Here is a 109985-nt window from a genome sequence, read left to right as displayed (position 1 = left end):
TGGTCCCGATGCTGCTCGACGAGGGCGACCGCATCGTCGGGTACAAGGTCGGGCTGACCTCGAAGGCCATGCAGCGGATGGTCGGCGTGGACGCGCCCGACCACGGCCCGGTCCTCGCCTCGACGGTCTACCGCGACGGCGACACCCTCTCGCTCGCCGACTTCATCGCGCCGAAGGTCGAGGCGGAGATCGTCTTCGTGATGGGGGAGCGGCTGGCCGGGCCGGGGGTCGGGCCGACGGAAGCGGCGCGGGCCGTGGCGGGCGCGGCCGCGGCGATGGAGATCGTCGACTCCCGGATCGCGGACTGGCGCATCAAGCTCGCGGACACGGTCGCCGACCTCGCGTCGAATGGTGCCGTCGCCGTGTCCTCGCGACTGGTCCCGCTGGCAGGCCTGGACACCCGGCTCGTCGGGATGACGCTCACCCGCAACGGTGAGCTGCTCGACACCGGGGCCGGCGCGGCCGCGCTCGGTGACCCGCTCGCGGTCGTCGCCTGGCTGGCGAACGTGCTCGGGGAGCACGGCGTGGCGCTGGAGCCGGGGCACCTCGTCATGACGGGGGCCCTGCACGCGGCCGTCCCGATGGCGGCGGGCGAGGTGTACCGGGCGGAGTTCGACCGGCTGGGTCCGATCACGATCAGGGTGGCACCGTGAATACCGAGGAACTGGCGGCGCGGCTGTCGAAGGCGGTCGCGGAGCGGACCGCGATCGAGCCGCTGACCGACGACCACCCCGACCTCGACCTCGAGGCCGGCTACGCGGTCCAGCGCATCCTTCGCGAGCAGGCCGGGGAGCTCGCGGGGTGGAAGCTGGGGGTGACCTCGCGGGCGAAGCAGGCCCAGGTCGGGGTGTCCGCGCCGGTGTGCGGTTTCCTCCCGGCGGCGGGCGCCCTGGACCTCGGGGAACCCCTGTCGGCCGGCGAGCTGATCCAGCCGCGGGCCGAGCCGGAGATCGTGTTCGTGCTGGGCCGGGACCTGCACGGCGCGCACGTGACGGCGGTCGACGTGCTGTCCGCGACGTCCGGGCTCGCCGTCGGCATCGAGGTGCTGGACTCACGGTTCCGCGACTACCGCTTCACGATGGCCGACGTGGTCGCCGACAACACCTCGGCGTCCCGGTACGTGGTCGGCGCCCCGGTCCCGCCGGCGGGGATCGACGTGCGCCTGGTCGGGGTCGTGCTGGAGAAGAACGGGGAGGTCGTCGCGACGGCGTCCGGGGCGGCCTCGCTGGGCCACCCGGCGGCGGCGGTGGCCTGGCTGGTGCGCCGTCTCGCGGCGTCCGGCGAGGGGCTGCACGCGGGCGACGTCGTCCTCTCCGGAGGGCTGACCGCCGCGACCCCGGTGGTGCCCGGCGACGTGGTGACCGTGTCGATCGACCGGCTCGGCACCGTCGAGATGCCTGTGTCCTAGGAGGAGAACGTGCCCCTCGTCCAGATCACCCTCGCCCGCGGGCGGACCCCCGAGCAGCTCGCCGCGCTGGGGGAGAAGGTCACCGCCGCGGTGTCCGAGGCGGTCGGCGCGCCCGCGGGCAACGTCCGCGTCGTGGTGACCGAGTGCGAGCCCGAGCACTGGTTCGTCGGCGGCGAGTCGCTCGCGGAGCTGCGGGCGTCCGGGCGGCGGTGAGGGCGAGCGGAGCGACGGGGAGGTGACGTAGTGCTCGTCCCGCTGGGGGACCCCGCCGGGCGGTCGGCCTGGACGGTGGAGAGCCCCGACGGGCGGCAGTTCGCGGTCTTCCTTCTCGACGACGGCTCGGTGCGGGTGAGCGACGCCGGCTGCCCGCACCGGGGCGGTCCGCTGGTCGAGGGTCGGGTGCGCGACGGCGAGGTGCGCTGCCCCTGGCACTGGTACCGCTTCGACCTCGACACCGGGGAGTGCCGCACGACCGACCAGCACCACCTGGCCGTCCACCCGGTGGTGGAGCGGGACGGCGAGCTGGACGCGGACGTCGGGGACCCGCCGCCGGTCCTGTCGTGGTCCGAGCGGCTCCGGGCCCACGCCCAGGGCGACAGCTAACCGAGAGCACACTCCCGATTCCGGTGTTAGCGTCGGTGGTGACGTCGTCGTGAGGAGTCACCACCGTGTCCGTCGAGGCCCACGAGCTTCCGCTCCACGTCCAGCGCGACCAGTTCGACCCGCCGTCGGGGATCAGCGCCCTGCGTGACCGGCCCGGCCTGGAGAAGGTCACGGACTCGCTCGGCCGTCCGGCCTGGCTCGCCACCCGCTACGAGGACGCCCGCGAGGTCCTCGGCGACGCGTCCCGCTTCTCCAACCAGCAGGTGCCCGCCGTCCCGATGCCGGGGATCGACCCGGAGAAGATGCGGGCGGGGCAGCTGCTCGCCCTGGACCCGCCGGACCACACCCGCCTGCGCCGCCTGCTGACGGGGGAGTTCACGGTCAAGCGGATCCGCCGCCTGCAGCCGCGCGTCGAGGAGATCGTCACCGAGCACCTGGACGCCATGGAGGCCGCCGGGCCGCCCGCGGACCTCGTCACCGACTTCGCGCTGCCGGTCCCGAGCCTCGTGATCTGCGAGCTCCTCGGCGTCCCCTACGACGACCGCGACGACTTCCAGCGCCGCGCCTCGCAGCAGATCGACCTGACGCTGCCGATGGAGGAGCGGGGTCGCGTCGCCGTCGAGTCCCGGACCTACATGGGGGAGCTCGTCGACCGCGCGGTGGCCGCGCCGGGCGACGACCTGCTCGGCATGCTCGTGCGCGAGCACGGCGACGACGTGACCCGCGACGAGCTGATCGGGATCGCCTCGCTGCTGCTGATCGCCGGCCACGAGACGACCGCGAACATGTTGGCCCTGGGCACGCTCGCACTCCTGCGCCATCCGGAGCAGGCCGCGATCGTCCGCGAGGACCCGGAGGCGACCGCGCCCGCCGTCGAGGAGCTCATGCGGTTCCTGTCGATCGTGCACGCGGCCGTGCCCCGGGTCGCGACGGTCGACACCGAGGTCGCCGGCCAGCCCATCGCGGCAGGCGACATGGTGCTGGCCCAGCTCGCCGCGGCCGACCGCGACCGCGCCGTCACCGAGGACCCCGACCGGCTCGACATCGGGCGGGCCGCGTCCCCGCACGTCGCCTTCGGGCACGGCGTGCACCACTGCCTCGGCGCCCCGCTGGCGCGCATGGAGATGGCGACGGCGTTCCCCGCGCTGCTCCGTCGCTTCCCGACGCTGGCGGCCACCACCGACGTCGAGCGGGCCGACTTCCGCGAGGGCACCTTCATCTACGGGATGCGGAGCCTGCCGCTGACCTGGTGATCGGCGGGCGGGGCGGGTACCCGCCGCCCGTGACCGGGGTGCTGCTGCGCGACGACCAGATCGCACTGATGACGTGGGCGGAGCGCCGGGCGCTCGCCGACCGGCTGATCGCCGGCGACTCGCCCGACGAGGTCACGCGTCGGCGTCGTCGGAACCGCTTCGTCCTGATCGCGGGCGGCTGCTCGCTCCTGCTGGTGCCGTGGCTGGGGGTGCTCGCGGTTACGGTGCCGCACCGTTACGTCGCCCCGCACTGGACGCTGACCTGGGTCGGGTTCGACGCGGCCCTGTTCGTCGCCCTGGCGGCCACGACGCTGCTCGCGTGGCGGCGTCGTCGGCTGCTCGTCCCGGTCGCGGCGGCCTGCGCGACGCTGCTGGTCTGCGACGCCTGGTTCGACATCACCACGTCCCACCCGACCGACTACCTGCTCAGCGTGGGCTCGGCGGTCCTGGTCGAGCTGCCCCTCGCCGTGGTGCTCGCGCGGGCGAGCCTGCTCGTGCTCCGTCACTTCCACCTGGAGCTGCCGGGGGCCGTCCGGCGGGCCACCGCGCCGGCCCGTCGCCCGTAGGGCAGGGTGCGGGCGGTGCGGCTGGCGACGTTCAACCTCCTGCACGGGCGCTCCCCGGTCGACGGCGTCGTCGACCCCGACCGGCTGATGGCCTCCGTCGTCCCCCTCGACGCGGACGTGCTCGCACTGCAGGAGGTCGACCGCGGCCAGGAACGGTCCGGGCGGGTCGACCAGACGGCGCTGGTGGCGACGGCGACGGACGCGGTGGACGCCCGGTTCCTCCCGGCGCTCGTCGGCACCCCCGGCGAGCAGTGGCGCGAGGCGGGGGAGACCGACGCGGGGGCGGAGCCGTCCTACGGGGTCGGCCTGGTGAGCCGCCTGCCGGTGGCCCGCTGGCGGCGGATCCCGCTGGGCTCCTCACCGGCACGGCTGCCGTTGCTGATCGACGCCCGGCGCCCGGCCCTCGTGCGCGACGAACCACGGGTGGCGCTGGCGGCGGAACTCGCCGGGCCGGCGCCGGTGGGCACCGTCGTCGCGACCCACCTGTCGTTCGCCCCGGGGGTCAACGTCGTGCAGCTGCTCCGGCTCGCGCACGCCCTGCGGGACGCCCGGCCGCCGGTGGTCGTGCTCGGCGACCTGAACATGCCGGGCCCGGTACCGCCGGCCGTGCTGCCCGGCTGGCGGTCGCTGGTGCGTGAGCCGACCTTCCCCGGCGACCTGCCACGTATCCAGCTCGACCACGTGCTGGCGCGCGGTGGGCCCGGGGCACCGCTGCCCGAGGTGGTGCAAGGTGGTGCGGTCGCGGGGCCGGTCTCCGACCACCGGGCCCTGCTCGTCGAGCTCGGCGGCTGAGATCAGGGGACGACGGTCACCGGCCACTTCCCGGCCTTGATCAGGCGCCCGGCGAGGGACCCGACCAGTCGGTGCCCGGCCTTCATCGACGCCCCGACCACGACGGCGTCGGCGCGGAGGTCGTCGGCCGCCCGGACGATCTCGATGTAGGGGTCCCCGTGCACCGTCATGAGCCGCGCCTCCATCTTCAGCAGCCGCAGGTACTCCTTGGCCTGCTCGTGGAGGTCGCTGGCGAGGGACTGCGCGGACTCGGCGAGCACGGTGACGGCGTCGGCGGACAGCCCGGAGAGGGCCGGCGTCGTCGTGACCGTGATGACGACGAGCTCGGAGTGCTGGCGCCGCGCCAGGCCGACCGCGTACGCGCCCGCGTGCAGCGACGTCGTGGACCCGTCGACCGCGGCCAGGATCAGCTTCGGCCCGTCCGTGCCGTACTCGAACTCGCCCACGGGCCCATCCTGCACCTCAGTGCTCGGGTTCGTGTCCCGTCGCCGTCGGGCCGGTCGGTGTGATCTCCCCGGTCCAGCCGCAGGCCGCGCACCAGCAGTAGAAGCGGCGTTCGTCGCCCTCCCAGAACTCGCTGGTCAGCTCCAGGGTCCCGGCGCACCCGGGGCAGTGCCGCGGCTGGTCGCGCCGGTGCGCCTCGGCGTCCGCGGCGAAGCGGCGGTCGGGGAGGGTCACCGCGGCACGAGCCCGGAGTCGACCTGCGCGTCCGTCCCCGGCTCGAGGGTCGCCGTGCCGATGCCGCCGACCGGGGTGAACGACTCCCGTCCGGCCGCGCGGTCCTTGCCGACCTGCTCGGCGGCCGAGAGGTGCACCTTGCGGATGGTGTCGAGCATCGGGGAGAACCGCGTCGAACCCATGTCGCAGAAGTCCAGGGCGAACTGGGCGCCGCCGGCGTGGAACTTGTCCTTCTCGCACGGCAGGTCGATGCGCTCGTGCGGCTCGCGTACGGTGCCGAGCGGGTCCTCGCCCTTCTCCACCGCGGCCATCTGCTGCTTGAACATCTTGCGCAGCATCGAGACCCCGATGTCGGAGCGCCCGAGGTGCTCGGTGGTGCGGTCGGTGATCGGCCCCTGCGTCGCCCAGGCCATGATGTCCTGGCCCTCGACGTAGTTGACGACGTGCTGCCCGTTCTCGTCGAACACCGGGATCTCGTAGTCCGGGACCGTGGGCTGCTCGAGCGCCTCGTAGCCCTCCGGCGCGTGCACGGTATAGAGCATGAAGCGCGTGGTGGTCCGGTTGATCGGGACCCGGATCTGCATCTGGTGGATGCCGCCGCCGCCCACACGCATGTTGTAGGGGAAGACGAGCGGGTGGCCGACCTTCCAGTCGTCGTTGTCCTCGCTCGCGCCCGAGAGGATCCGGCGCTTGATGATCCCGTACTCGAAGGCGTCGAACCCGATCCGCTGGTGTTTCTTCCCGAACGACGCCGGCGCCGTGAAGCCCTCGTGCGAGCCGATGAACTCGAAGTAGCGGCCGTGCAGGTGCTCGACGTGGTGCGGGTCGACCGCGTTCTCCATGATCTGCACGTAGTTGCACGGGATGTCGGCCCACCCGATGTCGCGGAACCCGTCCATCACGTAGACGTCGAAGCGCGGGAGCAGCGGCGCGGGGTCCGGTCCGACGTAGGCCCAGATCAGGCCGCCGAGCTCCTCGACCTTCCCCGCCGTCGCGCGGACCCGGCCCTGGAAGTTCGTGTTGTCCTTCTCGGCGGGCTGGTCGACGCACGCGCCCTCGGTGTCGAACTTCCAGCCGTGGTACGGGCAGCGCAGGCCCTCGCCCTCGACGACGCCGTAGGCCATCGACGCCTTCCGGTGCGGGCAGGGCTCCGGGATGATGCCGTAGCGCCCGCTCGGGGAGCGCCACAGCGCGAAGAACTCGCCCAGCAGCTCCACCCGCTTGACCGGGAACTCGGCCATCTCACGCGCGAACGCGACGGGGTACCAGTAGCGGCGGAGCACCTCGCCCATGCGGGTCCCGGCCTCGACGGCGGTGAGTTCGTCGTTCTGCTCGGCGGTCAGCACGGCTGCCCCTCCCGGGAGGTCGTGGTGGTGGCAACCTCGACGGTAGGAGTGGACCGGTCGGCGAGGAAGCGCGCTGTGCCGCACTCCGGGACAGCGCGAGTGCGACGTGGCGCAGGCTCGCGGGCCCCGGAACCTGCGCCGTGTCGCACTCGCGGGCGCGCTCAGCGCTCGCCGCGGTCCAGCCGGGCGAGCATCCGGTTGTAGGCGGCGAGGGCGTCCTCGTCGTCGTCGAGGTCACCGGCCGCGTCCGCGCTGCTCCCGGTCTGTTCCCGGAACGCGTCGTTCCGGGCCGACTCCAGCCACGGCCCGAAGTCGACCTTCGCCGACGCGTCCGACACCCACAGCCGGCCGAGCAGGACCATGATCACCATCATCAACCCGTCACCGACGACCCACATCAGCGCGCCGCCGAGGTGCACACCCTCGAGGTCGTAGGACGGGAACATCGTCGCGGGCGCCTGCATCAGCACGACGCCGACCAGGGTGTCCACGCCCATCGCGAACGCCATCAGCACGTAGCGCACGAAGTAGGCGGGCCGGTTCGGCAGCAGGTCGACGCCGATGGCGACGTGGAAGAACAGCACGCCGGCGACCAGGTAGAGCGCCTGCTCCGAGTGGTGCAGCGCCATCGACGACGCCATGGCCTCCATGAACCCCGTCAGGTGGGTCAGGACGATGACGAGCGCGTAGACGATCAGCACGGTGCCGGGGAAGAACAGGGCCCGGGACGCCCGCGAGTCCAGGACCGCGTCGAACCGCGCCCCCGCGCGCTCCGGCAACGACGACCGCAGCAGCTCCAGCGGGTGCGCCGCGACCCAGAACGCCGGCACGACCATGATCAGCATCAGGTGCATGACCATGTGCACCGCGAACGCCGCGTGCCCGAACACCGCGATCCCGGAGTTCCACGTCACCACGGCCGAGGCGAGGGCGGCCAGGAACGAGACGGTGCGCCGGACGGGCCACGCCCCATGGCGTCGGGCCGCCGCGAGGTAGAGCACGGCCAGCACCAGCAGGACCGCGTTCACGCCCCACGCCGGTGACCACGTGGTGAGCACGTCCGCCCACGCGGGGCCCGGCGTCGGCCCCATCGGCCCCATCAGTTGACCAGCCCTAGCCACGGGTCCATGGTGCGCCCGCCGGACGGCGGGAGCAGGATGCGGCCCCGTGCGTGGCTACGGGTTCGTCGCGGTGGGTGGTCCGGAACAGCAGGCGTTCCTCGAGGTCGACGAGCCGGTGCCCGGTCCGGGCGAGCTGCTCGTCGCGGTGCGGGCGGCCGGCGTGAACCCGGGGGACTGGAAGGTCCGCGACGGGTCGTACGGCACGGTCGGGCCCGCGGTCCTCGGCCGTGAGGTCGCCGGCACCGTGCTCGCCCTCGGACCGGACGTCACGGGGTTCGCCGAGGGGGACGAGGTCTTCGGCGGCTGCCCGGACATGCAGGGCGGGTGGGCGCCCCGCGCCCGGGTCACCGCCGGGTTCGCCGCCCACCGCCCGGAGACCGTGAGCGCCGAGGACGCGGCTGCTCTCCCGGTCGCCGCGGGCACCGCCTGGGACGCGCTCGAGCAGCTCGACCTGCCGTCGGGAAGCGTGCTGCTCGTCAACGGTGGGGGAGGGGGCGTCGGGATCCCGATCATCCAGCTCGCCGTCGCCCGCGGCCTGCGGGTGGTGACGACGGCGAGCCCCGGCAAGCACGCGATGCTCTCCGGCTACGGAGCCACGCCCGTCGCGTACGGCGACGGCGTGCTGGACCGGCTCCGCGAGGTGGCTCCCGACGGCGTCGACGGGGTGTTCGACCTCGTGGGCGGCGACCCCCTGTGCACCGTCGCCGGCCTGCTGAGCGACCCGACGAAGCTCATCTCGGTCGCCGACTACGGCCTGTCCACCGAGCTCGGCGGGCAGCAGATCGTGCGGGACCGCAGCACCGCCGTCCTCGAGCGCCTCGTCGGCCTGGTCGCCGACGGTGCCCTCGACCCGCACGTCACCGACGTCCGCCCTCTCGACGACGCGCAGGCCGCCCTCGCGCTCGTCGAGGGCGGCCACGCGACCGGCAAGGTGATCCTGACCGTCGGCTGACGGTGCTAGGTCGGCAGGGCGGACAGCTTCTGCCACTCCGGCCAGGTGAGCGACCAGTCGTAGATGTCGGTCTGCGGCATCGGCACCGGGCTCCCGGTGACCTCCACGGGGTCACCGAACATCGCGGTGTTGAAGTAGGCCTCCGCGTCCGTCGTCGAGAGGTTCACGCACCCGTGGGTCACGTTCTCGTTGCCCTGCGCGCTGGTCGACTGCGGGTTCGCGTGGATGAACTCGCCGTTGTTGGAGATCCGGACCGCCCACTTCTCCGGCACGTTGAAGTAGCCGTAGTCCGGGTTGGTCATGAGCTTGTTGGCCTCCTTGCTCATGACCACGTGGACGCCGTTGGTCGTGTTGCGGTTCGGGTCGGACCCCAGCCCGTAGCTCGCGGGCACCGTCATGACCGTCTGCCCGTCGCGCACCACGACCATCTGGAACGAGTTCACGTCCGCCTTCACGATCTGCGAGCGCCCGATCGTGAAGTGCGAGGTGACGTTCGCGGAGCCCCAGGCGCCGTCGCCGGTGTCGACCCCGACGAGGTTCGCCGCCACGTCGACCTGCGTCCCCGGCTTCCAGTAGTCCTTGGGCCGCCAGTGGGCCCGGGAGCCCTGCTCGGCGTCGGGCAGCCAGGCCCACGACCCCTCGGTGGGCACCGACGTCCGGACCTGCAGGGCCCGCTGCGCCGCCGCCTTGTCCGCGACCTCACCGTTGAACTGCACGATGATCGGCGCACCCACGCCGACCGTCGCGTCGTCCGCGATGTTGATGTTCGCCGCGATCTTGCGCTGCGGCGTGACCGTGCTGAACGAGCCGGTCAGCCGCGTCGGGTTGCCGGCCGCGTCCACGGCGAGGCCCTTCCACGTGTACGTGGTGCCGTACGCCAGGGTGGCCGTGGACTCCCAGCCGTCCGGCGTCGGGCGGCCCGCGACCGCCGTGCCGTCCGGCCCGACGAGCGCCACGTCGGTCAGCCGCCCCTGCGCCACCTTCACGACGGCGGGTGCGGCCGGGGCCACCCCCGCCGCCCCGTTCCCCGGAGTCAGCGAGACCTGCGCCGCCGGCACCGCCGGGGCCTCGGCCTCCGCGCCCGCGGCCGTCGCGGGCGCGCCCGACGCCCGCTCGACCGTGCCCCACACCGTGATCGCGGCCAACGCGATCGCGAACGTCACCATCAGCCCGAGCACCGCGCGCCCGAGTGCCATGCCACATCCCCCGTCAGCCGGTCCGCGCCCCCCGCCAGGAGCGCCCTCTCCCCGGACGCCTCATCGGCGCCGCGGTTCCCCCCATCGTGCACCGGGGGACCGACAATCTGCGTGACCCCCACCGTCGTCGACCGGGCGGCCCGGGGCTGACGTGCACCGGGACGCACGAACGGGCCGCTCGTCACCTTCTTCCGTGACGAACGGCCCGTTCGTGGTCCGGGAGAGGACGCGCGCCTATCGACCCGGGATCGGCTTCCCGGAGAACAGGTACTTCTGCGCGAGGGCGACCGGGTCGTAGGCGGGTGCGGCCGTCGTCTCCGGCTCGACGGTGGTGACGGGACGGGTCTGGACGATGCAGACGGGGTCGCCGGCCCGGCGGTGCCGGCCGATGACCCACTCGACGTCCACCGGGTGCCCGTAGTGCTCCTCGATCGCCGTCACCGCGGCGGAGATCGCGGCGATCTGCTCGTCGTCGAGGACCTGCCGGTGGGCGAGCTTGGCCGGCATCTCGATCTCGGTGACCGCGCCGACGGCGAAGTCGAACGCGCTGACGACCTTCTTGTGCGCCACGTCGTACCGCAGCACCCGGCCGTCGGCCTTGCCGACCTCGACGTGGTCGGGGTCGACCAGGCCCTGCACGATCGCCTCGCCCCAGCCCCAGCTGGTCTCGATGACGATGCGGTCGCGCTTGCCGGTGACCGGGTGCACCGAGAACGCCACGCCGGACGCCCGGGCGTGGATGAGCTCGATGACGCCGACGGCGATCGGCATGTCGTGGTGGCTGATCCCACGGCGCAGCCGGTAGGCCAGGGCGCGGGCGGTGAACAGCGAGCCCCAGCACCGGCGGACCGACTCCAGCACCCGCTCGACACCGGAGACGCCCAGGTAGGTGTCGAAGATGCCGGCGAACGAGGCGTCCGCCGCATCCTCGCCGGTGGCCGAGGAGCGCACCGCGACCGGCACGTTCACGTCCACGCAGCGCAGGCACAGCTCCTCGTAGGCCTCGGTCAGACGTGCGGCGAGCCCGTCGGACATCGGCGTGCCCGCGAACATCTCGCGGATCTCCGCCGACGCGGCCTCGACCGCGGCGTCGTCGGGATCGGGCCCGAGGGCCCCGAGCACCGTGTCGATCCGCCCGTCCAGCCCGGACTCCCGGCAGTGCCGCGAGTACGCCTCGACCGTCACGGCGAACCCCTGGGGCACGAGCACCCCGGAGGCGAGCAGCTCGGCGAGCCGGCCCATCTTGGCGCCGCCCCGGGCGACGGCCTCCGACGGATCCACCTCGTCGAGCCACGAGATCGCCTCGCAGCTGTGCCGCTCGGGTTCCTCGGCCACGGTCGCGTCCCCCGACACCAGCGTCATGCGGTGACCTCCTCCGTCCGCGGCGCGTCCGCCGACGCGGCCACCTCGGCCGCGCGGCGCAGCACCGTGACGGTGCCGCTCGAGCCGTCCACCTCGATCTCGTCGCCGTCGGCGATCGACAGGGTCGCGACGCCGATCGCGGTCACCGTCGGCACGCCGTACTCGCGGCCGACGATCGCGGCGTGCGAGAGCATCCCGCCGCCGTCGCAGGCGCAGCCCGCGATCTTGCCGAAGGCGGGCGTCCAGTTCGGCGAGGTCGACTCGCAGACCAGGATCGACCCGGGCTCGAGGCGGTGCAGCTCGTCGGAGGACTGCAGGACGCGGGCGATCCCGCGGGCCGTGCCCTTGGCCGCCGGGACGCCGTTCATCACGGTCTGGGCCGCCGCGTCCGGGTTCTGCACCGCCCGGATGGAGTGCGGGTTCAGGCCGAAGATCTCGATGAGGATCGGGTCCTCGACGTTCTCCGGGATCGTCCCGAGCACCTTCGGCATCTCGCCGCGGCGGCCGTGCCACTCGTCGAAGTACTGGCGTCGGGCGTCGACGAGCCCGCGCAGCTCGGCGTCGTAGGGCTTCTCGCCGCTGGCGACGTCGCGCAGCTCCGGCCAGAACAGGTAGAGCATGTCGTCCTGGCGGTCGGCCTTGACCCGGCTCGCGAGCTCCTGGCAGCCCCACCGCAGCGGGAGCATGACCTTGAGGTCGATGTAGTAGTTGTGGTCGTCCTGCCACCAGGGGAAGTTGGCCGCCTGGTTGGAGGCGAGGCCGGCGTCGAAGACGGCCTGCTCCTCGCGGGTGAGGCCGGCCCGGGCGTTCTCGATGGCCTCCTCGCGCTCGGCCAGGGCGTTGGTCGCCGCGCGGGAGAAGTCGTGGGAGTCCTTCCGCTGCAGGAACGTCTTGACGAGGTCGAGCGGGATCGTGTTGTCCTCGATCCAGCTCGGCACGCCGACGTCGCAGGTGGCCTCGGCGCGGTAGCCGTAGACCTGCAGGAAGTCGTCGAACTCGGTCAGCCAGCCGGAGGCGGCGCCGCCGTGCCGGCCCAGGGCCTCGCGCAGCCGGCCGCCGTCGTGCGCCTCGAAGACCGGCTCCAGCCCCGCAGCCCGGGCCTTGAGGGCCAGGTCGTAGAGCTTGCGGTCGGTCTCCATGATCTTGGTGTCCTCGCCCTGGAGGAACTTGCCGATCTCGTTGGGGTTGATGCCCATGTCGGCGCAGGCCCCGTAGAAGCCGAGGAAGTTGGCCAGCATCGGGTACATGACGCCGAAGTGGATCTCCATCGAGCGCTTGTGGTACCGGCGGGCCTTGACCAGCAGGTCGGGCAGGTCGTCGCCGCTGACCTGCGTGAAGTCGATCGCCCGGAACTGCGACCAGGTGTTCTCGAGCTCGTCGCGCCCGCTCTCCCAGATGCTGCGGTAGTTCTGCAGGAAGTGCGGGAGATTCGTGGCGATGCGGCCCGCGCGGGCCTCGATCTGGGCCGGGTCGGTCTCGGGGAGGGCGCTGCCGTAGAGGTGCGTGCCGGCGAACCGGGCGCTCACGCCGCGCCCGGGCGGCAGCGGGAGGGACTCGGCGGCGTGCTGGGTGCCCCAGCAGTAGCCGTCGCCGCTCCACAGCGTCGCGCCCAGGGGCGTCAGGCCACGGGACCAGTGGAAGTCCAGGAACCAGAAGCTGTTCTCGTCGCCCGGCCGGAACGGGCCGGCGGGGTCGACGATCCAGGGCATGTCGAAGAACTCGGGCTTGTATCCCGGGTACCACTCGCCCGTGCTCCAGGCGTCGACGGGGACGACGTTGGCCATCTTCTGGACCCTCCTCGGCGATGAGATCGAGCCGACGGTCAACCAACCGGGGGAGTGACGCAAGCAACACGTTCCCGGGGAGGGAACGTTGCGTCCGGGCGAACGGGAGGGTGCCTGCTCGTTCGGAGGGGGCCTAGCGTGCGGCCGATGAGCACCCCCCGGGCACTGTTGCTCGACATCGGCGGCGTCCTGCTCACCTCGGCCCACGAGCGGATGGCGCAGTTCGACGCCCCGCGGGAGTTCACCGACGTCCGCGGCCTCCTCGGACCCCGCCCGGACCCCGCGTGGGACGACGTCCTCGCCGGGCACGGCACCGAGCGGGCCTACTGGGCCGCTCGGGCCGCCGAATACGGGGCGATCACGGGCGGCCCGGGCACGGTGCCGGCACTGATGGACGCGCTCTACACGGGGACGGAGCCCTTCCGGCCCGAGGTGATCGCGCTGATGGACGACGCGCACGCCGCCGGTCTCGTGGTGGCCGCGCTCACGAACGACCTGGCGGCCTTCCACGGCGACGCGGACCTCACCCGCCATCCCGTCCTCGGGCGCTTCGACACCGTGATCGACGGGTCGGTCACCGGCGTGCTCAAGCCGGACTCCCGCGCCTACGCCCACGCGCTGGCGGTTCTCGGTCTCCCTGCCGACGAGGTGGTGTTCCTCGACGACGTCCCCGGCAACTGCGCCGGCTCCCGCGCCGCCGGGATCGTCACCGTCGAGGTCGACCTCCGCGACCCGGGGGCGGCCGTCGCCCGGGCCCGCGACCTCCTCACCCTCCGGGCCGCAGCATGAGCGACGGCACGGCCGTCGTCGTCGGCGCCTCCGGGGCCCTCGGCTCCGCGATCGCGGAGCGGCTGACCCGCGCCGGTCTCACGGTGGTGGCCGTCGCACGGAAGCCCCCCGACCCGACGTCGGGAACGGTCCCGTGCGCCGCGGACATCGGCTCCGACGAGGCGATCCCGACGATCCGCGACGCCGTCGACGCGCTGGACCGCCCCGTGCGGGTGGTGGTGCAGGCCGCCGGGCTCCCGGCGGCCGGACCGCTGCCGTCGATCGACCCGGCGGCACTCGGGTCGGCGGTGGCGCTCAAGGTCGGCGGGATGTTGCGCCTGGTCCGGGCCGTGGAGCACCGCCTGCAACCCGGGTCCCGGCTGGTCGCCCTCGGCGGGCACTACGGCAGCGAACCGTCCCCGCACACCTGCGCGGCCGGCGTGACGAACGCGGCCCTGGCCAACCTCGTCCGCCAGCTCGCCGACCACCACGGCCCGGACGGCGTCACCGCCCACCTCGTCGCGCCCGGACCGGCGGACACCGACCGCCTGCGGCGGCTCTCGCAGGCCCGCGCGGACGAGCGTGGGGTCGACGTCGGGGTGATCCTGGACGAACGTCGCGCCGAGTCGCCGCTCGCGGCGCTGGTCACGCCGGCCCAGGTGGCGTGGGCCGTCGCCACCCTCCTCGACCCGGAGGCCGACGCCCTGACCGGCTCCACCCTGGCTCTGGACGTCGGCGCCCGGCGAGGTCTCTTCTAGGGCACCAGCCCGGCCTCGGCGACCAGGCGGTGGAACAGCGCCTCCGGATCGACGACGGCGCCGCGGGCGGCGAACCACTCCGCGATCCGGCGCACGTCGCGGACCAGGACCTCCGCCCCGTGCGGGTTGCCGACGAGGTCGACGACCTGGGGGAGGTCGATGAGCACCAGCCGGTCGCCGTCGACGAGGACGTTGTACGGCGACAGGTCGCCGTGGGTCCAGCCGAGCCGGGCGAGCCCGACCAGCGCGGTCGTCAGCTGCTCCCACCAGTCCCACAGCCGGTCGGCGTCCGGCCGGCAGCCGGCCAGGCGTGGCGCGGCGGTGCCGTCCGGGGCGCCGAGGAACTCCAGGAGGACCTCGGTGCCGTCGTACTGGACGGGGTACGGCACGGGCAGGCCGGCGGCGTGCAGCGTGCCGAGCGCCGCGAACTCCGCGGCCGCCCACTGCCCGGCGAGCAGGTCGCGGCCGAAGGCGGTGCGGTTCGCCATCGCCCGGGTCTCGCGGGAGCGGCGGACGCGGCGCCCCTCGAGGTAGGCCGCGTCCCGGTGGAACGCGCGGTGCTCCGCGGAGCGGTAGCGCTTGGCGGCGAGCAGGCACGACGGCCCGTCCGGGACGGCCCGTTCGAGCAGGTGGACGTCGGCCTCCTTGCCGGTCTTGAGGACGCCGAGCTCGGTGTCGACGGCGCCCTCGGCGACGACGAGCCAGCCCGGGTGCGGCTCCGGGCCGTGGGTGGCGCCGGCCCAGGTGGACCAGCGGTCGCCGGTGGGCGGGCCGTCCGGCTCGACCTCGGGTTCCCGACGTCGGGTGGAGGGGGGTTCGTCGTCGTCGAACCGGGGACGGCGACGGGGGATGCGTTCGCGCACTGCGAGGACTCCGTGGGCGTGAGGAGGTCACCCCACGCCGGGAGCTCCTCAGCGCGGGGTGCGGATGCGACAGCGGCCGGGCGCGCAGCGGCGCGCCCCGGGCCGGGCGACGGTCGGCACAGGCACTCCTCGACTCCGTCGGGCGGCGAGGTGCCGCGCGACGGGTCCATCCACGCACACCCGACGTCGGGCGCGCGAGCGGATTTCCTCAGTCCGGGATCGGGGCGCCCCACGGGACCCCGGCGGCCACGTAGTCGTCGAAGTGCCGCTTCCACGCCGGCGTCGGGCTGCTCGAGGGGGCCTCCGCCCCGACGCCGGACAGCGCACCGTCGAGCGCCTCCAGGCAGACCTCCCAGCCGGCGGCGGTGCGCGCGGCGGTGTCGGGCTCGGCGATGATCGTCGTGAAGGTCAGCCGTGATCCGGCCTTCAGCGGCGTCACCTCGAAGCGCAGCTCGTCGCCCTCCCACGTGAAGACCAGCCGGGACGGCGGCTCGGCGGCCAGCACCGTTCCCGTCCCGCCGTCGCCGTCCTCGGTGAAGGAGAAGGTGACCGGCCGACCCACTCGCGGGACCCCGTCGTCCGGGAAGGAGACGCGGGCCGGGAACCAGGCGGTGAGCTCCGTGGGGTCGCTGATCGCCGCCCACACGCGCTCGACGGTGTCGGGGTACTCGCGGACCCAGCGCAGGGCGGGGCGGGAGTCGATCTCGAGGTAGGTGCCGGTGGTCATCGGTCCTCCAGGTGGTCGTCGAGGCGGTCGAGCGCGTGGGACCACAGCGCGCGGTACGGGGCGAGCCAGGACTCGAGCTCGAGGATCGGGCGCGGGTCGAGGGAGTAGACGCGGCGCTGCGCGTCGACCCGCGCGTGGACCAGGCCGGCCCGGCGCAGCGTCGCGAGGTGCTTCGACGCCACCGGCTGGGCGAGGTCGAGGCGGTCGACCACCTCGCCGACCGCGTGCGGCCGTTCGCGGAGGAGGTCGAGGATCGCGCGGCGGGTCGGGTCGGCCAGCGCGGTCCAGGTCGTGGTCACCCGTCCTGTATATCGACAACGGCATATGCCGCACAAGGCATGCTGAATCGCCGGCCCCCTCGATCGGCGCAACCTCGGAACCTGGAACGGTGCGGGCGCGTCCCACGGACGTCTCTGGATCGAGACAGCACCTCGGGGTGGGCCGGGCCCGGGAGGTGGACGGCGGACCGGCACGACGGGGGACCTCGGGTGGCGCGGGTGACGGATCCGGAGCTCGGGACGGCGGGCGACCGGGCGGCGGTCTGGATGACGCGGCGGGTGAGCTCGATGCTGACCGTCTACCTGACCGTCGGGCTCTCGGCGCTGTGGATGGTGCTCGGCGCGCGCCAGGTGCTCGGGTTCGACCCGTACCCCTATCCCGTCCTGCTGTTCGTCGGGAACGTCGTGCAGCTGTTGCTGATCTTCGTGATCCTGGTGGGGCAGCGGACGCTCTCCGCGGCGGGGGAGCGGCGCTCGCAGCAGACCTACGACGACGCCCAGGCCATCCTCGCGGAGTGCCACCGCCTGCAGGAGCACATCGACGCGCAGGCCCGGATGCTCAACCGTGCCGCGGACCCGCGCGACCGGCTCGACCCGTGCGACACCGCGCCGATCATGATCGCCCCGCCCCAGGCCGTGGCGCCCGCGGCGACGAACCGGAACCGCCGCATCGCCGCGTGGACGGCGCAGTGGCTCGGGTCGACCGCGGCCGTCGTCGTGACCGCCGTGATCGTGTTCGGGTGGATGGGGCTCGCCCTCGCGGGCGTGATCCCGGACCCCTATCCGTTCCCGTTCCTGCTGTTCTGCTCCTCGCTCGCGCAGCTCGTGCTGATGTTCGTGATCATGGTCGGACAGGACGTACTGGGCGAGGCCCAGGACCGGCGCGTGGTGGAGACCGCGAACCACACCGCGGTCGTGCTCCAGCAGTGCCGGCACCTGCGCCAGCACCTCGTCGCGCAGGACGAGCTGATCATGGCGTTGGTGGCGGCCCTTCCCGACGACGGGGCGGGTGCGCCCGCCCCGCGGGCCCACGACGACGCCGGGGTCTCGCCGCGGCGCTGAGCGCGCGAGGATGCCGGCATGGACCTCGGACTCGGCGGCCGGACCGCCCTGGTGTGTGCGTCGACCTCCGGGCTCGGCGAGGCGACGGCGCGGGCGCTGGCCGCGGAGGGCGCGCGGGTGGTGGTCAGCGGTCGCCGCGCCGACCGGGCGGCGGCGATCGCGGCGGAGCTCCCGGACGCGGTCGGCGTCGGGGTGGACCTCACGGCCGACGGCGCGCCCGAGCGCCTCGTCGAGGCGGCCGGCGAGGTCGACGTCCTGGTGCTCAACAGCGGCGGCCCGCCGCCGAGCGTGGCCACCGAGGTCGACGCCGGACAGATCACCACGGCCCTGGTCCCGCTGCTGCTCGCCCAGCAGCGCCTCGTGTCCCTGGTGCTCCCGGGCATGCGGCGCCGCGGCTGGGGCCGGATCCTGGCGGTCGGGTCGACCGGGGTGGTGGCGCCGATCCCCGGCCTGGCGCTGTCCAACATCGGGCGGGCGGCCCTGGGCGGCTACCTGAAGACGCTCGCGGGGGAGGTCGCCGCGGACGGGGTCACGGTGAACATGCTGCTGCCCGGCTCGATCGCGACGGCGCGGATGGCCGCGGTCGCCGCCGCCACCGCCGAGCGGGAGGGGATCGAGCAGGCCGAGGCGGAGGCGCGGGTCGCGGCCGGCATCCCGGCCCGGCGCTTCGGCGACCCCGCCGAGTTCGGCGCGGTCGCGGCCTTCCTGTGCAGCGACGCCGCGTCCTACGTGACCGGGACCGCGACCCGCTGCGACGGCGGGCAGGTGCCGTCGCTGTAGGCGCGCAGCGCCTAGCATCGGACGGGTGACGTCGCTGGACGAGGACACCAGGGCCCAGGAACTGGTCCGGGCCGAGGAACGCGCCGAGGAGCTGTTCGCCGAGATCGGCCGGCGCGGGCTCATCGCCCCGGGGGCCTGGGAGTCCCAGGTGAGTCGCGAGGTGCGCGACCTCGGGGCCGAGATGTTCGGGACGTCGCGGCACTGGCACAAGCGGGTCGTCCGCTCGGGCGAGAACACGCTGCAGCCGTACAAGGAGAACCCGCCGGACCGGCAGATCGCCGCGGACGACATCGTCTTCGTCGACCTCGGTCCTGTCTTCGCGGAGTGGGAGGCCGACGTCGGGCGGACGTTCGTCCTCGGCGACGACCCGCGCAAGCACCGCCTCGCGGCCGATCTGGACCGCGTGTGGCGGGCCGGGCGGGAGCACTTCGAGGCCACACCCGACATCACCGGTGAGCAGCTCTACGCGCACATGTGCGCGCTCGCCGAGCAGTACGGCTGGACCTTCGGCGGGCCGCACAGCGGGCACCTCGTCGGCGAGTTCCCGCACGACCTGATCGACGCCGACCGGCTGTTCAGCTACATCACGCCGGGCAACGACGTCCCGATGCACGCCGCGGTCGACGTCGCCGGGCGGCGCTGCCACTGGATCCTCGAGGTCCACCTGGTCGACCCCGAGCACCGGGTCGGCGGGTTCACCGAGCAGCTGCTCACCCTGCGCCGCGACTGACGCGCTACAGCCGCGAGGACCGCGCCACGATCTCCTCCCGACGACGGGTCGCGGCGGGCACCCCGCCGATCGACCAGTCGTCCGGGGGCACCTGGACGACCCGCCCGCGCACGCGCGAGCGGGTGGCGCCGAGGACCTCGCAGATCACGTCGGTGAGCTCGGCCAGCAGCCGGTGCCGCTGCTCCACCGGCCGGCCCTCGAGGACGGCGGCGGCGAAGTACGGCGCGGCGTCGCCGTCGACGGCCGCGGTGACGCCGCCGGTCATCCAGTGCTGCGGCGGATGCATCGTCACGAAGGCCCGGACGCGCTCGATCGGCGACTCCAGGACCGCCGCGTAGCGCTCGCTGACCCGCCGGAGCAGGTCCTCGAGGCGGCGGTCGTCGTGGTCGCCCTCGACCAGGTGGATCTCGACGACGGGCATGCGCCGAACGTACCTCCTCAGCCCTGCTCGCGAGCCCGGGCGAGCTCCAGCGCGACGTCGATGATCATGTCCTCCTGGCCGCCGACGAGCCCCAGCTCGCCGCAGCGCCGGAGGATCTCGTGGGTGGGCACCTTGTAGCGCTCGCCCGCGTGCTCGGCGTGGAGCAGGAACGACGAGTAGACGCCGGCCCAGCCCTGCACGATCGCGTTGCGGTCCATCTTGGGCCAGCGGTGCAGGTAGGGGCGGACGACGTCCTCGGCGGCGTCGAGCAGCGCCATGACGTCGAGCCCGGTCGAGACGCCGAGCCGGTCGAAGACCGCGGCGAGGACCTCGGTGGGGGAGTTGCCCGACCCGGCGCCCAGAGCGCACAGCGACCCGTCGATCTCCTTGACCCCGACCTCGGCGGCGATCACCGAGTTCGCGACCCCGAAGGAGAGGTTCTGGTGGCCGTGGTAGCCGACCCACGCCTCGTCGCCGACCTCCGCGACCAGCGCCTCGAAGCGAGCCCGTGCCTCGTGCATCAGCAGGGCGCCCGCCGAGTCGGTGACGTACGGGCACTGACATCCGGCGTCGACCATGATCCGGGCCTGCTTCGCGAGGTCCTCCGGCGGCGTGCGGTGGGCCATCATGAGGAACCCGACGGTCTCCATGCCCAGCTCGCGGGCGACGCCGAAGTGCTGCGGGCTGACGTCGGCCTCGGTGCAGTGGGTGGCCACGCGGACCACCTCGGCGCCGGCGTCGTGCGCACGGCGCAGGTCGTCGACGGTGCCGATGCCCGGCACGAGCAGCACCGCGATCCGGGCGTTCCGGGCCTCCTCGCGGGCGGCGGCGATCAGGCGCAGCTCGTCGGTGTGCGAGAAGCCGTAGTTGAAGCTCGACCCGCCGATCCCGTCGCCGTGCGACACCTCGATCACCTCGACGCCGGCCCGGTCGAGTGCCCGGACGGTGTCGCGGACCTGCTGCTCGGTGAACTGGTGGGCCTGCGCGTGCGAGCCGTCGCGCAGCGTCGTGTCGGTGATGCGGACGTCGTGGCGAATCTCCGGACGGCTCATGCGGCCACCCCCGTCGTGAGCATCTCGTGGGCGATCAGCTCGCCCACCCGGGCCGCGGCCGCCGTCATGATGTCGAGGTTGCCGGCGTACTCGGGCAGGAAGTCGCCCGCGCCGCGGACCTCGAGGAAGACCGCGACGCGCCCGTTGCCGTCCCAGTCCGGCCGCGGCGGGTCGAACTGCGGGTCGGCCCGAAGCGTGTAGCCCGGGACGTACTCCTGGACCCGCGCGACCATCGCGTGTACCGATGCCGAGATCGCGCTCGTGGTGGCGTCGTCGTAGCGCTCGCCCGGGATCGCGCAGAAGACCGTGTCCCGCATGATCATCGGCGGCTCGACCGGGTTGAGGATGATGATCGCCTTGCCGCGCGCAGCGCCGCCGACCTCCTCCACGGCCCGCGCGGTGGTCTGCGTGAACTCGTCGATGTTGGCGCGCGTGCCGGGGCCGGCCGAGCGGGAGGCGGCCGAGGCGACGATCTCCGCGTACGGCACGTCGACGACCTGCGAGACCGCCGCGACGACCGGGATCGTCGCCTGTCCGCCACAGGTGATCAGGTTGACGTCGGGCGCGTCGAGGTGGTCGGGCATGTTCACCGCGGGGCACACCATCGGCCCGAGGTGGGCGGGCGTGAGGTCCACCGCGCGGATGCCGGCCGCCTCGTAGCGCGGCGCGTTCGCCACGTGCGCCTTCGCCGAGGTCGCCTCGAACACGATGCGGGGGAGCGGGTCCTGCGCGAGCAGCCAGTCGACGCCCTCGGCGGACGCGGCGATGCCGGCCCGGCGCGCCCGGTCGAGGCCCGGGGACTCCACGACCCCGACCATCGCCGTCACCTCGATCGAGGGCGTACGGCCGAGCTTGGCCAGCAGGTCGGTCCCGATGTTGCCCGGGCCGACGATGGCCGCGGGGACCTTGTCGCTCATGCCCGCGACCGTGACACGGACCGCCCCGGGGCAGAACCGTCCCGTTCCCGCATGCGCAAAGCGGGGTGGTTGAGGTCACGGGAAGCGGCAATCCCGTCCTATCGGCCCGCCATCCCGGCCCAGGGGGACCTCCATGACCGACATCGACCGCTCCGACCTCACGCCCGACCACAAGGTCGTCGTCGTCCACCGCGCCGGGGCGGTGGTCGTCGCGCTCGTGATCGCGGCGTTCGGCGTCCTCGGCTTCGTCGGCGGGCTCGCCTTCTTCGACACGCAGGGGACGCAGGTCCTCGGGCTGTCGTCCAACGGGCTGCTGTCGACGATCTCGATCGTGACGGCGGTCGTGCTCCTCGCCGCGGCCGCGCGCGGCGGCCGGCTGTCCTCGACCGTGATGATGGTCGTCGGCGGCCTCTTCCTGGTCTCGGCGTTCGCCAACCTCGCGATCATGGCGACGCCGTACAACCTGCTGGCCTTCCGCCTGCCCAACGTCTTCTTCTCGATCGGCGCCGGGCTCGTGCTGCTGATCCTGGGGAGCTACGGGCGGGTCTCGGCGAAGCTCCCGGACGACAACCCCTACCGCGAGCCGCAGGAGGACGAGCGGTCGGACGACCCGGAGGCCTCGCTGCCGTCGCGTCCCCACAACCGCCGCGAGCAGGCGGCCGACCGGGAGATGGCCGAGGCGTCCCGCGCCGTCGGGCACGGCACGGCCACCGACGAGCAGCGGCGCCGGCTCGCCGAGATCGACCACCTGCGCACGCACGAGGAGCGGCGGGAGCGCTGGATGGCCTCGGCCCACGGGTCGGCCCAGGCCTGACCCCTGCGGTCGGAGGGGATGATCGCCCGGGACCCGCGCCGACCTGTCGTCGGGAAGGCATGGCTGCTAGACCATGGGTCATGGCCGCACCGGTGACGCACGCACAGGACACCGTGCGGGTGGAGGTGGACGGGACGACCGGTCGGGTCGTCCTCACCGCCGCCCGCCGCCGCAACCCCCTCTCGGTCGCCACGATGCGCGCCGTGACCGACGGGGTCCGGCAGGTCGCGGCCGCCGACGGCGTGCGCGCGATCGTCCTCGCCGCCGAGGGTCCGGCCTTCTCCGCGGGCCACGACCTCTCCAAGATGGTCGACCGCACGTTGGAGGAGGAGCGCGAGGTCTTCGCGGTCTGCACCGAGATGATGCGGGCGGTCCACGAGGTCCCGCAGCCGGTGATCGCCGCGGTGCAGGGCATGGCCGTGGCCGCCGGGTGCCAGCTCGTGGCCACCGCCGACCTCGCCGTCGCCGCCGAGGGCGCCGTCTTCGGGACGCCGGGGGTGAAGATCGGGCTGTTCTGCTCGACCCCGATGGTCGCGGTGAGCCGGGCGATCGGGCGCAAGCGGGCGATGCAGCTGCTCCTGACCGGCGAGACGATCGATGCCGCGACCGCCGTCGAGTGGGGCCTGGTCAACGAGGCCGTCCCCGCCGAGGCGCTCGAGGGGCGCGTGGCGGAGCTCGCCCGCCAGGTCGCCGACGCCAGCGGGGCGACCCTGCGCATCGGCAAGGAGGCCTTCTACCGGCAGATCGACCTCTCCGAGGACGAGGCCTACGCCGAGATGAGCGAGGTCATGGCCACCAACGCGATGACCTGTGATGCCCAGGAGGGCATGTCCGCCTTCCTGCAGAAGCGCCGGCCCGTCTGGCAGCACCGGTAGCCAGCGGTCCACGAGGCAAAGGAGCCCGTCGTATGTCGTTCCCCGGCCTGCAGCACGTCGCGATCACCGTGTCCGACCTGCAGCGATCCACCGAGTGGTACAGCCGCCTGTTCGGCGCCGACCCCGTGCTCGACGAGGACGAGGAGGGCGGCGAGTTCCACCACACCGTGTTCGCCCTCGACGGCGGCATGCTGTTCGGGCTGCACACCCACCAGGGGCGCGAGTCGAAGGACGCGTTCGACGCGCACCGCACCGGCCTGGACCACGTCGGCTTCGCGCTGCCCGACTCCGCGTCCCTGGAGCAGTGGGGCAGCCGGCTCGACGAACTCGGCGTCCAGCACGGCGGCATCAAGAAGGCGCACTACGGGTCGGGCATCTCGTTCCGCGACCCCGACGGCATCGCCCTCGAGTTCTTCATCGCGCCGGGCACGTAGGCGCCGGAACGAACGAACGGCACTCTCGCTGCATCTATGTGCGCGAGAGTGCCGTTCGTTCATTCTGAGGTCAGCGCTGCCGCACCAGCTTCGCGCCGATGACGAACAGCGGGCCGACGCTGATGAGCATCCCCAGCGCGATGCCCGCGTTCCCGAGCAGCATCGGCAGCACCATCATCGACGCCGTCCCGAGGACCGGGAGCGCGAGCAGCCACCAGCTCACGGAGCGGGCCCAGGCGAGCGCGATCACGACGAGCGCGACCCCGGCGAAGCCGACGAGCTTGCCCGACCACAGCCACGTGGTCGTCCACAGGTCGGTGGTCGCGGCCTCGAAGATCGCCCCGGCCTGCTCGCGAGGCACGGCGCGACCGACCGCCATCGCGTGCCAGTCCCCGAGCAGCAGGCCCGAGATCTGGATGGCGCAGAAGGACATGGCCACGGCGACGACGCCGACCACGCCCCGGCCCCGCGAGCCCCGCACCAGGGCGGGCACCGCGAGCACCCCGAGGGCGAACAGCACCCACGAGTAGTGCAGCAGGCCCGCGGACAGCCCCGTCAGCCACGGGGTGGCGGCGAGCGAGGCGACGTAGCCCGCGGTGGTCCCGTCCTCGCCGGGCGGGATCGTGGCCATGCCGCCGGCGAGCAGCAGCGGGGAGGCGATGAGGGCGATGCCTCCGGCGCTGGTCAGCAGATTCCGGCGGGGTGCGGTCGCCGGCGTGGGGGTGATGGCGGTCGTGGGTGCGTCGAGCGTGGTCATGGTGGCTCCTCGTGTTTCTCGCTGCGCTGTTCGAGCGATACGGGAACCGTAGGGCGCGGCGTAGTGTCACGGATCGTGTTCACGGTCCGATCCGCTCGTCCTGCGGTCCACGCGGGGTCCTCCCGCAGGAGGACCCGGGACGACGCCGCGCGCCCTACCGTGCGGCGGATGCACCCGGCGCTGACCCGGCTCGGCGTCGGACTCGTCGCCGGAGCGGTCGTCGTGCTCGGCTCGGCCGCCGAGGCCGGCGTCTACCGCGGGGTCGACATCGCGTTCTACCTGGTCCCGGTCCTGACGCTGGCCACGGGCGCGCTCCTCGCGCCGTTGCTGCCGTGGGTCGGCCTCCTCGCGGCGGCGGCGACCTTCCCGCTGCAGGCCCTCGCGGCCCCGGACCACCCGGGCGTCGGCGGGATCGCGCTGATCACGATGATGGTCCTGGTCGCGTACGGCGCCCGGCGCCTCCCACTGCAGGTCAGCGGGCCGGGGGCGGCGGTGGTCGCCGTGGGCGGGGCGACGGGCTCGATGCTCACGGGCGCGCCCTGGTTCGAGCTGGTCTTCTTCGGCGCCACCATGGGCGGCGCCTGGTCGCTCGGGTGGCTGCTGCGCCGGGAGAGCCGTCGCAGCACCGAGCTCGCACGGCTGGCCGACGAGCTCGCCGCCGAGCGCGAGCGTTCGACCCGGCTGGCGCTGGTCGAGGAGCGCTCCCGGATCTCCCGGGAACTGCACGACGCCGTCGCGCACTCGGTCTCGGTGATGACGCTGCAGGTCGGGGTCGTCCGCCGTCGTCTGGAACGGGCCGACGCCGAGGCGCCCGAGGTGACCGCGCTGCGCGCCGTCGAGGATCTCGGGCGGCGCTCGGTCGACGAGCTGCGCCGTGTCGTCGGGGTGCTGCGCGAGGACCGCGACGACGAGGTGCTGGTCCCGGCGCCGTCGTTGCGGCAGCTGGACGACCTGGTCGAGCGCCTGGCGGGCGCCGGCCTGGCGGTGCACGTCCGGGTCACCGGCGAACCCGGCACGCTCCCGCCGGCCGTCGACACCTCCGCCCACCGGATCGTCGCCGAGGCGCTCACCAACGTGCTCCGGCACGCCGGCACCGACCGCGCCGAGGTCGGCGTGCACTGGGAGGGCGGGCACGTCACCGTGGACGTCCTGGACGACGGCGTCGGCGGCGAACCGGCGGGCACCGGGCACGGCCTGGTGCACCTGCGCGAGCGGGCGCTGATGGCGGGCGGGACCCTCGAGGCAGGTCCCCGTCCCGACGGCGGGTTCCGGGTGCGAGTGGTCCTGCCGGTCCCGGCGAGCGAGCCGGTGGCCGTGCCGTGAGCCCGACCGGCGTGGTGGTCGCCGACGACGAGGCCCTCGTCCGGATGGGCCTGCGGATGCTGCTCGACGGCGAGGACGACCTCGAGGTCCTCGCCGAGGCCGCCGACGGCCGGGCCGCGGTCGAGGCCGCCCGCCGGACCGGGGCCGCCGTCGTCGTGATGGACGTCCGCATGCCCGGGCTCGACGGGATCGGCGCGGCCCGCGCCCTCGCGACGGCGGGTTCCCCGGCGCGCGTGCTCGTGCTGACCACCTTCGACGACCACGCGACGGTCGACGCCGCGCTGCGGGCCGGGGTGGCCGGGTTCCTGCTCAAGACGGCCCCGCCCGAGGAGTTGCTGGACGCCGTGCGCCGGGTGGCGGCGGGGCAGGGGGCGATCGACCCCGACGTCGTGCCGGGGATCGTCGCCGCCTACGGTCGGACGGCGACCCGCCCGGCCCGTCCGGCCGAGCTGGACGCGCTGACACCGCGGGAGACCGAGGTGCTCGGCCTGGTCGCCCGCGGGCTGGCGAACTCCGAGGTCGCGGCACGGCTGCACCTCGGGGAGACGACGGTCAAGACCCACCTGGGGCGGATCCTCGACAAGCTGGCCCTGCCCGACCGGCCGCGGCTCATCGCCTGGGCCTGGGAGCACGGGGTGGTCGGACCATGAGGTCCCTGACGTCCTGATGTGGCGATCCCCGGTCCTACAAAGTGACTTCTCGGTGGATGCGGGGTACCGTCGCGCGCATGGCTCCACGGCGCGACTACTTCGACGGCTGCGCGGCCGCCCATGCCCTCGACCTGGTCGGGGAGCGGTGGGCGCTGCTGGTGGTGCGCGAGCTGATGCTCGGCCCGAAGCGCTTCACCGACCTGCGGACCGGCCTGCCCCACGCCAGCCCGAACGTGCTCTCCCAGCGTCTGCGTGAGCTCGAGGACGCCGGGGTGCTGCGGCGCCGCCGGCTGCCCCCGCCCGCCGCGTCCGCGGTCTACGAGCTGACCGACTGGGGCTACGAGCTCGAGCCGGTGCTGCAGACCCTCGGCCGGTGGGCCTCCCGCTCGCTGCCCGAGGCCGACCACATCGGGGTCGACTCGCTGGTCATGTCGATGCGCACGATGTACTCCGCGGCCGAGGCGGCCGGCTTCTCCGCGGTGGTGCAGATCGTGCTGGCCGACCAGCCGTTCGTCGCCACCCTGGACGACGGCGAGTTCACCATCGTCCGCGGCGAGACCCACGGTGCGGACGCGACGATCGTGTCGCCGACCCCTGAGGCGTGGGCCGCGGTGCTCTACACCGGGCGCCCGCTCGACGCGGCGGTCGACGACGGGATGCTCACCGTCAGCGGGGACCGCGCGGCGGTGGACCGGCTGCTGACGCTGTTCCCGATGCCGGAACCGCTGGCCGAACCCGTCGCCTCCTGATCGCGGCGGCCACCCCGCCGAGCACCGACAGCGCCCCCGAGGCGAGCAGGACGACGGTCCCGGCTCCCTCGAGGGCGCCGTCGGTCAGCACGGCGTGACCCACCCCGAGCACGGCCGCGAGCAGGGCGAACCCGCCGTGCAGCAGCCGGAACGTCGGCCCGGACCACCCGAGTCGCCGGCGGGCGAGCCCGAGCGCCACCACGACGACGAGCAGCACCAGCGAAATCAGCGCCATCCGCGCCCGCGTGGGGCCGTCCGGCGACATCGCGAACAGCGCGTCGTCGGGGGAGAGCACGAGCAGCGCGACCACGTGCACCACGACCAGGGCGAGCACGGCGAGCCCCGTCGCCGCGTGCGCGCGCACCCGTCGACGCGCGAGCCACGGCTGCACGGCGAGGCCGACGACCGCCACGGTCGCCGTCAGCGTCGAGACCGCCAGCACGATCGGGGCGCCCGCCAGGTGCGGCGAGGTCGTCGCGACGACGAGGCCCGCCAGGCCGAGCACACCCGCAGCTATGACCGCCACCCTCACGGCGAGAGCACCAGGTCCACCTGCGCCCCCGTGTCCCCGTCGCGGGTGACGTTGCGCAGGAACACGCGGCGCCACGGGCCGGGGTCGTCGTACCCGACGTGGACGTTCGGCTCGCCGAACTGCGCCACGAGCGGGTCGGAATCGACGCGGTAGCGACCCTGGGCGTCCGTGCGCACGGAGGTCCGGTTGCGCTGCTCGCTCGCGGTCGCGGTCTGGGCCCACACCTGCACCCGGACGCCCGGCAGCGGGCGGCACGCCTCGTCCCGGACGGTGCCGGTGACGGTGAACCCCTGCCCGAGCGGGTCCGTGAAAGGCGCCTTCGGGACGTAGTTGTTGGTCCCGCCGGGGTTGGACACCGTCGGCGCGCAGAGACCTTCGGCCAGCTCCGCGACGGACGGCCCCTCGGGTCCGGAGGCCCGAACGCCCACGTCCCGGGCGCCGGTGCCGTGCAGGGAACTGGTCGCGAGGAGCACGCCGATCACCCACACCACGGCGACGAACACCGTGATCGCGGCGGGATGGGGCCTCACGCCCCCACTGAATCACGGGAGACGGAGCGCAGCGGAGCTCGACCCGGTTCGCGGGAGACGGAGCGCAGCGGAGCTCGACCCGGTTGACGGGAGACGGAGCGCAGCGGAGCTCGACCCGGCCGGACGTGTCACGATCACGGTCATGAGCAGCGCCGCCGAGCCCGCCGTCCTCGTCGAGACCGACGACCAGGAGGCGGTGACCACCGTCCGGCTCAACCGCCCGGACAACCGGAACGCGCTCACGGTGGAGCTCAAGGTCGCGCTGCGCGACGCGCTCGAGGCCGTGGCCGACGACCCGTCGGTGCGCGCGGTGGTGCTCGCGTCGAGCGGGAAGGCGTTCTGCGTCGGGCAGGACCTGCGCGAGCACGCCGAGGCGCTGCGCTCCGGCGAGGACGGCGCGATCGGCGCAGACGCGCTCTCGACCGTGCCCGAGCACTACAACCGGATCGCGTCCGCCCTGGGCACGATGCGCAAACCGGTCGTCGCGTCGATCAACGGCACCGCGGTGGGGGCGGGACTCGGCTTCGCCCTGGCCTGCGACCTCCGGGTCGCGACGGCGGGCACGAAGTTCGCCACCGCCTTCGCCGGAATCGGCTTCGGCGGTGACTCCGGGCTCTCCGGCACGCTCGCGCACTGCGTCGGCTCCTCGCGCGCCACCGAGCTGCTGATGCTGGGCGACACCTTCACCGCCGAGCAGGCCCGGGACTGGGGGATCGTGCGGGAGATCGCCGACGACCCGGCGGCGACCGACGCCGCCGCACTCGCCCTGGCCCGCCGGCTCGCGGCCGGCCCGACGTTGGCGTTCGCCGAGATCAAGGAGGCCGTCGCGCTCGGGACGGTGTCCTCGCTGCGCCAGGTGCTCGACCACGAGGCCGCCGCCCAGGCACGCCTCGGCGCGACCGAGGACCACCGCAACGCCGTCGACGCGTTCGTCGCGAAGGAGAAGCCGGTCTTCCGGGGCCAGTAGTCAGACCGCCTGCAGGCCGACCACCCGCAGCAGGTCCAGCTTCTCGGCGTCCTCGGTCCCGGGGGCCGCGGAGTAGACGACCAGGCGCTGGTCGTCCTCGGGCACCTCGAGGACGTCGCAGTCCAGGACGAGCGCGCCGATACCCGGGACGAGGTAGCGCTTGCGCTCCACGCGGCGGTGCTCGACCGGGCGCGCGTCCCAGAGTTCGGCGAACCGGGGATGCGTGCGGTGCAGCTCGTCGACGAGGCCCCGCAGCCTGCGGTCACGCGGGTAGCGGGCCATCGCGGCGCGGGCGCGGGCCACGGTCGAGAGCTCCAGCCGGTCCATGGACCCGTCCTCGTCGGTCGCGAGCCGGATCCCGGCGTCCTCGCCGAACTGGAACCACAGCATGTTCCGGCGCTCGCGCGGCACCGCCGAGACGTCGCCCCACAGGGCGGCGAGCAGCGGGTTCCAGGCGAGCAGGTCCTCGCGGGGACCGACGAGCATCGCGGGCAGATCCTGCATGCGGTCCAGCAGGCGCAGGACCGACGGCCGGACCGCGTCGCGCACCCGGTCGGGCGCCGGGAGCGCGACACCCGCCAGGTCGAACAGGTGCGAGGTCTCGGCCGGCGCGAGGCGCAGGGCCCGGGCGAGGGCGCCGAGGACGGACTCCGACGGGTGCGGCCCGCGGTCCTGCTCCAGGCGGATGACGTAGTCGACCGACACGCCCGCGAGCTGCGCGACCTCCTCGCGCCGCAACCCGGGCGTGCGGCGGCGGGGGCCGGCGGGCAGGCCGACGTCGGCGGGGGAGATGCGCTCCCGCCACTGACGCAGCGCCGCGGCGAGTTCTCCGGTGTCGCTCACGGGCTCCAGCCTGCTCCTCCCCGCGGCCCGCTGCCTGGGACCGTCGGTCCCTGGCAGGCACCGCGGGCCGGGCGGACGGTGGCGGCATGACCACAGCACTGATCACCGGCGCCTCCCGCGGCATCGGCGCCCACGCCGCCCGACGTCTGGCCGCGCAGGGCGTCACCGTCCTCGCCGGCTGCCGGGACCCACACGCCGCGGGCTTCACCGAGGAGAACATCCGCCCGATCGCCCTCGACGTCACCGACGACGCCTCCGTCGCCGCCGCCGTCAAGGAGGTCGAGGCCGACCTGGGGTCACTCGACGTCCTGGTGAACAACGCCGGGATCGCCGGCACGCAGACCGCGCCCGCCGACACCACCGCCGACGAGGTGCGCGACGTCCTCGAGACCAACGTCGTCGGTCCGGTCCGCGTGACCCGCGCCTTCCTGCCGCTGCTCCGGGCGTCGCAGACGCCGCGGCTCGTGATGGTGTCGTCGCAGCTCGGCTCGCTGCGCCTGATGGACGAGGGACGCTGGGAGAACTACCCGTACCTCGCCTACCCGTCGTCGAAGTCGGCGCTGAACATGCTCTCGGTGATGTACGCGAAGACGCTGCCCGACGTCCTGGTCACGGTGGTGAACCCGGGCTACACGGCCACCGAGTTCAACGACTTCCAGGGACATCAGACCCTCGACGAGGGCACGGACGCGCTGGTCGCGGCGGTGCTCGACACCGACGGGCCGTCGGGCCGGTCGCTCTCGCGCGAGGGACTCACGCCCTGGTGATCGTCTCTCGCAGGTCGCGCTTGAGGACCTTCCCGACGGCGTTGCGGGGCAGCGGTTCCGTCGTCGTCCGGACGGTCGTCGGGGCGGCGAAGGCCGCGATGCGCGAGGCGACCCGCGCGCGCAGGGCCTCCTCGTCGGGGACGTGGCCCGGCGCGTGCACGACGACCGCCGCGACCTCCTCCCCGTAGGACGGGTGCGGGATCCCGACGACCGCGGCGTCGAGGACCCCGTCCACCTCGAGCAGTTCGGCCTCCACCGCGGCGCAGTAGACGTTCTCGCCGCCGCGGATGACGACGTCCTTGAGTCGGTCGACGACCCGGATGACCCCGTCGTCGACCCGCCCCAGGTCGCCGGTGCGGAACCAGCCGTCGACGAACGCCGCGGCCGTCGCCTCCGGGGCGTTCCAGTAGCTGCGGACCACGTTGGGCCCGCGGAACCAGAGCTCACCCACCTCGCCGTCGGGAAGATCCGTTCCCGACGCCGGGTCCACGACCCGGACGTCCGCGCTGGGGACCGCGCGCCCGACGGCGTCGGGGGCCGCCACGTAGGCCTCGCCGTTGTTGAAGGCGATGCCCGACGTGGTCTCGGTGAGGCCGTAGCCGTTGCTGGGCGCGGCGACCGGTGCGGCGCGGCGGACGAGCTCGGGAGGGATCGGCGCCCCGCCCATGCCGATCCCGACGAGCGACGCCAGCGCCGGCCGGGCACCGTCGACCTCGGCGACGCGCAGCAGGTCGCTCGCGATCGTCGGCACCCCGGCCACCGTGGTGAGGCCCTCGTCCGCGATCACGCGCAGGGCCTCCCGGGCGTCCCACCGGTAGAGCGTGGCGAGGACCGAACCCGCGACGGTCGCGTTGACCATCGCGCACAGACCGGCGACGTGGAACATCGGGAACGCGAGCAGGGTGCCGGGACGCTCCGGGGGGACCACACCGGAGAGCCGCTGCCCGAGGACGGCGAGCAGCCGGCGGTTGGCGATGTCGGTGACCAGGTTGCGGTGGGTGCCGACCGCACCCTTCGGGCGTCCGGTGGTCCCCGAGGTGTAGAGGATGAAGGCGTCGTCGTCGGGGTCCGGTCGGTGCTCGGGCAGGGGGTGCGCCTCGACCTCGCCGACGAACTCCGCGAACGACGGCGAGGCGTCCCCCCGCACCGTGATGACGGGGACGTCGTCGGGGGTCACCTCGCGGAGCACCGCGGACCGCTCGCCGTCCGCGACGACGAGGCCCGGCGTGGCGTCGGCGACGGCGTGCGCGAGCTCGCTCGCCTGCCACCACGCGTTGAGCGGCACCACGACCAGCCCCGACACCCACGCGGCCCAGCACACCGCGGGCCACTCCGGGTAGTTCCGCAGGCAGACGGCGACGCGGTCCCCGGGGCGGAGGCCGTGCGCGGCGAGGCGCCGGGCGATGGTGGCCACCCGCGCCCGGTGCTCGCCGAAGGTGACCCGCTCGCCGTCGTAGAGGGTGAAGAGCCGGTCGTCGGGGACCTCGAGGCCCTCGTGCGCCTCGCGCAGCGTCCGCGGTCCGGTCACGTGCACGCGGAGCGGGACACCGCGGACCTGCGTCTCGGCGAGCTCGAACGCCCCGCCCGGGCCGGTCAGCTCCGCGATCACGTCCGTCCGCGACGGTGCGGCCTCGTCGATCGACACGAGGGCCAGTCTGCTCCCGATCGCGCGACCGCGCGGCCGTCGTGGGCGGAGTGCCCGGGTTGCCCGGAGTCGAGATGTTCGGCCAGGAGTGAGCCGGGGCACGATCGGGTACCTCGGCACATGGCCCGGGGGCGCCGTCCCGGGGCCGCGGCCCGGCGTTCCCCGTCGCCGGTCCGGTGAGGAGGCCGTCATGACCCTCGAGGCGATCCCCGGACTCGACCCGACGTGTGCTCCCCGGCGCCCCGGTCTCCCGGTCGACGGGCGCGGCGAGCTGCCCGACCCGGCGACCCTGAGCTGCCGGCTGCACAGCGCGCTCGAACGCGCCGCGGGTGCGGGCCTCGACCTCGAGCTGCACGTCGACGCCGAGCCGCTGCCCGCGCCGCAGGCCCGGGTGGTCGAGTGCGCCCGCGAGAGTGCGGCGAGCGTCGGGGTGGATCTACGCGTCGTCGCCTGAGATCGCCGGCTGACGGCTCCGTCACACCCACACGGCGGTAACCGGACCAGGTTGCCTCCGCGATCCACCGGGTTCTCACAGAATCCGTCGGCGTGTCGTCCGGTCGATCACGCAGCGTCCGCTTCGACCATCCCGGGCGGAACGTCCGGTTGATGCCCGGAGTTCGGCAGATGCCCTGCTCAGCAGGGTGTTCCCCGCTGATCATCGCGGGATCTCGCGGTGCACACTCCTCGGCGCCCGGCCGCAACGAACTCGCTCCGTGAGCGTTGGAGGGGCCGAGCACTCCGCATCACCGACCGCGAAGGAACCACACCATGGGTCGTCACCACCGGGCCGCGTCCTCCCTCACAGGTGGGTCGGGCGCGCGACTGCGGGTGGGCGTCGGATCGATCGGGGCCGTGGGCGCGAGCCTGCTGGCCATGGGCGCGCCGGCCGTCGCGGCCCCGGCGGCGGCCCCGGCGCCGGCCTCGTCGAACGACAGCGCCACCCCGTGCGCCCCGACCGCCAAGGCGTGCGTCGACATCTCGGCGAAGAAGGCCTGGCTGACCGACGGCCACGGCAAGGTCCTCTACGGGCCCGTCCCGATCACCACCGGGGGCAAGGGCTACGAGACCCCGACCGGCACCTTCTCGGTGATGTGGAAGGACAAGGACCACACGAGCGACGAGTACGACGGCGCCCCGATGAACAACTCGGTGTTCTTCGCGCCGGGCGACGCGTTCCACGAAGGGAGCCTGCAGCGTGACTCGGCGGGCTGCGTGCACCTCTCGCACGACGCGTCGGAGAAGTTCTTCGACACCCTGAACGTCTACGACCAGGTGCAGATCGTTCCCTGACACCCTGTGCCCCATGACCGCCAGCCCTGACGAGCGCGACGAGCGCATCGCCCTGCTCCTGGACTACGAGAACCTCGCGATCGGGGCCAGGGAGGGGCTGGGGGTCTCGCCGTTCGACCTCGGCCCCGTCGCCGACGCGCTCGCGGTGCGCGGGCGCGTCGTGGCCCGGCGCGCGTACGCCGACTGGTCCTCGTTCGACGACGACCGTCGGCTCCTCGCGCGCGCCCAGGTGGAGCTGATCGACATCCCGCAGCGACTCGGCGGCTCCCGCAAGAACTCCGCGGACATCAAGATGGCCGTGGACGCGATCGAGATCGCCTACGAGCGCTCCTGGGTGACGACGTTCGCCATCGGCACCGGTGACTCCGACTTCACCCCGCTCGTGCACAAGCTCCGCGAGCTCGACAAGCGGGTCATCGGCATCGGGGTGGCGTCGTCGACCTCGCGTCTGCTCCCGCCCGCGTGCGACGAGTTCCTCTACTACGACCGTCTCGTCGAGGCCGCGCCGACGGCGGCGGAGGAGCCCGCACCCGCCGTCGGGAAGACCGCGGAGCCGGCGGAGACCGACGGCACCCCGGACGACGAGGCCGTGGACCGGCTCGTCACGCGGACCCTGTCCGGGCTCGCGCGCCGTGGCGACGGGCCGGTGCTCGCGTCGCGGCTCAAGCGCGCGATCCTGCGGCAGGACCCCACCTTCGACGAGGCCGAGCACGGGTTCCGCGGGTTCGGGGAGCTCCTGCGGCACCTGGCCGACCGCCGGATCGTCGCGTTGGGGGAGGGCTCGGCGCACGGTGACCCCGAGGTGAGCTTCCCGGTGGACGAACCCGCCGAGGACGACGCGTTCCGGCTGCTGGCCGACGTCGTCGGGGAGCTGGCCCGGGGCGGTGGGGTGCCGCTGTCGGGGCTGAAGGACCAGGTGCGCAAGCGGCGGCCGGGGTTCAGCGAGAAGACCTACGGATTCGCGTCGTTCCTGTCGTTCGCGAAGGCGGCACGGGCGCGTGGCGTGGTGCGGATGGAGTGGGACGAGGCGGCGGGGGACTGGCGCCTGTCGCCGGCGTGAGTCTCCCGATAGTTCATCGGTTACTGAGGTATTGACCGTGTGAATCAGTGGACCTAGCGTCGCGGTACTGCTTCCCGACCCCCGAGGAGACCTCCGTGACCACTGCCGGCGCCACCGCACGCGCGCGGGCCACCGCGACCACCGCGGTCGGCGACATGCCCTACCTGATCGGCTCGCTCGTGGTCGGCCTGCTGCTCTTCTACTTCATCGGGTTCGACGAGGGCGCCGCCACCTCGCTCTTCGGCAACACGACGGTGGTCCACGAGTTCGTGCACGACGCCCGGCACTTCCTGGGCTTCCCGTGCCACTGATGCACGCGAAGGCGGTCGTCCCCCGGGCCGCGCTCGCGGGCGCGGTCGGGGGCGTCGTCGCCTGGCTGTTCGCCCTCGTGTTCGCGGAGCCGCTGATCCAGGCGGCCATCGACTACGAGGGCGAGCGCGGCGAGGCCGAGGCCGCTCTCGACGCGGCCGCGGGGATCGCGCCGCCCGAGGAGGGTCCGGAGATCTTCAGTCGGACCGTCCAGGGCGTGTGGGGCATCGGCGTCGGGATGATCGTGGCCGGCGTCGCCCTGGGCCTGTTGTTCGCAGTCGTCTACACCCTGCTGCAGGGCAAGGTGTCGGTGCGCCCGCGAGTACTGGCGCTGCTCGTGGCCGGCGCCGGATTCCTGACGTTCTACGCGACGCCGTTCGTGAAGTACCCCGCGAACCCGCCGGCCGTCGGCCACGACGAGACGATCGGCGACCGGTCGGGGCTCTTCCTGGTGATGGTCGTCGGATCGATCGTGTTCCTCGTCGCGGCGGTGTTCGTCGTCCGGGCCCTCCGGGAGCGCCTCGGGCTGTGGAACGCGGTCCTCGTGGGCGGCGTGGCGTACATCGTGCTGTCCGGGATCCTCATGGCGGTGCTGCCGTCGTTGGGTGAACTCGCCGCCAACGTCGCGACCTACGGGCCCGCCGACTCGGAGACCCCGCAGCCGCTGCGGGACCCGGCGGGGACGATCGTCTTCCCCGGATTCGACCCGGACCTCCTCTACTCGTTCCGGGTCTACGCGATCACCGCGCAGGCGATCGTGTGGGGCCTGCTGGGGCTCGTCTTCGGTGCCCTGGCCGAGCGGGCGACCGGTTCTGCCTCGGTCGAGACGCGGGAGAGCGTCCAGGCCTGATCTGCTGTTCCCGACGGCGGGTGCGACTCCGGTCGCGCCCGCCGTCGTGCTGTCCGGGTCATGTCGCGCGCCGGATGAAGGCCTGCTTGGACGCGGTGTAGGCCTCGCGGTCGTCGTGGTGGGCCTCGGCCGAGCGCCGTTTCAGGGCGGCGTACTCGGCACGGAGGTCCGGCTCGGCGCGCAGTCGGTCGCGGAAGCGGATCTGCTGGTCCCACCGCGGCTCACCCGGGGGCATCAGGTGGAGGTGGGCCAGGCGGGTCTGCTCCTCGTCGTCGACCCGCACGAAGAACCAGCGCCAGGGCCGGTCGTCGAGCTCGCGGGGGACGAACCGCCAGCCGGTCGTTCCGGCTGCTCCGACAACGGCCGCCACCGCCGTCGCCGGATGCTCGGCCCGCGCCTGCAGATCGACGATCGGCTTCGCGGGCAAGCCGGGGACCGCCGTCGAGCCGACGTGCAGGACCTCGCCGAGCAGGCGGTCAGTGAACAGGGCGCGCACTTCGCCGGCGTACCGGGCGGCCTTCGCCGCCCACGTCGGGTCGTGCTCGACGAGGTGGACCGGTTCGACGGCCCACGCGGGGAGCTGCTCGCGGTTCACAGCTCTACGGATACACGGCGGCGGCGGTCGAAGGCGGCCGGTGTCTCCGCACATCGCGGACACCCCATGGCGTTCTCGGCGACTAGAAGGGCGGGTCGCCGTCGTAGGGGCTGGGTGGCCGGCCTTGCTCGGCGCGTCGTCGGCGGTCGATGTCGGCGATGGTGGTGCGGGCGGCGTCGGTGATGCGGCCGTGTCTGTCGCGTCGTGGTCGCCATGGTGTGTCGGGGCGAGGGGCGTGCGAGGGCTCGGTCAGGCCGTGGTCGTAGGGGCGGCGCGGTATGGGGGGCAGGGGCTGGTAGCGCGGCGCGCCGAGGGTGTGGTGGGTGCCGGTCGGAGAGGTCCACACGAACTGTCCTGCTCGGGGTTGGTGCGCGGTCCAGCCGGTGGCCGGTTCGTGTTTGCGCTGATGGTCGCCGAGGCACAGCGCGCCGAGGTTGTCGGCCTGGGTCGGCCCACCGAGGGTGTGATCCCAGGTGTGGTCGATCTGGGCGGCCACGGCGGGTCGGGTGCACATCGGGAACCGGCAGGTCCGGTCGCGGGCGTGGATCCAGCGGGTCAGCTCGGCGCCGGGGAACCGGTGGCCGGCTTCGGCGCGGGTCGCCGCGGGGTGCTGGTCGGGTGGGCGGGCGCGGGCGGCGGCCAGGGCGGTGCGGGCGCGGCGGGCGAGCTCGGCGTACACCCCGATCAGCTCGTCGTGCGGGTCGAGGGTGTCGAGGTCGCTGGTGTGCGCCGTCAGTTCGACGATGTGGCGGCGATAGCGGGGGTCGGCTCGGGCCATGTGCGGGGCGCGGAGGAGCAGGACGTGTTCGATTCGACCGTCGGGGTCGTAGAGCAGCACCCGCCACTGGGCGCAGGTGCGGGTCCACGCGAGGTGGTGGGCGTCCAGGCCGGTCAGGGCGCCCTGAGGTAGGCGCCCGTGGCCCCAGGACAGACCGAGCACGGTGCCCAGGGTGGTGCGCAGCACCGAGGGCGTGAACACCAGCCCACGCGAGGTCCACCGCCCACCCGGAGGTGGGTCGGTCCTGGGGTCCGGCTCGTCCAGGGGCGGTGGGGCCGGTGGTGGGTCGCCGGGACGCCACCCCGACCGCGGCGGGTCACCGGGGCCCTCGACGGGGTCGAGTTCGAGTTGCTCGCCGGGCGGGTTGTCGACCCGCCCGCGCACAGCCCCTCCCCGGACACCGGTGTCGTTCGGACTGGTGGCGCCGCGGTCGGTAACGGCGGCCTGCGCACCGCGAGCCTCAGCGCCGCCTGTCTCGACGCGGTCGTCGTCGCTGGATTCATCGCCGGGTCCGCCTGCCGGGCGGGCAGCTGAGCGGCCACCCCCTTCAGGGGAGCCACTGGAGCCAAGATCCGGTTCGTCGCCGGGCTCGCTGGCACTGCGAGGGCCGTCGGAGGGGCTGCCGTCATCGGAGGGGCGGGCGAGGTCGTCAAGATCGGGCACATCCGGCTCGGGCCGGTCATCGCCGGAGCTGCTCGGCCCGTCGCCCAGGCCACCGGGGCCACCGGGGCCGACCGGCCCGCCGTCCGGCTCGTGCGGTTCGCCGCCAGGGCCGTCGGCCGGGCCCTGCGGGCCGTCGTCGTCCGGGCCGCCGTCGTCAAGATCGGGATCGTCGGCCGGGCCGTCGTCGGCCGGGCCGTCGTCGGCCGGGCCGTCGTCGGCCGGGCCGTCGTCGTCCGGGCCGTCGTCGTCCGGGCCGTCGTCGAGGTCGGGGCCGTCGTCGGTGTCGTGGGCAGATGGGTGGGTCAGCTCGGCGGTGACGTACTCGACGATCGCCAGGTCGTCGGCCCCGGCGGGGCAGCCGTGCATCAACCGCAGCATCACCTGCGCCTGCACCCGCCCGACCGGCACGTCCTGGCCCGCGCCGCGCAGCCGGGTCCAGACCTCCTCGGCCAACGCCGCGAGCCGCTCGTAGGCCGGCACCGCCATCTGCGGGTCCAGGTCCCACCCGTGGATCTCCGCCGCCCCCGACGGCGCGATCCGCGTGGTGACCCGCGCCCGCGCCACCGCCGCCCGGCGCCGGTTCTCGGCCCCCAGCGGGTCGACGTCCTTCACGGCCTCGGCGATCCGCTGCTCGAGCTCCCACACCCCCAGCCGCGGGGCCGCCTCGACGAGCCGGTCCACCACCGTCGAGGCCTGCTCGTCGGTGACGTCGCGCAGCCCGGAGACGAACCGGGCCACCTTCGACTCCTGCACCCGCCCCTCACGCATCGCCTCACCGAGGCGCGGCAACCGCACCAGCGCACCCTCGGCCAGCTCGACCCGCGAGGCGGCCATCGACACCGACCACCCCAACGGGACCCCGACCGCCCGCGGATCGGGGTCCAGCGCCCGCTCCACCCGGTCGGCCCGAGCCCGGGCTACGTGGTGGATCCAGCACAGCACCCGCCACTCGTCGTGGATCAGCCGGCGGTGCCAGGCCACCAACCCGGCCTCGGCGTCCTGCCCCACGGACCCGGCCGGGTCCCCGAGCGGCACCGCGGGCAGGGGGTCGTCGAACGACCACCCGTCCACCGCGAAGCCCACCTCGACCGCCATGATTCGAACACTAGATCGAACCCCCGACAGTCACGCCCGAGAAAGCCCAGGTCGGCCCACCCGCGCTGATGTGATCCGCGACACAATCGAGGTCACTTGAACGACAGACCGCCCGAGCGCGTCCGCTTGAGCTCGCAGAAGCCGGGGGCGCCGGCGAGCGCCACCGCCCCGTCGAACACGTCGAGCGCGTCCTGCCCGCGCGGCACCGCGCCCAGCACCGGACCGAAGAACGCGACGTCGTCGACGTGGATCACGGGCGTCCCGACGTCCAGTCCCACCGGCTCCATGCCCTCCCCGTGGCTGCGCCGCACCTCGTCGTCGAACGACGCGTCGTCCGCCGCGCCCAGCGACGACGAGAGGTCCATCGCGGCCAGGACCTGCCGCAGGACCTCGTCCCGCCCCCGGACGCCGTCGCGGTGGTAGAGCCCGCCGAAGCGCGACATGAACTCCGGCAACCGCTCTCCGACCGCCACCCCCACCCGCACCGGTCGCCACGCGCTCTCGGTGCCGCGGGCGGACTCCGGTTCGCGGTCCGGATCGGCCTCGCCCAGCACCGCGAGGCTCATGATCCGGACGTCCACCTCGAACCCGCGGAGCGCCGCGACCTCGTCGAGCCAGCGCAGGGCGAGGTAGGCGAAGGGGCAGACGGGGTCGACATAGAGTCGCACCCGATCAGCATGACCGAGGAGGCCCCCGACATGTCCGACGAGCCCGACGTCCTCGACGTCCCCGAGCGGCACCGCTACGAGATCCGCGTGGACGGCGAGACCGCAGGGTTCGCGGAGTACGCGCTGCGCACCGACCCGCACGGGGACGGCGAGACGATCGCGTTCGTCCACACCGAGGTCGACGACGCCCACGCCGGCCAGGGGCTCGCCGGCAAGCTCGCCCGCGCCGCCCTCGACGACGCCCGCGCGCGCAGGCTCGCGGTCCTGCCATTCTGCCCGTTCATCCGGGGCTGGATCTCCAAGCACCCGGAGTACGTCGAACTCGTCCCCACCCGCCGTCGGGAACAGTTCGACCTCGCCTGACCCGAGGCGTAGTTTCTTGCGCTCAGCACCGAGCGCGAGGAGGCGCGGCATGGCCACGGACGCCGGATCCTTCCGGACGGCCGGCGCGAGCGCGGCCCTGGAGAACCTGCCGCTGTCGCGCTGGCACCGCACGATCGTCGTGCTCGTGGGCATCGGCTCGTTCTTCGACCTGTACGAGGTCTTCCTCGGCGGGGTGCTCGCCCCGATCCTCGCCAAGGAGTTCGCGCTCGGCTCGGCCGGCAAGGCTGCCGTCGTCGCGAGCGGCTTCCTCGGGATGTTCGTGGGCGCGAACGTGCTCTCGGTGCTGGCCGACCGGCTCGGACGGCGCCGGGTGTTCCTGCTGAACCTGGTGACCTACAGCCTGTTCAGCCTGCTCGCCGCCTTCTCCCCGAACATCGAGACGTTCCTGGCGCTGCGCTTCCTCGCGGGCATCGGTCTGGGCTGCGAGCTGGTGCTGGTGGACACCTACCTCGCCGAGTTCCTCCCCGCCCGGCACCGCGGGCGCTATATCGCCTGGGCCTACACCGTCGGTTTCCTCGGGGTGCCGGTCGCGGCGCTGCTCGGCGGCAAGCTGGTCGCGGCGCAGGAGATCGCCGGGGTCGAGGGCTGGCGCTGGCTGCTGGTGGCGGGTGCGCTGGGGGCGCTGTTCGTCATCGTGATGCGGCGGGTGCTCCCGGAGTCGCCGCGGTGGCTGGAGTCGCGCGGACGGTTCGAGGAGTCCGAGGCGACGGTGCGGGCGATCGCAGCGAAGGTCGGGCGACCGGAGGCGGTGGACGACCTCCCGCCCCGCGAGGCGCCGACCGAGCGGGGCCGCGAGCGGTCCACCGGCGAGGTCCTGCGGATCGCCTTCACCGACTACCGCCGGCGCACCGTCATGCTCTTCGTCTTCCAGATCCTGCAGACGGTGGCCTACTACGGCTTCGGCACGCTCGCGCCGCTGGTGCTGGTGGCGAAGGGGTTCGAGGTCACCGAGTCGCTCGGGTACGCGGCCCTGAGCTTCGCGGGCTACCCGATCGGCTCGCTGCTCTCGGTGCCCCTGGTGGAGCGGTTCGAACGCAAGTACCTGATCATCGCGTCGGCGCTCACGATCGCGGTCTTCGGCATCGTCTTCGCGGCGGCGGCCACACCGTGGTTGATCGTGGCGGCGGGCTTCCTGCTCACGACGGCGAGCAACGTCTTCTCGAACGCGTTCCACATCTACCAGGCCGAGATCTTCCCGACGTCGATCCGCTCCACGGCCTCCGGCGTCGCCTACTCGCTGTCGCGCGGCACGTCGGTCGTCCTGCCGTTCATCGCCGTCCCGCTGCTCGCGACGGCGGGCCCGGTCTGGGTGTTCGGTGGCTCCGCGGTGCTGATCGTGTTGCTCTGCCTGGACGTCGGCCTGCTCGGCCCGCTCACCAACGGGCGGGCCCTGGAGGAGGTCGGCTGATCAGTTGACGCAGGGCACCGTCGGAGCGGCGGCGGTCCCGGCGTCCTCCGCCGGCACCGCGGGCGCGGCGCTGGTCTTCGGCGCCCGGCTCCCGGGGGACGAACCACTGGACGCGGCCCCCGACGACGAGCCTCCCGCGGCCTTCGGGGCGGGCGTCTCCTCGGTCCGGCCGGAGATCGTGTCGGAGATGTAGTCCTGGACCTTGTCCGGCTCGACCTGCACCGCCTCGCCGTCCTCCTCGGTGTCGTAGCTCGCGGACTTGATCGGGATCGTGTGGAACCCGATCGAGCCGGAGCTGACGCCCTGCAGCTGGGCGGCGAGGTCGAGGACGTCGAGCTGCCGGTCGACGGTGACCGCCTTGTCCACGGCGTCGACGAGGGCGTTGCGCTTGGTCGAGTCGGTCAGCGTGTCCGACGAGAGCACGGTGCGGGCCATGCTCGAGAGGAAGACCTGCTGGCGGCGGGCCCGGTCGAGGTCGCCGCCGGGGAGCCCGTGCCGCTGCCGGACGAAGGCGAGGGCCTGCGGGCCGGCCACCGTCTGCTGCCCGGCCGAGAACTTCGCCCCGGAGAACGAGTCGTTCACGGCCTTGTTCAGGCACACCGGCACGCCGCCGATCGCCTCACTGATCTGCGCGAAGCCGGCCAGGTTGACCGCGCCGAAGTGGGTGATCGTGAGGCCGGTGAGGCCCTCGACGGCCCCGATCGTCGTCCGCGCGCCCGCCGCGCCGGACTGCACCGCGAGCTCACTGCCGCTCACCCCGTCGGCCCGCAGCTTCTGGCGCTCGGCGTTCGACCCGTACGCGTACGCCGAGTTGATCTTGTGCTGTCCGAAGCCGTCCGGCAGCTCGACGTAGGAGTCGCGGGGGATCGAGAACCCCGTCGCGGGACCGCCGCCCCCGGGGATGTGCAGGACGATGATGGTGTCGGCCGAGTCGCCGCCGGCATCGCTGCCGCCCGCGTTGAGCGAGGCCAGGACGTCCTTGGGCAGCGGGTTGCCGAACGAGTCGGTCCGGGTGTCGAGCCCGACGAGCAGGATGTTCTGGTCGGTCCCGAACACCGAGCCGAACGACGTCGAGATGACGTCGACGCGCGAGAGCCCGGAGTCGAAGGTCCGGGCGGCCAGCACCGTGCCGCCGGAGAGCAGCAGCACGACCACGGACGCCGCGGCGAGGACCAGCAGCAGCACCCGGTTCGTCCCGACGGTACGGAGCCGCTCCAGCAGCGCCTGCGGGCCTCCCGACGGCGGGTGCTCCCGGCCGGGAGGGTCGTCCGGGTCCCCGACGCCGGGGGCGGGAGCCACGCGCGTCGGGGTGGGGGCGGGACGACGGGGCCCCGCGCCCGCTCCCACGGGTGGGCCCGGGGGAGGGGGCGGACCACCGGACGGGCCGCCCGGGCCGCGACCCCCGGCGGGTGGTGCCCCGGGGCCGGGCCGCGGACCACCGCCACCTCCGGGGCCGGGCGCCGGACCAGGGCGGGGTGCGGGCGGCGAGCCGGAGGGCCCGGGACGGCCGGGCTGGGCGGGACGGCCGGGCTGAGCCGGACCGCCGGGCTGGGCGGGACGGCCGGGCTGAGCGGGACCGCCGGACGGGGCCGCCGCCGGACCGCCGCCGTCAGGACGGGTCGCGCGGCGTCCGGGCAGGCGGAACTGGCCGGGACGCTCCGGTTCCTCGTCGGCCATCACGCATTCCTCACACCGCGGACGGCACCGAGTACCGAGAAACTCGGATCGGCCTCACGGCGACGGAGGAATCCGAGGATCGCGCACGCGACGAACGCCACGAGCATCCACCAGAACAATTGTGCGAGCGGGGCGAACACCCCGAGGACGAACAGCGTCGTGCTGGTCGCGTTCCCGGAGAGGACGGCGGAGACGGCCAGCCCGAGGAACGCCACGACCGGCGCCTGCACGGCGGGCACGAGCACGCCGTCGGCCCGGACCGCGCACACCGCGAGCAGGCACACCACCAGGTAGCCGACCGGGAACAGCAGGCCGAGCAGCCCGGCGCGTTGCTGCAGGAACCACGCCAACAGGCTGGTCACGACCAGTGCGGCGACCGACAGCAGCGGCCAGGGGAAGCCGGGCCCGACCGCGAACCGGCCGGGCTGCCGGGGTCGGCCGCCCGCCGGCGGACCCTCGCCCCCGGGCCGACGTGTCCCGCGGGACCACGAGCCGGACGGCCACCGCGACGGCGACGACGGGCGGCCCCCTCCGCCGCTCGGTCGCGGGCTCCACCGGTCGGCCACGCCCGTCACGATAGCCGAGCCCCCCGATCGCGCTCCGACGGCGTCCGGAAACTATTTCCCGACACCCGTCCTCCATTCCCGACGACGGATCCGTGCGCCATTCCCGGCGCATTCCCTCCGCTGGTCCCCGTCGCCCGTCCGGGGACGACCCGGGCGCGCCGCCCGCCGTACCCCTAGGCTGTGTGGAGCTGCTGATTAGTACGAACGGCGTAACGCTGATGGATCGCCGATCGACACACACCGTGCTCGATCGCTCACTGACGGTGCGACGTCCACACCCCGGAGGCGTCCGTCGGACTGGGCGCCCGCCCCGACCCGGAGGACCCACGTGCCCGTCAGGAAGCCCACCCGGACGGCGTCGGCCGCGATCGCCCTCGCGCTGGTGACCCTCATCGCCACCGCGGTGCCCGCCCTCGCCGCACCGGCACCACCGGGGCCCACCCCGCCACCCCTGCCGTCGGGACCGGGGTCGACCGACCGGCACACGTCGGTCGAGCCACGCGCCGGCCAGGCCGCGAAGCAGCGGATGGACGCCCGGCGTGGCCGCGTCCCCGCCAACGTCACCGCCTGGTACGTCGATCCCGCCACGAACCAGACCGTGGTCGCCGTCGTCGGGCCCGCCACGCGGGCGGCGACCGACTTCGCCGCGGACGAGAACCCCTCGGCCGTGCGGGTGCAGCCGATGTCCGCACCGGTGAAGCCCCTCGCGGCGGCACCGCTGGTCGGCGGGTCCGCGATCACCACCGTGACCAGCTCGCAGACCACCGGCGGCACCACGACGACGAGCGGCCTGCGCTGCTCGGACGGCTGGTCGGTGCGGCGCGGCACCACCACCTACCTGCTGACCGCGGGCCACTGCACGCAGAACTCGACGACCTGGTCGGGCGCGAACCGGCAGGAGATCGGCCGGGTCGTCCGCACCCAGTGGCCGAGCGCGGACTACGGGCTGATCCAGGTGACGAACACCGCGGCCTGGCGCGGCAGCGGCCAGGTCCAGGGCGGCCCGACGGTCACCGGGGCCACCGAGGCGCCGGTCGGCACGCAGGTCTGCCGGTCCGGCTCGACATCGGGCTACCGCTGCGGGGTGGTCCAGGCGAAGAACGTCACGGTCAACTACGGCGGCGGTGTCGTCGTCCAGGGCCTCACGCAGACCAGCGCGTGCGCCGAGTCCGGCGACTCCGGCGGGTCGTTCCTCGCCCCGGGCACCAAGCAGGCCCAGGGCATCCTGTCCGGCGGCACCGGGAGCTGCACGAGCGGCGGCACCAGCTACTTCCAGCCGCTGCGCCCGATCCTGAACCAGTTCGGGCTGACCCTGGTCACCGGGAGCTGACGAGGACGTCCACGAGGGCGGCCCGGGCCTCGGCGGCCGTGGTCCAGCGTCGGTGGTCCCACTCCTCGCCGGCCAGCGAGTCCCCGGCGAACAGCACCTGGGAGAACGCCACCCCGCGGTAGCGGGCCACGGCGACGAGCGCCGAGGCCTCCATCTCGACGGTCAGGCAGCCCTCGTCCCGACGGCGATCGGTGCGGGTCCGGGTCTCGCGGTACACCGCGTCCGTGGTCCAGGTGCGTCCGACGGTGTGCGCGACGTCCGCCGCGTGCAGGGCGGCCACCAGCGCGTCCACGCCCTCCGGGTCGGCGTCGACGACACGGCCGGCCGCGAGGTAGTGGAACGACGTCCCCTCGTCGCGCAGCGCCGAGGACACCACCACGGCGTGCCCGAGCACGAGGTCGGGCACCAGCACCCCGGCCCCACCGACCGCGGTGAACCGTCGGCCCCCGAGCACGATCAGCTCCTCGAGGCTGGCCGCCGCCATCGGCGCGCCGACCCCGGGGTGCGCGACCGCGACCGTGCGCCCGTCGGCGTGCGGCACGCCGTACACGGGGGAGCGGCCGTTCTCCGAGTGCAGGGCGGCGATCTCCGGGTGCTCCTGCGCGAGCGCGGCCATCACCTCGGGGAAGAAGCACAGCACCACGTCGGGCGGCACGTTCCCGTGGGTGCGCATCGCGCCCGGCGCGATGATGCCGGGCTGGTCCAGGTCGTCCTCGGCGAGGGGGATGACGGCGGGTTCGCTCACCCGGTGATCGTCGCGTAGGCCTCCCGCACCCGCCGGGCCGCCTCGCGGTCGGCGTCCGTGGCCTCGACCACGGCGTCGCGCGCGATCCGCCACTCCGGCTCGGTCCCGGTGAGCGCCCACGCGGCCTGCCGGGCGGCGCCCAGGGCGACGTACTCCGCGGGCGCGAGCACCTCGACGTCGAGGCCGAACACCGCGGGGGCGATCGTCGAGACCGCCCGGGACCGGCTGCCGCCGCCGATCAGCAGGACCTTCGAGCCCTCGATGCCGACGTCCGCGAGCGCCTCGACGCCCGCCGCGAGCCCGCACAGCATGCCCTCCACGGTGGCCCGCGCGAGGTTCTCCCGCGTGCCGTTGGCGTTGGTCAGCCCCGCGATCGTGCCGGTGGCGTCCGGGCGGTCCGGGGTGCGCTCGCCCTCGAGGTACGGGACGAGCACGAGCCCTCCGGCCCCCGGCTCCGCCGCCAGCGCCAGCTCGTCGAAGCCGCCCGGGTCGACCCCGAGCAGCGTCGCCCCGACCCCGAGCACCCGGGCCGCGTTCAGGGTGCAGACCAGCGGCAGGTAGCGGCCCCGCGCGTCCGCGAACCCGGCGACGAGGCCGCTCGGGTCGGCGGTCGGCTTCTCGGCGGCGGCGAACACCGTGCCCGAGGTGCCGATCGAGACGATCAGCTCCCCGGGCGCGGTGCCGATCGCCAGGGCCGCCCCCATGTTGTCGCCCGTGCCCGGCGCCACCACCGCGCCGGGCACCGGCCCGTGCTCGTGACCCCGCCCGAGCGCCTCGCCCGGCGCCGCCACCCGGGGTACGTCCAGCGCGCGGCCGAAGGCGAGCTCGAGCAGGTCGGGCCGGTAGTCCTCGGAGTGCGGCGACCAGTACCCGGTGCCGGAGGCGTCTCCGCGATCGGTGACGGCCTCGACCCCCGCGCGGGCGCCGCCCCGGAGCCGCCAGGTGAGCCAGTCGTGGGGCAGCATCACGGCCCGGGCCCGCTCGGCGTTCTGCGGCTCCGCCCGCGCGGTCCAGCGCAGCTTCGTCGCGGTGATGCTGGCGACCGGCACGGTGCCGACGGCATCCGCCCACGCGGCGGCGCCCCCGAGCTCGGAGATCAGGTCCTGGGCGGCGTCGGCGGAGCGGTTGTCGTTCCACAGCAGCGCGTCGCGGACGGGCTCGCCGCGCTGGTCGGTGAGCACCATGCCGTGCTGCTGGCCCGCGACCGCGATCGCGCCGACGTCGTCGGTGCCGACCTCGCCGAGCGCCTCGGTCAGCGCCGTCCACCACGCGCGGGGGTCGACCTCGGTGCCCTCCGGGTGCGCGCGGCGGGCCTCGCGGACCACCGACCCGTCGTCGGGATCGACGACGACCACCTTGGTCGCCTGGGTGGACGAGTCGACGCCTGCGACGTAGGAGGGCATGCGCCCATGTGAGCATCAACCCGGCGTCGACACCAGCTCACCGGTCGCAGCCGCAGCTCTCCCGGACCACGAACGACGGCGGGAGGCGCAGGACCTCCAGCGGGGCGTCCGGCTGGGCCCGGCGCCGCAGCAGCAGGCGCACCGCCTCGGCCGCGATCCGGTCGAACGGCTGGGCCATCACCGTCAGGCGGGGCGAGAACAGGTCCGCCCACGCGAAGTCGTCGAAGGCGACCACGGCCACGTCGTCCGGCACCCGCGCGCCCGCGTCCCGCAGGGCCGCGATCACGCCGATGGTCATGCTGTTGTTCCCGACGACGACGGCCGTGGGCGGCTCGGGCAGCGCCAGCAGCTTCGTCATCGCGGCCCGGGCCGGCTCGGTCGCCGACTCCCCGGACACCTCCAACGCGGGGTCGCGCGGGACCCCGGCGTCGTCGAGCGCCCGGCCGAACCCGGCGCAGCGTTCCTCGGTGGTGGTCAGCCCGGAGAGCCCGGCGACGAGCGCGATCCGGGTGTGCCCGTGGTCGACGAGGTGGCGGGTCAGGGTGCCGGTGGCGTCGTGGTTCTCGCTGCCGACCTGGTCCAGCGACGCCGCGAGGCCGTCCGGGACCAGCCGGTCCAGCAGCACCGTCGGGACCTCGTGGCGGGCGAGGTACTCCAGCGCGGCCGTCGGCTCGGCGGACGGGGCGAGGACGACGCCGTCGACGCGGTGGTGGTGCAGCCGGGCGACGACGGTGCGCTCGTACTCCGGGTCCTCGTGCGGGTCGACCAGCAGCAGTGTGTACCCGGCGCCGGCGGCGGCGGACTCCGCGGAGGAGAGCAGCTCGCCGAAGTACGGGTTGGAGATCGCGGAGAGGACGAGCCCGAGGGTCGTGGTGCGGTTGGTCGCGAGCGACCGCGCGACGGTGTTCGGCGTGTACGCGGTCTCCTCGACCGCCGCCATCACCGCGGCACGGGTGTCCGCGCTGACCGCGCGGGTGTTGTTCAGGACGTGCGAGACCGTGGCCGTCGAGACACCGGCGCGCCGGGCGACGTCCGCCATCGTGACCACGCCGTCCCTCCGTCCGCCGTCCCTGAACTCCTCTGCGGCCCTGCCGCGCCGATGATGCTCCTCGCCGGGGCGCAGGGGGAGCGGACCGTTCGGACGGGCAGTCCGAACCGGAACGGTCAAGCGCTTGCGTCGGTACGTATCGGAGTCCTACGGTCGCCCGACGTGATGTGGGGGTGAACCACGTCACTCAGTCGACGGGGACGGGGGCGGGGCGTGCGCGGACGGACTCCGGGACGAGTGCCACGGCGTGGGAGACCTGCGCTGGCGTTGTTCGCGACGGCCCTGCTCGCCCTCGTGGCGGGGTGCTCCGGGGCCGGCGCACTGGGCCAGGCCGAGGGTGTCGAGACCGTGACGGTCGCGATCATCTCCAACCCGCAGATGGAGGACGCGATCACGCTCGCGCCCGAGTTCGAGCGGGAGAACCCCGGCATCCGGCTGCGGTTCGTCTCGCTCTCCGAGAACGAGGCCCGCGCCAAGATCACCGCGTCCGTGGCCACCGGCGGCGGCGAGTTCGACGTCGTGATGATCTCGAACTACGAGACCCCGCAGTGGGCGCAGAACGGCTGGCTGACCGACCTCGAGCCGCTGATGGCGCAGACCCCCGGCTACGACCGGAACGACTTCCTGCCCACCGTGCGCGACGCGCTCTCCTACGAGGGCCGGATGTACTCGGTGCCGTTCTACGCCGAGTCGTCGTTCCTGATGTACCGCACCGACCTGTTCGCGCAGGCCGGCCTGACGATGCCCCCGCAGCCGACGTGGCAGCAGGTCGCGGACGCGGCGACGCGGCTCGACGACCGGTCGCGCGGCGGCAGCACCGCGGGCATCTGCCTGCGCGGCAAGCCCGGGTGGGGCGAGATGATGGCCCCGTTCAACACCGTGGTGAACACCTTCGGCGGCCGCTGGTACGACCCGCAGTGGAACGCGCAGCTCACCAGCCCGCAGTTCGAGCAGGCGACCCAGTTCTACGTCGACCTGGCGCGCAACCACGGGATCGCGGGCGGCTCCCAGGCCGGGTTCTCCGAGTGCGGCACCGCGTTCAGCCAGGGCAACGTCGCGATGTGGTACGACTCCACGTCCGCGGCCGGCACCGTGATCGACCCGGAGGAGTCGAAGGTCGTCGGGAACGTCGGGTTCGTGCCCGCCCCCGTCGTCGCGACGCCGAGCTCGGGCTGGCTCTACTCCTGGTCCCTGGCGATCCCGAAGACCTCGCCGCGGACCGACGCCGCGTGGAAGTTCATGAGCTGGATGACCTCCAAGCAGTACATCCAGCTCGTCGGCAACCGGCTGGGCTGGGAGTCGGCGCCGCCCGGGTCGCGCACCTCGACCTACGACAGCCCGCAGTACCAGCAGGCCGCCGGCGCCTTCGCCAACACCGTGCGCGACGCGATCGTGCGGGCGAACCCGCAGCAGCCGACCGTGGAGCCGGTGCCCTACCAGGGCGTGCAGTTCCTGCGCATCCCCGAGTTCCAGGACCTCGGCACCCGGGTCAGCCAGCAGCTGTCCGCCGCGATCGCCGGGCAGATCACGCCCGCCGAGGCGCTGGACCAGTCCCAGACGTACGCGACGACGGTGGGGGAGAGCTACCAGCCATGACCAGCACCCTCGAACGTCCACCCGCACCGTCCGGGCCGCCACCGGCACCGGGCCAGACGCCGACCCGCTCGGCGCGCGCCGAGGGCTGGGTGCGCCGGGCGCCGCTGCTGCCGGCGCTGATCTTCACGATCATCGTCACGCAGATCCCGTTCCTGCTGACGATCTTCTACTCGCTGCAGTCGTGGAACCTGGTCCGCCCGGGCTCGCAGCAGTGGGTGTGGTTCGACAACTACGTCAGCGTCTTCCAGGACTCGCAGTTCCGCGGCGTCGCGCTGAACACCGTGATCATGACCCTCGGGTCGGTGCTGATCGCCCTGGTGCTCGGTCTCGTGCTCGCGCTCCTGCTCAACCGGCACTTCATCGGTCGTGGCGTGGTGCGCACCCTGCTGGTGACGCCGTTCCTCATCACCCCGGTCGCGGCGGCCCTCCTGTGGAAGACGACGCTGCTGGACCCGACCTACGGCCTGATCAACTTCGTCCTCTCGCCCTTCGGGGTCGGCGAGGAGGCGTGGATCTCGGACTTCCCGCTGGCGTCGGTGATGGTCGCGCTGATCTGGCAGTGGACGCCGTTCATGATGCTGCTGCTCCTGGCGGGCCTGCAGTCGATGCCCACCGACCAGATCGAGGCCGCCCGGATGGACGGCGCCGGGGCCTGGGCGATCTTCCGCGAGCTGACGCTCCCGCACCTGCGCCGGTTCATCGAGCTGGGCACCGTCCTGGGCGCGATCTACCTGGTGAACACGTTCGACGCGGTCTACATGATCACCCAGGGCGGACCGGGCACGGCGTCGGCGAACCTGCCCTTCTACATCTACCAGCGGGCGTTCCTCGGCTTCGACATCGGCCAGTCGGCCGCCATGGGTGTCGTGGTCGTGGTCATGACGATCATCGTGGCGACGTTCGCGCTGCGCCTGGTGTTCCGCAGCTTCGGCGCGGCCGAGGGGAGCAACTGATGGCCACCACCACCGAGCGCGGGCCGGCCACGGCGACGTCGGAGCCCGCGGACCAGGAGATCCGCCGCTCCACCCGGACCGGCCCGGTCCTGCTGACCACGCTGACCTGGATCCTCGCCATCGGGTTCTTCTTCCCGGTGCTGTGGATGGTCCTCACCGCGTTCAAGACCGAGGGCGACGCGCAGTCGAGCCCCCCGACCTTCGTGTTCACCCCGACCTTCGAGCAGTTCGCGACGGTGTTCGACGCCGGGATCGGGCCGTACCTCGCGAACTCGCTGGGCGCGACCGTGATCTCGACGCTGCTGGTGCTGCTCCTGGCGACCCCGGCGGCGTTCGCGCTCTCCATGCGCCCGGTGGAGAAGACCCAGGACGTCCTGTTCTTCTTCATCTCCACGAAGATGCTGCCGGTCGTCGCGGCGATCGTGCCGATCTACGTCGTGGTCAACAACGTGGGTCTGCTGGACAACATCTGGACGCTGATCGTCCTCTACACCGCGATGAACCTGCCGATCGCGGTGTGGATGATGCGCTCGTTCTTCCTGGAGGTCCCGAGCGAACTGCTCGAGGCGGCCTCGATGGACGGGGCGTCGCTGGGTCGCACGCTGCGCGAGGTGGTCCTGCCGATCATCTCGCCCGGCATCTTCGCGACGGCGCTGATCTGCGTGATCTTCTCGTGGAACGAGTTCTTCTTCGCGGTCAACCTGACCTCGGCGAACGCCGGCACCATGCCGACGTTCCTGGTCCAGTTCGTGACCTCGCAGGGTCTGTACTTCGCCCAGCTCTCGGCGGCCGCGACACTGGCGGCGCTGCCGGTGATCATCGCCGGCTGGGTGGCGCAGAACAAGCTGGTGCAGGGTCTGTCGTTCGGCGCAGTGAAGTAGGGAGACGAGACTGATGGCCGAAGTGGTGTTCGACGAGGCCTCGCGCATCTACACGCCGGGCGCGACGCCCGCCGTCGACAAGCTGAGCCTGACCGTGAACGACGGCGAGCTCGTCGTCCTGGTCGGGCCGTCGGGGTCGGGGAAGTCGACGGCCCTGCGCATGCTGGCGGGCCTGGAGCCGATCGACCAGGGGCATCTGCGCATCAACGGCCGGGACGTGGTCGACGTCCCGTCCAAGGACCGGGACATCGCGATGGTGTTCCAGAGCTACGCGCTCTACCCGTCCAAGTCGGTGCGCGACAACATGGCCTTCCCGCTCAAGATGCGCGGGATGGACAAGTCCGAGCAGTCGAAGCGGGTGAACGACGCCGCCGACATCCTCGGGCTCACCGAGTACCTCGACCGCAAGCCCAAGGCACTCTCCGGTGGCCAGCGCCAGCGTGTCGCGATGGGCCGGGCGATCGTCCGCGAGCCGCAGGTCTTCCTCATGGACGAGCCGCTGTCCAACCTGGACGCGAAGATGCGCGTGCAGACCCGCGCGCAGATCGCCGGGCTGCAGAACCGCCTGGACGTCACCACGGTCTACGTCACGCACGACCAGGTCGAGGCGATGACGATGGGCGACCGGGTGGCGGTGCTCAACCACGGCAAGCTGCAGCAGTACGCGACGCCCTCGGAGCTCTACGACCACCCGGTCAACGCGTTCGTGGCGGGCTTCATCGGCTCGCCGGCGATGAACCTGATGGACCTGCGGCGCGCGAACGGCGCGGTGACGCTGGGCGGGACGCAGGTCCCGCTGGCCCGGGAGGTCGCCGACGCGGCCGGCTCCGCGGACACCGTCACGATCGGTGTGCGCCCCGAGGACCTGTCGATCGGGGGCGACGGCGACGGCGTCAAGGCCGTCGTCGACGTCGTCGAGGAGCTCGGCAGCGAGTCCTACCTGTACGCGCACATGGCCGAGCACCCCGACACCACGCTCGTGGTGCGGGGGCCCGGCCGGACGAAGGTGCGCTACGGCGAGACGATCGCGGTCCGGGTCGACCCGGACGCGGTGCACGCCTTCGACGCCTCGTCGGGGGAGCGCCTCGGGTCCTGACGCCTCCCGACGCCGGGTCGGGTCAGCCGTGCAGGTCGGTCCACTGCACGGCGACCCCCCGGCGATGGGACTCGAGGCGGCGCAGGCGTCGGCGGGCCTCGTAGGTCAGGCCGTCGATGCGGTCGAGCAGCTGGGTCAGCTCGGCGGTCTCCGAGTCGATCAGCGCGTCGCGGGCCTGCTCGGACTCCGGGGCGCGCGGGGTGGCGCGGGTGACGTACGGGTCGGTCACGGGCTCGGTGGCGGCGTCGGGGACGGCCACGGGTTCTCCTTCACGGGTGGTGCGTGCTCGGTACTGAATCGTTCAACAAGCTAGCACGCGCAACATTCCCGCCCCGGATCAGGACCCGTCGAGGACCGCCCGGAGTGCCGCGCGGGCACCGTCGGTGTGGAGCCGGTCGAGGTGGCGCCGGTAGGCGTCGGTGAACCGCGCGTCGTCGATCAGGTCGCCGAACAGCGAGCGGTCCTCCAGGAACGCCAGCGGCTCGTCCGGGTAGCGCCGGGCGGTCGCGGTGCGCTCCTCGGCACGGCCGGTGTCGACGACCTCGATCGGCTCGCCGGCCTCGTCGACCCCCTCGGCGTAGCGCGCCCAGGCCGCGACGATCAGCGCCGACCGCTCGATGGCGCCGCCGTCCCGCAGGTTCTGGCGGATGACCGGGACCAGCCACGGCGGGATGCGGTCGCTCGACTCGGCGGCCAGCCGGGCCAGGGTGTCCTTGATCTCCGGGTTCGCGAACCGCTCGATCAGCGTCGCCTTGTAGTCGTCGAGGTCGACGCCCGGCACCGGCAGCAGGGTGGGCGTGGCCTCGTCGTCCATGTAGCCGCGCACGAAGCGGACGAACTCGTCGTCGGAGCACACCTCGTGGGCGTAGCGGTAGCCGGCCAGGTAGCCGAGGTAGGCGATCGCCTGGTGGGAGGCGTTGAGCAGCCGCAGCTTCATCAGCTCGTACGGCTCGACGTCGGCCACGACCTGGACGCCGGCCTCCTCGAACGCCGGACGTCCGGCGGCGAACCGGTCCTCGAGCACCCACTGGGTGAACGACTCGCACACCACCGGCCAGCCGTCGTCCACCCCGAAGCGTTCCGCGAGCTCGCGGCGGTCGTCGTCGGTGGTGCGCGGGGTGATCCGGTCGACCATCGAGTTCGGGAACGGCACCTCGCGCTCGATCCAGTCGGCGAGGTCGTCGGAGGTCTGCTCGTCGCGGGCGCGGGCGAAGGCGGTGATCATGCGGTGCGCGACGTCGCCGTTGCCCGCGATGTTGTCGCAGCTCATGACGGTGAACGGGCCGGTCCCGTCCGCGCGCCGCCGGCGCAGGGCCTCGACCAGGTAGCCGAAGGCGGAGCGGGGCACGGTGCCGGACTCCCGGGCGATGTCGTGGGCGACGCTCGCCTCGGAGCCGTCGAACTCCCCGGTCGCCGTGTTGACGTGGTAGCCGCCCTCGGTGACGGTCAGGCTCACGATCCGGGTCGCCGGGTCCGTCATGCGGTCCAGCACCGCCTCCGGGTCGTCCGGGGCGACGAGGTAGTCGACCATCGAGCCGATCACCCGGGGCTCCCGCGAGCCGTCCGCGTGCTTGAGCACCAGCGTGTACAGGTCGTCCTGCCGCGCCATGACCTCGCCCATCGCGCGGTCGGCCTCCAGGACGCCGACGCCGCACAGCGCCCACCCCTGGTCGTGCCCCGCGCTGAACAGCCGGTCGAGGTACATGGCCTGGTGCGCCCGGTGGAAGCCGCCGACCCCGACGTGGACGATGCCGACCTCGAGGGCGTCCCGGTCGTAGTCCGGGACCGGGATCCCCAGCTCCGGCAACGAGGCGCGGTTCAGGGCGACAGCGTCGGCGCTCATCCGCCCACCCTAGGAGCGCAAGCGCTTGCCGTCACGGCCCGGATCTCACCGGCCGCCGGCGACGTCGAGGATGCTCCCCGTCGCGTAGGACGCCTCGTCGGAGGCGAGCCACACGATCGCCGCGGCGATCTCGTCCGCGGTGCCCGCGCGCCCCACCGGGACGGCGGGACCGAGGCGGGCGACCCGGTCGGGCTGACCGCCGGAGGCGTGCAGGTCGGTGTCGACGATCCCCGGGCGGACGACGTTGACCCGGACGCCCTCGCCCGCGACCTCCTTCGCGAGCCCGACGCCCAGCGTGTCGACGGCGGCCTTCGACGCCGCGTAGTCCACGTACTCGCCGGGCGAGCCCAACCGGGCCGCCGCGGAGGAGACCAGGACGATCGACCCGCCGTCGTGACCGTGGGCGGTGGACATCCGCCGGACCGCCTCGCGGCAGGTCACGATCGCGCCGGTGACGTTGGTGGCGAGCATCGCGGTGACCCGCTCGACGGTCAGCTCGTCGACGCGGGTCTTCTCCCCGACGACGCCCGCGTTCGCGACGACGGCGCCCAGCGGGCCGAGCGTGGTGGCCGCCTCCGCGGCCGCGACGACGTCGGCCTCGACCGCGACGTCCGCCCGGATCGCGGCGGCCCGTCCGCCCTGGCTCTCGATCGCGGTGACGACGGCGGCCGCGGCGTTCTGGTCGGAGCGGTAGGTCAGGCACACCGCCCAGCCCGCGGCGGCCGCCCGCCGCGCCGTGGCCGCACCGATCCCGCGGCTGCCTCCGGTGACGAGCATGCTGCGCATGGGGCGATCATCCCGCCCTCCTCATCCCGCCCGCAGCGCCGCGGGCCGCACTCCCCGCTCGCGGTGGAACGCCGTGGAGAGCGCGAAGGGGCTGCCGTAGCCGACGCGGTCGGCGATGACGGCGAGCGTGAGGTCGGTGCCGCGGAGCAGGTCGGCGGCGAGGGAGAGGCGCAGGTCGGTCAGCCACGCCATCGGTGGCTCGCCGACCAGGGTGGTGAACCGGCGCGCGAGGGCCGCGCGGGAGAGCCCGGCACCGCGGGCGAGGACGTCGACCGTCCAGCCGCGCGCCGGGTCGGCCTCCATCGCCCGCAGCGCCGGTCCGACGGTCGGGTCCCGGCGGGCGAGCGCCGCGGACGGAGCGGCCGGACCCGCGAACCACGCGCGCAGCACCGTCACGAGCAGCAGGTCGAGCGCGCGGTCGAGGACGACGTCCTGCCCCGCGGCGTCGCGGTCGAGCTCGCCGTCGAGCAACCCCACCAGCGGGCCGGGCGCGTGGTCCAGATCCTCGGGGTGCAGCACGGTGACCGCGGGCAGCGACCGCACCAGGCGCGCTCCGATCTCCCCGCCGACCGGGTAGGTGCCGACGAGCATCGCGGTCGCCGCGTCCGGACCGTGCCCCCAGGTCCGGACGCCCAGCTCGCCCGGAGGGCGGACCGCGCCCGGGGGAATGCTGCACCGCTCGTCCGGGCCGATCACCGCCTGGAGCGCGACACGGTCGTCGGAGGCCACGGTGTAGGGCGTCGGGCCCCGCAGGACGATCACGTCGCCGGGCCCCGCGTCGGCGACGGTCCCGTCGTCGGAGCGCAACCGGGTCGTCCCGCGCGTGACGACGACGAGCGTCAGCGGTGCCCCGTCCTCGATCCGCACGGCGTACGGCGGCTCGAGCAGGCAGCGCAGCAGGAACGCGCCGCGGGCGCGCGGCCCGTCGAGGAGGCCGGTCACGTGGTCCACGGTGAGACGATCGCGCATGCGGGGGCGCGTTGCAATCATGGAGAGTCCAGCCGGTCGCGGCTGGAATGGGTCCATGCTCATCGTCGTCACCGGCGCCACCGGCAAGACCGGCCGCCGCATCGTCCACCGTCTGCACACCGCCGGGAGCGAGGTCCGCGCCGTCGGCCGCACCTCCGCGCCCCGGCACGACTGGGCCGACCCGGCCACCTGGCCCGCCGTCCTCGCGCCCGACGCCGAGGGCCGACCGCCGGCCGCGGTCTACCTGGCGTACGCCCCCGACGCCGGCTTCCCGGGGGCCGACGCCGTGCTCGGGGCCTTCGCCGGCGCCGCGGCGGACGCCGGGGTGGGCCGGCTGGTCCTGCTGACCGGGCGCGGGGAGTCCGGCGCGGTCCGCTCCGAGGAGGCCGTCGCCGCCGCGGGCCTGCCGACCGTCGTCGTCCGCGCCGCGTTCTTCGCCCAGGGCTTCACCGAGGACCTGTTCGCCGAATCGGTCGCCGCCGGGATCCTGCGGGTGCCCGCCGGGGACGTGCCCGAGCCCTTCGTCGACCTGGAGGACCTCGCCGACGTGGCGACGGCCGGCCTGCTCGGGGACCTGACCACCGGCGTCCACGAGCTGACGGGGCCCGAGGCGCTCACGTTCGGGGAGGTCGCCGCGGAGCTCACGCGACTCACGGGCGGCGAGGTGGTGTACGAGCCGGTGACCCCGGAGGAGTTCCACGCCGATCTGGTCGGGGTGGGGCTGCCCGACGAGGACGCCGCCGGGATCACCGGGTTGTTCGCCGAGCTCTTCGACGGGCGCAACGTCCGTCCCACCGACGGCGTGGCGCAGGCCCTCGGGCGTCCGGCACGCCCGTTCGCGACGGCGCTCGCGGCGGCCTTCCCGACGGCGGGTGCCCGATGAGCGTCCTCGGGGTGGTCGCACCCGTGGCCGGCGGTGTCCTCGCCGGGGTGTACCTCGCCTTCGACCTGGCCGTGATGCCGGCCCTGCGGCGGTCCCGCGTGCCGGTCGGGGCGCCGGACGACCCGGCGGAGACCATGCGTGCGATCAACGTCGCGATCGTGCGGCCGTCGTTCCTCGCCCTGCTGTTCGGCGCGCCGGTACTCGCCGTGGTCGCCGCGGTCGTGGAGCCGACGCCGTGGACGGTCGCGGCGGCAGTGCTCCAGGTCGGCGGGCTCGTCGTGACGATGGCGGTGAACGTGCCACTCAACGACGGGCTGGCGGCCGGCGGCCCGTGGGAGCGCTTCGTCGGCCCGTGGACGCGGGCGCACCGGGTGCGGACGGCGGCCGCGCTCCTGGCCGTGCTGGCCGGCGTGGTCCAGGCTTCGGTCTGGCCGTAGTCTCCGGTCGGTGTACGACCTGCTCGACCTCACGCTGTTCGTGGCCGTGCTCGACGAGGGGTCGATCACGGCCGGGGCGGCCCGGCTGCCGCTGAGCCTGCCGTCCGCGAGCGCGCGGGTCCGGGGCCTGGAGTCCCGGGTCGGGGTGGAGCTGCTCGTGCGGGGCCGGCGTGGGGTCCGGCCCACCCCGGCCGGCGTCGCGTTCGGCCGGCACGCCCGGGAGGTGGTCGCCGGGGTGCGGCGCCTGGACGGTGCGGTGGCGGCGTACAGCCGCCCGGCGACCGGACGCCTCACCCTGCTCGCGGGCAGCTCCGCGATGCAGCGGCTCGTGCCGCGGGCCCTGGTCTCGTTCCTGACCGCCCGCCCCGACCTCGACGTCGTCACCGCCGAGCGGCGCAGCGCCGACCAGGTGCGGGTGCTGGCCGAGGGGGAGGCCGACCTGGGGGTGGTGATCTCGGACGGCCCGGTGCCGCCGGAGGACCGGCTCGGGGACGACTCGCTGGTCGTCGTCGGTGCGTCGGGGGTCGAGCTGGGCGACGGGCCGGTCTCCTTCGCCGAGATCGCCGAGTTCCCGATGGTCGGGTTGCCGGTCGAGTCGCCACTGCAGCAGACCCTGGAGGCGAACCTGGGGGACCGGGCCCCGCTGGTGCGCTACCGCGGGCGGGCCGTCGGGCTCACGGCCGTCGTCGGGCTGGCGGCCGCGGGGGTGGGGCTGGCCGTCGTGCCCCGGCACGTCGTGGACCCGGCACTCGGGCTCACCGTGGCGGACCTCCGCGACCCGTGGGCCCGCCGGACGCTGGCGCTGCGGCGCGGAGCCCGTCCCGCCGACGGGACCGACGTGCTCGCCGACCACCTGCGTGGCGCAGCGGAGGCCGCACGTGCCTCTGTCCCGCCCGAAGGCTGAGTTCGGCGTTCGCGTCTAGGACGGACGGGCCCCGGTCCGCAGACTCTCCGCCATGACACCCGCCATGACGCCCGGTCGCCCCTCGACCGCTCGCAGCCTGCTCCCCGTCCTGCTCACGGCGTCCGTCCTGGGTGCCGGCGCCCTCGCCGCACGGGCGGTGCGCGCGGGGCTGCCCGTCCCGGCGGCCACGGTGATCGCGGTCGCGGTGCCCCTGCTCGTCCTGTTCGCGTCCCTCCTCCCGCGCCGGGCCCGGGACGAGGACCTCGACGACGAGTGGGCCCGCCTGGAACCGCACTGGAGGTCGGAGGTGGACGTGCGGTGACGGTGTCGGATCCGTCCGGGCACACCTGTGGACGGGGCCCGCGGACGGGGTACCTGCCCGCACGTGGCCAAGAGTGACCCCGGCAAGCATCTGACCGCCTCGACCCTCGTCCTCGCCGCGCTGCGCGAGCGCGTCGCCGCCCTCCACGCCGCCGTGGAGCTCGACACCGACGAGCCCGTGCCGAGCCCCGACGAGGAGGTCGTCGGCGAGACCTCGGACACGACGTCCGAAGACGGCCCCGACGGTTCCGACGAGGACGGCGGCACCTCCGTCACGATCCCGGCGGCGCCCGAGGAGGTGCCCGACGGCAGCGACGACGACGGCGACGACTCGGTGCTCGCCGCCGGCGTCGACGTCGAGGGCCTCGCGGAGGTGCTGGCCGACCTGGACGCGGTGATCTCCGGGTTCGCCGGCCTGATCGAGGGGCCGGACGTGACCGCGCTGCGCGCCGAGCTCGCGTGGGCGCGGGCGGTCGTCGACGAGGCCCACGGGCTGGAGGGCACCGTCGACGTCCTCTCCGAGCTCGTCGACGACCTCGACCCGACGCTGCGCCTGGGCCCCGTCCGGGAGCGGCTGCGCCTCGTCGTCACCACCCGCAGCGAGGAGCGGCGGGACGCCGTGACCGCGATGCTGGCCCAGCCCGAGTGGGCGAGCCTCATGGCGCACGCCGACCGGCTGGTGCTGACCGCCCCGATCGCCGGCACCAAGCCGAAGAACACCGAGAAGGTGCTGGCCAAGGCGCTCGCCGACGCCGACGGCGCCGCACGCGACGCCGCGGACGACGCCGTCGTCGCCGCGCAGGGCGCGGACGGTGCCGGCGGCGCCCAGCTGGGCCCGGTCATCCATGCGACGACGACGGTCGCGACCACGGCCCGGACGGTCCGTCCGGTCCTCGGCAAGCAGGCGCGGCGGATCGCCGAGGCCGCCGAGGCCCTCGCCGCCGCTCTCGACGAGCGCCGGCGCGCCGAGTCGGCCGCCCACTGGCTCGTCGACCTCGCCGACATCGCCCACCGGGCCGGGGAGCCGAGCTTCACCTACGGCGTGCTGCACACCGAGGCCCGGGCGCGTCGCGAGCGGGCGGACGAGGCGCTGGCGAAGGCGGTCACCGCCTACACGAAGCCCAAGCTGCACAAGGGTCTGTAACCGGCCGGGAGGCGGGGGTCGGGGCCCGCCTCCCGCCGGTCCGCTCAGCGCAGCGGCGGGGCCTGGCGTGCCCCGCGCTCCTCGCCGTGCTCGAAGAGCTCCGACGCGGGCCCGACGACGGCCGGGTCGGCCGGGTACGCGACCTCGAGGTCCTTCTCCGGGTAGTCGAACCGGGCGAGCACGTGCCGCATGGCCTCGAGGCGGGCCCGCTTCTTGTCGTTCGACTTCACGACGGTCCACGGGGCGTCGGCGGTGTCGGAGTAGAAGAACATCGCCTCCTTCGCCGCGGTGTAGTCCGCCCAGCGGTGGATCGAGGCGAGGTCGTTGGGGGAGAGCTTCCAGCGCCGCACCGGATCGACCTGGCGGATGAGGAACCGCGTCCGCTGCTCGGACTGCGACACCGAGAACCAGAACTTCACGAGGTGGATGCCGCTGCGGACGAGCATCCGTTCCAGCTCGGGGGCCTCGCGCATGAACTCCATGTACTCGCGGGCCTCGGCGTAACCCATCACGCGCTCCACGCCCGCGCGGTTGTACCAGCTGCGGTCGAACAGGACGATCTCGCCGGCCGACGGCAGGTGGGTGAGGTAGCGCTGGAAGTACCACTGCGTGCGCTCGCGGTCGGTCGGCTTCTCCAGGGCCACGACGCGGGTGCCGCGGGGGTTGAGGTGCTCGGTGAACCGCTTGATGGTCCCGCCCTTGCCCGCCGCGTCCCGGCCCTCGAAGAGCAGGACCACCTTCTGCCCGGTGTCCTTCACCCACGCCTGGAGCTTGAGCAGCTCGATCTGCAGGAGCCGCTTCTGCTGCTCGTAGGTCTGCCGCGGCAGGCGTTCGTCGTACGGGTAGCCCTCCCGCCAGGTGTCGACCGGCTGCCCGTCCGGGCCGAGGAGGGCGGGGTCGTCGTCCTCGGCGCCGTCGGTGTCGACGGAGAGCTGGTCCAGCGGGATGTCGCTGAGGGGAGCGAGGGGGTCGTCCTGGGTCACGCGCGCGATGATCGCCGGGCGAGGTGGACGTCAGGTGAACGTCGGCCGGGAGTGGCTCGCAGGTCACGTTCCCGACGCCGGGTGGGGCCAGGCTCGTCGTCATGGCCACCCTGCTCGCCGGAGACGCCCTGCTCGCCCGTGCCGAGGCCGCGCTCGCGGTCGCGCTCCCGGACGCCCTCGGCGTCGAGTTCGTCGACCCGTCCGATCCGCTCGCCGGCGTGGTGCTCGAGGTGGCCGGCATCGGCGTCACGCCCGCCGCCACGCTGCACGGCTCGGCGCTCGCCGCGGTCTGCGAGCTCGCCGGCTACCTGGCCGTGCTGCCGACCCTCACGTCGGCCGAGCACGCCGTCACCCACCAGCTCTCGCTGCAGTACCTGCGGGGCGCGGGGGTCGGACAGCGGGTCCGGGTCGACGCCGAGCTGGCTCGCCGCACCCGGTCCGTCGCCTTCGTCGGCGTCACCGCCCGCCTCGAGCAGGACGGCGAGCAGGACGGGACCGTCGTGGCGCAGGGTCAGATCACGAAGTCGATCGTGGCGTTCTGACGGCGAGCCCCGCCGTCGAGCGGGTCTCCAGGGCTGTCGAAGCAGGCTCGCGGCAGCTCCGGGTGCTGCTCACCGCGCCTGCGCGCGACGGCGCGTGCCCTGGACGGGGATCGCACCCGACCAGCCGAACTGCTCGGAGTGGACCCGTTCCGCGGGGACGCCGAGCTGCTCGATCGCGGCCAGCGAGCCCGCGAGCAGCGAGGGCGATCCGCAGACGAACCAGTCCAGGTGCCGCCGCCCCCGTCCGGGGACCACCTCGTCGAGCATCGCCGCGTCCACCCGACGGCCGGCGGTCCGGGTGACCCGGAGGTCCAGGCGCCGGGCGAGCGAGGCCAGCTCGGGCTCGAACAGCGGCTCGTCCGGGCGCTGCGCGACGACCATGTGCAGCGGTCGGGGGTCGGCGGAGTCGGCCAGGGTGCGCAGCATCGACATCATCGGCGTGATCCCGACGCCCCCCGCGATCAGCACCAGGCCGGGCGCCTCCGGGGCCGCGGTGAACGAGCCGTGCGGGCCGTCCAGCCACACCTTCGAGCCGGGCGGCAGCGCCGCCAGCGTCGTCGAGAAGTCCCCGCTGCCGCGCACGGTGAGCTCGAGACGGCCGGTGACCTGGGCCGACGAGGCGATCGTGAAGGGGTGCTCCTCGCTGCCGAGGACCGAGCGGCGCAGCCGCAGCCACACGAACTGGCCGGCGTGGAAGCGCATCCCGCGCTGCAGGTGGACCGGGGCGAGGACCAGCGTCGCCGTGGAGGGTCCCTCCGGCCGGACGCCGTAGACCACGTAGGCGCCGTGGCGGGAGAACAGCGGCCGCCACACCCAGCGCAGGAACATGACCGCGAGGAACGCCAGGGTCAGCGCGGACAGCACGACGCGCAGGACCGGGTCCTCCAGCAGATCGCCGAGGAAGAAGACGTGCATCCCGGCGAGGACGATCGCCGCGGCCGCGAGCAGCACGTGCATCCGGGCCCACACCTCGTACCGCCGTCCGGAGCGACGGCCCCACCAGGCGACGAGCCCGACCGCGACCATCGCGGTCGCCGCCAGCCAGCCCCACTGGATCGACAGCGACGCCGCGAACGGGTTCAGCAGCGACGGCGACCGGTAGACGGCGACCGCGAGGTGCGCTAGCACGGCCACGATCGCGACGACGCCCAGCAGACGGTGGGCGCCGATGATTCGGTCGATGCCGAACGTGCGGGTCAACGAGCGCAGCCGGGCCGGCGCGACGATCGTCAGCGCCATCGTCACGAGCCCGAGCAGGCCGAGGACCACCAGGATCACCGAGAGCGGCTTGCCCTCGGCCCGCCAGGCGTACAGCGCCACCGGCCCCAGGACCACCAGGGCCGCCACCGCCGTCCAGATCGTCCGTCGTGTCGCGAGGTGCACGGGCCGCGACGCTAGGGATGCGCGCCGTGACGACCCCCGAACCTGAGAGCGCCGACGATCAATGGCGGTACTCGCGCGACGAGAGGTTCGGCGGGCTCAGAGAGCCACCCGGAGCCGGTAGGTCCGGGTCACCTGCTCCGGGTTGTCGTTGTCGTCGCTCACGAGGAGCAGCTCCAGGGCGCCGTCCGGGGTGCGCCCCGTGATCGTCATGCCCTCGACGTTGTCGAGCAGCGGGTTGCGCTGGGCCTGCTGCGAGGTCGCGCCGAGGGTGGGGCAGGCGCCGAGGTCCGCGACGAGGGTCGACCCGGCCGGGTTCGTCCGCGGGTCGAGCAGGACCAGGTGCACGGTGTTCCCGGTCGCCTCGTCGTAGCCGCGCTCCAGCGCGAGTAGGCGGCCGTCCCCGAGGGCGACGAGCTCGGCGATCCCGAGACCGGGGGCGAGCGGCACGGAGACCTGCGGCCCGTCCGGGATGGTCACGAGCCGGGTGTCGGTCTCGCCCGTCAGCGGCTTCTCCAGCGACGCGACGAGCGACCCGTCGGGCTGACGGGCGAGGCCCTCGAACGAGGCGTTGTCCTGCGTCCGGCCCACGACGTCGGCCGGGATCCCGAGCGACCCGAGCAGCCGGCCGTCGGGGGCGTACCGCAGCACCTGGGGCCCGGTCTCGTCGCCGATCGTCAGCGTCCCGTCCGGGTCGACCACCAGCGACTCCGAGTCCAGCGGCTTCGCCGCGGGGTCGGCCAGCGGGACGGAGGCGAGCGGACGGGTCGCCCCCGCGTCGAGGGTGTAGAGCACGGAGCGGTCGGAGAGCACGTAGATCGTCCCGTCGGGTCGGGCGGCCAGGGCCGACAGGTTGGCCACCTGCCCCTCGAGCACGTCGGAGAAGGACTCGATCGTCGTGCTCGGAGAACACGCGTTCCCGACGGCGGGTGGCGGCGGTGGGGGTGCACCGCACCCGGCGAGGACGAGGACGGCGACGAGCAGCAGGCGGCGCACGGGCGCAGCCTGCCGGTCGTCGATGGCGCGCCGGTGAACGGACGCGCCCGTGGTCACGACGCCGCGGTCAGCTTCGCGGGGTTGAGCTGCGCCGACAGCGTGACCAGCTCGCCGGTGTCGGCGTCGAAGTCGGCCTGCATCACCACGGTGAGCACGCCGCCGACGCGGACGAACACCGCCGGACCGCCGTTGGCCCACCCGACCTCGATCGTCGCGGCGGACGCCTGCCGCGCCAGCCCGGCCACGAACCGGGCGACCCGCTCGCGCCCCTCGACCGGCCGCCGCGCCGCACTCACCGTCCCGCCGCCGTCCGAGACCGCGACGGCGTCGTCGGCCAGCATCCGCTCCAGGGCCGGGACGTCGTTCCCGGCCGCCGCGGCGAGGAAGCGGGCGAGCAGACGGGCGGCCTGCTCGGGGTCGGCCTCGAACCGCCGACGGCCCCGGACGCGGTCGCGGGCCCGGTGCAGGTGCTGCCGGACCGTGGCCTCGGGGAGGTCCAGCAGCGTCGCCACCTCGGCGTGCGGGTGCCCGAACGCCTCGTGCAGGACGAACACCGCCCGCTCGGTGCCGGAGAGCGACTCCATCAGGCGCAGCACACCGAGCGAGAGGGTCTCGCGCTGTTCGACGGTCCCGTCGGGCCCGAGGTCCGGCCCGGCGGGACCGGTCGTCACCGGTTCCGGCAGCCACGGCCCGACGTAGTCCGTGCGCCGGGCCCGCAGCGACGTCAACCGGTTCCGGCACAGGTTGACGACGACCCGGGTCAGCCACGCGGCCGGCTCCCGGATCTCGTCGTGCGTGCCGGACCAGCGCAGCCACGCGTCCTGCACCACGTCCTGGGCCTCGTGGACCTCGCCCAGCATCCGGTAGGCCAGGCCCGTGAGCCGGCCCCGCTCGGCCTCGAACGCATCGACCTCGACAGCGCTCATGCGCTCGTCGGGATCCGGGGGTGACGCTGCACCCGCAGGGCGTTCACGACGATGGCCTCCTTCACCGCCGCGGCCACCCGTCCGGTCACCACGAGGTCGCGCGGGGAGTCGTCGGCGTGCACGAACTGCACCAGGCCGTCCCGCCGGCCCAGGCTGACGCACCGCAGGGCGTAGCGGAAGCGCAGCGGCGCCGGCTCCGTCCCGGCGAGCACCGAGGCCACCGTCCGCGCCGCCTGCTGGGCCTGGGGGAGGCCGGTCGCGCAGGCCATCCGCAGCGGCTGCCCGTCGGGTCGGGTGGCGGCGGCCGCGTCGCCGACCGCGAGCACGTCCGGGTGCGACGTCGACCGCAGCGCGGTGTCGACGAGGACCCGGCCGCTCGGGTCGACGGCGAGCCCGGCCCGGCGGGCCAGGTCGGGCACGGCGAACCCCACGGTCCCGACGACGACGTCGGCCGGGACGCGCGACCCGTCGTCGAGCGAGAGCCCCGCGTCGTCGGCGGCGAGCGCGCGACGGCCGTCGAGCACCGTCACGCCGAGGCGGTCGCAGACCGCGCGGACGTGCCGCCCGCCGCGCGGCGACAGGTCGGCGCCGAGGCCCTCGGCGGTGACCAGGGTCGTCGGGTGGCCGGCCTCGGCGAGCTCCGTGGCCAGCTCCAGCCCGGTGAGTCCGCCGCCGACCACCGCGACCGTCGTGGGGCCGGCCGCGAGGCGGTCGCGCAGGGCGGCCGCGCCGCCTGCGGTGGAGACGTCGTGCACGGGACCGGGCAGGACCGTCGGGTCGGCGTGACTCCCGAGGGCGTAGACCAGCAGGTCGTAGTCGAGCGACCCGCCGTCCCGCAGCCCGAGGCGCCGCGTGGCCGGATCGAGGTCCTCCACCCGGTCGTCGAGGAACGTCACGCCCGTGCCGGCCAGCAGGTCGGTGAAGCGGGGCGCCGCGGGCTCCGACCCGCCGGCCGCCGTCTCGTGCAGGCGCACCCGCTGGACGAACCGGTCGCCGTCGTTGACCAGCGTGACCCGCGCGTCCGTCCGCACCGCGAGCGCCTGCGCGGCGAGCTGGCCCGCGTAGCCCCCGCCGAGCACCACGACGTGGCTCCGTCCACCGGTCCCGTGCGCGCCGGTCACGGCCTGCAGCATGCTCATGACGATCCCTCCGTCGATCTCGTGTCGAGGAGGAGACCGGGGGACGGGCACCGTCGTGACAGGCGGCGGTGTGAGCCCGGGCACAGGTCAATCGGGCCGGGACCGCCGCCGTCGCCCCGCCGAGCGCGGGGGCAGGGCGCGCATGTGGTCACGGACCGGTGTGAGCAGGCCGGAGAGCGTCCGCGCGGCGTCCTGGGAGAGCGGCTCGAACAGCATCCGCCCGACGACCTCCTCGTGCCCGGGGAGGACCTGCGCGATCAGGTCGCGGCCGGCGTCGGTGATCGTGACGGTGACGCCGCGGTCGTCGTCCGGGGAGGGCGCGCGGGTGATCAGTCCCGCCTGCTCGAGCAGGCCGACCTGGTAGGTCAGGCCGCTGCGGCTGTGGACGATCGCGTCGGCGAGGTCGGTCATGCGGTGGCTGCCGGTCTCCGTCAGGCGCAGCCGCATGAGGATCTGGAAGCGCACGAACGTCAGCCCGCCCGCCTCGCGCAGCTGCTGCTCGATCGCGTGGCGCAGCAGGTCGGACACCTCGACCAGCGCGAAGTAGGCGCCGAGCCGGACCGGGTCGACCTCGTGCGGGGGCTCGGACATGGCCGGAGTCTACTTGCTTCAACTTCGAAGCAGGTCTAGCGTCGACCATGTGCTTCGAACCCGAAGCACATGGCATCCCGAGAAGTGAGGCCTCGCCGTGAAGGCAGTGCGGTTCCACGAGTACGGCGCCCCCGACGTGCTGCGGTACGAGGACACCGAGACGCCCGTCCCCGGTGCCGGGCAGGTCCGGGTGCGGGTCGCCGCGACCACGTTCAACCCGGTCGACGACGGCATCCGCGGCGGCTACCTGCAGGGCCCCTTCCCGGTCGCCCTGCCGCACACCCCGGGCATCGAGGTCGCCGGCACCGTCGACGCGTTGGGGGACGGGGTGGACGGGCTCGCCGTCGGCGACGCGGTGGTCGGCTTCCTCCCGATGGTGGCCGACGGGGCCGCGGCGGAGTACGTCGTCGCGCCGGCCGAGGTGCTGGTGGCGGCGCCGTCGAGCGTGCCGCTCGCCGACGCCGCGGCACTGCCGATGGTCGGGCTGACCGCGTGGCAGGCACTGATCGACGACGCGAAGCTGACCGCGGGTCAGCGCCTCCTCGTGAACGGGGCGGGCGGCGCCGTGGGCAGGTTCGCGGTGCAGCTCGCGACGCAGGCCGGGGCCTCCGTGGTCGCGACGGGGAGCGCCCGCACCCACGACCGGCTGACCTCGCTCGGGGCCGACGAGGTCGTCGACCACACCGCGTCCGACGTGGTCACGGCGGTCGCCGGGCCGGTCGACGTCCTGCTGAACCTGGCCGCGGTCGGCGCCGACCGGCTGGCCGAGCTCACCGGCCTGGTCGCCGACGGCGGCGTCGTCGTGAACACCGTGCCGCAGAACCCCGCGGCCGGCGACGAGGCCCGCGACGTGCGGGCCGTGAACGTCTTCGTCCGCAGCGACGCCGGGCAGCTGGCGCACCTGGTCGAGCTGGTCGACGCCGGGCAGCTGCGCATCGACGTCGACCGGCACGTGTCGCTCGCCGAGCTGCCCGCGGTCCACGCCGAGGCGGACGCCGGCACGCTGCGCGGCCGGGTCGTCGTGCTGGCCCCGAGCGAGTGACCGTCGCGGCACCCGGCCCTGCTCCGGCCCGCCCCCTCCGTTCGACCGGGTGTCGCAACCGCACGGTTTTCCGCCGGTCGGGAGCAGGGAATGTCCGACCGGTGTGAGGTCCGCGCGATGTGGCCCGGACCCGGGACGGAGGGGCCGAGATGGACCACGTGCGCTGGCTGGAGACGCTGTCGTCGGGCGACGTCGACGCCGTCGGGGGCAAGAACTCCTCGCTCGGCGAGATGATCCAGAACCTGACCTCGGCCGGGGTCCGCGTCCCCGGCGGGTTCGCGACGACCGCCGACGCCTACCGCGCGTTCCTGTCCGCCAACGGTCTCGACGACCGGATCCGTGAGCTCCTCGACGGCCTGGACCCGGACGGGGACGCGCTCGCCGAGGTAGGCGCGTCGATCCGGGACGCGTTCGCCGCGGCCGAGTTCCCGGAGGACACCGCCGGGGCGATCCGCGAGGCGTACGCCGAGCTCTCCGGCCGCTACGACACGGAGGACGTCGACGTCGCGGTCCGATCCAGCGCCACCGCGGAGGACCTCCCCGACGCGAGCTTCGCCGGTCAGCAGGACACCTACCTCAACATCACCGGCGCCGACGACCTCCTGCGCGCCTGCAAGGACTGCTTCGCCTCGGTGTTCACCGACCGGGCGATCGCCTACCGCACCGAGCAGGGCTACGACCACCTCGACCTGGCGCTGTCGGTCGGCGTCCAGAAGATGGTCCGGTCCGACCAGGGCAGCGCCGGCGTCATGTTCACGATCGACTCCGACACGGGCTTCCCGGACACGATCGTCGTCAACGCCGCGTGGGGGCTGGGGGAGAACGTCGTCGGCGGCGAGGTGACCCCGGACCAGTACACGGTCTACAAGCCGTTCCTGGAGAACGAGGAGCTGACGCCGATCATCGAGAAGACGGTCGGCGCGAAGGAGAAGACGCTCCGGTACGCCGCCGACCCCGACCAGGCGGGTGACACCACCGAGAACGTCGAGACCCCCGAGAAGCACCGCGCGCGCTTCGTCCTCACCGACGACGAGATCCTCGAGCTCGCGCGGTGGGGGCGGGTCATCGAGCAGCACTACGACCGGCCGATGGACATCGAGTGGGCCCGCGACGGCCGCTCCGGCGAGCTGTTCATCGTCCAGGCCCGGCCGGAGACGGTGCAGTCGAACGCCGGCGCGGGGACGCTGCAGACCTACCGGCTCGACGAGTCCGGCACGGTTCTCGTCAGCGGGCTCGCGATCGGGCAGGCCGTGGCGTCCGGCGCGGTGCAGCGGATCGCGTCGGCGGACGACATCGACACCTTCGAGGAGGGTCGGGTCCTCGTCACGGAGATGACCGACCCGGACTGGGTGCCGATCATGCGCAAGGCCGCCGCGATCGTCACCGACCGCGGCGGGCGCACCTCCCACGCGGCGATCGTCTCCCGCGAGCTGGGCGTGCCGGCGATCGTCGGCACCCAGGACGCGACGTCGGTGCTCTCCGAGGGGCAGGAGGTCACGATCTCCTGCGTCGAGGGCGACGAGGGGCAGGTCTACGAAGGACTGCTCGACTTCACTGTCGAGGACCTCTCGCTCGACGACGTCCCCGAGACCCGCACCCGCGTCATGATGAACATCGGCAACCCGGCGTCGGCGATGCAGTGGTGGCGGCTCCCCGCCCACGGGATCGGGCTCGCCCGGGTCGAGTACCTGGTCAACAACGTCATCAAGGCCCACCCATTGGCCCTGCTGCACCCCGACCAGGTGTCCGACGACGACCGCGCGCAGATCGAGGAGCTGACCGCCGGCTACGACTCCAACGAGGAGTACTTCGTCGAGCAGATGGCCCGGGGGATCGGCGTCATCGCGGCCTCCCAGTACCCCGAACCCGTCGTCGTGCGGCTCTCGGACTTCAAGACGAACGAGTACGCCGGCCTGATCGGCGGCACGACGTTCGAGCCCGAGGAGGAGAACCCGATGCTCGGGTGGCGCGGGGCCTCGCGCTACTACAGCGAGGACTACGCCCCGGCCTTCGCGCTCGAGTGCCGGGCGCTGCGCCGCGTGCGGGTCGAGATGGGCTTCACCAACGTCATCGTCATGGTCCCGTTCTGCCGCACCCCCGAGGAGGCCGACCGCGTCCTCGAGGTGATGGCGTCGAACGGCCTGGAACGCGGGCGCGACGGGCTGCAGGTCTACGTGATGGCGGAGATCCCGTCGAACGTGCTGCAGGCCGACGAGTTCGCCGAGCGCTTCGACGGGTTCTCCATCGGCTCCAACGACCTCACGCAGCTCACCCTCGGGATCGGCCGCGACGACGACCGCCTCACCCACCTGTTCGACGAGCGCAGCCCCGCCGTCAAGAAGATGATCTCGATGCTGATCGAGACGGCGCACGCGCACGACCGCTACGTCGGCATCTGCGGGCAGGGCCCGTCCGACCACCCGGAGCTCGCGGAGTTCCTCGTCGAGCAGGGCATCGACTCGATGTCGTTGAACCCGGACAGCGTGCTCACGGTGATCGACCACGTCGCGGCGGCCGAGAAGAAGTAGCTGACCGGGCTCGGCGTCCGATCAGGCGATCCACGGCGGGATGCTCGTGGCGCCGCCCGGGACCTCGGCGTGGGCCGCTCCGCGCCCGGTGACCAGGGCGGTGAGGCCGTGGGTCGGATCGGCGTGGAAGCGTCGGGGCACGCCGCCGGCGAGGACGATCGAGTCTCCGGGCCCGAGGTCGTAGGCCTCCTCGGAGACCTCGACCGTCGCCCGGCCGCGGAGCACGGTCCAGACCTGCTCGACGTCCATCGTGTGCCGCGGTCCGGCGGCACCCGGCATCATCTCGACCTGCCACAGGGCCTGGGTGCTGCCGCCGAGCGTGGGGGAGGCGTAGGTCGTCATGACGGCGTTCGGGGTCTCGGTCCGGCGGGTGTCGGCGCGGCGGACGACGGTCATCGGGTGCTCCTCGTAGGATCGGTCAACCAGGTTGTCTGTCGACGTAGAAGGTAAACCAGGTTGTCGACTACGGGAAGTCCCTCCATGTCCGGCGGTGAGCTCGCCCTGCGCCTGTTCGCCGCCTTCCGTCACCTCGTCGACCGGGTGCACGTCGACCTCGCCGAGCACGGCCACCCACGGGTCCGGCCGACGCACGGCTTCGCCCTCCAGGCCGTCGGGCCCACCGGCGCAACGGCGGGCGAGCTGGCGACCCGCCTGGGCGTCACGAAGCAGGCCGCGGGCAAGACCGTCGACGCGCTGGAGGCGCTGGGCTACGTCGAGCGCGCCGGCGACCCCCAGGACGCCCGCCGGAAGATCGTCGCGCTGACCGCGACCGGCTCGGAGGTCCTCGGGCTCTCGGCGCGCTTCTTCGACCGTGCCCACGCGCAGTGGGTCGCGACGGTCGGCGACGAGCAGGCGGGTGCGTTCGAGCAGGTCCTACGGACGATCACCGACGAGGTGACTCCTCGCCTGGACGCCGCGTCGTGGCTGGGCGACGACGGCCGCCGTCAGGACACCTGACGGGACTGCGCCTCCCAGTACGGCGCCCGGAGCTCACGCTTGAGGACCTTCCCGGCGCCGGAGATCGGCAGTGCGGCCACGAACTCGACGGAGCGGGGTGCCTTGAACCGGGCGATGCGCGCCGCGACGTGCTCCCGCAGCTCCTCGACCGGGGGCGTGCATCCGTCCCGGAGGACGACGACGGCGTGCACCCGCTCCCCCCACTGCTCGTCGGGGAGCCCGATGACGGCGCACGACGCCACCGCGGCGTGCGAGGACAGCGCGTTCTCGACCTCGACGGAGTACACGTTCTCGGCGCCGGTGACGATCATGTCCTTGATCCGGTCGACGACGTAGACGTAGCCGTCGTCGTCCATCCGGCCCGCGTCCCCGGTGTGCATCCACCCGCCCCGCAGCGCCTCCGCGGTCGCCTCCGGCCGGTTCCAGTAGCCCTGCATCACGTGTCCGCCGCGGACGACGATCTCGCCGATGGTCCCGCGCTCCACCTCGTGGTCGTCCTCGTCGACGATCCGGACCTCGGCGTGCGGGGCGGCTCGTCCGGCGGAGCGGCGCAGGTGCTCCGTCGCGTGGTCGGCCGGGAGCAGCAGGGTGGCCACCGGGGCGAGCTCGGTCATGCCGTAGGCCTGGGTGAAGCCGACCCCCGGGAGCCGGGCCGAGGCCCGGTCGAGCACGGCGGCGGAGATCGGGGAGGCGCCGTAGATCAGGGTGCGCAGGCTGGAGAGGTCGGCGTCGCGGGTCGCGGGATCGTCGACCAGCAGTTGGATCATCGTCGGGACGAGGAGCGCGTCGGTGATCCGGTGGTGCTCGATCGCCTCGGCGACCCCGGTGGGGGTGAACGACGGGACGATCACGTGGGTCCCGCCGAGGACGGTGCAGGCGACCCAGGCGGCCCCGTCGGCGATGTGGAACATCGGCGCCGCGTGCAGCAGCCGACCGCCGGGCCGCATGAGGTCCCCGGTGGCGAGCATGCCCAGCGCGGACACCAGCAGGTTGGCGTGGCTCAGGACCACGCCCTTCGGTGTGCCGGTGGTGCCGCCGGTGTAGTAGATGCCGTACGGGTCGTCGCCTCCGCGCATCGCGTCGACGACGGGTGCGTGCGTCTCGACCAGGGCCTCGTAGGGCAACGTGCCCTCGGGGGTCGGTCCGTCCCCGACGTGCACCACGTGGCGCAGGACCGGGGCCGCGGTGCGGACCTGCGGGAGCAGGGGCAGCATCGTGTCGTCGATCAGGAGGATCGTGGCGCCCGAGTCCTCGAGGGCGAAGGCGACCTCTGCGGCGCTCCACCGCACGTTGACCGGAACCACGATCCCGCCGGCCCACGGGACCGCCAACAGGTACTCGTGGTAGCGATCGGAGTTGAGCGCGAGCATCGCGACGCGTCCTCCGGCCTCGAGGCCGAGCTCGCGCAGGGCGGAGGCGAACCGGGCGACGCGGTCGCGGCTCTCGGCCCAGGTCCAGGTGCGGTCGCCGTGGATCGTCGCCGGGAGGTCGGGCGTCTGGCGGGCCGCGCGGTGCAGTCCCTGGGTCAGGTACATGGGGTCCCCCTGCTGATGTGAGGCAGGCCACAGGGTGACGGAACGTACTCAAGGTCGGAATGCGGACCACTCGTTCAGCCCAGTGCAGTATCCGCACGTCAGCTCGGATCTTGGAGGTCCGCGGGCTCCGCGGTGAGATCCGCGCATGAACGAGTGGATCGCCGAGGTGGGCGCCGACACCGCGGCCTACCTCGCGACGTCGACGCGGACGTCGGTCCTGGCCCGCGAGTACCGCCCGGAGGATCTCGGCGACGGCCGGATTCGCTACTCGAAGCGGGCACTCGGGGCGTCGCGGGAGCTCTCCGAGGAGGAGGACGGCGCCATCACCGACGACGCCGAGGGGCTCCGGGTGTGGGTCGGCGACGACGCCTACGAGCTCGAGGAGGTCTGACTCCAGGCCTGCACCTCGTCGTAGGACACGGCGTCGCCCGGCGGGCGGCCCTCGCGGACGGCCACCGCAGCATCGACCAGCCGGGTCATCGCGGACCGGTAGAGCAACGAGCCGGTGCTGATCCGGGCGACGCCCAGCTCCGCGAGCCGGTGCCGGTCCAGGGTCGCCGACGCGAGGACGTTGAGGGGCGCGTCGACGGCCGCAGTGATCGCCTCGATCGTCGCCACGTCGAGCGCGCCGGGAACGAAGACGCCGTCGGCCCCGGCGTCGACGTAGCGCCGCACGCGGGCGATCGCATCGTCAACGGTGCCCGCGTCCAGCCAGAACACGTCGGTCCGGGCGTTGACGAAGACGTCCGGGCACCGGTCCTTCACCGCCCGGATGCGGGCCTCGTGCCGGGCCGGGTCGACGAGCTCCCCGGCCGTCGCGTCCTCGAGGTTGACGCCGTCCACGGCCAACGACTCGACGAGGTCCGCGACCGCGATCGGGTCGTCGTGGAACCCGTCCTCGAGGTCGGCGGTGAGCAGCACCTCGGGGAGTGTGTCGCGCAGTTCCCGGGTCACGGCGAGCGAGGCGTCCCGGGACGCGCGGGTGGCGTCCTCGATCCCGCGGGAGGCCGCGACGCCGAGGCTCGTCGTGCCGATCGCACGGAAGCCGGCGGCCACCAGGGCCCGCGCCGAGCCGACGTCCCACGCGTTCGGCAGGACGAACGGCTCACCGGGGACGTGCAGGGCGGCGAACGGGGTGCTCATCGGAACTCCTCGGGGTCGATGGAGGCAGCGTCGGGGGCGGGGAGCAGAGCGGCTTTCGGAACGTCAGCGTTGCGCGACGCACACGGTCGCGGCAGGACGCTCGCCGGGCGCGGTCGTTGCGCGACGCACACGGTCGCGGCAGGACGTCCAGCGGAACACGGCCGTTGCGCGACGCACACGGTCGGTGCAGGACGTCCAGCGGAACACGGCCGTTGCGCGACGCACACGGTCGGTGCAGGACGCCCACCGGAACACAGCCGTTGCGCGACGCACACGGTCGATGCAGGACGCCCACCGGAACACGGTCGTTGCGCGACGCACACGGTCGGAGCTCAACGCCCGCGACGGCGAGCCCGGCGCGCTCGACGCTCGAGGTGGCGCGCAGCCCGGGCGGGTCTCACCGTCGCGGTCGCCGCGCATGTGGGCGCCCCGCGGACTGCGGCGGCCCAGCACACCGATGGGCTCGGTGACGGCCGGCCGGGCAGACCATGATCTGTACTTCGTGGGCGAGTCGCACCAGATCTTGCGCGTGTCGCTCCCGAACTGCTGATCATGGTCGCGGACCGGGCCAGGCCGTGTGCGGGACGCACAGCGCGAACGGAACGGGTCGGCGTGCTCCGGCCGTGTGTGGCACGCACCGCGCGATCGGAACGGATCGGCGTGCTCCGGCCGTGTGCGGCACGCACAGCGCGAACGGAACGGGTCGGCGTGCTCCGGCCGTGTGCCGCACGCACAGCGCGAACCGAACGGGTCGGCGTGCTCCGGCCGTGTGCGTCGCGCAACGGTGCCGGCGGGCTGGTCTCGGCGCACACGCCCGACCCTGCCCGCCGCACCCTTCGTCGAGGATCGAAGCGACGACCCATCGTTGAACGATCCGGCGAGACGTACGCTGGTGATCGTGACCGACCCGGCCCGCTCCGCCCTCGACGCGCTCGCCCGTGTGCAGGTTGCGCAGACGTCGTCGACCGCGGAGCGCGTGGCGGACGCGGTGCGCGAGCAGGTCGTCGAGGGGCTCCTGCTGCCCGGGGTCCGGTTGCCGGAGCAGGCGTTCTGCGAGGCCCTCGCCGTCAGCCGCAACACGCTCCGCGAGGCGTTCAGCGAGCTGATCTCCGAGCGCATCCTCGTCCGGGAGCAGCACCGCGGGGTGTTCGTCTCGACGCCGGGTCTCACCGACGTCCGCGACGTGTACCGGGCCCGGCGGCTCGTCGAGCCGGCCGCCGTCCGGCACGGGGTCCACGCCGGCGATCCGTCCGCCGTGAAGGCGCTCGCCGTCGCGGTCGACGAGGGGCACGCGGCCGCGGCGCAGCAGGACTGGACCGGGGTCGCGGACGCGAACCAGCACTTCCACCGCGCGGTCGTCGCGCTGGCCGGCAGCGACCGGCTCGACACGCAGATGGCCCTGCTGCTCGCCGAGATGCGGCTGATCTTCCACCGGGTCGGCGTCCGCGAGGACTTCCACGCGCCCTACCTGGAGCGGAACACCACGGTCACCCGCCTCGTGGAGCAGGGCCGCCTGGACGACGCGGCGACCGAGCTCGACGCCTACCTCGCCGACGCCGAGGCCCGGATCGTCGCGGCCCTCGACGGCGCGTAGCCGCAGCTCACGCCTCGGCCGGCACCGACCTGTCGTCGGGAAGGCCGTCGACGAAGGCCTCGCGCTCGGCCGCGGGGCGTTCCCGCATGGCGAGCACCGCGGCGAGGGTGATCAGCGCGAGCACGGCCATGTAGGCCGACACCGACAGTGAGGTGCCGGTCGCCTCGACGAAGGCGGCCGCCAGCAGCGGGGCGAACGCACCGCCGAGGACCGCGCCGAGGGCGTAGGCCAGCGACGCGCCGCTGTAGCGCACCGACGCCGGGAACATCTCGGCGTAGGTCGCAGACTGCTGGCCGTAGGTCAGGCCGAGCGGGATCCCGAAGACCACGACCGCGAGCACCATGAGCCCCACGTTCGCGGTGTCGAGCAGCAGGAACAGCGGGAACGACCAGACCAGCAGGGCGAGCGTGCCGACGAGGTAGACCCGCTTGCGGCCGACCCGGTCCGACCAGCGTGCGGCCCACAGCGTCGCGAAGCCCCACGAGACCGCGCCCGCGATGCCCACCAGCAGCATCGTCGCCGTCGACTGTCCGAGTGATCGGGTCCCGTACGAGGTGATGAAGGCGATCAACAGGTAGCCCGCCATGTTGTTGGCCATGAACAGACCGATGCCGACCAGCAGCTCCCGCGGGTGCTGCCGCAGCACGACGCCGAGCGGTGCGGACCGGCGGGCCCGACGGCGACGGAGCTCGTCGAAGACCGGGCTCTCGTCGACGCGGTAGCGGATCACGAAGCCGACCCCGATCAGCACGATCGAGAGCAGGAACGGGATGCGCCAGCCCCACGCGAGGAACTGCTCACGGGTGGTCAGCCCGGACACCGTGAAGAACACCGCGTTGGCGATCAGCAGCCCGATCGGGACGCCGAGCTGCGGGAACGAGCCGTAGTAGCCGCGCTTGCCGTGCGGGGCGTGCTCCACCGACATCAGCGCCGCGCCGCCCCACTCGCCGCCGGCCGAGACGCCCTGCAGCAGCCGCAGCACCACCAGCAGCACCGGGGCGGCCGCGCCGACCGACGCGTACGTGGGCAGCAGGCCGACCCCGACCGTCGAGATGCCCATCAGCAGCAGCGTTGCGACCAGGACCCCGCGGCGCCCGAAGCGGTCACCCAGGTGCCCGGCGAGCACCCCGCCGACGGGGCGCACGACGAAGCTGACCCCGATGGTCGCGAACGAGGCGAGCAGACCCGCCGTCGGGCCGAGCGGGGAGAAGAACAGCTGCCCGAACACCAGCCCGGAGGCCGAGGCGTAGATGAAGAAGTCGTACCACTCGATGGTGGTGCCGACGAGGCTCGCGCCGAGGACGCGGCGCACCTGACGCTGATCGGACATCGACGTCCTTTCCCGACGGCGGGTTGTGGGCGCGGTCACCGTAGGCGAGCCGTGTTCCATCCACCAGGGCGATGCCAACCGGGCGGAAGGCGTCGTGGGTAGCGTCGGGTTCATGGCCGCTGCGAGCAGGGGATGGGTGCGCCCGTGGGTGCAGCTCGTCGAGATCACGGTGTCGGCCCCGATCGTCATCGGGGCGCGCACCGCACGCCTGGTCGCGGGCGGCTGGCCGCCGAGCGCGCGGGACCGCCGGGAGCTGCGCCGCATGGTCACGGAGAAGGCGTCCGCGTTCGGGCAAGCAGGCTGGATCGCGGTGAGCCGCCCGCCGACGGACACCGCCCGCTTCGTCGGCGACGTCCTGGCCCCGGTGCAGCGGGCCGTGCGGGGGAACCGGCGCCGGCTCACCCGGACCTGATCAGCCCGCGTCCACCCACACCGCGCCGTCGTGGATCTCGCAGGGGAACGTCGCGACCGGGTCGACCGCCGGGATGCCGCGCGCCTCGCCCGTGTGCAGGTCGAACGTCGAGGCGTGCGCCGGGCAGACGATCTCGTCGTCCTCGGTGACGTGCCCCTCCGCGAGCGACTGTCCCTGGTGGGTGCAGGTGTCCTGCACCGCACACGCCTCGGTGGGGCTCAGCAGGACCACACAGATCGGCGTGCCGGCCAGCTCGACCCGGAACGGTTCGCCCTCCTCGAGCTGATCGGTGTCCGCGACCGCCTCCGACGCCATCGTCGTCCCCCTCCACGTCCGGGGACGACGGTTGCCCGCGCGGCGGTGCTCGTACTCCTGCTGCTCGCCGCCTGCACCCCGACGGCCGAGCGCCCGGCGTCCCTCCGGGTGATGACCTGGAACGTCCTCACGTCCCGCCACGACCCGGCGGACTGGGCGCCGACGATCGCCGCCGCGCGACCCGACGTCGTGGGCCTGCAGGAGATCTGCGCCGTGGAGGCGGGGGAGCTCGCCGACCTCCTGGGGCGCGAGCACGGTCTGGACTACGTCGCCGTGCCCGGCCCGGTCGTGCCCACGCCGGCCGAGGACGCGGCGCCGGTGAACGCCGCCCTGCGGCGACCGTGCGCCGATCGCGGACCGGTGACCTACGGGCTGGCGATGCTCGTCCGGCGGCCCGTGGTCGCCGCGACCGTTCAGCTCTTCGCGCCCGACCGCCGGGACGAGCAGCGCGGCTACCAGCGCGTCGACCTCGGGTCGTTCGTGGTGCTGAACGCCCACCTGGGGCTGAATGGCGTCGCCGGAGCGCAACAGGCGGCGTTGGCGGCGGCGGTCGACGGGCGTCCGACGGTCGTGCTGGGCGACCTCAACAGCGTCGACGTCGGGCCCCTGGGGAGCCTCACGTCCGTCGGCTCCTTCCCGACGACGGGTGCGGGCGCGATCGACCACGTGCTGGTCCGCGGCTTCGGCGTGGTCTCCGCCGACGCGCCGCCGGTGACGGTCTCGGACCACCGCCCTATCGTCGCGGACCTCGCCGGGCCCTAACCGGGGACGCGCGCGACCACGACGGAGTTGACGACGTCGGTGAACGGGTGCACGACCGACAGGGTCTCGAGGCCGGGCAGGTCGTGGGGGTCGAGCACCGGGTAGAGCAGCCCGCGCAGCGAGTGCGCGCTGCGGGCGAGGACGAGGGTGCCGGGGGCCAGACATCGGCCGAGGTGGGCGAGCAGCCGCTGCTTCGACGTCGGCTCCAGGCCGGCGAGGGCGGCGAGGTAGACGAGGTCGTAGCGCTCGAGGCCGTCGACGTCCTCCGCCTCGCCGGTGCGGAAGCGCAGGCCCGTCCGCCCGAGGGCCGTCGCCAGCGCGCCGCCGAGCGTGGCCGCCTCCGGCGCGTGGTCGAGGTTGTCGACCTCGCAGCCGTACCGCTCCGCCAGCAGCATCGAGGTGAGCGGCAGCGGGCCGGAGCCGACGAACAGGACCCGCCGCGGGCCCTCCGGGACGAGGCCGGTCACCGCGTGGTGTTCCAGGCGCGTCAGGTCGACGTAGTTCTGGTGATAGGGGAACCGGGCCAGTTCGGCGGCGGGATCGGACGCCGCGAGGACACGGCGCGCCCAGTGCTCTTCCAGGTGGTACTCGCCGTCCGCGCAGAGCCGCCGCAGCTCGGGCAGGAGGGTCGCGACGGCGGGGTCGGCGAGCACGGTCTCGGCCTCGCGCGCGGCGCCCGGCTCGATCGCGAGTGCGACGAGCCGGCCGAAGAGGTCGTTCGTCTCCGGGCCGGGGGAGAGGTCCGCGCGGTCGGCGAGGGCGCCGTGCAGCGCGAGGACCTCTGCGACGACGGAACCGGCCCTGCTCGAGCCGGTGTCCCCGTGCCCGCAGCCGTGTACCGCAGGTCGGGCGGGCAGCCCTTGGGCCTGACCGGAGCGGCCGACGGATCGACGGATCGGTGTCACGCTCGTCATGATCGTCCGACCTCCACGGTGGTGCCCGGCGGTTCCTCGTGCCAACATACGTGCTCGTGTGCGCACGCGACAACGATGCAGCCGCCGGGGGGTGGCAACAGCTCCCGGCCGACGAACGCGTCGACGAGGTCGTGGAGGGCCTGCGCATGCTCGCCGACCCGACCCGGCTGCGTCTGTTGTGGCTGCTCTGCGGCGAGGAGCTCGACGTGTCCTCGCTCGCGGAACGCCTGGGGGTGGCCCGCCCGGCCGTCTCCCAACACCTCGCGAAGCTGCGCCTGGTGGGCCTGATCACCCAACGCCGCGACGGCCGCCGCGTGCTGTCGCGCGCGAGGGATCACCACGTGGGTGAACTGCTCGCGGACCTCGTCCACGATGCAGGCCATCGGCTCGCGGCGCGATGAGCTCGAGTCCGCCTGATCCAAGATCACCAGAACAACGAGGATTCGGATGCTGAGGCCTCGGATCCTCGTTGTTGCGGCGATCTTGAGGAGCGGAGATGGAAGAAGTGCCCTCGGTGGGATTCGAACCCACACTGTATGGAGTTTGAGACCACCGTCTCTGCCAATTGGACTACGAGGGCTTACTGCATTCGCCGAATTTCCGGCCTGGCTCGAGTCTAGCCACCGCACGAGTGTCCCCGTGAAGCGGTCGTGCGCGGCGGAATGCGGCGCACCGACGACGCCGACGACTCCCCACGGGTCGAGCGAGCACAGGCGGTGGCGGGCTCGATGTCCGGACCGCCGAGAGTGCTCGCTCATCGACGGCGTGTCGGACGCACCACCATCTGACGGGGCCGCGACCGTGTGACAGCCCCCTCACCGTGGCGCTCGTCGTCGACGCCCGCGCAGGTCGGGCGGATAGGCTCCAGCTGAATCGAGCCGGCCAGCCCGGAGTCGATGACCGGCCCGCCCCTCGGGGGAGACATCGGGCGTCGCCGGCCGCAGCGACGCGCACAGGAGGACCGCCATGAGCCAGCAGGCCGCGGAGATCGTCGCCGAGGTGGACACCGTCCCCGAGCCGCAGGAGACGCCCCGCGAGGCCCTCCGCGTGCTCGTGGCCGAGGACGAGGCGCTCATCCGCATGGATCTCGTGGAGATGCTCCGCGAGGAGGGCTACGACGTCGTCGGCGAGGCGGGCGACGGTGCGCAGGCGATCGAGATGGCCCGCTCGCTGCGACCGGGCCTGGTCATGATGGACATCAAGATGCCGGGCACCGACGGCCTCGAGGCGGCGTCCACGATCGCCCGCGAGCGGATCGCCCCCGTCGTCATGCTCACCGCCTTCAGCCAGCGCGAGCTCGTCGAGTCCGCGCGCGACGCCGGCGCCATGGCCTACCTGGTCAAGCCGTTCACGAAGACCGACGTCGTCCCGGCCATCGAGGTGGCCGCCAGCCGGTTCGCCGAGGTCAGCGCGCTCGAGAACGAGGTCGCCGAGCTCACCGAGCGCCTCGAGACCCGCAAGGCGGTCGAGCGCGCCAAGGGCCTGCTGATGTCGAAGAAGAAGATGACCGAGCCCGACGCGTTCCGCTGGATCCAGCGCACCGCGATGGACCGCCGGACCACGATGAAGGCGGTCGCGGACGCGGTCGTCGAGACGTTCGGCTGAGCGGGGTATCGCCCGACGAGAGACGGCCACGGTGACGATGCGTCGTTCCGCCGCGTGAGTGACCCGGCTCGCTGACCTGCACCAACGAGCGGACCCGATCACGGGCGTCACTCGATCGTGACCTACGGTGCTCGGCCATGAGGCGCTGCGCTGCGATGGCAGCGGTCGTGGTGGGGGCCGCTCTGACCCTGACGGCGTGCGGCGGATCCAGCTCGTCGCCCGGGGACTGCGACACCGACCGCGGCACGCTCACGGTCGGGCTCGTCGCCCCGCTGTCGGGCGACCTCGCGAACATCGGTGCGGGCATGCGCAACGGCGCCGACCTCGCGGTGCGCGAGGCCAACGAGCAGTGCGCGATCCCGGGCTACCGGCTCGCGCTGGACGCCCGCGACGACCGGGCGGACCCCGCGACCGGCGCCGCCGCCGCCCGGGACCTGGTCGCGAACCCGGACCTGATCGGGGTCGTCGGGACGTACAACTCCTCCACCGCCCAGGCCGTGCAGCCCGTGCTGGGTGAGGCCGGCGTCGTCCAGGTGTCCCCGGGCAACACGAACACCTCGCTCACGCGCGGCGCGAACCCCGTCACCGCCCCGCTGCGGCAGTACCAGACCTACTTCCGCGTCGTCGCCACCGACGCCGTGCAGGGGCCGCTCGCCGCGAACTTCCTGGCGGCCGGCGGGCGCAGCCGGGTCGCGGTCGTCAGCGACGGCAACACCTACGGCGAGGGCATCGCGAACGAGTTCGTGAAGCAGTTCCAGACCCGCGGCGGGCAGGTCGTCCTCCGCCAGACCCTGCCCGCCGCCGCACCGGCCTCCGCCCGCGACGCCACCGTCGCCGCGGTCCGCGCCGCCCGGCCCCAGGCGGTCTTCTACGGCGGGGAGTACCCGGCCGGCGGCCCGTTGGCCGAGGCCCTGGGCGGTGACGCGGGCCCCGTGATGGGCGGCGACGGCATGGTCAACCCGGGCTACGCCGCCGCCGGGGGCCGCGAGGGCGACCTCGGCACGTCGGTCGGCGCGCCCCCCGAGACGCTGCCGGGCGCGCGGGCGTTCGTCGACGCCTACCGGGCGGCGGGGTACCGGGAGGGCTACGGCGAGTACGGGGCCTTCAGCTTCGACGCGGCCAACGTCGTCCTGTCGGCCGCCGGCTCCGTCATCACTGGTCGTGGTGGCGGAGAGTGGTCGACCGATCAACGACCCGCGGTGACGCAGGCGGTCCAGTCCTCTGATGCGGACGGCGTGACCGGAAGCATCTCGTTCGACCGGTTCGGCGACGTCGGGTCGGACTCGGTGACCGTGTATCGGCTGGTGAGCGGCCGATGGATCCCTGAGCGTACCCAACCCTGAGCGGGTTCGCCGGGTGGCCCACCCGCCCGGCCACACCTCGCGTTACGGCTTCGATACCAGCTGGACGCCCGCTGTTCCTCGCGGTGATTTGGGTCTATGTTTCCCACCCGACCGGCGGAGTTTGGAACTTCAACGGTCGCTCTGCGAACACCAGCAACGGAGGTTTGTTCAGTGGTCCGACGTCGGCTCGCCGCCGCAGGTGCCCTGGTCGCGGCAGCGGCCCTGGTGCTCTCCGGCTGCGCCAACCAGAGCGGGAGCGGCCCGGCGCAGACCAGCGCGGCCCCCGCCCCCGCCCAGCCGAACAACGCCGTCCTCCCGGCCGGAGACGGCCAGGGACGGTGCGCCCCCGGCACCTCGATCGCGTACGTCGGCACCCTCGCCGGCCAGAACGCCGCCCTCGGGCAGGCGATCGCCAACGCCACCGAGCTGGCCGTCAACCAGCACAACCAGGCCAACCAGGGCTGCCAGGTCACCCTGGTCAAGGCGGACTCGGGCGGCACGCCCGACACCGCGGTCGGCCCGACGCAGGCCGTCATCAACAACCAGGCCGTCCTCGGCATCGTCGGCCTGCCGTTCTCCGGTGAGTCGAAGGCCGTCGGCCCGGCGCTGAACGCCGCGGGCCTGGTCAACATCACGCCGTCGGCCACCAACCCCGGCCTCACGGCGAACGGCTGGACCAACTTCTTCCGTGGCCTCGGCAACGACGCGGTGCAGGGCCCGGCCGCGGCGAAGTGGATGCAGGGCAAGTTCAACCCGCAGTCGATCTGCGTCATCAAGGACGACTCGGACTACGGCATCGGGCTGGCCCAGGCGGTCACCCAGGCGCTCGGCCCGCAGGTGGCCGCGTGCCAGGGCGACGTCAAGACCAACCAGAAGGAGTTCTCCGCGACGGTCGGCCAGGTCCAGCAGGCCAACCCGCAGGCGATCTTCTACGCCGGCTACTACACCGAGGCCTCGCCGCTGATCCAGCAGCTGCGTGACGCTGGTGTGCAGACGCCGTTCGTCGCGCCGGACGGCGTCAAGGACGAGCAGTTCGTGGTGAACGCGGCCGGTTCGGCCAACGGGTCGTTCCTGACCTGCCCGTGCGTCCCGCAGGAGGGCTTCACCGCCTTCACGCAGGCCTATCAGCAGGCCTACAACACCCCGCCGCAGACCTACTCGGCCGAGGCGTACGACGCCGCGACCATCCTGCTGCAGGGCATCGACAAGGGCGCGAACTCGCGTCCGGCGCTGCTGAACTTCGTCAAGTCCTACAACGGCCAGGGCCTGACCAAGAAGTTCCAGTGGCAGCCCAACGGCGAGCTCACCGACACCCCGGTGTACGTCTACCGGGTCGACGGCGACAAGATCGTCACGGATTCGCCGATCACCGGCTGATCACCACGCCGACGGCCGCGTCCGGGCCACCAGCCCGGGCGCGGCCGTCGTGCGTCCGCCCCCGCGGGGCCTCGACGACGAGGCTCCGCGTTCCCCCGGCCGGGTCACCACCTCGGCCGCCGGCGCCCCCAGGGAGAGCGTCATCCACACCCTCACCGCAGTCACGGACCTGGTGGCCCAGGGCTCCGGGCCGTGGATCAACTTCGACGTCGGGTTGTTCCTCGACCGCTTCTGGGCCAACACCATCAACGGGCTCTCCTACGGGAGCATCTACGCCCTGGTCGCCCTCGGCTACACCCTGGTCTACGGGGTGCTCCAGCTCATCAACTTCGCCCACTCCGAGATCTTCGTGATCGGGGTGTTCGGCGTGTACTTCACCTTCCTCGCGCTCGGCTTCCAGCCCGGCCAGACGCCCAACGTCCCCCTCGCCGGCATCATCGCCAACCTCGTCCTCGCGGGTGCGGTCGGCATGATCCTCGCGGGCGTCGCGGCGGTGATCCTCGAACGCGTCGCCTACCGGCCGCTGCGCAAGCGCAACGCGCCACGCCTCGCCTTCCTCATCACCGCGATCGGCGCGTCGTTCGTCATCCAGCAGGTCTTCCGGATCACGCGCGGATCGAACCCCGAGGGCACCATCCGCCTGCTCCCGCCGGAGCCACTGTTCCGGATCTTCGGTGCGCCGGTGACCAACCTGCAGCTGATCATCATCGTGGCGGCCCTGGCGCTGTTCGTCGTCGCCGACTCGTTCGTGAACCGCACGCGCCTGGGCCGCGGCGTCCGTGCCGTCGCCCAGGACCCCGCCACCGCCACGCTCATGGGCGTCAACCGCGAGCGCGTCATCATGATCACGTTCCTGCTCGGCGGCCTGCTCGCCGGCGCGGCCGCGCTGTTCTACCTGATGACGATCCCGCAGGGCGCGGTGTTCAACGGCGGCTTCCTGCTCGGCATCAAGGCGTTCGCCGCGGCCGTCCTCGGCGGCATCGGCAACCTGCGCGGCGCCCTGCTGGGCGGCCTGATCCTCGGCATCGCGGAGAACTACGGACAGTCCCTGTTCGGCGGCGACTGGCGCGACGTCGTCGCGTTCGTGCTGCTCGTGGGCGTGCTGATGTTCCGTCCGACCGGGATCCTCGGCGAGTCGCTCGGGAAGGCGAGGGTATGACCGCGACGACCGAGACGGAGCGGGCCCCGTCGTCGTCGGGAGGGCGGTTCGGCGAGCTCTCCCGCTGGTGGAACGCCCGCAGCCGACCCCAGCAGTGGGGTCTGCTGGTGCCGGTGGCCGCGATCATCTACCTGCTGCCGGTGCTCAACCCGCCGATCATCACCACCGAGCCGGCGACCTCGTTCCCCATCGCGCTGTTCAACGCGGCGGTGTTCGCGCTGATCGCGATCGGTCTTAACGTCGTCATCGGGCAGGCGGGTCTGCTCGACCTCGGCTACGTCGGCTTCTTCGCGATCGGGGCCTACTCCGCGGCGGTGCTGTCCTCGCCGGACTCCGAGCTCGGCGTTCGGTTCCCGTGGCTCGTGATCGTGCCGATCGCCATGGTGATCACGATGATCTCCGGCGTCATCCTCGGGACACCGACCCTGCGACTGCGCGGGGACTACCTGGCGATCGTCACGCTGGGCTTCGGCGAGATCGTCCGCCTGCTGGCCGACAACATCGACCCGCTGCGCGGCAACCGGGGCTTCCAGGACATCGCGCGGCCCGGCGGGACCTACCCCGACGGCTCGCCGATCTTCACTCAGAACGACGCCCAGGGCTTCTACTGGCTCGCGGTGACCATCGTGATCATCGTGCTGTTCCTCATGGGCAACCTGGAGCGGTCCCGGGTGGGCCGCGCCTGGATCGCGGTCCGCGAGGACGAGGACGCCGCCGAGCTCACCGGCGTCCCGACCTACAAGTTCAAGATCTGGGCCTTCGCGATCGGGGCCGCGGTCGGCGGGCTGTCGGGCACGCTGTTCGCCGCCCAGGTCGGGTTCGTCAACAACCAGCGGTTCGACGTGACGACCTCGATCCTGTACCTCGCCGCCGTGGTCCTCGGCGGGCAGGGCAACAAGGTCGGCGTCGTCGTCGGTGCCTTCCTGGTGTCCTACATCCCGGACCGGTTCCAGTTCGAGCCGGAGTACCGCTTCCTGGTCTTCGGGCTGGCCCTGATCATCCTCATGATCTTCCGGCCGCAGGGCATCCTGGGGATGCGCCAGCACCTGCTGACCTACGGTCGGCAGGCCTACCAGAAGCTGTTCGGAGCGGGGACGGGCGTGGCGCCGACGTCGTTGACACCCTCGTCCAGACCGGCGGGTGAGCCCGCAGAGGCCGTTCCCGACGACCGGTCCGGGTCGCGTCCGCAGGGAGGTGGGGAGTGACCACGCCTGACGCAGGAGACGGAGCGCAGCGGAGCTCGACCGTGACGGAGGGCCTGCTCGAGGCCGTCGAGCAGATGGACGCGGCCGAGCGTGCCGAGCACGAGGCCGCCGTCGCGGAGAAGGTCGCGCCGGACCGCGAGATCGCGGTCTCGGCGGGGGAGACCCTGCTCGCGGTCGACGGCCTGACGGTCCGCTTCGGCGGCCTCACGGCCCTCGACGACGTCTCCTTCGACGTGAAGCGCGGGGAGATCCTCGGGCTCATCGGACCGAACGGCGCCGGCAAGACGACGTGCTTCAACATCGTCACCGGCGTCTACCGGCCCACCGAGGGCGACATCCGGCTCGAGGGACAGTCCCTGGCCCGGATGAAGCGCTACAAGATCATCCAGGCCGGCGTCGCACGGACCTTCCAGAACATCCGGCTCTTCGGGGCGATGACGGCCCTGGAGAACGTGGTCGTCGGCACCGACGCCCGCCACCGCACCTCGGTGCCGGGGGCGCTGCTCCGGCTGCCGCGGCACCGTCGGGAGGAGCGGGAGGCCGTCGACAAGGCGATGGCGCTGCTCGAGTTCGTGGGGATCGCCGACCGCGCCGCGGACAAGGCGACCTCACTGCCCTACGGCGACCAGCGCCGCCTCGAGATCGCCCGCGCGCTCGCCACGGAGCCCAAGCTGCTCTGTCTCGACGAGCCCGCGGCCGGCTTCTCCGCGATCGAGAAGGACGCCCTGTCCGAGCTGATCCTCAAGATCCGCGACGACGGGTACACCGTGGTCCTCGTCGAGCACGACATGCGCGTGGTGCTCGGCGTGACCGACCGGCTCGTCGTGCTGGACTTCGGCCGGAAGATCGCCGACGGCGAGCCGGACGCGGTGCGCCGTGACCCGGCCGTCGTCTCCGCCTACCTCGGAACGGCGGTGGACGAGTGAGCCTGCTCGAGCTCCACGACGTGAACGTCGCCTACGGGCGGATCCAGGCGCTGCGGGGGATCACCCTCTCGGTGGAGGAGGGACAGATCGTCTCGTTGATCGGGGCCAACGGCGCCGGCAAGACGACGACGATGAAGACCATCTCCGGCCTGCTCGCCCTGCAGTCGGGGTCGATGACCTACGACGGCAAGGACCTGACGAAGGTCCGGGCCGACCTGCGGGTGCGCCAGGGCATCTGCCAGGTGCCCGAGGGCCGCGGGATCTTCCCCGGCATGACGGTGCTGGAGAACCTGGACATGGGCGGGTTCGTCCGCTCCGACCGGCGGTCGAAGGAGTTCTCCGACGACCAGGAGCGGGCCTTCACGTACTTCCCGCGCCTGGCCGAACGCCGGAACCAGGTCGGCGGCACCCTCTCCGGCGGCGAGCAGCAGATGCTCGCCATCGGGCGGGCGCTGATGGCCCGGCCGCGGCTGCTGCTGCTCGACGAGCCCTCGATGGGCCTCGCGCCGCAGTTCATCCAGCAGATCTTCCGCGTCATCGAGGAGATCAACAAGGAGGGCGTGACGATCCTGCTCGTCGAGCAGAACGCCACGCAGGCGCTCGGGCTCGCCCACCAGGCCTACGTCCTGGAGACCGGGGAGGTGACCCGCTCCGGCCCCGGCTCGGAGCTGCTCGCGGACCCGACGATCCAGGACGCCTACCTGGGCGTCTCGTAGGGCCGTTCCCGGCCGCTCCGCCACCGCACGAACGGGCCGTTCGTCACGATAGAAGGTGACGAACGGCCCGTTCGTCTCGTCGCGACGGGGCCGACGCCGGACCGTCCGCCGTCGTCAGGCCGGGAGCGGGAGGCCGTGCCGGCGCTCGCCGACGATCCGCGCGGTCAGTGCGGCCTCGCTCGCGGGCGAGAACGGCTCCGGCACGGCGGCCTCGGCCTCCGCCGCCGCGAGGTCGGCGTTGATGTGCGCCCCGGCCAGGGCGCCCGCGGCGGCCGACGCGCCGACCTGCGCCGTCAGGTCGGTGACGTTGCCCGCCACCCACACCCCGGGCACGGCGGTGGTGCCCGCAGGCCCGGAGACCACACGCCGGCCGTGCTGGACGTCCTCCGTGGGCAGCGCGAGCCCGTCGAGGCCGTCGGTGCGGGCCAGCATCGTCGTCGCCACGGCGAGCACGGTGCGGGGCACGATCCGGCCGTCGGCGAGGCGGACGCCCGTGATGCTGTGCCCGTCCGACTCGACGCCCGCCACCGGGGTGTCGACGACCCGCACGCCCCGGGCCTCGAACCGCGCCCGGGTGCGCCCGTCGAGCTCGACGTCGCCGCGGAAGAACACGACGTCATCGGAGAGCTGTCGGAACAGCAGGACCTGGTGGAGCGAGGCGGGCCCGACGCCGAGCACGCCGATCGCCTCGTCACGGACCTCCCAACCGTGGCAGTAGGGGCAGTGCACCAGCCCGCGACCCCAGTGTTCGGCCAGGCCAGGGAGGTCCGGCAGCTCGTCCCGCAGTCCCGTGGCGACCAGGAGCCGCCGCGCGCGCAGCACGGTGTCGTCGGCGAGCTCGACCCGGAAGTCGTCGTCGTCGTCACGCCCGGCCGACACGACCCGGCCCGCCACGATCCGGCCGCCGTAGCGCCGCACGTCCTCACGGCCGCGTCGCAGCAGCTCCGCGGGCGGGGTGCCGTCGAGGGCGAGCAGGCCGTGCACGCCCTCGGCCGGGGCGTTGCGGGGGTCGCCGCCGTCGATCACGACGACGGTCCGGCGCGAGCGGGCGAGCATCAGCGCACCGTTGAGGCCCGCGGCGCCGCCGCCGATGACGACGACGTCGACGGTGTGGGTGGTGGACATGGCGACCTCCGGAGGCGTGGGACGACCTGCTGTCCGGTGTAACCCGCGGCGGCCTGCGGGGCATAGGGTCTTGCTCATGACGCAAGAAGTCGGTGACCTGGACCGCCTGGTGCGCAACCGCATCCGCGCGCTGCGGGTCGCCCAGGGCCGGTCGCTGGAGGACCTGGCCGCGCAGGCGAACCTCAGCCAGTCCACGCTCAGCCGGATCGAGAACGGCCAGCGCCGCCTCGCCCTCGACCAGCTCGTCACCCTGGCCCGCGCCCTGGACACGTCCCTGGACCAGCTGGTGGAGACGGGCACCGACGACGTCGTCACGAACGCGGTCGTCGACGGGGCCCACGGGGCGCGACGGTGGTCGATCCGGGCCGAGCCCGGCATGTCCGTCGTCCGGCAGCGGATGACGGCCCCGCCGCCGGACGGTCCGGCCCGACTGCGGGCACATCCGGGACGCGAGTGGTTCGTCGTCCTCTCCGGCGCCGCCGTGCTCGTCCTGGGGGACCAGCGGATCCGCGTGGAGACGCACCAGGCCGCCGAGTTCCCGACGATGCTGCCCCATGCGATCGGCGCCCAGGGCGGGCCGTGCGAGATCCTGGGCCTGTTCGACCGCGAGGCCCGGCGGGGACACCGGGACGACCCGGAGTGACGGCGTTCTCGGCAACGGCGCGGCCCACTCTCTTGCGTATTGCGCAAACACTGCGTCCTCTGACGCAAGAACTGCCTAGGGTGCGGTCATGACCCACGAACACGGCCACCAGCAGCACGACCACCCGCAGCACGACCACGCCGGCATGGCGGAGATCCTCGACCTCGACGCCGAGGTGCTCGCCGAGCCCACCGCGGCCCTCGTCGCCGCGCTCCCCGTCCGAGAGGCTCCCCGGCGGGTCGTGGACCTGGGCGCCGGGACCGGGGTGGGCACGCTCGCCCTGCTCGACCGGTTCCCGGCCGCGCACGTGCTCGCCGTCGACGCCTCGGACGACCACCTCCGGCGTCTCCACGAGAAGGCCGCCTCCCGGGGGCTCGCCGGTCGGGTGGAGACGCTGCGCGCCGACCTCGACGCCGCCTGGCCCGACCTCGGGCGCCCCGACCTCGTGTGGGCCTCTGCCTCGCTGCACCACCTGGCCGACGTGGACGCTGCCCTGCACCGGCTGCGGGACCTGCTCGCGCCGCGCGGGCTGCTCGTCGTCGTCGAACCGGACGGCTTCCCACGCTTCCTGCCCGACGACGCGCCCGAGGACCGGCCGGGCGTCGAGCGGCGCGCCCACGAGGCCGCCGACCGCCGGGCCGCGGAGCACATGCCGCACCGCGGGGCGGACCTCGGGCCGACGCTGCGGGCCGCCGGGTTCACCGTCGAGCTCGAGCGGAAGGAGCCACTGGCGGTGGGCGGCGCCGCCGTCGGCCGGTACGCGCTCCTCGGACTGGGCCGGCTGCGGCACGGCGTGGCCGACGCGCTGTCCGCCGAGGACCTCACCGCGCTCGACCGGCTCCTCGACCCCGAAGGCCCGGGCAGCCTGCTGCGCCGCGACGACCTCGCGGTACGGACGACCCGCTCGGTGTGGGCAGCTCGGGCGTAGGTGTCGGCGATCGCGTGTCGCCCTGCACCTTGTCGCGGTCTCCGGCGCGCCACCCGACACCTTGTCGCTGTGAATCCCAGCGACAACCTGGCGGGCGGGCTGTGGAAACCCGCGACAGGGCGGCGCGGTCGTGACCGGCTTCAGGCCTTCGGCGTCGCGTCGCGGTAGATGCAGGTGAGCTTCGCGGTGCAGACCCGGTGGCCCTCGTCGTCGGTGATGACGATCTCGAAGGTGCCCACCGTCTTCCCGACCGACGCGGGCGTGCACACCGCCGTGACCAGCCCGGACAGCGCCGAGCGGTGGTGGGTGCAGGAGAGCTCCAGGCCGACGGGGCGTCGGTCGCCGACCCGGTTCAGGTAGGCCGCGGTGGAGCCGATCGTCTCGGCGAGCACTCCGTTCGCGCCGCCGTGCAGGAGGCCGAACGGCTGGCGGTTCCCGGCGACGGGCATGGTCCCCACGACGCGGGCCGGGTCCCACTCGGTGACCTCGATGCCCATCTTCACGGCGAGCTGCTCGTCGGGGTGGGAGACCTCGATCTCGGGGACGGCCTGCTGCTCGGGGGTCCGTGCTCCCGAGGTCGAGCTCCGCTGCGCTTCGTCTCCTGCTGCCACGAGCAGCATGCTAGGAGCGACGGGCGAGGCTGTCGGACCCCCCTGGCAGACTCGGCGCCGTGGCTGGGACGAAGACCGCAGACAAGCCCGCGACGACGCCGGGGGACGAGGCCGGGGGCGCCCGGCTGCTGCTCCTGGACGGCCACTCCCTGGCCTACCGCGCGTTCTTCGCGCTGCCGGTGGAGAACTTCACCACCACGTCCGGGCAGAAGACGAACGCCGTCTACGGCTTCACGTCCATGCTCATCAACCTGCTGCGCGACGAGGCACCCACGCACGTCGGCGTCGCCTTCGACGTGTCGCGGCAGAGCTTCCGGTCCGAGACGTTCGCGGCGTACAAGGCCAACCGCAGCGCGACGCCCGACGAGTTCCGCGGGCAGGTCGACCTGATCAAGGACATCCTCGCGACGCTGCACATCCCGGTGATCACGCGCGAGGGCTACGAGGCCGACGACGTCATCGCCACCCTGACGACGCAGGCCGTGGCCGAGGGGATGCAGGTCGCGATCTGCACGGGCGACCGCGACGCGTTCCAGCTCGTCAACGAGTCGGTCACGGTGCTCTACCCGCGCAAGGGCGTGTCCGACCTGGCGCGCTACACCCCCGAGGCGGTCCTCGAGCGGTACACGCTGACGCCCGAGCAGTATCCGGACTTCGCGGCCCTGCGCGGCGACCCGAGCGACAACCTGCCGAGCATCCCGGGCGTGGGGGAGAAGACGGCGCAGAAGTGGGTGCGGGAGTTCGGCAGCCTGGACGCGCTGGTCGAGCGGGTCGACGAGGTGCGCGGCAAGGCCGGTGACGCGCTGCGGGAGCACCTGTCGTCGGTCGTGCTGAACCGGCAGCTCACGGAGCTGGTGCGCGACGTCGAGCTCGACGTCACCCCACCGGAGCTCGAGGCGCGGGCGTGGGACCGCGACGCGGTGCACCGGCTCTTCGACGAGCTGGAGTTCCGCGTGCTGCGCGAGCGGCTGTTCTCCACGCTGCAATCCGCCGAGCCGGAGGCCGACGAGGGCTTCGAGGTGCGCGGCGCGGCCCTGGAGCCGGGCGCGGTCGCGGCGTGGCTGGACGAGCACGCCCGCGACGGGCGTCGGACGGGGCTCGGGTTCCGGGGCACCTGGTCGCATGGCACGGGCGACCTCGAGGGCGTCGCGATCGCGGCGGCCGACGGCGAGACCACCTACGTCGACGTCCGCGCGGTCACCCCCGAGGACGAGACCGCCCTGGCCGCCTGGCTCGCCGACCCGGAGCTGCCGAAGGCCGGCCACGAGATCAAGGGCCCGCTGCACGCCGTCCGCGGGCGGGGATGGCGGCTCGACGGCGTCACCAGCGACACCGCGCTCGCGGCGTACCTCGCGCGGCCCGGCGAGCGCAGCTTCGACCTGGCCGACCTCGCCCTGCGCTACCTGCGCCGCGAGCTCCGGGTCGAGGAGCCGGACGCGAGCGGGGACCAGCTCACCCTCGACGGCGGCGAGGAGGAGGCCGACGCGACCCTCGCGCAGACCGAGATGCTGCGGGCCCGCGCGGTCGCCGACCTCGCCGACAAGCTCGACGACGACCTCGCGGAGCTCGGCGGTACAGCGCTGCTCACCGACCTCGAGCTGCCGCTGCTGGCCGTCCTGGCCGACCTCGAGGCGGCCGGCGTCGCGGTGGACGTCTCCGCGCTGCAGGACCTGGAGTCGCAGTTCGGCGGCCGGGTCCAGGCCGCGGCGCAGTCGGCGTACGACGTGATCGGCAAGGAGATCAACCTCGGCTCGCCGAAGCAGCTGCAGGTGGTGCTGTTCGACGAGCTGCAGATGCCGAAGACGAAGCGGACCAAGACCGGCTACACCACCGACGCCGACGCGCTGCAGACGCTGAACGAGTCCAACCCGCACCCGTTCCTGGAGCACCTGCTCGAGCACCGGGACGCGACCCGGCTCCGGGTCACGGTCAAGGGCCTGCTCGACTCGACCTCCGACGACGGCCGCATCCACACGACCTTCAACCAGACCATCGCGCGCACCGGCCGGCTCTCCTCGACCGAGCCGAACCTGCAGAACATCCCGGTGCGCACCGAGGCCGGCCGCCGCATCCGCGACACCTTCGTCGTCGGGGCGGACTCCGCGGACGGCGCCTACGCCGAGCTGATGACCGCGGACTACTCGCAGATCGAGATGCGGATCATGGCGCACCTGTCCGTGGACGCCGAGCTGATCGAGTCGTTCAAGTCCGGCGAGGACTTCCACTCCGTCACGGCGGCCAAGGTGTTCGGGGTCGCCGAGAACGAGGTCAGCCAGGCCCAGCGCGCGAAGATCAAGGCGATGAACTACGGCCTGGCCTACGGGCTCTCGGCCTACGGTCTGTCCGCCCAGCTGCGCACCTCCACCGACGAGGCCAAGGAGCTGATGGAGGACTACTTCGCGCGGTTCGGCGGGGTCCGCGACTACCTGTTCCAGGTGGTCGACCAGGCCCGCAAGGACGGCTACACCAGCTCGATCCTCGGCCGGCGCCGCTACCTGCCCGACCTCAACAGCGACAACCGCCAGCGCCGGGAGATGGCCGAGCGGATGGCCCTCAACGCGCCGATCCAGGGCAGCGCCGCCGACGTCGTCAAGGTCGCGATGCTCGGCGTGCACGCGGCCCTGCGCGACGAGGGCCTGCGCAGCCGCATGCTGCTCCAGGTGCACGACGAGCTCGTGCTGGAGGTGGCGCCGGGGGAGCGGGACCAGGTCACCGAGCTGGTGCGCCGCGAGATGGGTGCGGCGTTCGAGCTCGACGTGCCCCTGGAGGTCTCGGTCGGCTTCGGCCGGTCCTGGGACCAGGCGGCGCACTAGACCCACCACCGAGGACTGGTACGCCGCGGTACCGCACGCTAGGCTGGTACGCATGAGTACCGCGGCGGGGGCCACCCCGGAGCACCTGGACGTCGTCATCGTCGGCGCGGGCCTGTCCGGGGTCGGCACGGCGTGCCACCTGCGGACCGAGCACCCGCAGCGCTCGTACGCCGTCCTCGAGGCGCGCGACGACCTCGGCGGCACGTGGAGCCTGTTCCGCTACCCGGGCATCCGCTCGGACTCCGACATGCACACGCTCGGGTTCAAGTTCCGCCCCTGGCCGGACTCCGTGGCGCTCGCCGACGGCCCGTCGATCCTGCAGTACGTCCGCGACACCGCGCGGGAGTACGGCGTCGACCGCCACATCCGGTACGGCCGGCGCGTCACCGCCGCCGCGTGGTCGAGTGCCGAGCAGCGCTGGACGCTGACCGTCACCACCCCGGACGGCGAGGAGCACCTGACCTGTTCGTTCCTGCTGTGGTGCTCGGGCTACTACCGGTACGACGAGGGCTACACCCCGGACCTGCCCGGGCTCGAGGACTTCGGCGGCACGGTCGTGCACCCGCAGCTCTGGGACCCGGAGCTGGACTACGCGGGCAAGCGCGTCGTCGTGATCGGCTCCGGGGCCACCGCGGTCACGCTCGTGCCGGCGATGACCCAGGGCGAGGGTCGGGCCGCCCACGTGACCCAGCTGCAGCGCACGCCGAGCTACGTGCTCGCCATCGGCCGCACCGATCCGGTCGCCGAGACGCTGTCGAGGTGGCTGCCCGCCCGCGTTGCCGACCCGATCGTGCGGGCCAAGAACATCGCCCAGCTCATCGCGCTCTACCAGGTCTCGCAGCGGTTCCCGGGCTTCATGCGGGGCGTGCTGCGCAAGCAGGTCGCGGCCCAGCTGCCCGAGGGCTACGAGGTCGACACCCACTTCAACCCGCCGTACGACCCGTGGGACCAGCGCATGTGCATGGTCCCGAACGGCGACCTGTTCAAGGCGATCAAGCGGGGCGACGCGGACATCGTCACCGACCACATCGAGACCTTCACCGAGACCGGGATCCGCCTGCGCTCCGGGCAGGAGCTCGAGGCGGACGTCGTCGTGACGGCCACCGGGCTGAACCTGCAGATGTTCGGCGGCGCGAGCCTGACGGTCGACGACGAGCCGGTGAAGCTGCCCGAGACGATGGCCTACAAGGGCATGATGCTCTCCGGCGTCCCGAACCTGGTCTTCATGATCGGCTACACGAACGCCTCGTGGACGCTCAAGGTGGACCTCGTCGCCGAGTACTTCTGCCGTCTCGTGCGGTGGATGGACCGGCACGGGAAGGCCGTCGCGGTCCCGGAGCGCGACCCCGCCGTCGAGGAGCGCCCGCTGCTCGACTTCGACGCGGGCTACGTGCAGCGCTCGATCCACGAACTGCCCCGGGGCGGCGACCGCAAGCCGTGGACCCTCGCGATGAACTACGCGATCGACGCGGTCACCCTGCGCCGCGGCAGCGTCGAGGAGGGCATGCGCTTCGAGCCCGCCCGGTCCACCGTGGGCGTGTGACCACACTCGGCGTCCACGCGCCCGGAGCCATGGGCATCGCCCTCGCCCGCTGCCTGCGGGCGGGCGGCCACGAGGTCGCGACGACGGCGGCCGGGCGCTCCCCGGCCACGGCGCGGCGGCTCGCCGAGGCCGGCCTGGACGACGCCGGGTCGCTGGACGCGGTGGTGCGGGCCGACATCGTGATCAGCGTCGTCCCGCCTGGCCGGGCCCGGGAGGCCGCGGCGGAGATCGGCAGCGCCTGCACCCGCTCCGGCGCGCGCCCGCTCGTCCTCGAGGCGAACGCGGTGTCGCCGGAGACGGTCACCGCGATCGCGGCCGACCTGCCGACCGACCTCGTCGACGCCGCGATCTCCGGCCCACCACCCGCGCCGGACGCCGATCGACCGACCCGGGTGTTCCTGTCGGGTCCTCGCGCGGGCGAGGTCGCCGCGCTCGCCGTCCCCGGCGTGGAATGGGTGGCCCTCGGGGCGGACACCGGCGCGGCGAGCGCCACCAAGATGTGCACCGCGTCGGTGCGCAAGGGGTTCACCGGGCTGCTCGCGCAGGCCCTCGTCACTGCGGAGCACCACGGGGTGCTCGACGCGGTCGTCGCCGACCTGCGCCTCGACTTCCCGACGGCGGGTGTCGGCCCGGCCGCCGCCGCGGCGACCAAGGCGTGGCGCTTCGTCGAGGAGATGAGCGCGATCGCCGACACGCAGGCCGGTGCCGGGCTCAGCCGTGAGCTGTTCGACGCCTTCGCGCAGGTCTACGCCGACCTCGCGACCAGCGCCTACGGCGACCTCCGCCCGGAGGATCTCCCGGCCACACCCGACGTCGGGAACCTGCGGCCGCGGCGGTGAGTCACGCCTGCGGGCCGTGCAGCGGGCAGAGCGGGTCGACGAACGCGTCGTCGGCGTTGAACAGCACCGAGCAGCGGCACCCGAAGCGCACGGCGTCCGGCGCGCCGGGCCCCATCGCCGGGTCCACCGCGGCGGCCTTCCTCGCGAGCTCGTCCATGCCCTGCACAACGAGTCGTGTCACGATCCGGTAACGCCGATCGGGTGACGGGTCACACCGAGCGCAGGCCTCCGGCGGGGCGAACCTCCCACAGCGTCCACAACGGTCGGTAACCGGCGCGCGGCCAGAAGACCGAGGACAGCGGGTTCGGCGGGTTGTAGTAGAGGTAGGTGCCGCGGGTCGGGAGGTCCGACCGCGGTGCGTCCAGCTCCGCGAGCGCCGTGGCCACGAGCCGGTGCCCGACCCCGCCGCCGCGCTCGGAGGAGGTCACCGAGGCGCAGTTGACGTACCCCCACGCTCCCTCGGGCAGCAGGCCCGCCAGCCACGTCCCGGGCACCGCCTCGGCCCGGCCGCACTCCATCATCCCGACCGGCCGGCCCCGCCGGAGGGCGATCCACGTCGGCTCGCCCCGACCCAGGCGATCGCGCATGACGGTGCGCTTTACCGCCTCGGCGTCGGCGCGGACGACCGATCCGCCGACCTGGCTGGAGTAGGCCAGCTCCTCCATCGCGAGCCGCACGCAGATCTCCAGGTCGTCGCCGCTCGCGCGACGGACCTCGACGTCCGGGTCCGGCGGCGGCGCGACGACCTCCCCGGGCGGGCGCACCGCGAGGACGGCGAGGGGGACCAGGCCGTGGTCGAGGAAGACCCGGGTGGCCACCACGTCGCGGCTGGGCCAGGTGACGGTGGCTGCCGAGTCCGGTTCGCGCAGCACCGCGGGCAGCATCCGGGTGCGCCACGCCTCGAGCAGGGCGTGCAGCGGCGCGTGTCCCGCGGCGCCGACCACCGGGTGCAGTTCCGAGACCTGGGCCGCCGACCACAGCAGCGGGCCGCTGCCCGCCGGCCAGCTGTGGTGGGTGATCACCCCGGCGACCCGCTGGGGCGGCGTCCCGACGACGACGATGTCACCGGGCGGGGGTGCCGGCGCCTCGGGGAGGCGGGGGTCCAGGGCGGCGAACCGCTGTCGCTGGACCGCGAGGAGGTCGGCGAGGACCTGCGCCGGGGTCTCCGGGGCGGGCGGTGCGGCGTGCCGGGGACGGGCCATCAGCCCGGCCACCGGCAGCGGAAGATCGCCGTCCCGGGGAAGAGCGCCCCGCGCAGCGGCGACCACTGGCCCCACACCTCGGTGAGCCCGGCGGGCCACTCCGGCTCGACGATCCCCTCGAGCACGAAGCCGGCCCCGACCACCTCGGCGACCCGGTCGCCGATCGTGCGGTGGTGCTCGACGTAGCTCGCCCGGCCGTCGGGGTCGAACTCCGCGTACCCGACGCGGTCGAAGTAGGAGTGCGCGACGGTGAGGCCGTCCTCGCCCGGGTCGTCGGGGAAGATCCAGCGCAGCGGGTGGTTCACCGCGAACACCCACCGCCCTCCGGGCCGCAGCACCCGGGCGACCTCGCGCATCAGGGCTGCGGTGTCCGCCACGAACGGCACGGCCCCGAAGGCCGAGCAGGCGATGTCGAACCCACTGTCGGACCCGCCGTCGGGAAAGGGCAGGTGGGAGGCGTCCGCCTGGACCAGCGGGACGGGCACACCGGAGCGGGCCGAGGCGGCCCGCGCCTCGCGCAGCATGCCGGCGGACAGGTCGATCCCGACCGCATCCGCGCCGCGGTCGCGGAGCCACCGCGCGCACGAGGCCGCGCCGCAGCCCACCTCGAGGACGCGCGCGCCGGCCAGCTCGTCCGCCGGGCCCAGCAGCCCCGCGTCGGCCTCCCGGAGCCGCTCCGGGCACCAGACGAAGTCGACGTCGCCGAGGAAGGCCCCGTGCTCGCTCTGGTAGGCCGGTGCCTCGGCGTCCCACCAGGAGCGGGAGGCGGCGACGGACGCCGCATCACCCACGGCTCCGGCGCTCATGGGCGGCATCCTGACACGCCCACACGTCGCGCCCGACACGCCGGGCCGGGGCGAGGTCTGACCCGTTTGCCGGGCACGAGATCGAGTGGATACGATGGTGTTCCACGTCAGTGGTCTCGCCTGCGTCCGGTCGGCTCCGGTGGGCAGCGATCCCCTTCGGTCCCCGCGGGTGCCGATCAGCGCGTCAGGACGACGTCCGCCCTCGTGGAAGAGCACACGTCCACCCGACCGAGACCTGCCCATCCCGGAGCCGTCCACCGTATGTCCATCGACACCCACACCGCCCCGAGCACGTCCAGCCCCCAGGTGGCTGTGAACGACATCGGGTCGGAAGAGGACTTCCTCGCTGCCATCGACGAGACGATCAAGTACTTCAACGATGGTGACATCGTCGAGGGAACCATCGTCAAGGTCGACCGCGACGAGGTCCTTCTCGACATCGGCTACAAGACCGAGGGCGTCATCCCCTCGCGCGAGCTGTCGATCAAGCACGATGTCGACCCCAATGAAGTCGTCGCCGTCGGCGACGAGGTCGAAGCCCTCGTCCTCCAGAAGGAGGACAAGGAGGGCCGGCTGATCCTGTCCAAGAAGCGCGCCCAGTACGAGCGCGCCTGGGGCACGATCGAGCAGCTCAAGGACAACGACGAGCCGGTCAAGGGCACCGTCATCGAGGTCGTCAAGGGTGGTCTCATCCTCGACATCGGCCTCCGCGGCTTCCTCCCCGCGTCGCTGGTCGAGATGCGCCGCGTCCGCGATCTCCAGCCCTACGTCGGCAAGGAGATCGAGGCCAAGATCATCGAGCTGGACAAGAACCGCAACAACGTGGTCCTGTCCCGCCGCGCGTGGCTGGAGCAGACCCAGTCCGCGGTGCGCAGCGAGTTCCTCAACCAGCTCGCGAAGGGCCAGATCCGCAAGGGTCAGGTCTCCTCGATCGTCAACTTCGGTGCGTTCGTCGACCTCGGCGGGGTCGACGGCCTCGTCCACGTCTCCGAGCTGTCCTGGAAGCACATCGACCACCCCTCCGAGGTCGTCGAGGTCGGCCAGGAGGTCACGGTCGAGGTCCTCGACGTCGACCTGGACCGCGAGCGGGTCTCGCTGTCGCTCAAGGCGACGCAGGAGGACCCCTGGCGCCAGTTCGCCCGGACCCACCAGATCGGCCAGATCGTGCCCGGCAAGGTCACGAAGCTGGTGCCGTTCGGTGCGTTCGTGCGCGTCGACGAGGGCATCGAGGGCCTGGTCCACATCTCCGAGCTGGCCGAGCGCCACGTCGAGGTGCCGGAGCAGGTCGTCCAGGTCGGCAACGACGTCATGGTCAAGGTCATCGACATCGACCTCGACCGTCGCCGCATCTCGCTCTCGCTGAAGCAGGCGAACGAGGGCATGACGACCGAGACCGAGTTCGACCCGGCGCTGTACGGCATGGGCGCCGAGTACGACGACGCCGGCAACTACATCTACCCGGAGGGCTTCGACCCCGACTCCGGGGAGTGGCGCGAGGGCTTCGAGTCCCAGCGCGAGGAGTGGGAGCGCCAGTACCAGGCGGCGTACGCCCGCTACCAGCAGCACATCGCGCAGCTGCAGCGCACCGCGGAGCAGGAGGCGGAGGCCGCCGAGGCGGCCCCGGCCAACTACTCCTCGGGCGGCCCCGGCGACGAGGCCGACGAGTCGGCCGAGCCCCGCGACGACGACGACCCGGGCCAGGGCCCGCCGTCGCAGTCCGGTGCCGGTTCGCTCGCCAGCGACGCCCAGCTCGCCGCGCTGCGGGAGAAGCTCTCGGGCAACTGATCCCGCGGGTGCCGTTCGACGGGCCCTCACCCCTCCCGGGGTGGGGGCCCGTCGTCGTTCCCGGGTTGCTTCCCGGCGTCACTTCGGTATCTTCCGTCCCGCCAGTCACACCAGACACACGCCTCCTGGGGGTCGGAATGTTCTCGTGGCGTCGCCGTCCGGCTCGGCACCGTCTCGGGTCGTCGGGGCTGACGTGGGCCCGGGAGCACGTCGGCGTGGCGGCCGCCCTCGCGGTCCCCGCCATCGCCCGCCGCGGGCTGTTCGAGACCTTCTTCGCGACGGCGAGGCACACGGCTCTCGCGTGATCACGCCATCGGGCAGACTGCGCGCGTGCTGCGCGTGGGACTGACCGGAGGCATCGGGGCGGGCAAGTCGACGGTGGCCGCGGAGCTGGCGTCCCTCGGCGCGGTGGTCGTGGACTCCGACAAGATCGCCCGCGAGGTCGTCGAGCCGGGCACCGAGGGCCTCGCGGCCGTCGTCGAGGCGTTCGGGGACGACGTGCTCGACGGCGAGGGGCGCCTGGACCGGCCCGCGCTCGGCCGGATCGTGTTCGCCGACGACGAGGCCCGGGGCCGGCTGAACGGCATCCTGCACCCGCGGATCGGGGCGCGGACCGGCGAGCTGGTCGCCGCGGCGCCGACCGACGCGGTGCTGGTGCACGACGTGCCGCTGCTGGTGGAGAACGGCATGGGCGCGGCGTTCGCACTCGTCGTCGTCGTGGACGCGCCCGAGGACGTGCGGGTGGAGCGCCTCGGCCGGACCCGCGACATGGCCGAGGACGACGCGCGCTCCCGCATCCGGGCGCAGGCCACGACCGAGGCGCGGCGCGCGGCGGCGGACGTGTGGATCGACAACGTCGGGTCGCAGGACGAGGTGCGCGCCGGGGTGCGGTCGTTGTGGCACGACCGCCTCGTACCCTTCGAGGCGGCGGTCCGGGCGGGCTCGACGACGCCGTGGCCCGACGAGGTCGTCGACCCCGACCCCACCTGGCCCGACCAGGCCCGGCGCCTCGCCGCCCGGCTCACCCTCGCCGGCGGCGCCGGGGTGGACCGGGTGGAGCACGTCGGCCCGACCGCGGTGCCGGGCCTGCCCGCACCCGACGTCGTGGACCTCCTCGTCCTGACGACCGACGGTGCGGCCGGGGTGCGGGAGGCCCTGGCCGGCGTCGGGTTCCCGTCGCTCGAGGACGGACGCCTCGCGGGCGCGGACCCGACGCGGCCGGTGCGCGTCGTCCTCGACGAGCCGGATCTCCTCGCCGCCCGGGACGCCGCCCGCGCCGACCCGGACCGGATCGCCCGCGAGCCCGCGGCGGTGCGCTCGGACGTCGCCCCGGCCTGATCAGGTCCAGGGCCAGTCGAGCGCGATCCCGCGGGTGGCGAGCCAGGCGTCGAGGTCGTGGCCGTGCTCGGCGATGCCGGCGTGGGTGACGGTGGCGGTCGTGAGAGCGCGTTCGGCGGGTGCGGTCCCGAGCAGGCCCGCGGCGACCGCCTCCACGTACTCGTCGACGTCGAGGAGCTCGGTCCGGTCGCCGGTGTGGACCACGAGGTCGAGGTAGTGGTCCGTCGTCGTCCAGGTGGAGCCGTCGCGGGTCACGTCGGCGATGTCGACGTAGTAGTCCTGCAGCCGCTCGAACCCGGGCTTGAAGGTGAAGTCGGTGACGCGGATGCCGAGGTCGGGCAGCAGCCAGGACCGCATGTGGGTCAGCGACGGGTGGTCCGGCATCGGGCGGGCGAGGTAGAGCCCGAACGGTTCGGTCCGGTAGAGGTCGACGGTCCGCACGAAGCCCTTCGGGTCGGTGTTGGTGCCCTCGTCCACGGCGAACGTCTCGACCTTCGGGGGGTGCAGCGCCACGGCCCGCGACCCTAACGAGCGGCGCCGCCCCGGACGAGGACGTCCGGGGCGGCGCGTTCGGTGGGGCGGCTCAGCCGGTGACCGCGGACGGGTCCATCCAGACGACCTCCCAGACGTGGCCGTCCGGGTCGGCGAAGCTCGCGCCGTACATGAAGCCGTGGTCCTGGTTGGGCTTCCACTCGCTGCCGCCGTGCTCGAGGGCCGTGGCCTTCATCCGGTCGACCTCGTCGCGGCTGTCGGCCGAGAGGGCGAGCAGGACCTCGGTGGTCTTGCGGGCGTCCGCGATCTCGCCCTCGACGAAGTCCGCGAAGCGGGTCGGCGTCATGACCATCGCGAAGATGTTCTCCTCGATGACGACGCACGCGGTGTTCTCGTCGCTGAACTGCTCGTTGATCGAGCAGCCGAGGGCGGTGAAGAACGTCCGGGAGGCGGTGACGTCGTCGACGGGCAGGTTGACGAAGATGCTGCGCACGGTGTGCTCCTTCTGGGGGAGTGGACGGGGTCAGAGGCGGCGGAACGCCGGGATCAGGACGCCGACCGCGGTGTGGACCGCGACGAGGGCGATGCGGGTGCCGGTGGTGGCCTCGACGAGGAAGACCGGGACGTAGGACGCGACGAGGACGACCACCGCGAGGACGGTCCAGATCGCGGTGCCGCGGCGCGTGAGGCGTTCGAGCAGCGCGAGCGTCGCCCACCCGGCCAGGGTGAGCACGAGCGTCACCTGGGTGACGACGACGAGGTCGATGCGCACGCTGCCCATCGCATCGGTGATGACGTAGTCCGCGCCGGCCAGGGCGCCGACGGCCCAGGTGGCGAGCGTGACGAGGAGGGTCACGACGATGCCGAGCCCCCGCCGCACCCGGCGCGAGGGACCCGTGCGGGCCGTGGCGACGGGCGGGACCTGGGACGTGGTGAGCGACATGGCGTCCTCCTCGGGCGAAAACTGTCTCCGGCGGATACTGTGTCCGTCGGACACTGTGTACGGTAGACACAGTTTGGCGCGCCGGGCAAGACGTTTCGGACAGGAGGGTGATGACGAGCGGTCAGGTGCTCTGGGAGGACGAGGCGGTCCCGGTGCGGGGTCCCCGTCGGGCGTTGTCGCGCGACGAGATCGCCGCCGCGGCGATCGCCGTCGCGGACCGCGACGGGCTCGAGGGCCTCTCGATGCAGCGCGTCTCGGCGGAGGTGGGGCTGACCAAGATGGCCCTCTACCGGTACGTGGCGGGCAAGGAGGAGCTCGAGGCGCTCATGGTCGACGTCGCGGTCGAGGAGCCGCCCGCCCCCGGCGAGCTGACCGGCACGTGGCGGGAGCAGGCCGAGGAGTTCACCCGGCGCGTCGATGTCGTCTGGACGCGGCACCCGTGGATCCCGTGGGCCACCATCGGCGAGCGGATGATGGGCCCGCGCGAGGTGGGCTGGGTCGAGGCCGCCGTCCGGATCTTCGAGCCGCTGATGCTGACCGCGCAGGAGCGCATGGACGCGGTCTCGATGCTGTTCGGGCACCTGCGCAGCACCCACGCGGCCGCCTCGGGCGGCACCCGCCCGTGGACCGCCGACCCCGAGGGCGGATCCACGATGCGCGACCTCGTCGCGCGGCACGGCGACCGGTTCCCCGCGTTGAGCGCCGTGATGTCCGACCAACGGCCCGGCTCCGGCGCGCGGTACGCCTTCGGTCTGCGCTGCCTGCTCGACGGTCTCGAGGCCGCCTCCGCCCGGGGCGAGCGGTGAGCGCGCCGGCCGTGCTGCGGCGCTACCTCGCGGCGCTCGACGCCGGGTCGGTGCCGGACGTGCTCGCGTGTTTCACCGCCGACGGCGAGGTCGTCTCGCCGCTGTACGGGACGCGGTCCGCGGCCGAGTTCTACCCGGCGCTGTTCGCAGACTCCGCCCCGTCGCGCACGGAGCTCGACCGGGTCTACACCGACCCCGACGACCCCCGGGAGGTCGCGCTGGCGTTCCACTACGCGTGGACGCTGGCCGACGGCACGCCGACGCCCTTCGACGTCGTCGACCTCGTGACGCTCACCGACGACCGACAGCGGATCGTCCGGCTGCGCATCTGCTACGACACCGCGCCCCTGCGAAGCTCCTGGCAACGGGTGTCGTCGTAGCCCGAACGGCCGCTGGTGCTCACGCTCCGCCACCTCGATCATGTCCGACGTGTTCGGCTTCCTCCGTCCGTGCCGCCACCACCTGGGGCCGGAGCTGCACGCGCGCTGGAGCGCCCACCTCTGCGGTCTGTGCCTGACGCTGCGCGACGAGGCCGGCCAGCTCGCCCGGGTGACCACGCACGTCGACGCCCTCGTGGTCTCGGTCCTGACCGAGGCACAGGGCGTCGGCGGCGGGCGGGAGGCCGGGCCGTGCCCGCTGCGCGGGATGCGGTCCGCGGCCGTCGTCACGGGGGACGGGGCGCGGCTCGCCGCGTCGACGGCACTCCTGCTGGCCGCGGACCGGGTCGCCGACCACGTCGACGACCGGGACGGCCCCTTCGCGTCGCGGCCGGCCGCCGCGGTCGGTGACCGGGTGGCCACACGCTGGGCGCGGGCCGGGTCGGCGACCGCCGCCGGGATCGGGTTCGACCCGGCCGCACTGCTGGCCGTGCCCGCCCGCCAGCGGGAGGTCGAGGGCGGCGTCGCGACGCTGGACCGGGTCACCGTGCCGACCGAACGGGCCGTGGGCGCGGCGCTCGCGCACACCGCGGTGCTGGCGGGTCGCCCGGAGAACGCGGAGCCGCTCGACGAGGCGGGCCGCCTCCTGGGGCGGCTCGCGCACCTGCTTGACGCCGTGACCGACCGGTCCGCCGACGCCGCCTCCGGTCGGTGGAACCCGCTGGAGGCGACCGGGACGTCGACGGCGGATGCTCTGGAGCGCTGCCGGGAGACGGTGGCGGGGATCGGGGCGGCGCTGCGCCGGGTGACCCTCGACCCGGGCCCGGCGCGGCGGTTGGCCCACCAGCTGCTGGTCCACGAGTCCGGCCGGGCGGTGGCGCGGGCCGAGGGGGACCTGCGGGGGAGCGGCCCGGAGCCGCCGCTCGCGCCGTGGGACCCGTCGCGGCCCCCGGACGAGCCGGACGAGCCGGACGAGCCCGACGAGGAGGTCCCGGACGAGCCGGGCCACACGGGCCCGCGTCGGCTCGGGCCGGAGCGCGGGCTGCTCGCCGGCTGCGCCGCTGCCGCCGGGCTGTGCTGCACCGGGCAGCTGTGCTGCTCGGAGGAGTTCGCCGATCCGTGGACCGGTCAGCCGCGGCAGGGTCGGTGCGCCGACTGCATCGACTGCACGAGCTGTTCCTGCGACTGCTGCGACTGCTGTTCGTCGTGCGGCGACGGGGACTGCTGCTGCTCCTGCGACTGCGGGTCCTGAGCTGCGGGAATCGAGACTGTCGGGGGGTCGGGTTAGCCTCGTGCCATGGCGTTCGCGACCGAGGTCCCCGGTGCCGCTCGGGATGCTCACGAGCAGGAGCAGGGCTCCCTGCTGGACAACCCCGAGGGCCTTCCCGACGATGCCCTGGCCGAGTCGGAGTTCCGGCCGATCGGGGAGATCGAGCGCACCGGCGTGCCGTTCGAGGTCGTCAGCCCGTACCAGCCGGCGGGCGACCAGCCGGCCGCGATCGACGAGCTCGAGCGCCGGGTCCGGGCGGGGGAGCACGACATCGTGCTGCTCGGCGCCACCGGTACCGGCAAGTCGGCCACCACGGCGTGGCTGATCGAGCGCGTCCAGCGGCCCACGCTGGTCATGGCGCCGAACAAGACCCTCGCCGCGCAGCTGGCCAACGAGCTGCGGGAGCTCCTCCCGAACAACTCGGTCGAGTACTTCGTCTCGTACTACGACTACTACCAGCCCGAGGCGTACATCGCGCAGACCGACACCTACATCGAGAAGGACTCCTCGATCAACGAGGACGTCGAGCGGCTGCGGCACTCGGCCACGTCGAACCTGCTGCTGCGCCGGGACACCGTGGTGGTCGCGTCGGTGTCGTGCATCTACGGCCTGGGCACGCCGCAGTCCTACCTCGACCGGTCGGTGAAGCTCGAGGTCGGCGAGGAGATCGACCGGGACACCCTGCTCCGGGCCCTGGTCGACGTGCAGTACACGCGCAACGACATGGCCTTCGCCCGCGGCACGTTCCGGGTCCGCGGCGACACCGTGGAGATCATCCCGGCGTACGAGGAGCTCGCGATCCGCATCGAGTTCTTCGGCGACGAGATCGAGTCGCTGTACTACCTCAACCCGCTCACGGGCGACGTCGTGAACCAGGTGCAGGACGTCCGGATCTTCCCGGCGACGCACTACGTGGCCGGCCCGGAGCGCATGGAGAAGGCCATCAAGGCGATCGAGCAGGAGCTCGAGGAGCGCCTCGCCGAGCTGGAGAACCAGGGCAAGCTGCTCGAGGCCCAGCGGCTGCGCATGCGCACGAGCTACGACATCGAGATGATGCGCCAGGTCGGCTTCTGCTCCGGCATCGAGAACTACTCGCGGCACATCGACGGCCGCGGCCCCGGGACGGCCCCGGCGACGCTGATCGACTACTTCCCGAACGACTTCCTGCTGGTCATCGACGAGTCGCACGTGACGGTGCCGCAGATCGGCGGGATGTACGAGGGCGACATGTCGCGCAAGCGCAACCTCGTCGAGTACGGCTTCCGCCTCCCGAGTGCCACGGACAACCGGCCGCTGACGTGGGAGGAGTTCGCCGACCGGATCGGTCAGACGGTGTACCTGTCGGCCACCCCGGGCGACTACGAGATGCGCCAGGCCGCCGGCGAGTTCGTCGAGCAGGTCATCCGGCCCACGGGCCTGGTCGACCCCGAGGTGATCGTCAAGCCGACGAAGGGCCAGATCGACGACCTGGTCGGCGAGATCCGCGCGCGGGTCGACAAGGACGAGCGCACCCTGGTCACCACGCTGACCAAGAAGATGGCGGAGGACCTCACCGACTACCTGCTCGAGCTGGGGATCAAGGTCCGCTACCTGCACTCCGAGGTCGACACCCTGCGCCGCGTCGAGCTGCTGCGCCAGCTGCGGGCGGGGGAGTACGACGTCCTGGTCGGCATCAACCTGCTCCGCGAGGGCCTCGACCTGCCCGAGGTGTCGCTGGTCGCGATCCTCGACGCGGACAAGGAGGGCTTCCTGCGCAGCGAACGGTCGCTGATCCAGACGATCGGCCGTGCGGCCCGCAACGTGTCCGGCCAGGTGCACATGTACGCCGACACGATCACCGAGTCGATGCAGTACGCGATCGACGAGACCGCGCGGCGACGCGAGAAGCAGATCGCCTACAACACCGAGCGCGGGGTCGACCCGCAGCCGCTGCGCAAGAACATCGCCGACATCCTCGACCGCGTCTACCGCGAGGCCGAGGACACCGAGGTGGAGATCGGCGGCTCCGGGCGCAACGCCTCGCGGGGGCGCCGCGCCGCGGGTGAGGCCGGCGGGACCCGGGGCCACTCGGGCGTCGTGGAGCACCGCAACACCGAGGGCATGGCCCGCGCCGAGCTGGCCGACCTGATCCAGCAGCTCACCGACCAGATGATGGCGGCGGCGCGCGACCTGCAGTTCGAGCTCGCCGGGCGCCTCCGCGACGAGATCGCCGACCTCAAGAAGGAGATGCGGGGGATGGACGCGGCCGGGGTCAAGTAGCGCCACCGATGCGGCGGGAACCGAGCCAGGAACGCTCCCGGGCCACCGTCGACCGGATCCTGGGCGCGGCGCGGACGGTGCTGGCCGAGCGCGGGTACGACGGCGCCGGCACCAACCGGATCGCCGCGGCGGCCGGGGTGGGGCCCGGCACCGTCTACCAGTACTTCGAGGACAAGGACGCGATCCTCGACCGCGTGCTGGAGCAGGTCTCGGAGGATCTCGAGGCCCGCATCCTGCGGGCCTTCCTCGGGACGCTGCACCACGAGCACGACACCGTGCGCGCCAACGTGGAGATGCTGCTGGACGCGCTCACCGCGGAACCGGGCCTCGTCCGCGCGCTGGCGGAGCACGCCCCGCGGACGCTCGGGTCGCGGCGCAGGGGGTTCGCGCAGCGGGTGGACCAGCTGGTCGCGGGGACGCTCCTGGCCCAGCACCGGGACGAGAGCGCCCGGGTGGAGACCGTCGCGTGGATGCTCGTGCGCGTGGCGGAGCACGTGACGATCAGCTGGGTGCTCGAGGCGCCGGACGTGCCGCGCGAGACCCTCGTCGAGGAACTGTCGGCGATGATCGGCGGGTACCTGGCGCGCCTCGGTGTCCCGGCGGCGGACTAACCGAGCAGCTCGGCGGCCACGCGCAGGTCGGCGACGAATCCGGCGCGCATCTCGTCGGCGTCCTGCCCGCGGCCCGGGTCGGCACGCAGGATCGCCGAGGGGTGGATCGTCGGGACGAGCGTGGTGCCCTCCCACTCCCGCGGCTGCCCGCGCTCGGCGGTGATCCGGAAGGACGAGCCGAGCAGGGCCTTGCCGGACGTCGCGCCGAGGGTGACCACGACGTGCGGGCGGACCAGCGCCAGTTCGCCGTCCAGCCACGGGCGGCAGGCCCGCACGTGCCCGACCTTCGGCGTCTGGTGGATGCGGCGGTTCCCCTGCCGGCGGAACGAGAAGTGCTTGACGGCGTTCGTGACGTACGCGTCCTCGCGGGCGATGCCGGACTCGACCAGGGCCTCGTCGAACAGCCGACCCGCGGGCCCGACGAACGGCGCGAGCTGCCGGTCCTCCTGGTCCCCGGGCTGCTCGCCGACGAACATCATCCGCGCGGTCGCGGGGCCGGTGCCGAACACCGTGCCGGTGGTCCCCTCGTACAGCTCGCACGCGGTGCAGGCGGAAGCCCGCTCGCGCAGGTCGTCCAGCGTGGGCGCCTCGGACACGGCGACGGCGGGGGAGGGCGACCCCTCCTCGGTGGGGAACAGCGGCTCGGTCACCGGCCGGGGGTGCCCACCGGCGGCCCGGGGAACCCGCCGTCCTCGCCGCGAGAGGTACACCAGGCACGCCGGGAGGCCGCGCCGGGTGCCTGGTGTACCTCTCGAGGACGCCCGGGCCCGCGGCGTCAGTCCAACCGCCGGGCCATGATCAACGACGAGCGCAGTGTCCCGTCGGCGCGGCGGTAGTGCCGGTCGCGCAGGCCCTCGACGACGAACCCGGTCGCCGCGTACAGGCCGATGGCCCGCCCGTTGTCCGGCCACACCTCGAGGTCCACCTTGTGCGCGTCCGTCGTCCCGGCCCACGCCAGGCCGGCATCGACCAGTGCCCGGCCCCCACCCCGACCCCGGGCGGACGCCACGAGCGCCATCGCGAGGCCGAGCACGCCCGGGGTGCGGGGGTACAGCGTCAGGAACCCGACGACGGCGGGGGTCGCGAGCACCCACGCGGCGGCGCCCTCGCCCCCGATCAGCTCCCGGTAGCCGCGGGCCCGGGCCGCGACGTCGACCGGCGGCTGCGCCCCGAGCGTCCCCTCCGGCGCGACGGCCTCGACCACCGCGGCCATGGCCTCCGCGTCGTCCGCCCGCGCCGGTCGCACCACCATGGCCGGAAGCATGCCCTGCGAGTGCTGCCGGGAACGGTCGCCGCGCGGTTATGCTGCCGGTCACAGGGGCCCGCGGCGCGTCCCCTGGTCCGGAGGTGCACGTGGTGGACGACGGGGTCTGCGCGGTGACGCGGAGTACCGATCTCCGTCAGCACGCGCGGTGGCTGCACCAGGCCCACGACGCGCGCCTGTCCGGCGGACGGCCGACGGCCGAGGTCCGGCGGGTGGTCGCGCGGTCCTGGGACCGGATGCTGGCGCTCGGTGTCACCCCCGAGGTCCGCTCGCTGCCGGACCCGGCCGCCCCCGAGGTCGTCGAGCGGCGCCGCGCCGAGTCCCCGATCGCGGGCGTCATGCCCCAGCTGCGCGCGAGCCTCACCGCGGTGGCCGAGGACGCCGAGCACATCATGGTCATCACCGCCGCCGACGGGTTCGTCCTGTGGCGAGAGGGTTCGGCGCGGGTCGGGCGGCTGGCCGAGGGCCTCGGGTTCTCCCCGGGCGCCGACTGGACCGAGGAGTCCGTCGGCACCAACGCCATCGGCACCGCGCTGGCCGAGCACGCGTCGGTCCAGTTGTTCTCCGCGGAGCACTTCGCCCGCGCCCAGCACCCGTGGACGTGCACCGCGAGCCCGATCCACGACCCGCGGACGGGGGAACTGCTCGGCGTCGTCGACCTCTCGGGCCCGGCACCGACGGTGCACCCGACCACGGTCGCCCTGGTCCACACCGCGGTCCGCCTCGCCGAGTCCGGCCTCTGGGCCCAGCACGAGCAGCGCCTGGACTCGCTGCGCGCCGTGGCCGCCCCGCTGCTCGCGCGCCGCAGCGGGCCCGCGCTCGTGGTCGACGACCACGGCTGGGTCGCGGATCCGCGCGCGGGTCGACAAGGACGAGCGCACCCTGGTCACCACGCTGACCAAGAAGATGGCGGAGGACCTCACCG

General features: G+C 73.5%; 118 protein-coding genes, 1 tRNA gene and 1 pseudogene (1 of these 120 running past the window's edge). 67 read left to right on the top strand and 53 right to left on the bottom strand.

Features of this window, described 5'->3' with window-relative positions; genetic code table 11:
- From QRT03_RS21255 to QRT03_RS21225, 7 genes are all read left to right on the top strand, one after another.
- Positions 1–653, top strand: the 3' portion of a protein-coding gene (locus tag QRT03_RS21255; RefSeq protein WP_286055052.1) for a 2-keto-4-pentenoate hydratase. The gene continues 133 nt to the left of window position 1, outside the view; only the last 653 of its 786 coding nucleotides appear in the window; its start codon lies off the left edge, out of view; it ends in the stop codon at positions 651–653.
- Positions 650–1408 carry a 2-keto-4-pentenoate hydratase gene (locus QRT03_RS21250; RefSeq protein ID WP_286055051.1) on the top strand — a complete coding sequence of 253 codons (759 nt, stop codon included), beginning with the start codon at positions 650–652 and terminating at the stop codon, positions 1406–1408. Before QRT03_RS21255 ends, QRT03_RS21250 begins: the two co-directional genes overlap by 4 nt.
- 9 nt (positions 1409–1417) lie before the next feature.
- Positions 1418–1621 carry a 2-hydroxymuconate tautomerase gene (locus QRT03_RS21245; protein WP_286055050.1) on the top strand — a complete coding sequence of 68 codons (204 nt, stop codon included), beginning with the start codon at positions 1418–1420 and terminating at the stop codon, positions 1619–1621.
- Between the two features lie 30 nt (positions 1622–1651).
- On the top strand, positions 1652–2011 hold the full coding sequence (locus tag QRT03_RS21240; protein WP_286055049.1) for a Rieske (2Fe-2S) protein: 360 nt from the start codon (positions 1652–1654) through the stop codon (positions 2009–2011).
- 65 nt (positions 2012–2076) lie between these two features.
- A complete protein-coding gene (locus QRT03_RS21235) occupies positions 2077–3264 on the top strand; it encodes a cytochrome P450 (protein WP_286055048.1) in 1188 nt (395 codons plus the stop codon).
- 29 nt (positions 3265–3293) lie between these two features.
- The gene (locus tag QRT03_RS21230) at positions 3294–3830 is read left to right on the top strand and encodes a hypothetical protein (protein WP_286055047.1); all 537 of its coding nucleotides are present in this window, start codon (positions 3294–3296) and stop codon (positions 3828–3830) included.
- A gap of 15 nt (positions 3831–3845) precedes the next feature.
- Positions 3846–4622, top strand: coding sequence for an endonuclease/exonuclease/phosphatase family protein (locus tag QRT03_RS21225; RefSeq protein ID WP_286055046.1), 777 nt, complete (start codon positions 3846–3848; stop codon positions 4620–4622).
- A gap of 2 nt (positions 4623–4624) precedes the next feature.
- On the opposite strand, the gene QRT03_RS21220 is transcribed toward QRT03_RS21225, so the two are convergent.
- The 4 genes from QRT03_RS21220 to QRT03_RS21205 form a co-directional block, all read right to left on the bottom strand.
- Positions 4625–5068 (bottom strand): universal stress protein, encoded by a 444-nt coding sequence (locus QRT03_RS21220; protein WP_286055045.1) that lies wholly within the window; start codon positions 5066–5068, stop codon positions 4625–4627.
- A 16-nt stretch (positions 5069–5084) separates the two neighbouring features.
- Positions 5085–5300, bottom strand: a complete 216-nt coding sequence (locus QRT03_RS21215) for a hypothetical protein (RefSeq protein WP_286055044.1) — start codon at positions 5298–5300, stop codon at positions 5085–5087.
- The gene (locus tag QRT03_RS21210) at positions 5297–6646 is read right to left on the bottom strand and encodes a Rieske 2Fe-2S domain-containing protein (RefSeq protein WP_286055043.1); all 1350 of its coding nucleotides are present in this window, start codon (positions 6644–6646) and stop codon (positions 5297–5299) included. Before QRT03_RS21210 ends, QRT03_RS21215 begins: the two co-directional genes overlap by 4 nt.
- A gap of 161 nt (positions 6647–6807) precedes the next feature.
- Positions 6808–7767, bottom strand: a complete 960-nt coding sequence (locus QRT03_RS21205; protein ID WP_286055042.1) for a cytochrome c oxidase assembly protein — start codon at positions 7765–7767, stop codon at positions 6808–6810.
- Between the two features lie 46 nt (positions 7768–7813).
- On the opposite strand from QRT03_RS21205, the gene QRT03_RS21200 reads away from it, so the two are divergent.
- Positions 7814–8719, top strand: a complete 906-nt coding sequence (locus QRT03_RS21200; RefSeq protein ID WP_286055041.1) for an NADP-dependent oxidoreductase — start codon at positions 7814–7816, stop codon at positions 8717–8719.
- 5 nt (positions 8720–8724) lie between these two features.
- On the opposite strand, the gene QRT03_RS21195 is transcribed toward QRT03_RS21200, so the two are convergent.
- The 3 genes from QRT03_RS21195 to QRT03_RS21185 all read right to left on the bottom strand — a co-directional run bounded on the left by QRT03_RS21195 (position 8725) and on the right by QRT03_RS21185 (position 13061).
- Positions 8725–9915, bottom strand: a complete 1191-nt coding sequence (locus QRT03_RS21195; protein ID WP_286055040.1) for a L,D-transpeptidase — start codon at positions 9913–9915, stop codon at positions 8725–8727.
- 234 nt (positions 9916–10149) lie between these two features.
- The gene (locus tag QRT03_RS21190) at positions 10150–11277 is read right to left on the bottom strand and encodes a PEP/pyruvate-binding domain-containing protein (RefSeq protein WP_286055039.1); all 1128 of its coding nucleotides are present in this window, start codon (positions 11275–11277) and stop codon (positions 10150–10152) included.
- Positions 11274–13061 (bottom strand): PEP-utilizing enzyme, encoded by a 1788-nt coding sequence (locus tag QRT03_RS21185; protein WP_286055038.1) that lies wholly within the window; start codon positions 13059–13061, stop codon positions 11274–11276. The genes QRT03_RS21190 and QRT03_RS21185 overlap by 4 nt, the downstream gene beginning before the upstream one ends.
- Before the next feature lie 147 nt (positions 13062–13208).
- Between QRT03_RS21185 and QRT03_RS21180 the strand changes: the two genes are divergently transcribed.
- Positions 13209–13850 (top strand): HAD family hydrolase, encoded by a 642-nt coding sequence (locus QRT03_RS21180; protein WP_286055037.1) that lies wholly within the window; start codon positions 13209–13211, stop codon positions 13848–13850.
- A complete protein-coding gene (locus QRT03_RS21175) occupies positions 13847–14587 on the top strand; it encodes an SDR family NAD(P)-dependent oxidoreductase (protein ID WP_286055036.1) in 741 nt (246 codons plus the stop codon). The genes QRT03_RS21180 and QRT03_RS21175 overlap by 4 nt, the downstream gene beginning before the upstream one ends.
- Here QRT03_RS21175 and QRT03_RS21170 read toward each other — a convergent pair.
- The 3 genes from QRT03_RS21170 to QRT03_RS21160 all read right to left on the bottom strand — a co-directional run bounded on the left by QRT03_RS21170 (position 14584) and on the right by QRT03_RS21160 (position 16476).
- Positions 14584–15450, bottom strand: coding sequence for a serine protein kinase RIO (locus QRT03_RS21170; protein WP_345783273.1), 867 nt, complete (start codon positions 15448–15450; stop codon positions 14584–14586). The two genes, QRT03_RS21175 and QRT03_RS21170, sit on opposite strands and share 4 nt — an antisense overlap.
- Positions 15451–15658: 208 nt before the next feature.
- Positions 15659–16177: an SRPBCC domain-containing protein gene (locus tag QRT03_RS21165; protein ID WP_286055034.1), complete on the bottom strand. Its 519-nt coding sequence runs from the start codon at positions 16175–16177 to the stop codon at positions 15659–15661.
- Complete coding sequence (locus tag QRT03_RS21160; RefSeq protein WP_286055033.1) at positions 16174–16476, bottom strand: ArsR/SmtB family transcription factor; 303 nt, start codon at positions 16474–16476, stop codon at positions 16174–16176. Before QRT03_RS21160 ends, QRT03_RS21165 begins: the two co-directional genes overlap by 4 nt.
- Positions 16477–16674: 198 nt before the next feature.
- Between QRT03_RS21160 and QRT03_RS21155 the strand changes: the two genes are divergently transcribed.
- From QRT03_RS21155 to QRT03_RS21145, 3 genes are read left to right on the top strand one after another with little or no spacing between them, the layout of a single operon-like run.
- Positions 16675–17517, top strand: coding sequence for a DUF1003 domain-containing protein (locus QRT03_RS21155; RefSeq protein ID WP_286055032.1), 843 nt, complete (start codon positions 16675–16677; stop codon positions 17515–17517).
- 18 nt (positions 17518–17535) lie between these two features.
- Positions 17536–18297: an SDR family oxidoreductase gene (locus QRT03_RS21150; protein ID WP_286055031.1), complete on the top strand. Its 762-nt coding sequence runs from the start codon at positions 17536–17538 to the stop codon at positions 18295–18297.
- A 25-nt stretch (positions 18298–18322) separates the two neighbouring features.
- Complete coding sequence (locus QRT03_RS21145) at positions 18323–19027, top strand: M24 family metallopeptidase (RefSeq protein ID WP_286055030.1); 705 nt, start codon at positions 18323–18325, stop codon at positions 19025–19027.
- 4 nt (positions 19028–19031) lie between these two features.
- Here the strand turns inward: QRT03_RS21145 and QRT03_RS21140 are convergent, their stop codons facing one another.
- From QRT03_RS21140 to QRT03_RS21130, 3 genes are read right to left on the bottom strand one after another with little or no spacing between them, the layout of a single operon-like run.
- Positions 19032–19448, bottom strand: a complete 417-nt coding sequence (locus QRT03_RS21140) for a tautomerase family protein (RefSeq protein ID WP_286055029.1) — start codon at positions 19446–19448, stop codon at positions 19032–19034.
- 17 nt (positions 19449–19465) lie between these two features.
- A complete protein-coding gene (gene dmpG, locus QRT03_RS21135) occupies positions 19466–20500 on the bottom strand; it encodes a 4-hydroxy-2-oxovalerate aldolase (protein ID WP_286055028.1) in 1035 nt (344 codons plus the stop codon).
- The gene (locus tag QRT03_RS21130; RefSeq protein WP_286055027.1) at positions 20497–21417 is read right to left on the bottom strand and encodes an acetaldehyde dehydrogenase (acetylating); all 921 of its coding nucleotides are present in this window, start codon (positions 21415–21417) and stop codon (positions 20497–20499) included. Before QRT03_RS21130 ends, dmpG begins: the two co-directional genes overlap by 4 nt.
- Before the next feature lie 133 nt (positions 21418–21550).
- Between QRT03_RS21130 and QRT03_RS21125 the strand changes: the two genes are divergently transcribed.
- From QRT03_RS21125 to QRT03_RS21115, 3 genes are all read left to right on the top strand, one after another.
- Positions 21551–22231: a DUF4383 domain-containing protein gene (locus QRT03_RS21125; RefSeq protein WP_286055026.1), complete on the top strand. Its 681-nt coding sequence runs from the start codon at positions 21551–21553 to the stop codon at positions 22229–22231.
- Positions 22232–22311: 80 nt separating this feature from the next.
- Positions 22312–23106, top strand: a complete 795-nt coding sequence (locus tag QRT03_RS21120; protein ID WP_286055025.1) for an enoyl-CoA hydratase — start codon at positions 22312–22314, stop codon at positions 23104–23106.
- Between the two features lie 32 nt (positions 23107–23138).
- On the top strand, positions 23139–23540 hold the full coding sequence (locus tag QRT03_RS21115; protein WP_286055024.1) for a VOC family protein: 402 nt from the start codon (positions 23139–23141) through the stop codon (positions 23538–23540).
- Positions 23541–23610: 70 nt separating this feature from the next.
- On the opposite strand, the gene QRT03_RS21110 is transcribed toward QRT03_RS21115, so the two are convergent.
- Positions 23611–24297 carry a hypothetical protein gene (locus QRT03_RS21110; RefSeq protein ID WP_286055023.1) on the bottom strand — a complete coding sequence of 229 codons (687 nt, stop codon included), beginning with the start codon at positions 24295–24297 and terminating at the stop codon, positions 23611–23613.
- Between the two features lie 168 nt (positions 24298–24465).
- Here QRT03_RS21110 and QRT03_RS21105 point away from each other — a divergent pair, with 168 nt between their 5' ends.
- The 3 genes from QRT03_RS21105 (at position 24466) to QRT03_RS21095 (ending at position 27019) form a co-directional block, all read left to right on the top strand.
- The gene (locus tag QRT03_RS21105; protein WP_286055022.1) at positions 24466–25620 is read left to right on the top strand and encodes a sensor histidine kinase; all 1155 of its coding nucleotides are present in this window, start codon (positions 24466–24468) and stop codon (positions 25618–25620) included.
- Complete coding sequence (locus tag QRT03_RS21100; protein ID WP_286055021.1) at positions 25617–26270, top strand: response regulator; 654 nt, start codon at positions 25617–25619, stop codon at positions 26268–26270. The genes QRT03_RS21105 and QRT03_RS21100 overlap by 4 nt, the downstream gene beginning before the upstream one ends.
- A gap of 77 nt (positions 26271–26347) precedes the next feature.
- On the top strand, positions 26348–27019 hold the full coding sequence (locus QRT03_RS21095) for a winged helix-turn-helix transcriptional regulator (protein WP_286055020.1): 672 nt from the start codon (positions 26348–26350) through the stop codon (positions 27017–27019).
- Here QRT03_RS21095 and QRT03_RS21090 read toward each other — a convergent pair.
- Both QRT03_RS21090 and QRT03_RS21085 read right to left on the bottom strand, forming a co-directional pair.
- The gene (locus QRT03_RS21090) at positions 26937–27551 is read right to left on the bottom strand and encodes a ferric reductase-like transmembrane domain-containing protein (RefSeq protein WP_286055019.1); all 615 of its coding nucleotides are present in this window, start codon (positions 27549–27551) and stop codon (positions 26937–26939) included. The two genes, QRT03_RS21095 and QRT03_RS21090, sit on opposite strands and share 83 nt — an antisense overlap.
- Positions 27548–28081 carry a carboxypeptidase regulatory-like domain-containing protein gene (locus QRT03_RS21085; protein ID WP_286055018.1) on the bottom strand — a complete coding sequence of 178 codons (534 nt, stop codon included), beginning with the start codon at positions 28079–28081 and terminating at the stop codon, positions 27548–27550. The genes QRT03_RS21090 and QRT03_RS21085 overlap by 4 nt, the downstream gene beginning before the upstream one ends.
- 142 nt (positions 28082–28223) lie before the next feature.
- On the opposite strand from QRT03_RS21085, the gene QRT03_RS21080 reads away from it, so the two are divergent.
- The gene (locus tag QRT03_RS21080) at positions 28224–29048 is read left to right on the top strand and encodes an enoyl-CoA hydratase/isomerase family protein (RefSeq protein ID WP_286055017.1); all 825 of its coding nucleotides are present in this window, start codon (positions 28224–28226) and stop codon (positions 29046–29048) included.
- On the opposite strand, the gene QRT03_RS21075 is transcribed toward QRT03_RS21080, so the two are convergent.
- Positions 29049–29891, bottom strand: a complete 843-nt coding sequence (locus QRT03_RS21075) for a helix-turn-helix transcriptional regulator (RefSeq protein ID WP_286055016.1) — start codon at positions 29889–29891, stop codon at positions 29049–29051. It lies immediately after the preceding gene.
- An 86-nt stretch (positions 29892–29977) separates the two neighbouring features.
- Here QRT03_RS21075 and QRT03_RS21070 point away from each other — a divergent pair, with 86 nt between their 5' ends.
- Positions 29978–30658, top strand: coding sequence for an SDR family NAD(P)-dependent oxidoreductase (locus QRT03_RS21070; protein WP_286055015.1), 681 nt, complete (start codon positions 29978–29980; stop codon positions 30656–30658).
- Here QRT03_RS21070 and QRT03_RS21065 read toward each other — a convergent pair.
- The gene (locus QRT03_RS21065; protein WP_286055014.1) at positions 30645–32303 is read right to left on the bottom strand and encodes a class I adenylate-forming enzyme family protein; all 1659 of its coding nucleotides are present in this window, start codon (positions 32301–32303) and stop codon (positions 30645–30647) included. The genes QRT03_RS21070 and QRT03_RS21065 overlap by 14 nt on opposite strands.
- A 190-nt stretch (positions 32304–32493) precedes the next feature.
- Here QRT03_RS21065 and QRT03_RS21060 point away from each other — a divergent pair, with 190 nt between their 5' ends.
- From QRT03_RS21060 to QRT03_RS21040, 5 genes are all read left to right on the top strand, one after another.
- Positions 32494–32757, top strand: coding sequence for a hypothetical protein (locus QRT03_RS21060; protein WP_286055013.1), 264 nt, complete (start codon positions 32494–32496; stop codon positions 32755–32757).
- A 314-nt stretch (positions 32758–33071) separates the two neighbouring features.
- Positions 33072–33593 carry a L,D-transpeptidase gene (locus QRT03_RS21055; RefSeq protein ID WP_286055012.1) on the top strand — a complete coding sequence of 174 codons (522 nt, stop codon included), beginning with the start codon at positions 33072–33074 and terminating at the stop codon, positions 33591–33593.
- A gap of 13 nt (positions 33594–33606) precedes the next feature.
- Positions 33607–34653 (top strand): PIN domain-containing protein, encoded by a 1047-nt coding sequence (locus QRT03_RS21050; protein WP_286055011.1) that lies wholly within the window; start codon positions 33607–33609, stop codon positions 34651–34653.
- Between the two features lie 95 nt (positions 34654–34748).
- Entirely contained in the window at positions 34749–34964 is a 216-nt protein-coding gene (locus QRT03_RS21045; protein ID WP_286055010.1) for a CbtB domain-containing protein, read from the top strand.
- Positions 34964–35812, top strand: coding sequence for a CbtA family protein (locus QRT03_RS21040; protein WP_286055009.1), 849 nt, complete (start codon positions 34964–34966; stop codon positions 35810–35812). The genes QRT03_RS21045 and QRT03_RS21040 overlap by 1 nt, the downstream gene beginning before the upstream one ends.
- A gap of 58 nt (positions 35813–35870) precedes the next feature.
- Here QRT03_RS21040 and QRT03_RS21035 read toward each other — a convergent pair whose 3' ends face one another.
- The 3 genes from QRT03_RS21035 to QRT03_RS21025 all read right to left on the bottom strand — a co-directional run bounded on the left by QRT03_RS21035 (position 35871) and on the right by QRT03_RS21025 (position 39611).
- Positions 35871–36407: a GrpB family protein gene (locus QRT03_RS21035; RefSeq protein ID WP_286055008.1), complete on the bottom strand. Its 537-nt coding sequence runs from the start codon at positions 36405–36407 to the stop codon at positions 35871–35873.
- A gap of 82 nt (positions 36408–36489) precedes the next feature.
- The gene (locus QRT03_RS21030) at positions 36490–38943 is read right to left on the bottom strand and encodes an HNH endonuclease signature motif containing protein (RefSeq protein ID WP_286055007.1); all 2454 of its coding nucleotides are present in this window, start codon (positions 38941–38943) and stop codon (positions 36490–36492) included.
- 92 nt (positions 38944–39035) lie between these two features.
- A complete protein-coding gene (locus QRT03_RS21025) occupies positions 39036–39611 on the bottom strand; it encodes a mycothiol-dependent nitroreductase Rv2466c family protein (RefSeq protein WP_286055006.1) in 576 nt (191 codons plus the stop codon).
- A 9-nt stretch (positions 39612–39620) separates the two neighbouring features.
- Between QRT03_RS21025 and QRT03_RS21020 the strand changes: the two genes are divergently transcribed.
- Positions 39621–39974, top strand: a complete 354-nt coding sequence (locus QRT03_RS21020; protein WP_425604878.1) for a GNAT family N-acetyltransferase — start codon at positions 39621–39623, stop codon at positions 39972–39974.
- A 49-nt stretch (positions 39975–40023) separates the two neighbouring features.
- On the top strand, positions 40024–41403 hold the full coding sequence (locus QRT03_RS21015; protein WP_286055005.1) for an MFS transporter: 1380 nt from the start codon (positions 40024–40026) through the stop codon (positions 41401–41403).
- Here QRT03_RS21015 and QRT03_RS21010 read toward each other — a convergent pair whose 3' ends face one another.
- Both QRT03_RS21010 and QRT03_RS21005 read right to left on the bottom strand, forming a co-directional pair.
- On the bottom strand, positions 41404–42702 hold the full coding sequence (locus QRT03_RS21010; protein ID WP_286055004.1) for an LCP family protein: 1299 nt from the start codon (positions 42700–42702) through the stop codon (positions 41404–41406).
- Positions 42703–43079: 377 nt separating this feature from the next.
- Positions 43080–43646: a DUF6542 domain-containing protein gene (locus tag QRT03_RS21005; RefSeq protein WP_286055003.1), complete on the bottom strand. Its 567-nt coding sequence runs from the start codon at positions 43644–43646 to the stop codon at positions 43080–43082.
- 328 nt (positions 43647–43974) lie between these two features.
- On the opposite strand from QRT03_RS21005, the gene QRT03_RS21000 reads away from it, so the two are divergent.
- Entirely contained in the window at positions 43975–44976 is a 1002-nt protein-coding gene (locus tag QRT03_RS21000; protein ID WP_286055002.1) for a S1 family peptidase, read from the top strand.
- Here QRT03_RS21000 and QRT03_RS20995 read toward each other — a convergent pair.
- The 3 genes from QRT03_RS20995 to QRT03_RS20985 are packed head-to-tail and all read right to left on the bottom strand — an operon-like array spanning position 44963 to position 48163.
- Positions 44963–45721 (bottom strand): nucleoside phosphorylase, encoded by a 759-nt coding sequence (locus tag QRT03_RS20995; protein ID WP_286055001.1) that lies wholly within the window; start codon positions 45719–45721, stop codon positions 44963–44965. The genes QRT03_RS21000 and QRT03_RS20995 overlap by 14 nt on opposite strands.
- Positions 45718–47124 (bottom strand): xylulokinase, encoded by a 1407-nt coding sequence (gene xylB / locus QRT03_RS20990; RefSeq protein WP_286055000.1) that lies wholly within the window; start codon positions 47122–47124, stop codon positions 45718–45720. The genes QRT03_RS20995 and xylB overlap by 4 nt, the downstream gene beginning before the upstream one ends.
- A gap of 37 nt (positions 47125–47161) precedes the next feature.
- Positions 47162–48163, bottom strand: coding sequence for a LacI family DNA-binding transcriptional regulator (locus QRT03_RS20985; protein WP_286055400.1), 1002 nt, complete (start codon positions 48161–48163; stop codon positions 47162–47164).
- A gap of 246 nt (positions 48164–48409) precedes the next feature.
- Between QRT03_RS20985 and QRT03_RS20980 the strand changes: the two genes are divergently transcribed.
- The 4 genes from QRT03_RS20980 to QRT03_RS20965 are packed head-to-tail and all read left to right on the top strand — an operon-like array spanning position 48410 to position 52698.
- Positions 48410–49768 carry an ABC transporter substrate-binding protein gene (locus tag QRT03_RS20980; protein ID WP_286054999.1) on the top strand — a complete coding sequence of 453 codons (1359 nt, stop codon included), beginning with the start codon at positions 48410–48412 and terminating at the stop codon, positions 49766–49768.
- Positions 49765–50721, top strand: a complete 957-nt coding sequence (locus tag QRT03_RS20975; protein WP_286054998.1) for a carbohydrate ABC transporter permease — start codon at positions 49765–49767, stop codon at positions 50719–50721. Before QRT03_RS20980 ends, QRT03_RS20975 begins: the two co-directional genes overlap by 4 nt.
- Complete coding sequence (locus QRT03_RS20970) at positions 50721–51602, top strand: carbohydrate ABC transporter permease (RefSeq protein WP_286054997.1); 882 nt, start codon at positions 50721–50723, stop codon at positions 51600–51602. The genes QRT03_RS20975 and QRT03_RS20970 overlap by 1 nt, the downstream gene beginning before the upstream one ends.
- 13 nt (positions 51603–51615) lie before the next feature.
- Positions 51616–52698, top strand: a complete 1083-nt coding sequence (locus QRT03_RS20965) for an ABC transporter ATP-binding protein (RefSeq protein ID WP_286054996.1) — start codon at positions 51616–51618, stop codon at positions 52696–52698.
- A 22-nt stretch (positions 52699–52720) separates the two neighbouring features.
- On the opposite strand, the gene QRT03_RS20960 is transcribed toward QRT03_RS20965, so the two are convergent.
- The 4 genes from QRT03_RS20960 to QRT03_RS20945 form a co-directional block, all read right to left on the bottom strand.
- Positions 52721–52957 carry a hypothetical protein gene (locus QRT03_RS20960; protein WP_286054995.1) on the bottom strand — a complete coding sequence of 79 codons (237 nt, stop codon included), beginning with the start codon at positions 52955–52957 and terminating at the stop codon, positions 52721–52723.
- A gap of 78 nt (positions 52958–53035) precedes the next feature.
- Positions 53036–54541: a mannitol dehydrogenase family protein gene (locus QRT03_RS20955; protein ID WP_286054994.1), complete on the bottom strand. Its 1506-nt coding sequence runs from the start codon at positions 54539–54541 to the stop codon at positions 53036–53038.
- A gap of 45 nt (positions 54542–54586) precedes the next feature.
- A complete protein-coding gene (locus QRT03_RS20950; RefSeq protein ID WP_286054993.1) occupies positions 54587–55327 on the bottom strand; it encodes an SDR family oxidoreductase in 741 nt (246 codons plus the stop codon).
- 21 nt (positions 55328–55348) lie between these two features.
- Positions 55349–56278, bottom strand: coding sequence for an AraC family transcriptional regulator (locus QRT03_RS20945; protein WP_286054992.1), 930 nt, complete (start codon positions 56276–56278; stop codon positions 55349–55351).
- 73 nt (positions 56279–56351) lie between these two features.
- On the opposite strand from QRT03_RS20945, the gene QRT03_RS20940 reads away from it, so the two are divergent.
- From QRT03_RS20940 to QRT03_RS20920, 5 genes are all read left to right on the top strand, one after another.
- Positions 56352–57179 (top strand): Rossmann-fold NAD(P)-binding domain-containing protein, encoded by an 828-nt coding sequence (locus tag QRT03_RS20940; RefSeq protein ID WP_286054991.1) that lies wholly within the window; start codon positions 56352–56354, stop codon positions 57177–57179.
- Positions 57176–57616, top strand: coding sequence for an anthrone oxygenase family protein (locus QRT03_RS20935; RefSeq protein ID WP_286054990.1), 441 nt, complete (start codon positions 57176–57178; stop codon positions 57614–57616). The genes QRT03_RS20940 and QRT03_RS20935 overlap by 4 nt, the downstream gene beginning before the upstream one ends.
- A 10-nt stretch (positions 57617–57626) precedes the next feature.
- The gene (locus QRT03_RS20930) at positions 57627–58520 is read left to right on the top strand and encodes a LysR family transcriptional regulator (RefSeq protein ID WP_286054989.1); all 894 of its coding nucleotides are present in this window, start codon (positions 57627–57629) and stop codon (positions 58518–58520) included.
- A gap of 52 nt (positions 58521–58572) precedes the next feature.
- A complete protein-coding gene (locus QRT03_RS20925; RefSeq protein WP_286054988.1) occupies positions 58573–58842 on the top strand; it encodes a hypothetical protein in 270 nt (89 codons plus the stop codon).
- A 63-nt stretch (positions 58843–58905) separates the two neighbouring features.
- On the top strand, positions 58906–59985 hold the full coding sequence (locus tag QRT03_RS20920) for a CHAD domain-containing protein (protein WP_286054987.1): 1080 nt from the start codon (positions 58906–58908) through the stop codon (positions 59983–59985).
- A 44-nt stretch (positions 59986–60029) separates the two neighbouring features.
- On the opposite strand, the gene ppk2 is transcribed toward QRT03_RS20920, so the two are convergent.
- Positions 60030–60968, bottom strand: a complete 939-nt coding sequence (gene ppk2 / locus QRT03_RS20915) for a polyphosphate kinase 2 (protein WP_286054986.1) — start codon at positions 60966–60968, stop codon at positions 60030–60032.
- A 101-nt stretch (positions 60969–61069) separates the two neighbouring features.
- Here ppk2 and QRT03_RS20910 point away from each other — a divergent pair, with 101 nt between their 5' ends.
- Positions 61070–61510, top strand: coding sequence for a PaaI family thioesterase (locus QRT03_RS20910; RefSeq protein ID WP_286054985.1), 441 nt, complete (start codon positions 61070–61072; stop codon positions 61508–61510).
- Between the two features lie 69 nt (positions 61511–61579).
- Here QRT03_RS20910 and QRT03_RS20905 read toward each other — a convergent pair whose 3' ends face one another.
- From QRT03_RS20905 to QRT03_RS20885, 5 genes are all read right to left on the bottom strand, one after another.
- The gene (locus QRT03_RS20905) at positions 61580–62893 is read right to left on the bottom strand and encodes a ferredoxin reductase family protein (RefSeq protein ID WP_286054984.1); all 1314 of its coding nucleotides are present in this window, start codon (positions 62891–62893) and stop codon (positions 61580–61582) included.
- Between the two features lie 96 nt (positions 62894–62989).
- Entirely contained in the window at positions 62990–63886 is an 897-nt protein-coding gene (locus tag QRT03_RS20900; protein ID WP_286054983.1) for an esterase-like activity of phytase family protein, read from the bottom strand.
- Positions 63887–63939: 53 nt separating this feature from the next.
- Positions 63940–64812 carry a sigma-70 family RNA polymerase sigma factor gene (locus QRT03_RS20895; RefSeq protein ID WP_286054982.1) on the bottom strand — a complete coding sequence of 291 codons (873 nt, stop codon included), beginning with the start codon at positions 64810–64812 and terminating at the stop codon, positions 63940–63942.
- Complete coding sequence (locus tag QRT03_RS20890; RefSeq protein WP_286054981.1) at positions 64809–65951, bottom strand: NAD(P)/FAD-dependent oxidoreductase; 1143 nt, start codon at positions 65949–65951, stop codon at positions 64809–64811. Before QRT03_RS20890 ends, QRT03_RS20895 begins: the two co-directional genes overlap by 4 nt.
- 87 nt (positions 65952–66038) lie before the next feature.
- Entirely contained in the window at positions 66039–66542 is a 504-nt protein-coding gene (locus tag QRT03_RS20885; protein WP_286054980.1) for a MarR family winged helix-turn-helix transcriptional regulator, read from the bottom strand.
- Positions 66543–66639: 97 nt separating this feature from the next.
- Between QRT03_RS20885 and QRT03_RS20880 the strand changes: the two genes are divergently transcribed.
- Both QRT03_RS20880 and ppsA read left to right on the top strand, forming a co-directional pair.
- Entirely contained in the window at positions 66640–67584 is a 945-nt protein-coding gene (locus QRT03_RS20880; RefSeq protein ID WP_286054979.1) for an NADP-dependent oxidoreductase, read from the top strand.
- A 149-nt stretch (positions 67585–67733) separates the two neighbouring features.
- Entirely contained in the window at positions 67734–70112 is a 2379-nt protein-coding gene (ppsA, locus tag QRT03_RS20875) for a phosphoenolpyruvate synthase (RefSeq protein ID WP_286054978.1), read from the top strand.
- A 21-nt stretch (positions 70113–70133) separates the two neighbouring features.
- Here ppsA and QRT03_RS20870 read toward each other — a convergent pair whose 3' ends face one another.
- Positions 70134–70508, bottom strand: a complete 375-nt coding sequence (locus QRT03_RS20870) for a cupin domain-containing protein (protein WP_286054977.1) — start codon at positions 70506–70508, stop codon at positions 70134–70136.
- 84 nt (positions 70509–70592) lie between these two features.
- Here QRT03_RS20870 and QRT03_RS20865 point away from each other — a divergent pair, with 84 nt between their 5' ends.
- Positions 70593–71069, top strand: coding sequence for a MarR family winged helix-turn-helix transcriptional regulator (locus QRT03_RS20865; protein ID WP_286054976.1), 477 nt, complete (start codon positions 70593–70595; stop codon positions 71067–71069).
- On the opposite strand, the gene QRT03_RS20860 is transcribed toward QRT03_RS20865, so the two are convergent.
- Positions 71057–72604: an acyl-CoA synthetase gene (locus tag QRT03_RS20860; protein ID WP_286054975.1), complete on the bottom strand. Its 1548-nt coding sequence runs from the start codon at positions 72602–72604 to the stop codon at positions 71057–71059. The genes QRT03_RS20865 and QRT03_RS20860 overlap by 13 nt on opposite strands.
- A gap of 145 nt (positions 72605–72749) precedes the next feature.
- On the opposite strand from QRT03_RS20860, the gene QRT03_RS20855 reads away from it, so the two are divergent.
- Positions 72750–72995 (top strand): hypothetical protein, encoded by a 246-nt coding sequence (locus QRT03_RS20855; protein WP_286054974.1) that lies wholly within the window; start codon positions 72750–72752, stop codon positions 72993–72995.
- Here the strand turns inward: QRT03_RS20855 and QRT03_RS20850 are convergent.
- Positions 72974–73747: an isocitrate lyase/PEP mutase family protein gene (locus tag QRT03_RS20850; RefSeq protein ID WP_286054973.1), complete on the bottom strand. Its 774-nt coding sequence runs from the start codon at positions 73745–73747 to the stop codon at positions 72974–72976. The two genes, QRT03_RS20855 and QRT03_RS20850, sit on opposite strands and share 22 nt — an antisense overlap.
- 898 nt (positions 73748–74645) lie before the next feature.
- Between QRT03_RS20850 and QRT03_RS20845 the strand changes: the two genes are divergently transcribed.
- A complete protein-coding gene (locus tag QRT03_RS20845; RefSeq protein ID WP_286054972.1) occupies positions 74646–75341 on the top strand; it encodes a GntR family transcriptional regulator in 696 nt (231 codons plus the stop codon).
- A 7-nt stretch (positions 75342–75348) separates the two neighbouring features.
- On the opposite strand, the gene QRT03_RS20840 is transcribed toward QRT03_RS20845, so the two are convergent.
- A complete protein-coding gene (locus QRT03_RS20840) occupies positions 75349–76671 on the bottom strand; it encodes an MFS transporter (protein WP_286054971.1) in 1323 nt (440 codons plus the stop codon).
- Between the two features lie 112 nt (positions 76672–76783).
- On the opposite strand from QRT03_RS20840, the gene QRT03_RS20835 reads away from it, so the two are divergent.
- Positions 76784–77083, top strand: coding sequence for a hypothetical protein (locus tag QRT03_RS20835; protein WP_286054970.1), 300 nt, complete (start codon positions 76784–76786; stop codon positions 77081–77083).
- Here the strand turns inward: QRT03_RS20835 and QRT03_RS20830 are convergent, their stop codons facing one another.
- Positions 77084–77398, bottom strand: coding sequence for a Rieske (2Fe-2S) protein (locus QRT03_RS20830; protein ID WP_286054969.1), 315 nt, complete (start codon positions 77396–77398; stop codon positions 77084–77086).
- 45 nt (positions 77399–77443) lie between these two features.
- On the opposite strand from QRT03_RS20830, the gene QRT03_RS20825 reads away from it, so the two are divergent.
- The gene (locus QRT03_RS20825) at positions 77444–78160 is read left to right on the top strand and encodes an endonuclease/exonuclease/phosphatase family protein (protein ID WP_286054968.1); all 717 of its coding nucleotides are present in this window, start codon (positions 77444–77446) and stop codon (positions 78158–78160) included.
- Here QRT03_RS20825 and QRT03_RS20820 read toward each other — a convergent pair.
- Positions 78157–79065 (bottom strand): nicotianamine synthase family protein, encoded by a 909-nt coding sequence (locus tag QRT03_RS20820; protein WP_286054967.1) that lies wholly within the window; start codon positions 79063–79065, stop codon positions 78157–78159. The two genes, QRT03_RS20825 and QRT03_RS20820, sit on opposite strands and share 4 nt — an antisense overlap.
- A gap of 65 nt (positions 79066–79130) precedes the next feature.
- Between QRT03_RS20820 and QRT03_RS20815 the strand changes: the two genes are divergently transcribed.
- Positions 79131–79475: an ArsR/SmtB family transcription factor gene (locus QRT03_RS20815; protein ID WP_286054966.1), complete on the top strand. Its 345-nt coding sequence runs from the start codon at positions 79131–79133 to the stop codon at positions 79473–79475.
- Positions 79476–79580: 105 nt separating this feature from the next.
- Here the strand turns inward: QRT03_RS20815 and QRT03_RS20810 are convergent.
- Positions 79581–79654, bottom strand: a tRNA-Leu gene (locus tag QRT03_RS20810).
- A 386-nt stretch (positions 79655–80040) separates the two neighbouring features.
- On the opposite strand from QRT03_RS20810, the gene QRT03_RS20805 reads away from it, so the two are divergent.
- From QRT03_RS20805 to QRT03_RS20775, 7 genes are all read left to right on the top strand, one after another.
- Entirely contained in the window at positions 80041–80679 is a 639-nt protein-coding gene (locus QRT03_RS20805) for an ANTAR domain-containing response regulator (RefSeq protein ID WP_286054965.1), read from the top strand.
- Positions 80680–80816: 137 nt separating this feature from the next.
- A complete protein-coding gene (locus QRT03_RS20800) occupies positions 80817–82022 on the top strand; it encodes a branched-chain amino acid ABC transporter substrate-binding protein (RefSeq protein WP_286054964.1) in 1206 nt (401 codons plus the stop codon).
- Positions 82023–82193: 171 nt separating this feature from the next.
- Positions 82194–83399 carry a branched-chain amino acid ABC transporter substrate-binding protein gene (locus QRT03_RS20795; protein ID WP_286054963.1) on the top strand — a complete coding sequence of 402 codons (1206 nt, stop codon included), beginning with the start codon at positions 82194–82196 and terminating at the stop codon, positions 83397–83399.
- Between the two features lie 214 nt (positions 83400–83613).
- Positions 83614–84558 (top strand): branched-chain amino acid ABC transporter permease, encoded by a 945-nt coding sequence (locus QRT03_RS20790; protein ID WP_286055399.1) that lies wholly within the window; start codon positions 83614–83616, stop codon positions 84556–84558.
- Positions 84555–85763 carry a branched-chain amino acid ABC transporter permease gene (locus QRT03_RS20785; RefSeq protein ID WP_286054962.1) on the top strand — a complete coding sequence of 403 codons (1209 nt, stop codon included), beginning with the start codon at positions 84555–84557 and terminating at the stop codon, positions 85761–85763. Before QRT03_RS20790 ends, QRT03_RS20785 begins: the two co-directional genes overlap by 4 nt.
- 74 nt (positions 85764–85837) lie before the next feature.
- A complete protein-coding gene (locus QRT03_RS20780) occupies positions 85838–86689 on the top strand; it encodes an ABC transporter ATP-binding protein (RefSeq protein ID WP_286055398.1) in 852 nt (283 codons plus the stop codon).
- Positions 86686–87405, top strand: coding sequence for an ABC transporter ATP-binding protein (locus tag QRT03_RS20775; protein ID WP_286054961.1), 720 nt, complete (start codon positions 86686–86688; stop codon positions 87403–87405). The genes QRT03_RS20780 and QRT03_RS20775 overlap by 4 nt, the downstream gene beginning before the upstream one ends.
- Before the next feature lie 114 nt (positions 87406–87519).
- Here the strand turns inward: QRT03_RS20775 and QRT03_RS20770 are convergent, their stop codons facing one another.
- On the bottom strand, positions 87520–88530 hold the full coding sequence (locus QRT03_RS20770; RefSeq protein WP_286054960.1) for an NAD(P)/FAD-dependent oxidoreductase: 1011 nt from the start codon (positions 88528–88530) through the stop codon (positions 87520–87522).
- Positions 88531–88606: 76 nt separating this feature from the next.
- On the opposite strand from QRT03_RS20770, the gene QRT03_RS20765 reads away from it, so the two are divergent.
- On the top strand, positions 88607–89173 hold the full coding sequence (locus QRT03_RS20765) for an XRE family transcriptional regulator (RefSeq protein ID WP_286054959.1): 567 nt from the start codon (positions 88607–88609) through the stop codon (positions 89171–89173).
- Positions 89174–89261: 88 nt separating this feature from the next.
- Positions 89262–90101 (top strand): class I SAM-dependent methyltransferase, encoded by an 840-nt coding sequence (locus QRT03_RS20760; RefSeq protein WP_286054958.1) that lies wholly within the window; start codon positions 89262–89264, stop codon positions 90099–90101.
- Positions 90102–90241: 140 nt separating this feature from the next.
- Here QRT03_RS20760 and QRT03_RS20755 read toward each other — a convergent pair whose 3' ends face one another.
- The gene (locus tag QRT03_RS20755; protein ID WP_425604877.1) at positions 90242–90712 is read right to left on the bottom strand and encodes a PaaI family thioesterase; all 471 of its coding nucleotides are present in this window, start codon (positions 90710–90712) and stop codon (positions 90242–90244) included.
- Between the two features lie 125 nt (positions 90713–90837).
- On the opposite strand from QRT03_RS20755, the gene polA reads away from it, so the two are divergent.
- Genes polA through QRT03_RS20740 form a run of 3 tightly spaced genes read left to right on the top strand, consistent with a single transcriptional unit; the run spans position 90838 to position 95907 of the window.
- Positions 90838–93525, top strand: a complete 2688-nt coding sequence (gene polA / locus QRT03_RS20750; RefSeq protein ID WP_286055396.1) for a DNA polymerase I — start codon at positions 90838–90840, stop codon at positions 93523–93525.
- 52 nt (positions 93526–93577) lie between these two features.
- Complete coding sequence (locus tag QRT03_RS20745; RefSeq protein WP_286054957.1) at positions 93578–95068, top strand: flavin-containing monooxygenase; 1491 nt, start codon at positions 93578–93580, stop codon at positions 95066–95068.
- Positions 95065–95907, top strand: coding sequence for an NAD(P)-dependent oxidoreductase (locus tag QRT03_RS20740; RefSeq protein WP_286054956.1), 843 nt, complete (start codon positions 95065–95067; stop codon positions 95905–95907). Before QRT03_RS20745 ends, QRT03_RS20740 begins: the two co-directional genes overlap by 4 nt.
- Position 95908: 1 nt before the next feature.
- On the opposite strand, the gene QRT03_RS20735 is transcribed toward QRT03_RS20740, so the two are convergent.
- Genes QRT03_RS20735 through QRT03_RS20725 form a run of 3 tightly spaced genes read right to left on the bottom strand, consistent with a single transcriptional unit; the run spans position 95909 to position 97915 of the window.
- Positions 95909–96064 (bottom strand): hypothetical protein, encoded by a 156-nt coding sequence (locus QRT03_RS20735; RefSeq protein WP_286054955.1) that lies wholly within the window; start codon positions 96062–96064, stop codon positions 95909–95911.
- Positions 96065–96116: 52 nt separating this feature from the next.
- Positions 96117–97109, bottom strand: a complete 993-nt coding sequence (locus QRT03_RS20730; RefSeq protein WP_286054954.1) for a GNAT family N-acetyltransferase — start codon at positions 97107–97109, stop codon at positions 96117–96119.
- Complete coding sequence (locus QRT03_RS20725; RefSeq protein ID WP_286054953.1) at positions 97109–97915, bottom strand: class I SAM-dependent methyltransferase; 807 nt, start codon at positions 97913–97915, stop codon at positions 97109–97111. Before QRT03_RS20725 ends, QRT03_RS20730 begins: the two co-directional genes overlap by 1 nt.
- A gap of 261 nt (positions 97916–98176) precedes the next feature.
- Here QRT03_RS20725 and rpsA point away from each other — a divergent pair, with 261 nt between their 5' ends.
- Positions 98177–99700: a 30S ribosomal protein S1 gene (gene rpsA / locus QRT03_RS20720; RefSeq protein WP_286054952.1), complete on the top strand. Its 1524-nt coding sequence runs from the start codon at positions 98177–98179 to the stop codon at positions 99698–99700.
- A gap of 330 nt (positions 99701–100030) precedes the next feature.
- A complete protein-coding gene (gene coaE, locus QRT03_RS20715; protein WP_286054951.1) occupies positions 100031–101038 on the top strand; it encodes a dephospho-CoA kinase in 1008 nt (335 codons plus the stop codon).
- Here the strand turns inward: coaE and QRT03_RS20710 are convergent, their stop codons facing one another.
- From QRT03_RS20710 to QRT03_RS20700, 3 genes are all read right to left on the bottom strand, one after another.
- Positions 101039–101551 carry a ribonuclease FAU-1 family protein gene (locus QRT03_RS20710; RefSeq protein ID WP_286054950.1) on the bottom strand — a complete coding sequence of 171 codons (513 nt, stop codon included), beginning with the start codon at positions 101549–101551 and terminating at the stop codon, positions 101039–101041. It lies immediately after the preceding gene.
- A 70-nt stretch (positions 101552–101621) separates the two neighbouring features.
- Positions 101622–102023: a VOC family protein gene (locus tag QRT03_RS20705; RefSeq protein ID WP_286054949.1), complete on the bottom strand. Its 402-nt coding sequence runs from the start codon at positions 102021–102023 to the stop codon at positions 101622–101624.
- 30 nt (positions 102024–102053) lie between these two features.
- Entirely contained in the window at positions 102054–102473 is a 420-nt protein-coding gene (locus QRT03_RS20700) for a DUF6069 family protein (RefSeq protein ID WP_286054948.1), read from the bottom strand.
- A gap of 110 nt (positions 102474–102583) precedes the next feature.
- On the opposite strand from QRT03_RS20700, the gene QRT03_RS20695 reads away from it, so the two are divergent.
- Genes QRT03_RS20695 through QRT03_RS20675 form a run of 5 tightly spaced genes read left to right on the top strand, consistent with a single transcriptional unit; the run spans position 102584 to position 107796 of the window.
- Entirely contained in the window at positions 102584–103279 is a 696-nt protein-coding gene (locus QRT03_RS20695) for a TetR/AcrR family transcriptional regulator (protein WP_286054947.1), read from the top strand.
- Positions 103276–103659: a nuclear transport factor 2 family protein gene (locus QRT03_RS20690; protein WP_286054946.1), complete on the top strand. Its 384-nt coding sequence runs from the start codon at positions 103276–103278 to the stop codon at positions 103657–103659. Before QRT03_RS20695 ends, QRT03_RS20690 begins: the two co-directional genes overlap by 4 nt.
- Positions 103660–103699: 40 nt before the next feature.
- Complete coding sequence (locus QRT03_RS20685) at positions 103700–104908, top strand: DUF5685 family protein (RefSeq protein ID WP_345783271.1); 1209 nt, start codon at positions 103700–103702, stop codon at positions 104906–104908.
- A 45-nt stretch (positions 104909–104953) separates the two neighbouring features.
- Positions 104954–107185, top strand: coding sequence for an excinuclease ABC subunit UvrB (gene uvrB / locus QRT03_RS20680; RefSeq protein ID WP_286054945.1), 2232 nt, complete (start codon positions 104954–104956; stop codon positions 107183–107185).
- Positions 107186–107193: 8 nt separating this feature from the next.
- Positions 107194–107796, top strand: a complete 603-nt coding sequence (locus QRT03_RS20675; RefSeq protein ID WP_286054944.1) for a TetR/AcrR family transcriptional regulator — start codon at positions 107194–107196, stop codon at positions 107794–107796.
- Here QRT03_RS20675 and QRT03_RS20670 read toward each other — a convergent pair.
- A complete protein-coding gene (locus QRT03_RS20670) occupies positions 107793–108446 on the bottom strand; it encodes a UdgX family uracil-DNA binding protein (RefSeq protein WP_286054943.1) in 654 nt (217 codons plus the stop codon). The genes QRT03_RS20675 and QRT03_RS20670 overlap by 4 nt on opposite strands.
- Before the next feature lie 125 nt (positions 108447–108571).
- A complete protein-coding gene (locus tag QRT03_RS20665; RefSeq protein WP_286054942.1) occupies positions 108572–109048 on the bottom strand; it encodes a GNAT family N-acetyltransferase in 477 nt (158 codons plus the stop codon).
- Between the two features lie 50 nt (positions 109049–109098).
- On the opposite strand from QRT03_RS20665, the pseudogene QRT03_RS20660 reads away from it, so the two are divergent.
- Positions 109099–109731: pseudogene (locus QRT03_RS20660) on the top strand (transcriptional regulator); the annotation flags it as partial.
- Positions 109732–109985: the final 254 nt, after the last annotated feature.

This window comes from Actinomycetospora termitidis, from assembly GCF_030286555.1.
Classification (GTDB): Bacteria; Actinomycetota; Actinomycetes; order Mycobacteriales; family Pseudonocardiaceae; genus Actinomycetospora; species Actinomycetospora termitidis.
This window is presented reverse-complemented; position numbering and strand designations above follow the sequence as displayed.

Coding starts and splice junctions, on each gene's coding strand:
- QRT03_RS21195 (WP_286055040.1), bottom strand. CDS start 9,915: ATGGCACTCGGGCGCGCGGTGCTCGGGCTGATGGTGACGTTCGCGATC.
- QRT03_RS21190 (WP_286055039.1), bottom strand. CDS start 11,277: ATGACGCTGGTGTCGGGGGACGCGACCGTGGCCGAGGAACCCGAGCGG.
- QRT03_RS21185 (WP_286055038.1), bottom strand. CDS start 13,061: ATGGCCAACGTCGTCCCCGTCGACGCCTGGAGCACGGGCGAGTGGTAC.
- QRT03_RS21180 (WP_286055037.1), top strand. CDS start 13,209: ATGAGCACCCCCCGGGCACTGTTGCTCGACATCGGCGGCGTCCTGCTC.
- QRT03_RS21175 (WP_286055036.1), top strand. CDS start 13,847: ATGAGCGACGGCACGGCCGTCGTCGTCGGCGCCTCCGGGGCCCTCGGC.
- QRT03_RS21165 (WP_286055034.1), bottom strand. CDS start 16,177: ATGACCACCGGCACCTACCTCGAGATCGACTCCCGCCCCGCCCTGCGC.
- QRT03_RS21150 (WP_286055031.1), top strand. CDS start 17,536: ATGGACCTCGGACTCGGCGGCCGGACCGCCCTGGTGTGTGCGTCGACC.
- QRT03_RS21140 (WP_286055029.1), bottom strand. CDS start 19,448: ATGCCCGTCGTCGAGATCCACCTGGTCGAGGGCGACCACGACGACCGC.
- dmpG (WP_286055028.1), bottom strand. CDS start 20,500: ATGAGCCGTCCGGAGATTCGCCACGACGTCCGCATCACCGACACGACG.
- QRT03_RS21130 (WP_286055027.1), bottom strand. CDS start 21,417: ATGAGCGACAAGGTCCCCGCGGCCATCGTCGGCCCGGGCAACATCGGG.
- QRT03_RS21125 (WP_286055026.1), top strand. CDS start 21,551: ATGACCGACATCGACCGCTCCGACCTCACGCCCGACCACAAGGTCGTC.
- QRT03_RS21120 (WP_286055025.1), top strand. CDS start 22,312: ATGGCCGCACCGGTGACGCACGCACAGGACACCGTGCGGGTGGAGGTG.
- QRT03_RS21115 (WP_286055024.1), top strand. CDS start 23,139: ATGTCGTTCCCCGGCCTGCAGCACGTCGCGATCACCGTGTCCGACCTG.
- QRT03_RS21110 (WP_286055023.1), bottom strand. CDS start 24,297: ATGACCACGCTCGACGCACCCACGACCGCCATCACCCCCACGCCGGCG.
- QRT03_RS21105 (WP_286055022.1), top strand. CDS start 24,466: ATGCACCCGGCGCTGACCCGGCTCGGCGTCGGACTCGTCGCCGGAGCG.
- QRT03_RS21095 (WP_286055020.1), top strand. CDS start 26,348: ATGGCTCCACGGCGCGACTACTTCGACGGCTGCGCGGCCGCCCATGCC.
- QRT03_RS21080 (WP_286055017.1), top strand. CDS start 28,224: ATGAGCAGCGCCGCCGAGCCCGCCGTCCTCGTCGAGACCGACGACCAG.
- QRT03_RS21070 (WP_286055015.1), top strand. CDS start 29,978: ATGACCACAGCACTGATCACCGGCGCCTCCCGCGGCATCGGCGCCCAC.
- QRT03_RS21060 (WP_286055013.1), top strand. CDS start 32,494: ATGACCCTCGAGGCGATCCCCGGACTCGACCCGACGTGTGCTCCCCGG.
- QRT03_RS21055 (WP_286055012.1), top strand. CDS start 33,072: ATGGGTCGTCACCACCGGGCCGCGTCCTCCCTCACAGGTGGGTCGGGC.
- QRT03_RS21050 (WP_286055011.1), top strand. CDS start 33,607: ATGACCGCCAGCCCTGACGAGCGCGACGAGCGCATCGCCCTGCTCCTG.
- QRT03_RS21040 (WP_286055009.1), top strand. CDS start 34,964: ATGCACGCGAAGGCGGTCGTCCCCCGGGCCGCGCTCGCGGGCGCGGTC.
- QRT03_RS21030 (WP_286055007.1), bottom strand. CDS start 38,943: ATGGCGGTCGAGGTGGGCTTCGCGGTGGACGGGTGGTCGTTCGACGAC.
- QRT03_RS21020 (WP_425604878.1), top strand. CDS start 39,621: ATGACCGAGGAGGCCCCCGACATGTCCGACGAGCCCGACGTCCTCGAC.
- QRT03_RS21015 (WP_286055005.1), top strand. CDS start 40,024: ATGGCCACGGACGCCGGATCCTTCCGGACGGCCGGCGCGAGCGCGGCC.
- xylB (WP_286055000.1), bottom strand. CDS start 47,124: ATGCCCTCCTACGTCGCAGGCGTCGACTCGTCCACCCAGGCGACCAAG.
- QRT03_RS20985 (WP_286055400.1), bottom strand. CDS start 48,163: ATGGCGGACGTCGCCCGGCGCGCCGGTGTCTCGACGGCCACGGTCTCG.
- QRT03_RS20975 (WP_286054998.1), top strand. CDS start 49,765: ATGACCAGCACCCTCGAACGTCCACCCGCACCGTCCGGGCCGCCACCG.
- QRT03_RS20970 (WP_286054997.1), top strand. CDS start 50,721: ATGGCCACCACCACCGAGCGCGGGCCGGCCACGGCGACGTCGGAGCCC.
- QRT03_RS20965 (WP_286054996.1), top strand. CDS start 51,616: ATGGCCGAAGTGGTGTTCGACGAGGCCTCGCGCATCTACACGCCGGGC.
- QRT03_RS20955 (WP_286054994.1), bottom strand. CDS start 54,541: ATGAGCGCCGACGCTGTCGCCCTGAACCGCGCCTCGTTGCCGGAGCTG.
- QRT03_RS20950 (WP_286054993.1), bottom strand. CDS start 55,327: ATGCGCAGCATGCTCGTCACCGGAGGCAGCCGCGGGATCGGTGCGGCC.
- QRT03_RS20940 (WP_286054991.1), top strand. CDS start 56,352: ATGCTCATCGTCGTCACCGGCGCCACCGGCAAGACCGGCCGCCGCATC.
- QRT03_RS20935 (WP_286054990.1), top strand. CDS start 57,176: ATGAGCGTCCTCGGGGTGGTCGCACCCGTGGCCGGCGGTGTCCTCGCC.
- QRT03_RS20925 (WP_286054988.1), top strand. CDS start 58,573: ATGACACCCGCCATGACGCCCGGTCGCCCCTCGACCGCTCGCAGCCTG.
- QRT03_RS20910 (WP_286054985.1), top strand. CDS start 61,070: ATGGCCACCCTGCTCGCCGGAGACGCCCTGCTCGCCCGTGCCGAGGCC.
- QRT03_RS20895 (WP_286054982.1), bottom strand. CDS start 64,812: ATGAGCGCTGTCGAGGTCGATGCGTTCGAGGCCGAGCGGGGCCGGCTC.
- QRT03_RS20890 (WP_286054981.1), bottom strand. CDS start 65,951: ATGAGCATGCTGCAGGCCGTGACCGGCGCGCACGGGACCGGTGGACGG.
- QRT03_RS20885 (WP_286054980.1), bottom strand. CDS start 66,542: ATGTCCGAGCCCCCGCACGAGGTCGACCCGGTCCGGCTCGGCGCCTAC.
- ppsA (WP_286054978.1), top strand. CDS start 67,734: ATGGACCACGTGCGCTGGCTGGAGACGCTGTCGTCGGGCGACGTCGAC.
- QRT03_RS20870 (WP_286054977.1), bottom strand. CDS start 70,508: ATGACCGTCGTCCGCCGCGCCGACACCCGCCGGACCGAGACCCCGAAC.
- QRT03_RS20865 (WP_286054976.1), top strand. CDS start 70,593: ATGTCCGGCGGTGAGCTCGCCCTGCGCCTGTTCGCCGCCTTCCGTCAC.
- QRT03_RS20860 (WP_286054975.1), bottom strand. CDS start 72,604: ATGTACCTGACCCAGGGACTGCACCGCGCGGCCCGCCAGACGCCCGAC.
- QRT03_RS20855 (WP_286054974.1), top strand. CDS start 72,750: ATGAACGAGTGGATCGCCGAGGTGGGCGCCGACACCGCGGCCTACCTC.
- QRT03_RS20850 (WP_286054973.1), bottom strand. CDS start 73,747: ATGAGCACCCCGTTCGCCGCCCTGCACGTCCCCGGTGAGCCGTTCGTC.
- QRT03_RS20840 (WP_286054971.1), bottom strand. CDS start 76,671: ATGTCCGATCAGCGTCAGGTGCGCCGCGTCCTCGGCGCGAGCCTCGTC.
- QRT03_RS20835 (WP_286054970.1), top strand. CDS start 76,784: ATGGCCGCTGCGAGCAGGGGATGGGTGCGCCCGTGGGTGCAGCTCGTC.
- QRT03_RS20830 (WP_286054969.1), bottom strand. CDS start 77,398: ATGGCGTCGGAGGCGGTCGCGGACACCGATCAGCTCGAGGAGGGCGAA.
- QRT03_RS20805 (WP_286054965.1), top strand. CDS start 80,041: ATGAGCCAGCAGGCCGCGGAGATCGTCGCCGAGGTGGACACCGTCCCC.
- QRT03_RS20800 (WP_286054964.1), top strand. CDS start 80,817: ATGAGGCGCTGCGCTGCGATGGCAGCGGTCGTGGTGGGGGCCGCTCTG.
- QRT03_RS20785 (WP_286054962.1), top strand. CDS start 84,555: ATGACCGCGACGACCGAGACGGAGCGGGCCCCGTCGTCGTCGGGAGGG.
- QRT03_RS20780 (WP_286055398.1), top strand. CDS start 85,838: ATGGACGCGGCCGAGCGTGCCGAGCACGAGGCCGCCGTCGCGGAGAAG.
- QRT03_RS20770 (WP_286054960.1), bottom strand. CDS start 88,530: ATGTCCACCACCCACACCGTCGACGTCGTCGTCATCGGCGGCGGCGCC.
- QRT03_RS20765 (WP_286054959.1), top strand. CDS start 88,607: ATGACGCAAGAAGTCGGTGACCTGGACCGCCTGGTGCGCAACCGCATC.
- QRT03_RS20760 (WP_286054958.1), top strand. CDS start 89,262: ATGACCCACGAACACGGCCACCAGCAGCACGACCACCCGCAGCACGAC.
- QRT03_RS20745 (WP_286054957.1), top strand. CDS start 93,578: ATGAGTACCGCGGCGGGGGCCACCCCGGAGCACCTGGACGTCGTCATC.
- QRT03_RS20735 (WP_286054955.1), bottom strand. CDS start 96,064: ATGGACGAGCTCGCGAGGAAGGCCGCCGCGGTGGACCCGGCGATGGGG.
- QRT03_RS20730 (WP_286054954.1), bottom strand. CDS start 97,109: ATGGCCCGTCCCCGGCACGCCGCACCGCCCGCCCCGGAGACCCCGGCG.
- QRT03_RS20725 (WP_286054953.1), bottom strand. CDS start 97,915: ATGAGCGCCGGAGCCGTGGGTGATGCGGCGTCCGTCGCCGCCTCCCGC.
- rpsA (WP_286054952.1), top strand. CDS start 98,177: ATGTCCATCGACACCCACACCGCCCCGAGCACGTCCAGCCCCCAGGTG.
- QRT03_RS20700 (WP_286054948.1), bottom strand. CDS start 102,473: ATGTCGCTCACCACGTCCCAGGTCCCGCCCGTCGCCACGGCCCGCACG.
- QRT03_RS20695 (WP_286054947.1), top strand. CDS start 102,584: ATGACGAGCGGTCAGGTGCTCTGGGAGGACGAGGCGGTCCCGGTGCGG.
- QRT03_RS20685 (WP_345783271.1), top strand. CDS start 103,700: ATGTCCGACGTGTTCGGCTTCCTCCGTCCGTGCCGCCACCACCTGGGG.
- uvrB (WP_286054945.1), top strand. CDS start 104,954: ATGGCGTTCGCGACCGAGGTCCCCGGTGCCGCTCGGGATGCTCACGAG.
- QRT03_RS20675 (WP_286054944.1), top strand. CDS start 107,194: ATGCGGCGGGAACCGAGCCAGGAACGCTCCCGGGCCACCGTCGACCGG.
- QRT03_RS20665 (WP_286054942.1), bottom strand. CDS start 109,048: ATGGTGGTGCGACCGGCGCGGGCGGACGACGCGGAGGCCATGGCCGCG.